The sequence below is a fragment of the Paenochrobactrum sp. BZR 201-1 genome, from assembly GCF_044987585.2.
Taxonomy (GTDB): domain Bacteria; phylum Pseudomonadota; class Alphaproteobacteria; order Rhizobiales; family Rhizobiaceae; genus Paenochrobactrum; species Paenochrobactrum pullorum.
The window spans coordinates 1-115,343 of sequence record NZ_JBJDRZ020000012.1 but is presented as its reverse complement, the minus strand read 5'-3'; the positions used below and the strand labels follow the sequence as shown (position 1 = coordinate 115,343).

The 115,343-nt window shown below is 48.6% G+C and carries 105 protein-coding genes, 1 tRNA gene and 2 other RNA genes (1 of these 108 running past the window's edge); 37 read left to right on the top strand and 71 right to left on the bottom strand.

Translation table 11 applies throughout. The features are described from left to right. A protein-coding gene (locus ACI0FR_RS09515) for an AAA family ATPase (protein ID WP_404906026.1) crosses the window boundary here: on the top strand, nucleotides 1-343 show its 3' portion. It extends 212 nt beyond the left edge of the window; only the last 343 of its 555 coding nucleotides appear in the window; its start codon lies beyond the left edge, outside the window; it ends in the stop codon at nucleotides 341-343. A 10-nt stretch (nucleotides 344-353) separates the two neighbouring features. On the opposite strand, the gene ACI0FR_RS09510 is transcribed toward ACI0FR_RS09515, so the two are convergent. After that, nucleotides 354-563 carry a hypothetical protein gene (locus tag ACI0FR_RS09510; protein WP_404906027.1) on the bottom strand — a complete coding sequence of 70 codons (210 nt, stop codon included), beginning with the start codon at nucleotides 561-563 and terminating at the stop codon, nucleotides 354-356. A gap of 160 nt (nucleotides 564-723) precedes the next feature. On the opposite strand from ACI0FR_RS09510, the gene ACI0FR_RS09505 reads away from it, so the two are divergent. Continuing rightward, the gene (locus ACI0FR_RS09505; RefSeq protein ID WP_374831833.1) at nucleotides 724-1,023 is read left to right on the top strand and encodes a helix-turn-helix domain-containing protein; all 300 of its coding nucleotides are present in this window, start codon (nucleotides 724-726) and stop codon (nucleotides 1,021-1,023) included. 55 nt (nucleotides 1,024-1,078) lie between these two features. Here the strand turns inward: ACI0FR_RS09505 and ACI0FR_RS09500 are convergent, their stop codons facing one another. Then, nucleotides 1,079-1,558, bottom strand: coding sequence for a nucleoside deaminase (locus ACI0FR_RS09500; protein WP_404906028.1), 480 nt, complete (start codon nucleotides 1,556-1,558; stop codon nucleotides 1,079-1,081). Nucleotides 1,559-1,777: 219 nt separating this feature from the next. Here ACI0FR_RS09500 and ACI0FR_RS09495 point away from each other — a divergent pair, with 219 nt between their 5' ends. Together ACI0FR_RS09495 and ACI0FR_RS09490 are read left to right on the top strand one after the other, a co-directional pair. Beyond that, nucleotides 1,778-2,314, top strand: a complete 537-nt coding sequence (locus ACI0FR_RS09495; RefSeq protein WP_404906029.1) for a hypothetical protein — start codon at nucleotides 1,778-1,780, stop codon at nucleotides 2,312-2,314. Nucleotides 2,315-2,480: 166 nt separating this feature from the next. After that, complete coding sequence (locus ACI0FR_RS09490; RefSeq protein ID WP_404906030.1) at nucleotides 2,481-2,924, top strand: universal stress protein; 444 nt, start codon at nucleotides 2,481-2,483, stop codon at nucleotides 2,922-2,924. Between the two features lie 64 nt (nucleotides 2,925-2,988). Here the strand turns inward: ACI0FR_RS09490 and ACI0FR_RS09485 are convergent, their stop codons facing one another. The 6 genes from ACI0FR_RS09485 to ACI0FR_RS09460 form a co-directional block, all read right to left on the bottom strand. After that, complete coding sequence (locus tag ACI0FR_RS09485) at nucleotides 2,989-3,903, bottom strand: PhzF family phenazine biosynthesis protein (RefSeq protein ID WP_374831825.1); 915 nt, start codon at nucleotides 3,901-3,903, stop codon at nucleotides 2,989-2,991. A gap of 119 nt (nucleotides 3,904-4,022) precedes the next feature. Further along, nucleotides 4,023-4,733, bottom strand: a complete 711-nt coding sequence (locus ACI0FR_RS09480) for an NUDIX hydrolase (RefSeq protein WP_404906031.1) — start codon at nucleotides 4,731-4,733, stop codon at nucleotides 4,023-4,025. A gap of 220 nt (nucleotides 4,734-4,953) precedes the next feature. Beyond that, entirely contained in the window at nucleotides 4,954-5,973 is a 1,020-nt protein-coding gene (gene ilvC, locus ACI0FR_RS09475) for a ketol-acid reductoisomerase (protein WP_374831821.1), read from the bottom strand. A gap of 61 nt (nucleotides 5,974-6,034) precedes the next feature. Then, complete coding sequence (locus tag ACI0FR_RS09470; RefSeq protein ID WP_374831869.1) at nucleotides 6,035-6,655, bottom strand: TetR/AcrR family transcriptional regulator; 621 nt, start codon at nucleotides 6,653-6,655, stop codon at nucleotides 6,035-6,037. A gap of 186 nt (nucleotides 6,656-6,841) precedes the next feature. Continuing rightward, a complete protein-coding gene (locus ACI0FR_RS09465; RefSeq protein ID WP_404906178.1) occupies nucleotides 6,842-8,749 on the bottom strand; it encodes a potassium transporter Kup in 1,908 nt (635 codons plus the stop codon). Nucleotides 8,750-8,984: 235 nt separating this feature from the next. Beyond that, nucleotides 8,985-9,725, bottom strand: coding sequence for a pyridoxine 5'-phosphate synthase (locus ACI0FR_RS09460; RefSeq protein WP_404906032.1), 741 nt, complete (start codon nucleotides 9,723-9,725; stop codon nucleotides 8,985-8,987). A 180-nt stretch (nucleotides 9,726-9,905) separates the two neighbouring features. On the opposite strand from ACI0FR_RS09460, the gene ACI0FR_RS09455 reads away from it, so the two are divergent. Then, nucleotides 9,906-10,298 carry a SpoIIAA family protein gene (locus ACI0FR_RS09455; protein ID WP_404906033.1) on the top strand — a complete coding sequence of 131 codons (393 nt, stop codon included), beginning with the start codon at nucleotides 9,906-9,908 and terminating at the stop codon, nucleotides 10,296-10,298. Nucleotides 10,299-10,300: 2 nt separating this feature from the next. On the opposite strand, the gene ACI0FR_RS09450 is transcribed toward ACI0FR_RS09455, so the two are convergent. The 5 genes from ACI0FR_RS09450 to miaA form a co-directional block, all read right to left on the bottom strand. Further along, entirely contained in the window at nucleotides 10,301-11,428 is a 1,128-nt protein-coding gene (locus ACI0FR_RS09450) for an ATP-dependent DNA helicase (RefSeq protein WP_374831815.1), read from the bottom strand. Between the two features lie 59 nt (nucleotides 11,429-11,487). Continuing rightward, a complete protein-coding gene (locus ACI0FR_RS09445) occupies nucleotides 11,488-12,084 on the bottom strand; it encodes a LysE family translocator (protein WP_374831812.1) in 597 nt (198 codons plus the stop codon). Between the two features lie 77 nt (nucleotides 12,085-12,161). Continuing rightward, the gene (ilvN, locus tag ACI0FR_RS09440) at nucleotides 12,162-12,734 is read right to left on the bottom strand and encodes an acetolactate synthase small subunit (RefSeq protein WP_404906034.1); all 573 of its coding nucleotides are present in this window, start codon (nucleotides 12,732-12,734) and stop codon (nucleotides 12,162-12,164) included. Nucleotides 12,735-12,751: 17 nt separating this feature from the next. Further along, complete coding sequence (locus tag ACI0FR_RS09435) at nucleotides 12,752-14,557, bottom strand: acetolactate synthase 3 large subunit (RefSeq protein WP_404906035.1); 1,806 nt, start codon at nucleotides 14,555-14,557, stop codon at nucleotides 12,752-12,754. A 322-nt stretch (nucleotides 14,558-14,879) separates the two neighbouring features. Next, nucleotides 14,880-15,770 (bottom strand): tRNA (adenosine(37)-N6)-dimethylallyltransferase MiaA, encoded by an 891-nt coding sequence (gene miaA, locus ACI0FR_RS09430; protein ID WP_404906036.1) that lies wholly within the window; start codon nucleotides 15,768-15,770, stop codon nucleotides 14,880-14,882. 15 nt (nucleotides 15,771-15,785) lie between these two features. Between miaA and serB the strand changes: the two genes are divergently transcribed. Together serB and ACI0FR_RS09420 are read left to right on the top strand one after the other, a co-directional pair. Beyond that, entirely contained in the window at nucleotides 15,786-16,685 is a 900-nt protein-coding gene (gene serB, locus ACI0FR_RS09425) for a phosphoserine phosphatase SerB (protein ID WP_404906037.1), read from the top strand. Next, nucleotides 16,682-17,257 (top strand): GNAT family N-acetyltransferase, encoded by a 576-nt coding sequence (locus tag ACI0FR_RS09420; protein ID WP_404906038.1) that lies wholly within the window; start codon nucleotides 16,682-16,684, stop codon nucleotides 17,255-17,257. The genes serB and ACI0FR_RS09420 overlap by 4 nt, the downstream gene beginning before the upstream one ends. Before the next feature lie 85 nt (nucleotides 17,258-17,342). Here ACI0FR_RS09420 and ACI0FR_RS09415 read toward each other — a convergent pair whose 3' ends face one another. The 7 genes from ACI0FR_RS09415 to ACI0FR_RS09385 all read right to left on the bottom strand — a co-directional run bounded on the left by ACI0FR_RS09415 (nucleotide 17,343) and on the right by ACI0FR_RS09385 (nucleotide 23,480). Then, the gene (locus ACI0FR_RS09415) at nucleotides 17,343-18,983 is read right to left on the bottom strand and encodes a Do family serine endopeptidase (RefSeq protein ID WP_404906039.1); all 1,641 of its coding nucleotides are present in this window, start codon (nucleotides 18,981-18,983) and stop codon (nucleotides 17,343-17,345) included. Nucleotides 18,984-19,235: 252 nt separating this feature from the next. Next, nucleotides 19,236-19,421, bottom strand: a complete 186-nt coding sequence (locus tag ACI0FR_RS09410) for a DUF2065 domain-containing protein (RefSeq protein ID WP_404906040.1) — start codon at nucleotides 19,419-19,421, stop codon at nucleotides 19,236-19,238. Between the two features lie 18 nt (nucleotides 19,422-19,439). Continuing rightward, on the bottom strand, nucleotides 19,440-20,399 hold the full coding sequence (gene hflC, locus ACI0FR_RS09405) for a protease modulator HflC (RefSeq protein WP_374831798.1): 960 nt from the start codon (nucleotides 20,397-20,399) through the stop codon (nucleotides 19,440-19,442). A gap of 1 nt (nucleotide 20,400) precedes the next feature. Further along, entirely contained in the window at nucleotides 20,401-21,522 is a 1,122-nt protein-coding gene (gene hflK, locus ACI0FR_RS09400) for an FtsH protease activity modulator HflK (RefSeq protein ID WP_374831796.1), read from the bottom strand. 188 nt (nucleotides 21,523-21,710) lie between these two features. Then, nucleotides 21,711-22,235, bottom strand: coding sequence for a dihydrofolate reductase (locus tag ACI0FR_RS09395; RefSeq protein WP_374831794.1), 525 nt, complete (start codon nucleotides 22,233-22,235; stop codon nucleotides 21,711-21,713). Then, complete coding sequence (locus ACI0FR_RS09390) at nucleotides 22,232-23,026, bottom strand: thymidylate synthase (protein WP_374831792.1); 795 nt, start codon at nucleotides 23,024-23,026, stop codon at nucleotides 22,232-22,234. Before ACI0FR_RS09390 ends, ACI0FR_RS09395 begins: the two co-directional genes overlap by 4 nt. Before the next feature lie 142 nt (nucleotides 23,027-23,168). Further along, nucleotides 23,169-23,480 carry a DUF2853 family protein gene (locus tag ACI0FR_RS09385; RefSeq protein WP_374831790.1) on the bottom strand — a complete coding sequence of 104 codons (312 nt, stop codon included), beginning with the start codon at nucleotides 23,478-23,480 and terminating at the stop codon, nucleotides 23,169-23,171. A gap of 195 nt (nucleotides 23,481-23,675) precedes the next feature. Here ACI0FR_RS09385 and ssrA point away from each other — a divergent pair. Next, nucleotides 23,676-24,041, top strand: a transfer-messenger RNA (tmRNA) gene (gene ssrA, locus ACI0FR_RS09380). Between the two features lie 16 nt (nucleotides 24,042-24,057). On the opposite strand, the gene ACI0FR_RS09375 is transcribed toward ssrA, so the two are convergent. Further along, the gene (locus ACI0FR_RS09375; RefSeq protein WP_404906041.1) at nucleotides 24,058-25,275 is read right to left on the bottom strand and encodes a multidrug effflux MFS transporter; all 1,218 of its coding nucleotides are present in this window, start codon (nucleotides 25,273-25,275) and stop codon (nucleotides 24,058-24,060) included. 323 nt (nucleotides 25,276-25,598) lie between these two features. Here ACI0FR_RS09375 and ACI0FR_RS09370 point away from each other — a divergent pair, with 323 nt between their 5' ends. From ACI0FR_RS09370 to ACI0FR_RS09360, 3 genes are read left to right on the top strand one after another with little or no spacing between them, the layout of a single operon-like run. Continuing rightward, nucleotides 25,599-26,171 carry an SspB family protein gene (locus ACI0FR_RS09370; protein ID WP_374831786.1) on the top strand — a complete coding sequence of 191 codons (573 nt, stop codon included), beginning with the start codon at nucleotides 25,599-25,601 and terminating at the stop codon, nucleotides 26,169-26,171. A gap of 30 nt (nucleotides 26,172-26,201) precedes the next feature. Further along, nucleotides 26,202-26,402, top strand: a complete 201-nt coding sequence (locus ACI0FR_RS09365; protein ID WP_374831784.1) for a DUF4169 family protein — start codon at nucleotides 26,202-26,204, stop codon at nucleotides 26,400-26,402. Next, entirely contained in the window at nucleotides 26,399-26,644 is a 246-nt protein-coding gene (locus ACI0FR_RS09360) for a ribbon-helix-helix domain-containing protein (RefSeq protein WP_374831782.1), read from the top strand. The genes ACI0FR_RS09365 and ACI0FR_RS09360 overlap by 4 nt, the downstream gene beginning before the upstream one ends. Before the next feature lie 13 nt (nucleotides 26,645-26,657). Here the strand turns inward: ACI0FR_RS09360 and ACI0FR_RS09355 are convergent, their stop codons facing one another. Continuing rightward, nucleotides 26,658-30,464 carry an AsmA family protein gene (locus ACI0FR_RS09355; protein ID WP_404906042.1) on the bottom strand — a complete coding sequence of 1,269 codons (3,807 nt, stop codon included), beginning with the start codon at nucleotides 30,462-30,464 and terminating at the stop codon, nucleotides 26,658-26,660. Nucleotides 30,465-30,812: 348 nt separating this feature from the next. Here ACI0FR_RS09355 and ACI0FR_RS09350 point away from each other — a divergent pair, with 348 nt between their 5' ends. Both ACI0FR_RS09350 and ACI0FR_RS09345 read left to right on the top strand, forming a co-directional pair. Further along, entirely contained in the window at nucleotides 30,813-33,332 is a 2,520-nt protein-coding gene (locus ACI0FR_RS09350) for an ATP-dependent helicase (protein ID WP_374831778.1), read from the top strand. Nucleotides 33,333-33,514: 182 nt separating this feature from the next. Continuing rightward, nucleotides 33,515-34,882 carry a dicarboxylate/amino acid:cation symporter gene (locus ACI0FR_RS09345; protein WP_404906043.1) on the top strand — a complete coding sequence of 456 codons (1,368 nt, stop codon included), beginning with the start codon at nucleotides 33,515-33,517 and terminating at the stop codon, nucleotides 34,880-34,882. A gap of 82 nt (nucleotides 34,883-34,964) precedes the next feature. On the opposite strand, the gene ACI0FR_RS09340 is transcribed toward ACI0FR_RS09345, so the two are convergent. Both ACI0FR_RS09340 and ACI0FR_RS09335 read right to left on the bottom strand, forming a co-directional pair. Beyond that, complete coding sequence (locus tag ACI0FR_RS09340) at nucleotides 34,965-35,456, bottom strand: CreA family protein (RefSeq protein ID WP_404906044.1); 492 nt, start codon at nucleotides 35,454-35,456, stop codon at nucleotides 34,965-34,967. Nucleotides 35,457-35,546: 90 nt separating this feature from the next. After that, complete coding sequence (locus ACI0FR_RS09335; protein WP_404906045.1) at nucleotides 35,547-36,215, bottom strand: DapH/DapD/GlmU-related protein; 669 nt, start codon at nucleotides 36,213-36,215, stop codon at nucleotides 35,547-35,549. 235 nt (nucleotides 36,216-36,450) lie between these two features. Here ACI0FR_RS09335 and ACI0FR_RS09330 point away from each other — a divergent pair, with 235 nt between their 5' ends. The 3 genes from ACI0FR_RS09330 (at nucleotide 36,451) to ACI0FR_RS09320 (ending at nucleotide 39,817) form a co-directional block, all read left to right on the top strand. Then, nucleotides 36,451-37,035: an SCO family protein gene (locus ACI0FR_RS09330; RefSeq protein WP_374831770.1), complete on the top strand. Its 585-nt coding sequence runs from the start codon at nucleotides 36,451-36,453 to the stop codon at nucleotides 37,033-37,035. 74 nt (nucleotides 37,036-37,109) lie between these two features. Further along, complete coding sequence (locus ACI0FR_RS09325; protein WP_404906046.1) at nucleotides 37,110-37,967, top strand: 50S ribosomal protein L11 methyltransferase; 858 nt, start codon at nucleotides 37,110-37,112, stop codon at nucleotides 37,965-37,967. Nucleotides 37,968-37,984: 17 nt separating this feature from the next. Next, nucleotides 37,985-39,817, top strand: coding sequence for an aminopeptidase P family protein (locus tag ACI0FR_RS09320; protein ID WP_404906047.1), 1,833 nt, complete (start codon nucleotides 37,985-37,987; stop codon nucleotides 39,815-39,817). A 65-nt stretch (nucleotides 39,818-39,882) separates the two neighbouring features. On the opposite strand, the gene ligA is transcribed toward ACI0FR_RS09320, so the two are convergent. The 25 genes from ligA to ACI0FR_RS09195 form a co-directional block, all read right to left on the bottom strand. After that, nucleotides 39,883-42,042: an NAD-dependent DNA ligase LigA gene (gene ligA / locus ACI0FR_RS09315; RefSeq protein ID WP_404906048.1), complete on the bottom strand. Its 2,160-nt coding sequence runs from the start codon at nucleotides 42,040-42,042 to the stop codon at nucleotides 39,883-39,885. A 96-nt stretch (nucleotides 42,043-42,138) separates the two neighbouring features. After that, nucleotides 42,139-43,818 (bottom strand): DNA repair protein RecN, encoded by a 1,680-nt coding sequence (gene recN / locus ACI0FR_RS09310; protein ID WP_374831762.1) that lies wholly within the window; start codon nucleotides 43,816-43,818, stop codon nucleotides 42,139-42,141. Between the two features lie 13 nt (nucleotides 43,819-43,831). Further along, a complete protein-coding gene (locus tag ACI0FR_RS09305) occupies nucleotides 43,832-44,695 on the bottom strand; it encodes an outer membrane protein assembly factor BamD (protein ID WP_374831760.1) in 864 nt (287 codons plus the stop codon). A 317-nt stretch (nucleotides 44,696-45,012) separates the two neighbouring features. Further along, nucleotides 45,013-45,885 (bottom strand): UDP-3-O-acyl-N-acetylglucosamine deacetylase, encoded by an 873-nt coding sequence (lpxC, locus tag ACI0FR_RS09300; RefSeq protein ID WP_404906049.1) that lies wholly within the window; start codon nucleotides 45,883-45,885, stop codon nucleotides 45,013-45,015. A gap of 285 nt (nucleotides 45,886-46,170) precedes the next feature. Next, nucleotides 46,171-47,904: a cell division protein FtsZ gene (gene ftsZ / locus ACI0FR_RS09295; protein ID WP_404906050.1), complete on the bottom strand. Its 1,734-nt coding sequence runs from the start codon at nucleotides 47,902-47,904 to the stop codon at nucleotides 46,171-46,173. An 84-nt stretch (nucleotides 47,905-47,988) separates the two neighbouring features. Beyond that, the gene (gene ftsA, locus ACI0FR_RS09290; RefSeq protein ID WP_374831753.1) at nucleotides 47,989-49,311 is read right to left on the bottom strand and encodes a cell division protein FtsA; all 1,323 of its coding nucleotides are present in this window, start codon (nucleotides 49,309-49,311) and stop codon (nucleotides 47,989-47,991) included. Next, the gene (locus ACI0FR_RS09285) at nucleotides 49,308-50,240 is read right to left on the bottom strand and encodes a cell division protein FtsQ/DivIB (protein WP_374831751.1); all 933 of its coding nucleotides are present in this window, start codon (nucleotides 50,238-50,240) and stop codon (nucleotides 49,308-49,310) included. The genes ftsA and ACI0FR_RS09285 overlap by 4 nt, the downstream gene beginning before the upstream one ends. Beyond that, entirely contained in the window at nucleotides 50,228-51,154 is a 927-nt protein-coding gene (locus tag ACI0FR_RS09280) for a D-alanine--D-alanine ligase (RefSeq protein ID WP_404906051.1), read from the bottom strand. Before ACI0FR_RS09280 ends, ACI0FR_RS09285 begins: the two co-directional genes overlap by 13 nt. Before the next feature lie 282 nt (nucleotides 51,155-51,436). Continuing rightward, complete coding sequence (murB, locus tag ACI0FR_RS09275) at nucleotides 51,437-52,417, bottom strand: UDP-N-acetylmuramate dehydrogenase (protein WP_404906052.1); 981 nt, start codon at nucleotides 52,415-52,417, stop codon at nucleotides 51,437-51,439. A 4-nt stretch (nucleotides 52,418-52,421) separates the two neighbouring features. Continuing rightward, on the bottom strand, nucleotides 52,422-53,828 hold the full coding sequence (gene murC / locus ACI0FR_RS09270; RefSeq protein ID WP_374831745.1) for a UDP-N-acetylmuramate--L-alanine ligase: 1,407 nt from the start codon (nucleotides 53,826-53,828) through the stop codon (nucleotides 52,422-52,424). Further along, the gene (gene murG / locus ACI0FR_RS09265) at nucleotides 53,825-54,952 is read right to left on the bottom strand and encodes an undecaprenyldiphospho-muramoylpentapeptide beta-N-acetylglucosaminyltransferase (protein ID WP_404906179.1); all 1,128 of its coding nucleotides are present in this window, start codon (nucleotides 54,950-54,952) and stop codon (nucleotides 53,825-53,827) included. The genes murC and murG overlap by 4 nt, the downstream gene beginning before the upstream one ends. A gap of 8 nt (nucleotides 54,953-54,960) precedes the next feature. Then, nucleotides 54,961-56,109, bottom strand: a complete 1,149-nt coding sequence (gene ftsW / locus ACI0FR_RS09260) for a putative lipid II flippase FtsW (RefSeq protein ID WP_404906053.1) — start codon at nucleotides 56,107-56,109, stop codon at nucleotides 54,961-54,963. Continuing rightward, nucleotides 56,109-57,512 (bottom strand): UDP-N-acetylmuramoyl-L-alanine--D-glutamate ligase, encoded by a 1,404-nt coding sequence (murD, locus tag ACI0FR_RS09255; protein WP_404906054.1) that lies wholly within the window; start codon nucleotides 57,510-57,512, stop codon nucleotides 56,109-56,111. The genes ftsW and murD overlap by 1 nt, the downstream gene beginning before the upstream one ends. 28 nt (nucleotides 57,513-57,540) lie before the next feature. Then, nucleotides 57,541-58,623 carry a phospho-N-acetylmuramoyl-pentapeptide-transferase gene (mraY, locus tag ACI0FR_RS09250; protein WP_374831739.1) on the bottom strand — a complete coding sequence of 361 codons (1,083 nt, stop codon included), beginning with the start codon at nucleotides 58,621-58,623 and terminating at the stop codon, nucleotides 57,541-57,543. A gap of 46 nt (nucleotides 58,624-58,669) precedes the next feature. After that, nucleotides 58,670-60,097, bottom strand: coding sequence for a UDP-N-acetylmuramoylalanyl-D-glutamyl-2,6-diaminopimelate--D-alanyl-D-alanine ligase (locus ACI0FR_RS09245; RefSeq protein ID WP_404906055.1), 1,428 nt, complete (start codon nucleotides 60,095-60,097; stop codon nucleotides 58,670-58,672). A gap of 2 nt (nucleotides 60,098-60,099) precedes the next feature. Further along, the gene (locus tag ACI0FR_RS09240; RefSeq protein ID WP_404906056.1) at nucleotides 60,100-61,557 is read right to left on the bottom strand and encodes a UDP-N-acetylmuramoyl-L-alanyl-D-glutamate--2,6-diaminopimelate ligase; all 1,458 of its coding nucleotides are present in this window, start codon (nucleotides 61,555-61,557) and stop codon (nucleotides 60,100-60,102) included. A gap of 67 nt (nucleotides 61,558-61,624) precedes the next feature. Then, a complete protein-coding gene (locus ACI0FR_RS09235; protein ID WP_404906180.1) occupies nucleotides 61,625-63,295 on the bottom strand; it encodes a peptidoglycan D,D-transpeptidase FtsI family protein in 1,671 nt (556 codons plus the stop codon). Nucleotides 63,296-63,390: 95 nt separating this feature from the next. Beyond that, nucleotides 63,391-63,789, bottom strand: coding sequence for a cell division protein FtsL (ftsL, locus tag ACI0FR_RS09230; protein ID WP_374831733.1), 399 nt, complete (start codon nucleotides 63,787-63,789; stop codon nucleotides 63,391-63,393). A gap of 4 nt (nucleotides 63,790-63,793) precedes the next feature. Continuing rightward, entirely contained in the window at nucleotides 63,794-64,843 is a 1,050-nt protein-coding gene (gene rsmH / locus ACI0FR_RS09225; protein ID WP_404906057.1) for a 16S rRNA (cytosine(1402)-N(4))-methyltransferase RsmH, read from the bottom strand. 289 nt (nucleotides 64,844-65,132) lie between these two features. Next, nucleotides 65,133-65,556, bottom strand: an RNA gene (gene rnpB, locus ACI0FR_RS09220) — RNase P RNA component class A. A 121-nt stretch (nucleotides 65,557-65,677) separates the two neighbouring features. Then, complete coding sequence (locus ACI0FR_RS09215; protein WP_404906058.1) at nucleotides 65,678-66,313, bottom strand: lytic transglycosylase domain-containing protein; 636 nt, start codon at nucleotides 66,311-66,313, stop codon at nucleotides 65,678-65,680. Nucleotides 66,314-66,643: 330 nt separating this feature from the next. Continuing rightward, nucleotides 66,644-67,444, bottom strand: coding sequence for an N-acetylmuramoyl-L-alanine amidase (locus ACI0FR_RS09210; RefSeq protein ID WP_374831727.1), 801 nt, complete (start codon nucleotides 67,442-67,444; stop codon nucleotides 66,644-66,646). A 13-nt stretch (nucleotides 67,445-67,457) separates the two neighbouring features. Further along, nucleotides 67,458-68,162 carry a TerB family tellurite resistance protein gene (locus tag ACI0FR_RS09205; protein WP_404906059.1) on the bottom strand — a complete coding sequence of 235 codons (705 nt, stop codon included), beginning with the start codon at nucleotides 68,160-68,162 and terminating at the stop codon, nucleotides 67,458-67,460. Between the two features lie 41 nt (nucleotides 68,163-68,203). Further along, nucleotides 68,204-68,569 carry an antifreeze protein gene (locus ACI0FR_RS09200; RefSeq protein ID WP_404906060.1) on the bottom strand — a complete coding sequence of 122 codons (366 nt, stop codon included), beginning with the start codon at nucleotides 68,567-68,569 and terminating at the stop codon, nucleotides 68,204-68,206. Nucleotides 68,570-68,738: 169 nt separating this feature from the next. Beyond that, nucleotides 68,739-68,972 carry a hypothetical protein gene (locus ACI0FR_RS09195; RefSeq protein WP_374831721.1) on the bottom strand — a complete coding sequence of 78 codons (234 nt, stop codon included), beginning with the start codon at nucleotides 68,970-68,972 and terminating at the stop codon, nucleotides 68,739-68,741. Nucleotides 68,973-69,193: 221 nt separating this feature from the next. On the opposite strand from ACI0FR_RS09195, the gene ACI0FR_RS09190 reads away from it, so the two are divergent. From ACI0FR_RS09190 to ACI0FR_RS09180, 3 genes are all read left to right on the top strand, one after another. Further along, complete coding sequence (locus ACI0FR_RS09190; protein ID WP_404906061.1) at nucleotides 69,194-70,027, top strand: GH25 family lysozyme; 834 nt, start codon at nucleotides 69,194-69,196, stop codon at nucleotides 70,025-70,027. Nucleotides 70,028-70,149: 122 nt separating this feature from the next. Continuing rightward, a complete protein-coding gene (locus ACI0FR_RS09185; RefSeq protein ID WP_404906062.1) occupies nucleotides 70,150-71,394 on the top strand; it encodes a lytic murein transglycosylase in 1,245 nt (414 codons plus the stop codon). A gap of 21 nt (nucleotides 71,395-71,415) precedes the next feature. After that, entirely contained in the window at nucleotides 71,416-72,351 is a 936-nt protein-coding gene (locus ACI0FR_RS09180) for an AEC family transporter (RefSeq protein ID WP_404906063.1), read from the top strand. Between the two features lie 448 nt (nucleotides 72,352-72,799). Here the strand turns inward: ACI0FR_RS09180 and metF are convergent, their stop codons facing one another. Both metF and ACI0FR_RS09170 read right to left on the bottom strand, forming a co-directional pair. Continuing rightward, nucleotides 72,800-73,702: a methylenetetrahydrofolate reductase [NAD(P)H] gene (gene metF / locus ACI0FR_RS09175; RefSeq protein WP_404906064.1), complete on the bottom strand. Its 903-nt coding sequence runs from the start codon at nucleotides 73,700-73,702 to the stop codon at nucleotides 72,800-72,802. Between the two features lie 112 nt (nucleotides 73,703-73,814). Then, the gene (locus ACI0FR_RS09170) at nucleotides 73,815-74,783 is read right to left on the bottom strand and encodes an ArsR/SmtB family transcription factor (protein ID WP_374831711.1); all 969 of its coding nucleotides are present in this window, start codon (nucleotides 74,781-74,783) and stop codon (nucleotides 73,815-73,817) included. Nucleotides 74,784-74,974: 191 nt separating this feature from the next. Between ACI0FR_RS09170 and ACI0FR_RS09165 the strand changes: the two genes are divergently transcribed. Then, a complete protein-coding gene (locus ACI0FR_RS09165; RefSeq protein WP_374831709.1) occupies nucleotides 74,975-75,295 on the top strand; it encodes a DUF2293 domain-containing protein in 321 nt (106 codons plus the stop codon). Nucleotides 75,296-75,472: 177 nt separating this feature from the next. Further along, nucleotides 75,473-76,387, top strand: coding sequence for a metallophosphoesterase family protein (locus ACI0FR_RS09160; protein WP_404906065.1), 915 nt, complete (start codon nucleotides 75,473-75,475; stop codon nucleotides 76,385-76,387). Here the strand turns inward: ACI0FR_RS09160 and ACI0FR_RS09155 are convergent. The 7 genes from ACI0FR_RS09155 to ACI0FR_RS09125 form a co-directional block, all read right to left on the bottom strand. Beyond that, nucleotides 76,373-76,993, bottom strand: a complete 621-nt coding sequence (locus ACI0FR_RS09155; RefSeq protein ID WP_404906066.1) for a hypothetical protein — start codon at nucleotides 76,991-76,993, stop codon at nucleotides 76,373-76,375. The two genes, ACI0FR_RS09160 and ACI0FR_RS09155, sit on opposite strands and share 15 nt — an antisense overlap. Before the next feature lie 175 nt (nucleotides 76,994-77,168). Then, the gene (gene leuA, locus ACI0FR_RS09150; protein WP_374831703.1) at nucleotides 77,169-78,881 is read right to left on the bottom strand and encodes a 2-isopropylmalate synthase; all 1,713 of its coding nucleotides are present in this window, start codon (nucleotides 78,879-78,881) and stop codon (nucleotides 77,169-77,171) included. A 366-nt stretch (nucleotides 78,882-79,247) separates the two neighbouring features. Next, nucleotides 79,248-80,156 (bottom strand): cation diffusion facilitator family transporter, encoded by a 909-nt coding sequence (locus ACI0FR_RS09145; protein ID WP_374831701.1) that lies wholly within the window; start codon nucleotides 80,154-80,156, stop codon nucleotides 79,248-79,250. Between the two features lie 219 nt (nucleotides 80,157-80,375). Then, a complete protein-coding gene (locus tag ACI0FR_RS09140) occupies nucleotides 80,376-82,553 on the bottom strand; it encodes an anthranilate synthase component I (protein WP_404906067.1) in 2,178 nt (725 codons plus the stop codon). A 204-nt stretch (nucleotides 82,554-82,757) separates the two neighbouring features. Next, complete coding sequence (locus ACI0FR_RS09135; RefSeq protein WP_404906068.1) at nucleotides 82,758-82,988, bottom strand: hypothetical protein; 231 nt, start codon at nucleotides 82,986-82,988, stop codon at nucleotides 82,758-82,760. A 308-nt stretch (nucleotides 82,989-83,296) separates the two neighbouring features. Continuing rightward, a complete protein-coding gene (locus ACI0FR_RS09130; protein WP_404906069.1) occupies nucleotides 83,297-84,259 on the bottom strand; it encodes a small ribosomal subunit Rsm22 family protein in 963 nt (320 codons plus the stop codon). Nucleotides 84,260-84,279: 20 nt separating this feature from the next. After that, on the bottom strand, nucleotides 84,280-85,572 hold the full coding sequence (locus ACI0FR_RS09125; protein WP_404906070.1) for a DUF2333 family protein: 1,293 nt from the start codon (nucleotides 85,570-85,572) through the stop codon (nucleotides 84,280-84,282). A gap of 460 nt (nucleotides 85,573-86,032) precedes the next feature. Here ACI0FR_RS09125 and ACI0FR_RS09120 point away from each other — a divergent pair, with 460 nt between their 5' ends. The 3 genes from ACI0FR_RS09120 (at nucleotide 86,033) to choV (ending at nucleotide 88,917) form a co-directional block, all read left to right on the top strand. Then, a complete protein-coding gene (locus ACI0FR_RS09120; RefSeq protein ID WP_374831859.1) occupies nucleotides 86,033-86,932 on the top strand; it encodes a choline ABC transporter substrate-binding protein in 900 nt (299 codons plus the stop codon). Nucleotides 86,933-87,037: 105 nt separating this feature from the next. Then, nucleotides 87,038-87,871, top strand: coding sequence for a choline ABC transporter permease subunit (choW, locus tag ACI0FR_RS09115; protein WP_374831693.1), 834 nt, complete (start codon nucleotides 87,038-87,040; stop codon nucleotides 87,869-87,871). A gap of 5 nt (nucleotides 87,872-87,876) precedes the next feature. Then, nucleotides 87,877-88,917: a choline ABC transporter ATP-binding protein gene (choV, locus tag ACI0FR_RS09110; protein ID WP_374831692.1), complete on the top strand. Its 1,041-nt coding sequence runs from the start codon at nucleotides 87,877-87,879 to the stop codon at nucleotides 88,915-88,917. A 77-nt stretch (nucleotides 88,918-88,994) separates the two neighbouring features. Here choV and ACI0FR_RS09105 read toward each other — a convergent pair whose 3' ends face one another. From ACI0FR_RS09105 to ACI0FR_RS09085, 5 genes are all read right to left on the bottom strand, one after another. Then, entirely contained in the window at nucleotides 88,995-89,846 is an 852-nt protein-coding gene (locus ACI0FR_RS09105; protein ID WP_374831690.1) for a dipeptide ABC transporter ATP-binding protein, read from the bottom strand. Beyond that, nucleotides 89,843-90,694: an ABC transporter ATP-binding protein gene (locus ACI0FR_RS09100; protein ID WP_404906071.1), complete on the bottom strand. Its 852-nt coding sequence runs from the start codon at nucleotides 90,692-90,694 to the stop codon at nucleotides 89,843-89,845. Before ACI0FR_RS09100 ends, ACI0FR_RS09105 begins: the two co-directional genes overlap by 4 nt. Before the next feature lie 2 nt (nucleotides 90,695-90,696). Further along, on the bottom strand, nucleotides 90,697-91,605 hold the full coding sequence (locus tag ACI0FR_RS09095) for an ABC transporter permease subunit (protein ID WP_374831686.1): 909 nt from the start codon (nucleotides 91,603-91,605) through the stop codon (nucleotides 90,697-90,699). A gap of 7 nt (nucleotides 91,606-91,612) precedes the next feature. Beyond that, complete coding sequence (locus tag ACI0FR_RS09090; protein ID WP_374831684.1) at nucleotides 91,613-92,620, bottom strand: ABC transporter permease subunit; 1,008 nt, start codon at nucleotides 92,618-92,620, stop codon at nucleotides 91,613-91,615. A gap of 67 nt (nucleotides 92,621-92,687) precedes the next feature. Continuing rightward, entirely contained in the window at nucleotides 92,688-94,292 is a 1,605-nt protein-coding gene (locus ACI0FR_RS09085) for an ABC transporter substrate-binding protein (protein ID WP_404906072.1), read from the bottom strand. A 377-nt stretch (nucleotides 94,293-94,669) separates the two neighbouring features. On the opposite strand from ACI0FR_RS09085, the gene ACI0FR_RS09080 reads away from it, so the two are divergent. The 3 genes from ACI0FR_RS09080 to ACI0FR_RS09070 all read left to right on the top strand — a co-directional run bounded on the left by ACI0FR_RS09080 (nucleotide 94,670) and on the right by ACI0FR_RS09070 (nucleotide 96,999). Beyond that, nucleotides 94,670-95,431, top strand: a complete 762-nt coding sequence (locus ACI0FR_RS09080) for a HugZ family pyridoxamine 5'-phosphate oxidase (RefSeq protein ID WP_404906073.1) — start codon at nucleotides 94,670-94,672, stop codon at nucleotides 95,429-95,431. Between the two features lie 141 nt (nucleotides 95,432-95,572). Further along, nucleotides 95,573-95,908, top strand: a complete 336-nt coding sequence (locus ACI0FR_RS09075; RefSeq protein WP_343803798.1) for an ArsR/SmtB family transcription factor — start codon at nucleotides 95,573-95,575, stop codon at nucleotides 95,906-95,908. 263 nt (nucleotides 95,909-96,171) lie between these two features. Beyond that, nucleotides 96,172-96,999: a TrmH family RNA methyltransferase gene (locus ACI0FR_RS09070; RefSeq protein WP_404906074.1), complete on the top strand. Its 828-nt coding sequence runs from the start codon at nucleotides 96,172-96,174 to the stop codon at nucleotides 96,997-96,999. An 84-nt stretch (nucleotides 97,000-97,083) separates the two neighbouring features. Here ACI0FR_RS09070 and mnmA read toward each other — a convergent pair whose 3' ends face one another. Next, the gene (mnmA, locus tag ACI0FR_RS09065) at nucleotides 97,084-98,280 is read right to left on the bottom strand and encodes a tRNA 2-thiouridine(34) synthase MnmA (RefSeq protein ID WP_374831676.1); all 1,197 of its coding nucleotides are present in this window, start codon (nucleotides 98,278-98,280) and stop codon (nucleotides 97,084-97,086) included. Nucleotides 98,281-98,710: 430 nt separating this feature from the next. On the opposite strand from mnmA, the gene sciP reads away from it, so the two are divergent. Then, on the top strand, nucleotides 98,711-98,986 hold the full coding sequence (gene sciP, locus ACI0FR_RS09060) for a CtrA inhibitor SciP (RefSeq protein ID WP_184219152.1): 276 nt from the start codon (nucleotides 98,711-98,713) through the stop codon (nucleotides 98,984-98,986). A 571-nt stretch (nucleotides 98,987-99,557) separates the two neighbouring features. On the opposite strand, the gene ACI0FR_RS09055 is transcribed toward sciP, so the two are convergent. Then, the gene (locus ACI0FR_RS09055) at nucleotides 99,558-99,947 is read right to left on the bottom strand and encodes a flagellar export protein FliJ (RefSeq protein ID WP_374831674.1); all 390 of its coding nucleotides are present in this window, start codon (nucleotides 99,945-99,947) and stop codon (nucleotides 99,558-99,560) included. A 459-nt stretch (nucleotides 99,948-100,406) separates the two neighbouring features. Here ACI0FR_RS09055 and ctrA point away from each other — a divergent pair, with 459 nt between their 5' ends. Beyond that, a complete protein-coding gene (gene ctrA / locus ACI0FR_RS09050; protein ID WP_374831672.1) occupies nucleotides 100,407-101,105 on the top strand; it encodes a response regulator transcription factor CtrA in 699 nt (232 codons plus the stop codon). 177 nt (nucleotides 101,106-101,282) lie between these two features. Here ctrA and chpT read toward each other — a convergent pair whose 3' ends face one another. After that, nucleotides 101,283-101,924, bottom strand: a complete 642-nt coding sequence (gene chpT / locus ACI0FR_RS09045) for a histidine phosphotransferase ChpT (protein WP_404906075.1) — start codon at nucleotides 101,922-101,924, stop codon at nucleotides 101,283-101,285. A 416-nt stretch (nucleotides 101,925-102,340) separates the two neighbouring features. Between chpT and ACI0FR_RS09040 the strand changes: the two genes are divergently transcribed. From ACI0FR_RS09040 to ACI0FR_RS09030, 3 genes are all read left to right on the top strand, one after another. After that, entirely contained in the window at nucleotides 102,341-102,871 is a 531-nt protein-coding gene (locus ACI0FR_RS09040; RefSeq protein ID WP_374831857.1) for a DUF1134 domain-containing protein, read from the top strand. 149 nt (nucleotides 102,872-103,020) lie between these two features. Further along, nucleotides 103,021-103,947 (top strand): coiled-coil domain-containing protein, encoded by a 927-nt coding sequence (locus ACI0FR_RS09035; protein WP_374831668.1) that lies wholly within the window; start codon nucleotides 103,021-103,023, stop codon nucleotides 103,945-103,947. Between the two features lie 89 nt (nucleotides 103,948-104,036). Continuing rightward, a complete protein-coding gene (locus ACI0FR_RS09030; RefSeq protein ID WP_404906076.1) occupies nucleotides 104,037-105,119 on the top strand; it encodes an AbrB family transcriptional regulator in 1,083 nt (360 codons plus the stop codon). Between the two features lie 45 nt (nucleotides 105,120-105,164). Here the strand turns inward: ACI0FR_RS09030 and ACI0FR_RS09025 are convergent, their stop codons facing one another. Both ACI0FR_RS09025 and ACI0FR_RS09020 read right to left on the bottom strand, forming a co-directional pair. Further along, a complete protein-coding gene (locus tag ACI0FR_RS09025; protein ID WP_374831664.1) occupies nucleotides 105,165-106,283 on the bottom strand; it encodes a DegT/DnrJ/EryC1/StrS family aminotransferase in 1,119 nt (372 codons plus the stop codon). Nucleotides 106,284-106,504: 221 nt separating this feature from the next. After that, on the bottom strand, nucleotides 106,505-107,461 hold the full coding sequence (locus tag ACI0FR_RS09020) for a Gfo/Idh/MocA family protein (RefSeq protein WP_374831662.1): 957 nt from the start codon (nucleotides 107,459-107,461) through the stop codon (nucleotides 106,505-106,507). Between the two features lie 190 nt (nucleotides 107,462-107,651). Between ACI0FR_RS09020 and ACI0FR_RS09015 the strand changes: the two genes are divergently transcribed. The 3 genes from ACI0FR_RS09015 to ACI0FR_RS09005 all read left to right on the top strand — a co-directional run bounded on the left by ACI0FR_RS09015 (nucleotide 107,652) and on the right by ACI0FR_RS09005 (nucleotide 111,735). Then, nucleotides 107,652-107,728: transfer RNA gene (locus ACI0FR_RS09015), tRNA-Met, on the top strand. Nucleotides 107,729-107,818: 90 nt separating this feature from the next. Further along, nucleotides 107,819-109,564, top strand: a complete 1,746-nt coding sequence (locus ACI0FR_RS09010; RefSeq protein WP_404906077.1) for a DUF6538 domain-containing protein — start codon at nucleotides 107,819-107,821, stop codon at nucleotides 109,562-109,564. Between the two features lie 185 nt (nucleotides 109,565-109,749). Next, the gene (locus ACI0FR_RS09005) at nucleotides 109,750-111,735 is read left to right on the top strand and encodes a hypothetical protein (RefSeq protein ID WP_404906078.1); all 1,986 of its coding nucleotides are present in this window, start codon (nucleotides 109,750-109,752) and stop codon (nucleotides 111,733-111,735) included. Between the two features lie 324 nt (nucleotides 111,736-112,059). Here ACI0FR_RS09005 and ACI0FR_RS09000 read toward each other — a convergent pair whose 3' ends face one another. The 3 genes from ACI0FR_RS09000 to ACI0FR_RS08990 form a co-directional block, all read right to left on the bottom strand. Further along, nucleotides 112,060-112,608 carry a hypothetical protein gene (locus ACI0FR_RS09000; RefSeq protein WP_404906079.1) on the bottom strand — a complete coding sequence of 183 codons (549 nt, stop codon included), beginning with the start codon at nucleotides 112,606-112,608 and terminating at the stop codon, nucleotides 112,060-112,062. 120 nt (nucleotides 112,609-112,728) lie between these two features. Further along, nucleotides 112,729-113,121 (bottom strand): hypothetical protein, encoded by a 393-nt coding sequence (locus ACI0FR_RS08995; RefSeq protein ID WP_404906080.1) that lies wholly within the window; start codon nucleotides 113,119-113,121, stop codon nucleotides 112,729-112,731. 79 nt (nucleotides 113,122-113,200) lie between these two features. Continuing rightward, nucleotides 113,201-113,587 carry a hypothetical protein gene (locus ACI0FR_RS08990; RefSeq protein ID WP_404906081.1) on the bottom strand — a complete coding sequence of 129 codons (387 nt, stop codon included), beginning with the start codon at nucleotides 113,585-113,587 and terminating at the stop codon, nucleotides 113,201-113,203. Nucleotides 113,588-113,719: 132 nt separating this feature from the next. On the opposite strand from ACI0FR_RS08990, the gene ACI0FR_RS08985 reads away from it, so the two are divergent. Both ACI0FR_RS08985 and tnpB read left to right on the top strand, forming a co-directional pair. Then, nucleotides 113,720-114,052, top strand: a complete 333-nt coding sequence (locus ACI0FR_RS08985) for a hypothetical protein (protein WP_404906082.1) — start codon at nucleotides 113,720-113,722, stop codon at nucleotides 114,050-114,052. Nucleotides 114,053-114,794: 742 nt separating this feature from the next. Then, nucleotides 114,795-115,343: IS66 family insertion sequence element accessory protein TnpB (gene tnpB / locus ACI0FR_RS08980; protein WP_461667939.1), on the top strand; the 549-nt coding region annotated here is incomplete at its 3' end.

Sequence of the window (115,343 nt, the reverse complement as noted above, 5' to 3'; positions counted from 1 at the left end):
CTCATGGCATATAGCTGAAAAAGCGGGATGCCTGACTTTTTTTGATCGTGGCGTACCCGATATTATCGGTTATTTGAACCTCACTGCGCTTGCAGTGCCAGCGCATATTGTTAAGGCCGCTGATCATTATCGGTATAATAATAAAGTCTTTATTCTGCCACCCTGGAAAGACATTTACGCTCAGGATGAAGAACGCAAACAAACCTTTGAAATTGCAATCGATACTTATAATGCGATGGTTACGGCCTATCGCTCATTCGGCTATCAGCTGATTGAAGTGCCTAAATTGGCGCTTTCCAGCCGCGTTCAATTTATTCTCGATCAAACAGCCGATATTGTTTAAATTGGCGTTTTCAGGTTTTTCGACTGACCATCAAACCGGCTAGAATAAAGAAGATACCAATCGCGGTCGGAATATAAAAAACACTGACTGCCCAATCATCGGTAAATTTCAGACATTTAAAAATACCCGCATTGCACCAGAAATTGCTCAGGTAATAGAAATATAAACTACTTCCGGCACAGATAAGAACCCCGAAACTCATCAAAATAATTCTGGTCATACAGTGCACCGGTATCCAAAGCGCGTATTTATAAAAGTACCACAATAATAGCTTGAAGCTGCTGTAAAATATAGCAAGATCATAAAATTACGGAACCAAGACGGGTTTAGATCATTACAATAACAAGCACTACGATCGCAATGACTGCAAGGAGAACACTATGATAACCGGGCCACTATGTCGTGCAGCACGAGCACTAACTGAAATTTCTCGCGACCGACTAGCTTCCACTTCAGGCGTTGATGAAAAAACGATTGAGCATTTCGAAAGACAGCTCGATAAACCTGACGCTGCCACAATCGAAAAACTTCAAGATGCCTTGGAAGATTTAGGCGCAGTCTTTATACCGGAAGATACACGCGGTGTCGGTGTACGGTTGAAATTCACCGCTTCGGAAACCAGACGCCTTTCGACACTGGAAAGTGAAGGAGGCATTGTGCGCTCGGATGACGTGCCTTGAACTCATTCAAACAAAGCGACCCTTACGGGTCGCTTTTTAAATTTGATTACAACATTTATTTTTGCTGATGAAAGCGGATGTGAAGCTTATGCACTTCACTGGCAAAAGGTTCGACCGGCCCTTCAACCACTGTATCTTTGATCACTTCACCAATGCGAAGCGGCTTAACTTTGCCTGATTTTACGCCAAGCTCGCTTAGCCAAGTGATCAATTGTTCTGTGGAACTGGCATAAACAATGCGGCCAAGCTCCGCCCAGCCATGCGCCGCTGCACACATCGCACAATGTTCACCGGATGTATAAACTGTGGCAGTCCGTCGTTCTTCTGGTGACATATTTTGCCCAGCCCAGCGGGCAATGGCAAATTCCGGATGCTGGGTATGATCGCCGCCTGCGACGTGATTGTGATCTTCAAAGAGAATTTTGCCATCAGCGGATACCAAAATCGAACCGAAGGGCTCATCGCCTTTATCAACAGCCGCACTTGCCAACGCGACACAGCGTTGCAGATATTTATGATCATTTTCCGTAATCATCCACGTTCCTTTCTCGAAGTTTTTTTGCCTTATATTTTCCTGAAAAAAACAGGATGCGCATATTTCTGCCGCAGTCTTCAATTTCATTAAATGGAATAAAATCAATTTTATAGCTTGAAGAATATAATTTCTCGTTGAATAAAGTATATTCAATAAATTTAATGCTTCAACATGTGTTAAATTTAATTGCGCATCAAATGAACGGAAAGGAAATAAATAATGGCCATCACCCGTAAAGATGAAGACCGCGCGCTGAATAAAGATGAGCTTGAGCTTGTTTCAAAATCGCGCCACCCTGAGCTTCAAGACCTTTCTGATGCTGAACTTAAATCTTTGATTAAACTGGTACGCGAACGCCGTGAAAAAGCAAAAACAGCTGCTAATCAACGCCGCCGCGAAATGAAAGGCCGTTCGGCACCGCGTGGCACGACGCCATCTACAGCTGATGACGGCTCCCGCTTGAAAGTCCGCGTTCTGGCCATGGCAATGAGCCGTTTGAATGCGGAAAACCAGCGTCGTCAGCAAATGGCTGCTCATCTTGAGCTTATCGCCAATGCCGAACATGCATTGGAACTTAAAAAGGCCGCAGCCGACACCAAAACGCCTTTCAACACACGTCACGCTCATAAAGGCGTTAAAGATACCGCTGCCATCCGTGCAAAAAATCTGATCAACCCTATGGAACGTGGCCGTCAGAAAAAAGCAGCAAGCGTGGCACAGGCAAAAATCGACAATCGCCAGAAAAACGCATCCTGATTGATTTTAAAGCGAGGCTTCGTCAAGCCTCGCTTTTTTTAATGACTGAGCAGATGTTTTATAAAACATAGTTTAAGTCGTCAGAAAATAGCTGTTTCATTGATTATAATCATTGCTACAGCCTGTAAAGAACAGCATTTTATCCGAGCGATAAAAAGGTAGTCCCATGTATAATCATATTCTCATCACCACAGACGGTTCCGCTCACTCCGAAAAATCAGTCGAGCAGGGTTTGAATCTGGCACAGAAGCTCAATAGTAAAGCCACCATCATCACTGTCACATCGCCATATACCATTTCCGGTTTGCCGGGCGGCTGGACAGACACGCAGGCTTTCATTGACCAGTATGATCAAGAATGGAAAGATTATGCCGACAAAACGCTGAATGAAGCCAAGCAGCGCGCTGACGGATTGAACATCAAGGTTGATACACTGCATATGAGTAATATTTCAGCCGCCGATGCTATTTTGGAAGCTTCGAAGCAACTTGGCTGTGATTTGATCGTGATGGCATCACATGGCCGCACCGGCTTGAAGCGCATGTTGCTCGGCAGCCAGACCAATGAAGTCATCAATATGAGCCAAGTACCGGTTCTGGTCGTTCGTTGATTATCAAAAAAATCAAATTATCAATGAAAAGAGCAGTTCCAAGAGCTGCTCTTCTTTATTTTTGTCACAAATAAAGATGCCCGTCAGCAACTTTAACCGCACTGCCGCCAATACGCGCATTGATTAAAATCTGCTGTTTAACCTCCAGCTCCAGACGGATGCGCGACTGGCGCCCCATCTCGATGCCCTGTTCGATCCATAATTGCGCAATGCCATCAAGCGGCTGATCAAATTTATGCACGACCCCGGAAAAAGCAGCAACAGCCGAGCCGGTCGCCGGATCTTCATAAACATTGCCTTCAGTTACAAACATTCTGGCGTGATAATCACTGTCAAACAAACGCGTATCGCGGCAATAAATATAAACAGGCAATGAACGCCCGTTTACATTCGCCAGATTTTCACGCACAAAAACTGGATCAATAGAAACTTTGGCGGCAGCAATCATATTGGCAACCGGTATCATCAGATAAGGTGCACCTGCACTCCACACACCCGGCACATGATTTTCAAAACCAACCTCATGTGCACCAAGGCCGATGGCAGCAGCGGCTTCTTCACGCTCGATTTTAATTTCCAACTGTTTAGGCAATTGCGGCAAATCAAATTCGGCAAAACTTACTTTTTCCTGCCTATTGACGACACAGCGCACCAGACCGATTTTTTCTTCCAGAACAATTATCTGATCAACTTGCGCTTGATTTTGCAATCTTTCCACCAGCGAAATGGCGGTGCCAACGGTCGGATGACCGGCAAATGGCAGCTCAAAACCAGGCGTAAAAATTCTGATTGCTGCCCTATGCTGCGGATTATCAGCCTCGCAAATAAATACCGTTTCCGATAAATTAAACTCGCGTGCGATGGAAAGCATTTCCGCATCCGTCAACCCTTGTGCATCATGAACGATAGCAAGTGGATTTCCGGCCAAAGCCTTATCGGTGAAAACATCGTAGATTTCATAAAATCTTGCAGATGACATCCGGTAATTGCCTCACAAATCTGTCGAAATCAGAGGCGCTCTATTCAATAGAATAACGCCACTCCGTCGCGCCTCTATAGATACCCGATTTTCTTACAATGTCATCCACTGCTTAGAGTTTATTTATCGCTAAAATGCCAATCCGCAAAAGCACGTACATATGTGGGGGTGTCCTCGCCCATCATTCCCGCCGCCGAAACAGCAATAACATCATCAAGTTCCGGCTTGACTTGTGCTGCTAATGTCTCACGAATTTGCGCCGTCAGTTCTGCTGCTGTTTTGTCAAAATAATGACGTTTGAACAAAGCAACCGAGCGATTTCCGGTGACAAGTATATAGCCCTCCTCTGCCTGTGCATCTTTCAAATCCAGCCCTGTTTCTTCTTTAACCTCACGGTGCATATTAAAATCATAATCAACGAAGCCGTTTTTCACATCATGATCATCAATCGAACCGGCAGGAAAATAGATGCGGGATGCGGCAGCCGTCGAGCCTCCCATACGCGCCGCGATAAGAACATTATCGGATGAGACGATCACCCCGATACCGAAAATATGCCAAGGGCGCACCGGTTCCTGATCTTTGCGCCAATACATCAATGTCGCATAAAAATCGCGGATAAAACCTGCTTCAAAAACACCATTTTCAAACCGCGCTTCAGGCGCCAGATAAAGTTCGCCGTTAAAAAGCGCCGACTGTCTTTTCACTTCCTGCTGCCAGTTTTCCGCAATCGCCTCACGGTGTTGCACTGCATAATCAAGCGGCCCATCCACAATGCGCACATCAATTTGTGTGGCTTTATAAACGGTATTTTCACGGCATTGATCCATTGATTTATCCCATTCAATTGATGCTGCACCATAGCGCACTGTGTTTGAAAATTTAAACGGTGATTGTCCAAATAGATATCAGACAATAAAAAACCGCCCTGCCTTATTGAAAAGACAGGGCGGCTTTCAATCATGCAAAAACTGCAAAATTAGTTACGGGTGTTATCAACCAGCTTGTTCTTAGCGATCACCCTCGCGGCATAGCCGCGAAAATAACGAATTAGTTGCGGGTTTTGTCAACCAGTTTGTTCTTAGCAATCCATGGCATCATACCACGCAGCTTTGCACCAACTTCTTCGATCTGGTGATCGTCGTTCATACGGCGGATACCCTTGAAGCGGGATGCACCAGCTCTATATTCCTGCATCCAGTCAGAGGTAAACTTACCAGTCTGAATATCATGCAGAATGCGCTTCATTTCCTGCTTGGTTTCAGCATTGATCACGCGTGGACCCGAAACATACTCACCCCATTCAGCAGTGTTGGAGATCGAGTAGTTCATGTTGGCGATACCGCCTTCATAGATCAGGTCAACAATCAGCTTCATTTCGTGCAAGCACTCAAAGTAAGCCATTTCAGGTGCGTAACCTGCTTCAACCAGAACTTCAAAGCCAGTGCGGATGAGTTCAACAACACCGCCGCAAAGAACGGCCTGTTCACCAAACAAGTCGGTTTCGCACTCTTCTTTGAAAGTGGTTTCGATAACGCCGGAACGACCGCCGCCAACGCCTGAAGCATATGACAAAGCCAGATCATGCGCATTGCCGGAAGCATCCTGATGGATAGCAATGAGGCAAGGAACGCCGCCACCTTTCTGATATTCGCCGCGCACGGTGTGGCCAGGGCCCTTAGGCGCAATCATCACAACGTCAACGGTCTTTTTCGTTTCGATCAGACCGAAATGAACGTTCAGACCGTGTGCGAAAGCAATCGCTGCACCGTCACGCAGATTAGCATGGATATGATCTTTATAGATGTCGGCCTGCAACTCGTCAGGGGTCGCCATCATCATCAGATCAGCCCATTTGGCTGCATCTGCAACATTCATAACTTCAAAGCCGTCAGCTTTAGCTTTAGCAACGGTTGCTGAATCTTCACGCAGTGCAATGCGGATTTTTTCTGCACCGGAATCTTTCAAGTTCAGTGCGTGTGCACGACCCTGTGAACCATAACCAACAATAACAACATTCTTGGTTTTGATCAGGTTTACGTCGGCATCACTATCATAATAAACGCGCATTTTAAGTGTCCCTTTGTTAAAGCGTGTTATCTTTTAAGGCTTCCTTGCGGTCGCCGTTCCTCTATGCCCCGTAGAGGGCAAAAAACTGTCGTGTTGCCCGTCTGGCATCACGAATAACTTCAGCATCATCCAGTTTGCGCTCATCCCCCAGCAGCAAACGAATTTGTATGTCACGTACAACCAGACCGAAAAATGTCCGGAAAGCTTCATCTGCATCATCAAAAGAAAGCAAGCCCGCTTCCTGCCCCATGGTTAAAACCGGCTTCAAACGCGCAGCCATTGCAGCGGGGCCGTTGGCCACAACTATACGCCCCAAGGCGGACTTACCCGAACCTGCATGACTGACCGCCAAACGGTTCAAAGCAATGGAAGTCTCGCCAGACAAAACCAACAACCAGTCACGGGCAAAATGTTCGAGCGTTGAAAAAAGCGCTTCTGCGTCCAGCTTTTCACGCGCCACCGGCACAACCCGCACTTTGGATGCTTGCCAGCGCACCATTTCAGTCAGCAAACCATCACGATCGCCAAACCATTTATAAAGGCTTTCTTTCGAGCAATTGGCGGCACGCGCAATACCTGATGTCGTCAGCGCACGGTCGCCCCCTTCCACCAGCAAACGCAAGGCCTGCTCCAGAACATCGTTCTGACGCGGCGACAATCCATGCGAAAATTCAGCACGCATATTATCTGCGGCTTCATTATGCATTGAACTGTTTTGCGTATCTTCTGCTGACATGATGGATCAGAACCCCTCCAGATCTCAATCTGTACCGTACGGTACGGTTCTTATTCATAAAAGGAGATTCCACACGCGTCAAGGGTGTTTTACATTTCAGCTAAATTTTGAAATTTTATTACGCTAAGCTCTTTAGATATTCACCTGTGTCCCGATTTCCACCACACGTCCTGTCGGAATATGGAAATATTGCGTCGCATCGGCAGCGCTGCGCGCCAATATAATGAAATATTTAGACTGCCAAAGCGGCATTTCTGATTGCGGTGAGGCTTTTAATGTACGCCGTGACAAGAAAAAAGACGTGGTCATGATGTCATATTTCCAGCCAAGTTTGCGGCAAGCCCCCAAAGCACGCGGGATATTCGGCTGCTGCATATAGCCAAAGCTCAACGTCACCTGCATGAAGCGCTCATTAAATTGCGAAACACGGGCGCGGTCGGCCGCTTTGACCCAAGGTTTATGCACTGTCGCAATAGTGAGAAAAACATTACTTTCATGCAAAACCTTATAATGTTTCAAACTATGCAGCAGTGCTGTGGGCGCCGAATGCAAATTGCTGGTCAGGAAAACCGCAGTGCCGGGCACCAATAATGGTGGTTTCTTATCCAGTTGCTTTACAACAGCCTCAAGCTCCACCTCGCTTTTACGGGTTTTAGCCAGCAACAACCGCGAGCCACGCACCCATGTCCACATGGTCAGACCAACGAGCATTGCCATCAGCAATGATACCCAACCCCCATCCAAAACTTTAAAAATATTTGCGGTGAAAAAGAGCAGATCAATTACCAGAAAACCAGCGATCAACGGCACAACAACAGCCAAACGCCATTTCCACACTTTGGACATCACAAAGAAGAACAGGCTGGTGGTCACCAGCATATTGCCCGTGACGGCTATCCCGTAAGCAGAAGCCAGATTACTGGATTTTTCAAAACCAAAAACCAGCAAAATCACCGTAAGGCCGATCACTAAATTCACTTTAGGAATATAAATCTGTCCATGCAGTTTTTCTGATGTGTGCTGAATTTCAAGTCGCGGCAGCAGTCCCATCTGCACGGCTTGGCGCGCCACCGAAAAAGCACCGCTTAGCACAGCCTGACTGGCAATCACGGTGGCAAGGGTTGCCAAAATCACCATCGGCCAAAGCGCAAATGTCGGCAACATCTGATAAAATGGCAGATCCGGCATACTACCATGAGAAAATACAAAAGCGGCCTGCCCGAAATAATTGAGCAACAGACATGGGAAAACAACCCAAATCCAAGCGCGCACAATCGGCTTAACGCCAAAATGCCCCAGATCGGCATATAATGCTTCCGCACCAGTCATCGCCAAAAACACGGCGCCTACGGTGATAAAAGCCGTTGCAGGGCTGGAAATTAAGAAATGTAAAGCAAAATAAGGGTTTAATGCAGCCATCACCGATGGGTCATCAAAAATATGATACAGGCCAAATCCGCCTAAAGCCAAAAACCATATCAGCATTATGGGGCCAAAGATGATTGCCACTCTGCCAGTGCCGTATTTTTGAATAGCAAAAAGCACCAACAAAATGGCTACCGTAATCGGCACGACAAAATGACTTAAATTGGGAGCAACTATTTCCAATCCTTCAACGGCGGATAGAACGGAGATGGCTGGCGTAATAACCGCATCACCAAAGAAAAGTGCCGCCCCACAAATCCCGACGCCTAAAATAATATCCGGATATTTTTTAACGCCGCTTTGCACCAGCGCCATCAGCGATAAAATACCGCCCTCACCGTTATTATCGGCGCGCAAAACAAAGAGCACATATTTGACGGTCACAACCAGCGTCAAAGCCCAAAAAATTAGTGAGACAACGCCTAAAATATCAGCGCGTTCGATCGCATCATCACCGCTTGCAGCACACAACGCTTCACGAAAAGCATAAATCGGACTGGTGCCGATATCGCCATAAACCACACCCAAAGCACCGAGAATTAAAAGCCGCATCGAATCCGGCTTTGGATTGTCGATCTCCAGATCATCATTTTCAAAACGTGGTGGTTGAGACATATGCGAAAAACTGCTTCCGCTGTTCATGCTCTGACGCCTTATAAATAAAGTAATGCAGCTTGGCTAAGATAGGCATACATATTTATAGTCTGCCTGCAAGCGCCAAGACCGTTAACAAACGACATAAAAATTCGTTCCGTAAAAAAATGCATTTATTTAAACAAATGGCCTGCACGTCTCTACAACGTACAGGCCATGTCAAACAAACTTAAGTAATTGGGTGAAAGTTTAATACTCAACTTTCCAAAGCAGCGATAAAGCGCTTAACGCTTGCCTCCATTCCGTAAATCAAAGCATCTGCCGTCAAACCATGACCGATAGACACCTCTTTTAAAGATGGAATAACCATAGTTAGCGCTGTAATATTCTCGACAGTCAAGTCATGTCCAGCATTGATTTCCAAACCCAGACTATCAGCTTTGGCAGCCGCCAGACGCAGCTGTTCCAATTCAATTAAAGCCTTTTGCGGCTGATCGTAACAGGCGCCATAAGGGCCGGTGAAAAACTCCACCCGATCCGCGCCCAAGTGTTTCGCAATGTCGAGACCCTTTTCGGTCGGATCAACAAACAGCGACACACGTATATGCTGCGCCTTCAAACGTGCAATGACAGGCACCAATGTTTCTGCACTTTTATCAAAATCCCAACCATGATCGGAGGTGGATTGCGCCGGATCATCAGGCACCAATGTCACCTGCTCCGGCTGATGCTTTTCCACCAGTTCCAGAAAGTCCTCGCTCGGATAACCTTCAACATTAAATTCGGCTTGCGGAAACTCATCATCCAAAAGTGCACGAATATCAGTCAGATCAGAAAATCTGATATGACGTTGATCAGGGCGCGGATGCACGGTCAACCCGCAAGCGCCAGCAGCTAAAGCAATGCGCCCTAGTCCTGTAACACTTGGCCATGGCAAATCACGTCGATTGCGCAACATGGCGATAGCATTCATATTTACAGATAATTTTGCCGACATAACCGCCCCTGTCTTTATCAGTTCAAGTGGGACTTGATTACAAACCCCGCATCCATTGGTCAATGATGCTATATTGGGGCAAGGTTTTTAGCGAAAGCCGGTTTTCAGCCGTCTTGCTATGCCACGAGAATGCCATTTCCTGCCCTCACACTGTTATCACTTAGCACAAGGAGAAGTTGTATGCGTAATGACACTGTTTCAGCCATCCGCAAAATTGAAACCAACCGGGATGATTTATTCGCTTATGAAATAGCGGGCCATATCACCAGTGCAGAAGTGGAAAACATCTATGGCTTGCTTACCGGTGCTTACAGCCAGCATGAAGCTATCGACCTTCTGATCCGGCTTGTGGATTATGAAGGTGTAGATTGGCCAACTCTGTTTTCGCAAACAACTCAGGATTTACGCAATGATGCACTCAAGCATCTTAAAAAATACGCTGTGATCAACGGGCCATTATGGCTTGAGGCCAGCATCGCACTGGTGCAGCCATTTCTCTCCGTCGAAATCAGAGCTTTCAATGCAGACGACGAGAGCGAGGCTTGGGCTTGGCTTAACGCCAAACCCGTTTGAACTTATTTGACGATGATCAACTGTTCAGCCGCGCGGGTGATAGCAGTATAAAGCCAGCGCTCGCGCGTATCGCGAAAGGCATAGCTTTCGTCAAACAACACCACATTATTCCACTGCGAACCCTGCGCCTTATGGGTGGTCAAAGCATAGCCATAATCAAAATCATCAAAGCGCTTTTTGGTGCTCCAAGGAATTTCCGTATCCGGATCTTCAAATTGTGCTTTCAATAGTTTGATCTTGGCAACGCCGCGACCCGGCTCGTCATCTTCCGGCGACACCAAAAGATTAATGCCCGGCTTCACGGTCTCGCGTGATGAAGTCATCACTTTCCACAATGAGCCATTGAGCAAGCCTTTGGCCGGATCATTGCGTAAACAGACAAGCTTGTCGCCCGCTTGCGGATAATCGGCTGTGAAGCCTTTCAACTCACGCAGGCGCTGATTATAGCGTTTGCGCGTTCTGTTGGTACCAACCAATACCTGATCGGCTGCCAGCACTTCCGCCTGATCGACTTGTGATTTAGAAATCACCCGTGCACGGCCATAATCGCCATAAGCCAGATCACGCCCTTCCCGCACATCGAGCGCCATCTGGATAATCGGGTTATCGCGCGCTTGCCGGTGAATTTCAGTCAGCAGATAATCCGGCTCATGTTCGGTGAAAAAGCCGCCACCGGAAATCGGAGGCAGCTGACCCGGATCACCCAGCACCAAAATCGGTGTGCCGAAAGACATCAAATCGCGTCCCAATTGCTCATCAACCATCGAGCATTCGTCAACAACAATCATGCTGGCTTTGGCCACAGGGCTTTGACGGTTCAATGAAAATGTCGGCGCAATGGATGTTTTACCCGTTGTTTCATCCTCAATCGCCTCTTCGCCTTTAGGGCGATAAATCAGCGAATGAAGGGTACGGGCATTGCTCGCACCTTTGCTGCGCAAAACCTGCGCGGCCTTACCTGTAAAGGCTGCGAACTGAACATCGCCGTCGACGTGTTCAGCAAAATAGCGCGCCAATGTTGTCTTACCAGTCCCCGCATAGCCGAACAGGCGAAAGATCGGGCTACGACCCGCTTTCAACCATTTTTCGACTTCCTGAAGAGCCTGATCTTGTTCCGGTGAAAACTGCATACCCCTTCAGACAGGATTCGCCGCGTAAGGGCAAGACCAACCGGAACAAAGAGTGAAGATTATTTTAACATCGGCCAAAGACTGGCTACTAAAAGCAGGGCCATCACAATATTGAAAATTTTAAGCTTCACCGGATCAGAAAGCCAATTACGCAGCAAAGTGCCAAACCCCGCCCATAAGGAAACGCTAGGAAAATTAACCAGCGCAAAAACTACGCTCACCAGCAATAGTGACAGCCAGTAATTATCGTGACTGACATAAGTGGCAATGCCGGTAACACCCATCACCCATGCTTTCGGGTTTACCCATTGAAAAGCAGCCGCCTGCAAAAAGCTCATCGGCTTGCCATCCGCCTTTTTGCTTTCGCCAACACTCGTGGAGGTGGCAATTTTCCAGGCCAGATAAAGCATATAAGCCCCACCGGCAAATTTTAGCGCCAGATAAAGCGGCGGCACCATTTCCAGCAAGGCGCCAAGCCCCAAACCGATACCAATCAGCAGCACGAAAAAGCCAACACCGATGCCGATCATATGCGGTAGCGTACGGCGAAAACCAAAATTTACGCCCGATGCCAACAGCATCAGGTTGTTGGGCCCGGGTGTGATTGAAGTCGCAAAGGCAAAAACTGCAAGGGTCAAAAATATTTCAGCAGACATAGCGCTGGTGCCCTCCCGCGGGCGCAAAAAAGCTGGCTGCATGAAACATGCACATACAGCCACCTTTTATAAAAAACTTACATGCCTTGCGGGCCCCTGTTCATGGCAGAAACACCGGTACGGCAAACTTCCACCAATCCAAGCGGCTTCATCAGTGAAATAAACTGATCCACCTTGGCAGTTTTGCCGGTAATTTCCACAATGAAATGCTCGGTCGTTGCATCAACGATTTTCGCATTGAATGCGTCGGTCAAACGCAAAGTCTCAGCGCGTGCTTCACCTTTGCCAGCCACTTTGATCAGTGCCAGTTCACGCTCAATCGGACGGTCATAGCCAAGCTCAACTGCGCGATGGCTCAAATCAACCACGCGGTGAACCGGTACAATGCGCTCCAGCTGATGACGGATCTGATCGAGCACATGCGGTGTCCCACGTGTCACGATGGTAATGCGCGACAAATGCTGCTCATGTTCGGTTTCCGACACGGTGAGGCTTTCAATATTATAGCCACGACCGGAGAAAAGACCAATCACGCGGGCAAGAACGCCCGGTTCGTTATCAACCAGAACGGCCAAAGTGTGGGTTTCTGGTGTCTGTGTTTCGGTCGCAATGAAATATGCGGAACCGGATGCTAGATTTTGTGCATTCATAATATCTTCCCTCCGGCTCAAACGAGCAAACGACCTTCAGCATCAATGGCATTGGCAACAACTTCATCCGTTGCTTCATCCGGCAAAAGCATTTCATTATGCGCTTTACCAGATGGAATCATCGGGAAACAGTTGGCTAGATTAGCCACACGGCAATCAAAGATCACCGGCTTGTTGACGGCAATCATTTCTTCAATGGCTGCATCCAGTTTCGATGGCTTGTCGCAACGGATACCATGCGCGCCATAAGCTTCTGCCAATTTAACAAAATCAGGCATGGCTTCGGTGTAAGAATGAGACAAACGGTTGCCATGCAGCAATTGCTGCCATTGACGCACCATACCCATATATTGGTTATTCAAAATAAAAATCTTGATCGGCGCACCATGCTGAATGGCGGCAGACATTTCCTGAATACACATCTGGATAGACGCATCGCCGGCCACATCAATCACTAAGGCATCCGGATGGGCAATCTGCACGCCTAACGCTGCCGGCAGACCATAGCCCATCGTGCCCAAGCCCCCCGATGTCATCCAGCGGTTCGGCTCGTCAAAATGGATAAACTGCGCTGCCCACATCTGATGCTGCCCAACTTCAGTGGTGATAAATGTTTTGTGCTTTTTAGTCAGCTCATTCAAACGTTCCAGCGCATATTGCGGCATAATAACATCATTATTCGGCTTATATGCCAATGAGTTACGGGCACGCCAACGCTTAATCTGATCCCACCAGCCGCCAAGCGCATTCTTGTCTTGGCTTGTGGAGGACGCACGAATCTGACGGTTCATATCTTCCAGAACATGCGCGACATCGCCGATAATCGGCAGATCAACACGAACGGTTTTATTGATGGAAGACGCATCAATATCAATGTGAATTTTCTTCGAAAACGGCGAGAAAGCATCCAGACGTCCGGTGATACGGTCATCAAAACGCGCACCAACACACAGCATCACATCACAATCATGCATGGTCATATTGGCTTCATAAGTACCATGCATACCGAGCATGCCAAGCCAATTATCGCCCGACGCCGGATAAGCACCCAAACCCATCAGCGTTGAAGTGATCGGGAAATTGCCAAGCTCGACCAATTCGCGCAGTAACTTGGAAGCAGCAACTCCGGAATTGATAACACCCCCACCGCTGTAGATGACCGGCTTTTTCGCCTTCAACAGCATTTCAACGGCTTGCGCGATATCACGGGTGTCGCCGTTTAAAACCGGACGATAACTGGTGCGCGGCGAAGTTTGTGGTGGTGTGTAGATACCGGTCGCGAACTGAATATCTTTAGGAATATCAACCAGAACAGGCCCGGGACGGCCCGTAGTCGCCACATGGATAGCTTCATGCAGGATACGAGACAGGTCGTTGACGTCTTTCACCAGCCAGTTGTGCTTGGTGCAAGGACGGGTGATGCCGATGGTATCAGCTTCCTGAAACGCATCCGTACCGATCAATGAGGTCGGCACCTGACCGGAAATGCACAACAGCGGGACGGAATCCATCAAAGCATCCTGCAAAGGGGTCACCGCATTGGTGGCACCAGGGCCGGAGGTTACCAGCATCACGCCGAGCTTGCCGGTAGAACGCGCATAACCTTCAGCCGCATGACCGGCACCCTGCTCGTGACGCACCAGAATATGCTGCACCTGATCCTGCTGGAAAAGCTCGTCATAGATAGGAAGGACAGCACCGCCGGGATAGCCGAAAATATGTTCCACACCATGGTCGATCATGGCCTGAATGACCATTTCAGCTCCGGTCATTTCCCGTTGTTCTGTCGAACCCGTGCCCGCCTCGCGTTTACCTGCAGTCATTTCCTTAGTTCCTGTCTGTGTTCACTTAATCTGCCGTTGTATTTTGATAATAAAAAAGGCTCCCTTTAGGGAGCCTGTCTTTCGCGCATGGGAGCTTTCGCCGGATGGTTACACCACCCTGCCCATGCGCCTTACCACCACAAGAATAATAAACTTTTTCATGAGTGAACAGTAATCACGGCTTTTGCGAAGGTCAACGCATAAATTCAAATAAATATTAAAAAAATCGCAAAATTCGCATGAAAATTACGTACATCTTGCTGCATCATTCCAATCCGACCGGCAAAACCCCGTTTTTTCATCAATCAGGCCCGTTTTTTCATCAATCAGGACGGTAAATCTTCCAGCTTTCATCCAACTGATTGCGGAACCACGTGCTTTGACGTTTGGCATATTGGCGCGTAGCTGTCACCGCCAGTTCAATCGCGCATTCGCGGCTCAAGTGCCCAGCCTGATAGTCAGCAATCTCGCGTACACCAATCGCTTTCATGGCAGGCAAGCTCGGGTCAAGCTGCAAGGCCATCAGCTTGGCGACTTCATCTTGCGCGCCACCATCCCACATCAGAGCAAAGCGATCAGCAATCCGCTCGCGCAAAACCGGACGCTCCTGTGTGACCACAAATTTCTGTGCCGCCTTTTCATCCACCAAAGCTTGGCCTGTCTGCTTTTGCCAATAAAGCAATGACTTTCCGGTGGCTTTGATAATCTCGAGGCTACGCAAAATGCGTTGACCATCGGCGGGCATCAGACTTGCTGCCATTTCCGGATCAATTTCGGATAGAATCTTGTGCAGATTTTCTGCGCCCTCATCTTCCATCCGGCTGCGCCAATATTGACGGATATCATCCGGTACATCAGGAATTTGCGACAAGCCACCCACAAGAGCGCGAAAATAAAGCCCTGTTCCGCCTACAAAGACCGGCACCCGACCTTGGTTTTCCGGCCGCGCCAATAAGGATTTCACATCATCGAGCCATTTGCCGGTCGAATAAGTAACCGATGGCGGCACATGACCATATAAATAATGCTGGGCTTTAGCCAAGTCTTCTTCTGGTGGCCGCGCAGTCAAACGATCCAAAACATCATAGACCTGCATGGAATCTGTATTTACAATGAAGCCACCGTGTTCTTTTGCCAGTTTGAGTGCAAGAGCTGACTTGCCGCTGGCGGTTGCTCCGGCTATCAGGATAGCATTCTTAACTGCTTCACTCATTACAGGTATTGCTCCATGTCATCGTCTGCGCCACTTGTTGCTACTCTGATTTCCAACCCTGAAGTGCATGCTCTCACCGCAAGTCTCGGCAGTAAAGCGTCAGAAGCAGTAAAGGCAAGCGGTCTTTACTGGCTGGCAGATGGCATTGCTTGTGATCTGGCTTTACCCAAAGACATCACCATTGAACAAGCCAAAAGTGAACTAGCACTTATAATCGGCGACGAACCAATCGATATTATTGTGCAGCCACAAGAAACCAGACGCAAGAAATTGCTGCTGGCAGATATGGATTCTACCATGATCCAGCAGGAATGCATCGACGAACTGGCCGAAGAGGCCGGTTTTCGCGATCAAGTGGCAGGTATCACAGCACGCGCCATGAATGGGGAAATTGCTTTTGAACCAGCTTTGCGTGAACGCGTGGCACTTCTTAAAGGTCTTTCCTTTTCCGTGATTGATCACGTCATTGCCAATCGCATCACCTTGATGCCGGGCGGCACTGAACTGGTGCGCACCATGAAAAAACATGGTGCTTATACCGCACTTGTCTCCGGCGGCTTTACTGCCTTCACTAATGTAATTGCAGAGATGGTCGGCTTTGATGAACACCGTGCCAATACATTGCTCACCCATGAAGGTCTCCTCACGGGTGAAGTCAGCGATCCGATTTTAGGTCGTGAAGCCAAAGTCGAGCGCTTGGAAGATATTTCCGCACGTCTTGGCATTTCCGTGGCTGAAGCGATTGCTGTCGGCGATGGTGCCAATGATCTTGGCATGTTGCAGCTTGCCGGCAGTGGTGTCGCACTGCACGCCAAACCATCGGTTGCCGCACAAGCAGAGATGGTTGTAAATTATGGTGACATGACCGCCCTTCTCTATATTCAGGGCTATCGAAAAACGGATTTTGTCAAATGATTATCCTTGAAACTGAACGACTGATTATCCGCAATTGGCGCGAAAAAGACCGGGAATTGATGCATCGTCTCAACCACGATGATCAAATCATGGAGTTTTTCCCTTTCCGTCGCAATCGTGAAGAATCTGACCAGCTCTATGATCGCTTCTATAAAATGATTGTCGATACTGGCTACGGCTTTTACGCATTAGAGCGAAAAGACAATGGCGAATGCATCGGGTTTTGCGGGCTTGCCGAAACACATATGGAGCCATTTTTTAAAGATGGTACCGTAGAAATCGGCTGGCGTCTGATCCCTGAAACATGGGGCAAAGGCTATGTCAGTGAAGCTGCAAATGCGCTGCTCGAATATGGCTTTATGGAAAAAAACTTAGACGAGATCGTCTCATTTGCCGTTCATAATAATGAGCGTTCCACCGCAGTGATGAAACGTATCGGCATGAATTATGACCAGACACGTGATTTCTCTCATCCTAATGTCAGTGACGACTATCCGCAGTTGCAGCCCCATGTCACCTATGTGATGAGCCGCGATGAATTCTTGCAAAAACGTGAATCACATTCTGAGTAATCACGTTTAACGCACTGTAAAAACAATAAAAAAGCCGCCGGAAACCTTGATCGTTTCGGCGGCTTTTTTGTATAGTCTGATGCAATTAATCGATACGGATGGTCACAAAACGCAATTCGCCACTGCGTGAGGCGAGCATAATCAAAGCATTTTTACGCCCCTGACGTTGCAACGCTTCAATGCGCTTTTTCACATCTTGCGGGGTTTTCATCACTTCCTGCCCGATATCGACAATAACTTCACCGGCTTCAATACGCTTTGTGGCAGCCGCTGAATTTGGTACCACATCCTGCACCACAACGCCCTCCACCTCATCATCAATACCATAGATGCCGCGCATATCATCATCCAACATACCAAGCTTCATACCCAAAACGTTTATGGCAGGCGCAGCGGGCGCTTCAGGCTTCGTCGGATCAATTACCTTATCACCACTTGTCTCAGCATCTTCTTGTGATGGTGCAAGCGCTGGCGGCAGCGCCTGATCTTCTGTTTCCAGCTCGTCACCATCCATCATCTCTTCATCTTCCTCATCCACGGAAGAAGATGCCTTGTCACTCTCGACCATACGGCCAAGCTTCACTTTAACAGTCTGCTCTTTGCCATCACGCTGGATGACAATATCAACCACATCATCAACGGCACTTTCCGCCACAAGACGCGGCAGGTCGCGAGCGGCCTCTACCGCCTTGCCATCAAAACTTAAGATCACGTCACCGGCTTTCAGCGCTTTGTTGTCAACCTCGGCACCATCAATCAGACCGGCAACCAGTGCGCCTTTCACTTCTTTAAGACTGAGGCTTTCCAGCATATCATCGCTGATCGGCTGGATACGCACACCAAGCCAACCACGGCGCACTTCGCCAAACTCTTTCAGCTGATCTAAAACGCTAGCCGCAATTTCTGATGGAATTGCAAAGCCGATACCAATCGAACCACCGGATGGCGAAATAATCGCCGTATTGATCCCGATGACATTGCCATCCATATCAAAAAGTGGGCCACCGGAATTACCACGGTTGATCGCTGCATCGGTTTGGATAAAACTATCATAAGGGCCGGAATTAATGTCGCGTTTTCGCGCCGAAATAATGCCAACCGTCACCGTACCGCCAAGGCCGAACGGGTTACCAATAGCCATCACCCAATCACCAATGCGGGCAGTTTCCGAATGCCCCAATTGTACCGCAACCAGCTTGCGTTTCTTCGGATCCACTTTCAAAAGGGCAATATCGGTTTTAGTATCGGTGCCGACAAGCTCAGCTTTCAATTTGCTGCCATCATTGAAATTGACGATGATTTCATCGGCATCCGCAATCACGTGATTGTTGGTAACGATAAAACCTTTATCCGCATCGACGACAAAGCCGGAGCCCAATGACTGCACTTTGCCGGATCGCTCATCACCGCCATTCTGATCTTTTTTCTTGAAATAATCGTCGAAGAATTCCTGAAATGGTGAACCTTCCGGTACATCCGGCACCTGAATAACACCGTCGCCCTCACCTTTAATCGTCTGCGACGTGGAAATATTAACCACGGCGTCAATCAAGCCTTCAGCAAGATCGGCAACCGATGCAGGGCCTTTACCTTTGGCGTGAAGTTCCGCAGCCGTCGACTGCGCCACAGCCTGATTGAATGCAATATCAAATGGCAGAGCCAGAGCTGTCAGGCTCAGCGCAATAATCGTGTTGCGAACCAATCCTGTTTTAAGTGCGGATACCATAAAGCCCTGCTCCAATATTCAAATCCCATATTCAATCACTGACACGCTAACTGAATGCTAAAACTTTAACAAAGCAACATTCAATAAGCAGCAGCCATAAAGTGCATAAATTAACAATGCCCCGCTCTATGCACAACACATTCTCAATGAGGCCATGTCATGAGACATTTTGATTTTTTAGTATTTTTTCTGATCCCGCATTCCAGCAGGATTAAGGCGTATCGTGAAAAAGGGCAGAACGGGCATTAAAAATTAGCCGCGTACCAACCAGACAATACCCACACCAGTTGCAATCGCAATGATACCGGCCAAACGCAAAGCCTGTTCGGGTGCTTGGGTCACATCCCAAGCCATACGTTTTGCAATTAAAGGAAAGCCGCCGTAGAGCAGCCCCTCAAATACGAGGAGAAGTCCTACGGCGGCTAAAAAATCATTCATCACTTAAACCTGACGCACTTATTGTGCAGGAGCGGCAGAAGTTTCGCCCGCTGCATCACGCACGGCTGGTGCTGCTTCGGCATCAACGGCAGGCTTTGCAGTTCCGGCATCACGGAAGAAGCGGAAGAACTCTGAATCAGGTGAAATCACCATACTGGTATCCGGTGTCTGCAATGCATGTGCATAAGCCGACATCGAACGGTAGAATGAGAAGAATTCTGCATCACGGGAAGCGGATTCGGCAAAGATCCTTGAGCGTTCTGCTTCGCCCTCACCGCGAAGGATTTCCGATTCCTTACGCGCTTCGGCAATGGTTTCCACAACCTGACGCTCTGCCACCGCACGAATACGCTGTGCAGCTTCACGACCACGCGCACGCAAACGCTCGGCTTCAGCCAGACGTTCTGCCTTCATACGCTCAAAAGTCTGCTGTGACACTTCAGCTGTCAGATCCGTACGACGGATACGTACATCGACAATCGTCAGCCCCAGCGATGTTGCATCAGGACGCAGCTGGTCACGCAGTTCACGCATCATGCCTGAACGTTCTTCAGAAAGCGCTGCTTCAAAGCCACGCTGACCGTAAACGCTACGAAGAGCGGCATCCAGACGTGTACGCAAACGCTGTTCAGCCAGAACGGTATTACCGGAGACCGTCTGACGGAATTTACGTGCATCAGTAATACGATACACAAGGAAAGCGTCCACATCATAGAATTTACCGCCAGCAACCTGCACGCGGATATCATCCAGATCAAAGCGCAACAGACGGTCATCAATCATCTGCACATTGTCCGCTTCCAAAAAGCCAAATGGCAGCTTGAAATAAATACCCGGCTCTTCTTTTACATCAACGATCTGACCAAAGCGCAAGACAATCGCCTGCTGACGCTCATTAACGATGAACACAGAAGAATAGGCCAGCAATGCAATGACTGCGATCAGACCAGCAATTAACGGAAATCTGTTCTGAGCCATCTTATTGCGCTCCTTCATTATTGCGTGCCTGACCGTTTGAACGCGTCAATTCATTCAATGGCAGATAAGGCACGATACCCTGACCCGGCTCTACGATAATTTTCTTGGTGCCTTGCAGCACTTGCTCCATAGTTTCCAGATAAAGACGTTTGCGGGTTACTTCCGGTGCTTTCACATATTCGTCATAAACAGAGATAAAGCGCTGTGCCTCACCCTCTGCTTCCTGCACGATACGGTTTTTATAAGCAGCCGCATCTTCACGAACCTGTGCTGCTTCACCGCGAGCCTGACCAAGCTTCTGGTTGGAATACTGGTTGGATTCTTCTACAAAACGATCTTCATCCTGTTCGGCGCGCTGCACTTCATCAAAAGCATCAGCCACTTCACGTGGCGGCGCTGCATCTTCAATGGAAACCGCATTAATCTGAATACCGGCTTTATAATCATCCAATGTCTGCTGCACAATTGTGCGGACATCCTGTGCAATCACGCTACGATTATCACGGAAGACGTCTTGTGCCGGACGACGACCAACGATTTCACGGATCGCACTTTCAGAAATCTGCTGTACCATGTTGTCGGGATTTTGCACGTTGAAGAGGTAATCACGCGGATTATCCACACGGTAAAGTACGGAGAACTGAACATTAACAATGTTTTGGTCACCGGTAAGCATCAGGCCTTGTGTGGCTGTGCGTGAACCCTGCCCGCCAATATTGATCTGCTTTTCTACGATTTCAGCTTTTTCATAAGTTTCAATCGGCCACAAATGGAAATGCAAACCTGGTTCGGAAATTTCTTCCTTTGGCTTACCAAAACGCAACTCTACTGCAAGCTCATCCGGCTGCACGGTATAAACCGCCTGAAAAATCCAGAATGCAAAAGCAATAATCACTATCAAAATGATAAAGAAGGAATTACCGCCAGCACCTGTTCCGCCGCCGCCACCCGGAAACGCCTTTTTCAGACGATCCTGACCTTTGCGTAAAATATCCTCCAGATCAGGTGGCGTATTAGGGCCATTACCCTTTGGCTTCTGAGGGCCTTGGCCCCACGGTCCGCCATTATTGTTATTATCGCCGCTTCCCCACGGGCCGCCGCCATTTTGATTGCTCCAGGGCATCCTTACCTCTCGTTTGATATGCAAGAGGCATGAATGACCTCCCGACTTCAAATGGACTTACCCGTTTATAGGGATCAATCTACGCTCTTTCAACGCAAGCCGTGTAAATTAAAGCTGTTCTTGAGCAATATCGGGCTAAAAAACTCCGTTTTATTCAAGAAATCAACCTTAGGGCCTGCATCTACCCGTCAAACGGCATTTTTGCGTTGATAAACGCAAAAATGTGTCGGGTAATTGTCTTTTTCACCAGCAGGTACATCTTCGCTTGAAACCTCCTGCCACTCAGCCGGATCAAGCTCCGGAAAATCTGTATCACCCTCAATATCGGCGAGCACATGGGTCAAATATACCATATCCGCCATCGGCAATGCCTGACGATAAATATTGCCACCACCGATGATGCAAATCTCGTCTATATCTGTTTCTTGAAGCTGTTTTTTGGCCACATCAATTGCGGCTTCCAGCGAATGGACGACTGTCGCACCTTCAGGCGCAAAATCCGCATTGCGGGTAATCACTACATTCAATCGTCCGGGCAACGGGCGACCAATAGAGTCCCATGTTTTGCGCCCCATAATTACCGGTTTACCCAATGTCAGCGTTTTAAAACGCTTCAAATCGGTTGATAGACGCCACGGCATATCATTATCTTTGCCGATAACTCGATTTTGCGAGACTGCAACGACCATAGATATTTTAATTATTTTACTCATACCGCAATCGGTGCCTTGATAGTTGGATCAGCTTCATAGCCTTCCAGCTTGAAATCATCGAAAGTGAAAGCAAACAAATCTTTCACTTGCTTGTTCATTGTCATTACCGGCAGCACTTTCGGTGTACGGGTCAATTGCAACTTAGCCTGCTCGAAATGATTGGCATAAAGATGCGCATCACCAAGGGTGTGAACAAAGTCACCGGCTTCCAACCCGCAAACCTGTGCAATCATCATGGTCAGTAAAGCATAAGAAGCGATATTAAAAGGCACGCCCAAAAAAATATCGGCAGAGCGTTGATATAGCTGGCACGACAACTTGCCGTTCGCCACATAAAATTGAAAAAGACAATGGCATGGCGGTAAGGCCATTTCATCCACTAAAGCCGGATTCCACGCTGAAACAATTAAACGCCGTGACTGCGGATTGGTTTTGATCATGTGCAAAAGATTGCTGATTTGGTCGATAGAACCACCATCACGTGCGGGCCACGAACGCCACTGCGCGCCATAAACAGGGCCCAGATCACCGTTTTCATCAGCCCACTCATCCCAAATCGAAACACCGTTTTCTTTCAAATAAGCGATATTGGTATCGCCTTTGAGAAACCATAAAAGTTCATGGATGATCGAGCGCAAATGCAGCTTTTTGGTCGTTAAAACAGGAAACCCCTCTGCCAGATCAAATCGCATCTGATAACCAAAAACCGATCGTGTACCAGTGCCGGTACGATCACCGCGATCAATACCATTCGCTAGCACATGGCTCAACAGGTTAAGATAGGTTTGCATGGATGGGCTCTCCTGCTCGGTTAGGCTCATATCGATTCGTATTTTAAATATAGAAACAGCAAAGCTCTAACCGAGTCACGCGGCTAGAGCTTTGCAAGTCTCATATAAGCTAAAACGAATTAAAGCTATCTGCTATATCAGATTAAAGAGAGCCGAGAAGACCCAGCTGCTTTGCAGTCAGATAATAGAAGGTAACGCGATTTTTATTACGGTCGCCCTTCATCACTTCTGCCACATGGGCAATAGCTGCATCAGCTTTTGCTTCGTCAGTCACACCAAGCTTACGTCCAATCCAGCTTTCACGCACGCGCTTAAGCTCTTCCGGATCGCTTACTGCAACCAGAGATGCATCGCGGCTGCGCAATGCAATGCCCAGATGTTTGATGATTTTGTCTACAATCGCTTCATCTGCTGCCGCATCATAACGGCGCACATCGGCAAGATGGTCACTCATTTACCTACTCTCCTTCAAACAGCGCCTATACGCCCATATCAATGAAGACACTATAAGCTTAAAGCGCGTAATAGCTTGAAGATTGACCACCCTGTTATTTCTGTCAATGAAAAAAGCCTCGGCTTTCTCATAATCCGTCAGTGTTCAAATTTTTTATGCACAATCATCTAAAAAATGACGTTGATATGAAAGTCAGCCCTTCCATTCACGAATAAGCCTGACTATATAAGTTCTGCTGGCTTATGCCAGCTATGGTAATAAACGGACGGTGTAATAAACCATTTGGACCCGGGGGCGGTACCCGGCGCCTCCACCAGAACATAGCTAAAACAACCAGCTATGCTGTGGCGGGGGCGAAATAGGATCGACAAGGGTGTAAAGATCGCTCTTTTACTCGGCATGATACCACCGTTATCGGGTCAAACGAGTAGTTGCAAATGACAACAAAGCTCAGGGTTACGCTCTCGCTGCTTAATTGCGGTGCGGGAAACCCAACCTAAGTCCTTAGGGTTAGCACCTTAAGGCGGGGTCCGGAGGCACCTGGCAACAGAAGCCTCCACCTTCCCACATTTCTAATTCAGCCGATCACCGATGATTGCAGATCACGCATCTTCGGCTTCTTGCGCAATACAATCAGTGTCAAAACAAACGCTGTCACGATACTGAGCGTGATACCGGCCACCATCGGCAAAATTGTTCCGTCACTGAAAACTGACGAAATGCCGATTGCAAGGGCCGCCACCAAAAACTGCAATGTCCCCATCAAAGCGGAAGCTGTTCCGGCAATTTTCCCGTGATCTTCCAGTGCGAGCACGGCAGTGGTTGGGATAACCAATCCTAAAAAGCCGAAACCTGCAAACAGGAAACTTGCAATCATCAAGTAGGAATGCGCACCTGACAAAACCAAAACCAACATAGCGGTCAAGATAATCGCCGCACAACTGACCGAAAACAATACAACCCGCTTCAAGCCAAATCGGCTTGCCAATATGCCATTCAATTGCGACATACCGATAAAGGAAATCGCATTAACCGAAAAAGCCAGCGCATATTCGCGTGGTGTGAAGCCATATTGCTCGATAAAAACGAATGATGAATTGGCCAGATAAACCATGAAACCACCCATACACATGGCGCCAATCATCACCAGACCAATAAAATTCCTATCTTTTATCAAAACACCATAGCCGGAAAGTGCTGAGTTCAGATTACTTTCCAGTCTGGCGGCCACCGGACGCGTTTCCTTTTGCCATAATGCCAGCAAGATAATGCCGGCAATAGCAGCCACCAGCACAATCCAGAACACCGCACGCCAACTATATGTGTCGATGATCAGCGAGCCGGACAAAGGTGCTATAATTGGTGACACAGAAAAAACCAGCATAAGCAACGACATCAAGCGTGCAGCATCCACACCGGTATAAAGATCACGTACGATTGCACGTGGAATGACCATGCCCGCAGCCGCACCTACCCCTTGTAAAAAGCGAAATGAGACCAGCATATCAATGCTTGTGGAAAGCGCCGCCCCCATACAACCAATAGCGAACAACATCAAACCACTATAAAGCGGCACTTTACGGCCATACATATCGGACAAGGGGCCGTAAAAAAGCTGCGAGATTGCGGCCGCAATAAAGAAGGTGAGCAAGCTCATCTGAACTGCACCGCTTTCGGCATTCAGATCAGCTCCGATATTGGGCAAAGCCGGTAAATACATATCAATAGCAAAAGGCCCGATTGCGGAAATCAGGCCCAAAACAAGAGCATTTCTCAAGAGTCCGGCGGGGGGCATAGGACAGACTTTCACCAGAATGAAGATAAGAGAGAGCTATAATATCGCCCCAATCTCACGGATTTGTGAAATAAGAATTGTTAACCGTTACGTCAAGTCACACAGGCGCATAAAACTAAAGTCATAAGCTCATATTTTTATCGTGTCGCATAAATGCAGTTTTTTCATCCATAAAAGCGAAAATAGCACGACCAAACTGGCATAATTTCAAAAAAAGAAATATATTTTTCAACACATGCCAATTAAAAAGATGAAACGAAATTCGCACTCACTTATGAAATCCACCTTGACATCCAAGGCCGAATCCGTGGGATAAGGAACTTATGGTTCAGGATATGCTGCGTTACGACATTCTTGCTCAGGAAGCCTTGAGAGGCGTCATCCGTAAGGTACTTGCGGAGGTGGCCAAGGCTGGCCTGCCGGGCAATCATCACTTTTTCATCACCTTTCTGACGGGTGCACCAGGTGTGCGCATCTCGTCCAGATTGCGGGAAAAGTACCCCGAACAAATGACCATTGTCATTCAACATCAATATTGGGAACTGGTCGTCACCGATCACCTGTTTGAAGTTGGCTTGTCTTTTGGCGACATTCCGGAAAAGCTGGTCATTCCTTATTCAGCAATCCGTGGTTTTTACGATCCTTCGGTTAATTTCGAGCTGGAATTTGATGTGTCCATCCTTGAGCCGGAAGGCGACAATGATAGTGAAGCTGTCATTGCCGATCTGGAAGTGCTGGAGCCGCAACCGGTAAAAACGGAAACAACAAAACCTGCCCGCAAATCTTCGGCAAAAACCAAAAAAGCCGATGCCGAAAAGCAGGAAGAAGCAAAAGAACCGACTGAAAACAAACCAAGTGCGGATGTTGTTTCACTTGATTCATTCAGAAAAAAATAAACAACAACCTTTAAACTGGATTCGTTGGCTATGAGCGACGTCGTCAATCTCAAACAGTTTAAAAAACAAAAAGCCCGAAAGAGCCGCGAAGATATTGCCCAGCAAAACCGCGTAACTTTCGGGCGTACATTGGCGCAAAAACAATTTGATAAAGTGCAATCCGATAAAACAAGCCGTTTTCTTGATCAAAACAGATTAGAAAAAACCAATCCGGACGACAAAAAGTCTTGAGCAAACTTGGCGCGCACAAGCTCAAAAAACATTCCGTCACCATTCGCGGCCATTCCACCAGTTTTACGCTGGAAGATGAATTTTACCACATTGTTTGTCGTCTTGCTGCATCACGCACAATGGCTTTGGCAGCACTGATTGCCGAAATTGACGGGTTACGTCCTGCCGACTGCAACCTCTCCTCTGCAATCCGCCTTTATGCCTTGCAAAGTGTCTTAAATGATCAGCGCGATAAAGCTTAAAAAGCAGCTTATCCTATCGCGGCGCATCTAGATCTTTTAAAAACTCTTCCACCGACTGACCGATGCTTTCCATATTATTGGGCGCTGCATCCTCGCTCTCTTGCGCTTTTTCTAAAGCTTTACGTTCGTCTTCCAGCAGTCGTTCACGCTTCAATCGCTCTTGGTTCAACCGTTTCTGTTCACGCTTTTGCGCTTCGGCTTTATTGCGCGCTTCCGTTTCCGCCAATGCTCTGTCACGCACTTCTTTTTGCGCCTTTAATCGTTCAGCTTCACGACGCAAATTCTGCTTTTCACGTAAAGCCGATTGCATGGCTTCAACCCGCTCTTGCTCTCGCTCCAAAGCGCGCTGTGTCAAAAACTGCACCAATGGTTGATGATCAGTCGTTATCTTGGGCGCGCTATATGTGCCGGACAATAAAACTCCGATAGCCGGATAACTACCGGCCATTGCCGCCCCGTCGTTGAATTTATAGGTAAAACGGCTGTTACCGTTAAGGCTCATATCAGACAAATCAATCTGCAGATCACTTTCGAGCACGCCCTTGCTGTTTTCCAGCCGCGTCAGCCCCATCCGTGCAACGCCACCGGCGATCATAAAATCAAACTGCGCATTGCTTGCTTCAAAGACGCCCTCACGGGTTGCCTGCGCCGCAATCGCTTCAAAACGCTTCGTGGTATTTTTCTGGCTTACGGTTTCATTCTGATCAGCTTGTTCCAGCATTTGCGGTAAATGCGCGGCATTAAGATGGGGCACAATCAATCCATCCACCACCAACTGCGCTGATCCGGAAAGCGATTTAATGACATCTGCAACGCTTGCACCACTGCCTTGCAATTTAGCCGTTAGCGAGGTCTTGCCGTTCAAAGGCGCGTCATCGCCCTTAAGCGAATTGATCTGATAAACATGTGTCAGATCAAAGCCTTTCCAGCTCATATCACCTGAAAAAAGTGCATTGCCTTCGCTATTTCGCAATTGAGCCATACCGGACACCTGACCGTCTTGCCAATTACCTTGCACATCGCTCAATTCAAGCTGATCATCTGTCTTGGCGATTTTAGCAGAAAAATCTTTGACGACACCATATTGCCCCACATCAGCAACAGCAGCCTTAACGCGCAGATCAAAAGAAAATGGCAGCATCGGCACACGCAAGAATTTTTGTTGCGGCCAAGTATTTTTACGGCTGGTAAAAGCATCTGTTCCAAGCATAATTTCACTCAGGAACTGCAAATCCGCATCATCCGCTTCCACCTCGCCACGCAACAAAGCACTGGCATTTTCAGGCTTTAAAGCTTCCAGCTTGGCGCTGATTTTATTACCGGAAACAGAACCTTGTAAATTTGGCAGCCGTATAATGCCTTTGGCAAATTGCACATCACTGACAAGCTCAACCGGAAGCCCCAGCCCGAAACCGGGCAGACTATAACCGTTGGACGCCAAAAACGGCTCAAAATTTTCAGCCTTTATATGCGCTTTACCGCTGGCGGTCACATCATCGGCCAATACGGTCACAACGCCATCAAATCCGGCTTTGGCATCAGGTGCCTGCAATTGGATTTGCGTGCGAACACCAATATTGAGGGCACCTTGCAGCGTAACGTCGGCTTCAAGCTCGCCAACCAATCCCAAGGGCAAAACCGGCAGCCCAAGCAGCGCTAAAATCTGTTCGCCTTCTTCTGATTTAGCACGACCATTCAATTGGATTTGCAAACCTTCGTCGCTGTTCCACTGACCACCGGCCGTTCCGGAAAAATCAAGCTGCATGCGTCCGGCTTTGCCATTCACACTAAAAGAAGTTTCACTATTCAATGCACCAGCTGAAACTGGTGCCTGATCTTTGCTATCCGCATTCTGTTTGATATGCGGCACCACGGTGCTGCCGATAAAGTTGATCTCGCTTTGGCTAAATAAATCCGGATATGCAAGACTACGCTTGAAAAGCGCCTGTACCAGCGGCTGATCAGGCATCATTTGCTGTAACCAACTGATAAAACCGGCCAGATCGTCACTGAGCAATGTTGCGTCAACCGTGCCTGTCAATTCATCTTGATGAGGCTCGAAATTACCCGCTGCGGTAATTGTCGCCCCATTTAAATCCTGCAACATGAAACGGTCAAAATCCATTCGCCCGTTGCCGAACCGGAAGCGTGTATCAAGAGCACCGGTTGCACTGGCACCTAAAACCAGCGCATCCGCTTTCAAGGATACATTCAAAGCCTGATTACCAAAAGCCGTAATGCCTTCAACACTTGATAAAGGCGACATCATCATTTGCAGCGCCGCATTGCTGATCTTTTTGCTATGCAAATCCAGATCAATGGATGGCACACCACCATCCAACATCCGCCGGTAAAAAGATCCGGTCAATGACGTATCATCAAGGCCGATTTCCAGATCATCAATCTGCTGGATACGATCATTGAGAACAACCTTACCCGAAAGACCAATTCCCGATAATTGCCGGACAGTCTCATCAACATCTGCAGTCAACCACCCGACAAGGCCGGAGGGCTGACGCGAAGCAACCAATAGATTACCTTCAAAACCAAACTGATCGCCAAGTCCTAAATGACCTTGTGCTTCGATGCGGGTGCGCCCCGGCAAATCAGCCGAAAACTCTTTGATCTGCCACCCCTGCCCCTCAGGCACCGCACTAATGGTAATTGTGCGGATGGTTGTGCCGCCAGCAACAATGGCCGGCAATCTCAAATCAACACTGCCCGGAATGGAAGGCACCGGAATATTGCCGATAAATTTGCGGAAAGCTGCCAAAGGCTCTTTAAGCGGCACGGCCTCGCCACTTTGTTCACCAGCACTGCCACCAAAAAAGAATTGCTGGCCATCGGCGCTGATTTCAAAGCGCGGATCATCGCCAAAATTAAACTGTGCCTTGCCATTGACCACATAAGGATCATCAGCAATGCCCTGCTCCATTCGGAATTCATCAATGACAAATTGCTGGTCGCTGGCTTTAAACGTGCCCTGAATGCGTAAATCCGTCAGAAGACTGTTGGTTGTCTCCTGCACCCGATCACCTTTACCATCGCCTTTGGCATCCGTTTTTTCTAAATTCTTCTTCTTGGCCGTTTCTGGTGTGCGCAGATTAAAATTACCGGCATAGTTCAGCAAACCATCCTGCAATGTCACATCACCATCAGTTTCAAAACTCATCGCTTTATTTTCCGGCGTAAAACGGCTGCGTACTCTTAATGATCCATCCGGCTTCAACTCGCCGGTTGACAGATCAAGCGCAAACTTCTCGCCCTCGCTTTCCAGCGAACCATTCATTTGCCACGGGCCGGTAATATTGCGTGCCGATAAAACAGCATTGATGTTTTGTAAATCATGATGACGACCATTACGGCCATCAGTAATCGAAACACGACCATTGCTGACGGTTAGTTTTTCAACTTTGACCTGTGCATTGCCAAGCAGAGCATCCTCATGCCTTTTCCAGTCCACCCGTCCTTTTTCATCCAGTGCAACTTTTAAAACAGGCTTTTCTACCTGCATATCAAAAATCAGCACTTCCCCGCGCAAAAACGGCATCAGTTCAGCATTAATTGAAAATTTATCAATGCTTAATGTCGTCGTGTCATCTTTACTGCCGACCAAAACATCAGAAAAAGTAACGGATGGAAAAGGCAAAAGCCGCGCATTGGCCGTGCCGCGCACATGAACCTCGCGCCCCATAATCCGGCTGGCTTCGCGCTCGAAATCAGCACGATAGCCTGTCCAGTTGATAAAAGGCGGAATGACCAGTGCAGCGGTCAGAAGCAAAACCAGGAACCCACCAACGATGACGAAAATGCGCCCCAAAATCTGGCTCCATTACTTTTGATTCATGTCTGATTACTGCATGCAACATAACGGCAACAGCTAAGCAACAACAAGGCAGCAAACGGCTACATGGGTCGATAAATCACATTATTCAGGCAATTTTATCGCCAAATCCCGCAAATTTTACAAAAATGATCAATCACACCTTTAAACCACAATCAAAAGCAATCATGTACAAACAGAAACGGCTTTGCAAAATTCTACAAAAATGAATTCGCCCTTGCAGAACAGTCGGAGAACAAGCTATACCCGAAGCACTCAGGAAAAGCGCACCCAGTACCTGATGCCATCCTTGATCTTTTATTTATATGAGTACACTCTCAAGCAATGTCTGACTTTCCTGACGATATGCCCTTCTTTGGTGAACCGGATGCCCCACGCGAACCGCAACAGCGTGTAGGCGGCGGCATTGCAGCGCGCGCTATGGCTGCGCGCAACCAGCAACGTGGCGAACCGACATATCTGACAGGATTAAACCCCGAACAGCGTTTGGCTGTTGAAACAACCGAAGGCCCTGTGCTGGTTCTCGCCGGTGCCGGAACCGGCAAAACCCGTGTTCTCACCACCCGCATTGCCCATATTATCAATCAAGGGCTTGCCTATCCAAGCCAGATTCTGGCCGTAACATTCACCAATAAAGCCGCACGCGAAATGCGTGAGCGTATTGGTGTGCTGCTCGGTGACTCGGTTGAAGGCATGCCATGGCTCGGCACCTTCCACTCCATTGGCGTGAAACTTTTGCGCCGCCACGCAGAGCTTGCGCATTTGCGCTCTGACTTCACCATTCTTGATACCGATGATGTTATCCGCCTCATCAAACAGCTGATCCAGGCTGAAGGTCTGGATGATAAGCGCTGGCCTGCCCGCAGCTTCGCCAATATGATTGATGCATGGAAAAACAAAGGTTTGAGCCCGTCGGAAATCTCCGAAGGTGATGCACGTGCCTTTGCTCATGGTAAAGGACGCGAACTTTACGAAGCCTATCAAAATCGTTTGCGCACGCTCAATGCCTGTGATTTTGGCGACCTTTTGCTGCATCCGATCCGCATTTTCCGCACTCATCCCGATATTTTGCGCGAATATCATCAGAAATTCCGCTATATTCTGGTCGACGAGTATCAAGATACCAACACCGCACAATATATGTGGCTGCGTCTGCTGGCACAGCGCCCGCAAAGCAAAAATCGCCCGGATAATCCGGATGGTTTTTCTGCCCAGCAAGGGGTCAATCTGTGCTGTGTGGGTGATGATGACCAGTCGATTTACGGCTGGCGCGGCGCCGAAGTCGACAATATTCTGCGCTTTGAAAAAGACTTTCCGGGCGCTGCCGTTATCAAGCTGGAGCGCAATTATCGCTCCACCGCCCATATTCTGGGTACTGCCGGTCACTTGATTTCCCATAATGAAGGACGCCTTGGCAAAACGCTTTTCACCGATGCGCCGGATCCCGATGACTCGCTTGTGCAAGTTCATGCCGCATGGGATTCGGAAGAAGAGGCTCGTGCAGTTGGTGAAGCCATCGAGCAGGCACAGCGCCACGGCCACAAGCTCAATGATATGGCGATTTTGGTACGCGCTTCGTTCCAGATGCGCGAATTTGAAGATCGCTTTGTCACGCTCGGCCTCAATTACCGCGTTATTGGTGGTCCGCGTTTTTATGAACGCCTCGAAATTCGCGATGCCATGGCCTATTTGCGCGTTGTTGCGCAAGGTGCGGATGATCTGGCCTTTGAGCGCATTATCAATACGCCGAAACGTGGCCTTGGCGATGCGTCAATGCGCCAAATTCATGATTATGCGCGTGAGCGCGGCATTCCGATGCTGGAAGCCGCCCATGATCTGGTGCAAACAGAAGAGTTAAAGCCAAAGCCTCGCTCTGCACTGCGTGAAGTGGTCGAAAATTTCTATCGCTGGCAATCACTGATCGACATCACCCCGCACACCGAATTGGCCGAAATGATTCTGGATGAATCCGGCTATACGGCGATGTGGCAGAATGACAAAACCGCCGAAGCACCGGGCAGACTGGAGAACTTGAAAGAGTTTATCCGCTCGATGGAAGATTATGAATCTTTGCGCGGATTTCTGGAACACGTCGCCCTTGTGATGGATGCCGACAAAAATGAAAACATGGACGCCGTCAATATCATGACGCTACACTCGGCCAAAGGGCTCGAGTTTGAAACCGTGTTTTTGCCGGGCTGGGAAGAAGGTCTGTTTCCGCACCAGCGCTCGCTCGATGAAGGCGGGCGTTCGGGATTGGAAGAAGAACGGCGTCTGGCCTATGTCGGAGTCACCCGTGCCAAGAAAAACCTGCATATCTGGTTTGTGTCCAATCGCCGTATTCATGGTATGTGGCAATCCACCATTCCATCACGCTTTTTGGACGAATTGCCGGAAGCGCATGTGGAAATTGCCGAAATGGACGGCAATTATGGCGGTTATGGTTCAAGCGGCGGCTACGGCCAGTCGCGCTTTGAAAAAGCCGACCCGTTCCAGAACTCCTATTCCACACCGGGCTGGCAGCGCGCACAACAAAACCGCAATGATGCTACCCGTAACAATTGGGGCTCACGCTCGGGTGCCAATGTCGAGCGCATCGGCTATGGCGAAGCGGATTCTTCTTTTGGTGCCGGTCGCGGTTCAGTTAAAACCCGCACGATTGATGGCGAAATTGTCAGTAAATCGGTCAATGACAGTAATTCTGATTTTAAAATGGGTGCCCGTGTCTTCCATATCAAATTCGGCAATGGCACAGTTACCGTTGTTGACGGCAACAAGCTGACGGTTGAATTTGATAAGGCGGGGCAAAAACGTGTTCTCGACAGCTTCGTGAAGCCGGTATAATTTTCTAATATTTGCAGTATTAGAAAATATTTTCTCAAAAATTGGCTTCATCAGGATAAACGCATCGCGTAACGCCTGTAAGCCGGAATAGCATAGCTTACTCCGGCTTATGGACTGAGATATTTTCAGTCGCAATGAATAATGGTTTTTAACCTCCCATTGCCGACTTTGAAAGTATCATCATGTCACAGTCACAAAGTGTCAAAACGTCAGGCTCCAAACCGCTTTATCTGAACTTTGGTTTTCAGGTTATCGCGGCGATGATCATCGGCTTGATTCTGGGCTTCATCGCCCGCAACATGGGGCCAGATGCGGCAGGTAATGCCAACTGGCTCGCCGTCACCCTACAAACGATCGGCACCATTTTCGTGCAGATGCTACGCGCATTGGTTCCGCCATTGGTTTTCACCGCAATCATTGCTTCGATTGCCAATCTGGCAGCGCTTAACAATGCCGCCAAGCTGGTATGGCAAACCCTGTTATGGTTTGCGATCACCTCTTTTGTTTCCGTGCTGATCGGAATTGCACTGGGTCTGATCATTCAGCCTGGTATCGGTTCCGGCGTGCTGGAATCAGCGGCCAAAGCCCCTGCATCTTCAGGCTCATGGCTTGATTTCCTCAAAGGTCTGGTACCTGCCAATATTATCGGGATCGAAGCGTCAACCCGCTTGAATGGCACAGCCGCCTCCACCTCGCTCAACTTCAATGTGTTGCAAATCCTCGTGGTTGCCATCACAGTCGGTGTTGCAGCGCTTAAAGTCGGTGAAGCCGCCAAACCGTTCCTGACCTTCAACCAGTCTCTTCTTGTGGTGGTCAGAAAAATCCTGTGGTGGGTAATCCGCCTCACCCCCATCGGTACCATTGGTCTGCTTGGCCGTGCGGTTGCACAATATGGCTGGGAAACGCTCTCACAGCTCAGCTGGTACGCTGCTGCAATTTACATCGGTCTCGCCATCGTCTTGTTCGTGGTCTATCCCGTAGTGCTGATCATCCATGGCTTGAAGCCTTCACGCTTCTTTGCAGGCGCATGGCCGGCAATCCAGCTGGCCTTTGTGTCGCGCTCGTCAATCGGCACATTGCCGGTGACCGAAACCGTGACAGAGCGCAATCTTGGTGTGCCGCGTGAATATTCAGCCTTTGCCGTGCCGCTTGGTGCAACAACGAAAATGGACGGTTGTGCTGCCATTTATCCGGCTATTTCCGCCATCTTCATCGCCCAGTTCTTCGGCATTCAGTTAGGCTTGCAGGAATATGTACTGATCGCTTTTGTCTCGGTCTTGGGTTCTGCCGCAACTGCTGGTCTCACCGGCGCGGTTGTCATGCTGACACTGACCCTTTCCACGCTCGGTCTGCCACTTGAAGGTGTTGGTCTGTTGCTGGCAATTGATCCGATTTTGGATATGGGCCGTACCGCCGTTAACGTTGCCGGTCAAGCACTCATCCCAACCATCGTGGCCAAACGCGAAGGTATCTTGAACGAAGAAATTTATAATTCGTCCAAGAATATCGACAATGCTGATCCATCAGAATTAATCGCACAACCTGCTTGAAAAAGCTTAAACATAAAACAAAAAATGCCGGGCTTTATTGTCCGGCATTTTTATTTATACCAATCATAACATAGGCCGCAGTTTATTGCGGCTTGCCTTTTTCCCACATCACATCGCCACGATAAAGCGGCACAGTGGAAAGTGAAGTTTTAGCCGAACCATCCTGCACCTGTGCCGCATGTGCCAGATAAAGCAACGTATTGTTTTTCTGATCATAAATGCGGGTGATAATCAGCTTTTTCCAAATCAGGCTGGTGCGCTCGGCAAAAACACGCTCACCACCTTTGCCAAGCTTGATATCACCAATCGTAATCGGGCCTGTCTGTTCGCAGGAAATCGACGCATTGGACGGATTTTCAAACCAGTTGCCCTTTTGAAGACGGTCAATAATCCCGCGCGAGAAAGAAGCCAGATGGCAGGTGACACCCTGCACCTTCGGATCAGGCACGGCATCAATCACAATATCATTGCCCAGCCAGTCCACACCGACTTTGCCCACATCTTCCGCCTGTGCGGGGTAAAGTGCAGCTGTTAAAAGTGCCGCAACCAATCCTGCCTGAAATAATCTATGCATTTGCCGGCAACCTTATTGTTGATGGATATTTTAAAAATTTAAAAATATAGATCAAACCGCACCGCTTGCAAGAAGGCAGACAGGGCAGAATTATTCCTGGTTAACTCTTAGCTCCTCAGCAGCAATCACTTCCCACTTGTCCAGAAATTCAGAAATTTCCAGCATCTGTATATCCGGCATCGCGCGGTAGATTATCTCCACCGGCCAATCCCACCATTGCAGTTTCAACAAACGCTCAACAATTGCTTGCGGAAAACGTGGACGAATGGAACGTGCCGGAGAGCCAGCCACAATAGTATAATTGCCAACATCACGTGTCACCACTGCATTGGCACCAATCACCGAGCCATGGCCAATGGAAATGCCCGGCATAATGACCGCGCCATGACCAATCCAAACATCATTGCCGATTGTCACACGCTTGGCTTGCCGATAGGCACGATAATCCATATCAAGTCCGATATGGCGGAAATATTCGTTCGGCCGATAGGTCATTTTATGCGAGGTCAGACGCTCAATCGGATGCTCCAACGCATTGATACGCACATTGGCAGCAATAGAGCAGAATTTGCCGATATCGGCATAAATACCCTCACCATGACGTTCCATATAGGTAAAATCGCCGATTTTCACATCGCGCAAAATAACCCGCTCCCCAATATCGGCATAGGGTCCAAGTTTGACCCCTTGCAATTTTGCATTGGGATGAACCTTCGGCTCTCTGATCTCAAGGCGTTCAAAATCATCTGGTATCGTCAATTACAAAGACCTCATCAGCCGAAACTGCCGCAGCAGAACAATGGTGCTGGTTGCAAGTTTTTCTTACTATTTGTCTTAAGCCTATAACCTTGTTACATTTTGCTTGCACGGCACTTTTTGTCACCCTCCCTGACAATTAAATGCTATAGCAGTTTTAAGCTTCCCCCAAGCTCCTTAAGCTTCAAGAAAAGCTGGTAAAATTGGTAATAGATTTACGCGCGAAGGCTTGTAATTTATGAAAAAAATCCTCCCCCTCCTCATCATTGCAGTGGTTGCAGCCATCGTCGGCGTCGGCGGCTATACCTATATTCAGGATAAAAAAGCAACCAATCAGCCTTTTGGCGGCCCGCTTGATCTGATTGCCATGGACGGCTCAAAATTCACTGAAACTGATTTACGCGAAACCCCAGCGGTGATTTTCTTCGGCTTTACCCATTGCCCTGATGTCTGCCCGACAACCCTTTTTGAACTTGACGGCTGGTTCAAAGAAATAGGACCGGATGCAGACAAGATCAAAGCTTACTTTATCACTGTTGATCCGGAACGCGACACACAGGAAATCATGCAGACCTATGTCACCAATGTGTCAGACAAGATCATCGGAGTAACCGGCACACCGGAAAAAATCGCTGAAGCTGTAAAATCCTACCACATTTACGCTAAAAAAGTGCCGGGTGAAGGTGACAATTACAATATGGATCACACCGCATCACTGTTTTTGCTCGACAAAGGCGGTATGTTCCGCGGAACCATTGCATATGGTGAAAATCCTGATACAGCGCTTGAAAAGCTGAAAAATCTGGCCAAACGTAACAGCTAACCTATTGCTGAAATCGGGGCTTCATTTCAAAGCCCCTTTTTCGCTCTGCTTATTCCCGAAAGTGATTTCGCACTATGTCCCAATCCCGCCTCTGCTATGTTACGCAAAAAGACGAAGCTGAACAAATCTATGCTCAGCTCGAACCGATTTTTGAAGATGACGGCTATCCTATCGCCATTACAGAAGTGGACGAAGACAAGGAAATCTTCGAAGTTTCACTTTACATCGAAGAAGGTGCGGAAGAGCTTCTCAAACGCGTTGAAACTGTTGTCGGCACCGGCAAGTTCCAGATTGAAGAACTGCCGGATATAGACTGGGTTCTGCACTCTTTGGAAGGTTTGAAGCCGGTACGTGCCGGGCGCTTCTTTGTGCATGGCTCGCATGACCGCGATAAACTGACCGCCAATGATATTTCCATCGAAATTGATGCAGGTCTTGCTTTTGGTACCGGCCATCACGGCACCACAGCCGGTTGCTTGGAAATGATCACCGAATTGGTTGAAAAAGAACATCCCACCAATGCGCTGGACCTTGGCACCGGCAGCGCCGTGCTTGCTATTGCCATTGCCAAGCTTGCTCCGATTGAGGTTCTTGCCACCGACAATGACCCGATTGCCGTGACAGTTGCTGCAGAAAATGCCATCAAAAACGGTGTTGCAGAACATGTCACCACCGCAACGGCCGAAGGTTTCGACCACGCAATTTTCCGCAGCCATACCCCGTTTGATCTGATCGTTGCCAATATTCTGGCGCGCCCTTTGATGGATCTGGCACCCAATTTAAGCAGCCATAAAGCCGAAGGCGGCTCCATCATCTTGTCCGGCATTCTGGAAAGTCAACATGATGCGGTTGTCGAAGCCTATGAGGCGCAAGGCTTGAAGCGTCAAAACACCCTGCACCGCGAAGGTTGGGTCACCATTCATCTGAAATAATTTTCAAAGGGGCAATTATGAGCCAGACATTTCAGTCATTTGAAGTGAAATCAGACCCGTCTCACGCTTCCCCACGCGTGAGTATGCTGCGTGCGCTGATGGCAGACAATAAAATTGATGGTTTTTTGGTGCCGCGTGCCGATGAACATCAAGGCGAATATGTGCCGGAATGCGCACAGCGCCTTGGCTGGCTCACCGGTTTCACCGGTTCGGCAGGTGCTGCCCTTATTTTGAACGACAGCGCCTATCTGTTTGTTGATGGTCGCTATGAATTGCAGGCGGCAACCCAAACCGATCCGGCCATTTTCATCATTGAAAGCCTTGTCACCAATCCGCCTGCCACATGGCTCAAAGCCAATGGCAAAGGTTTGGTGATTGGTTTTGACCCGTGGTTGCACACCATCAATGAAGCCGCAGCTTTGCGTAGTGCACTGGAAGCCAATGGCGGGCGCTTGATAGCGCTTGAACAAAATCTCGTTGATCAGGTCTGGCAAGACCGCCCTGCCGCACCACTGGCACCGGTCACCATCCAACCGGCACGCTATTCCGGTCAGGAAGCAGCAGACAAAATTGCCTTGATGCAAAAAGCATTGAGCGAAACTGGCGCGTCGGCCACCATTTTGACCGATCCGTCATCGTCCGCATGGGTGTTCAATATTCGCGGCAAAGATGTTTCCAACACGCCATTGCCGCTTTGTTTTGTAATTCTGTCAAGCACAGACGCCCCCCAGATTTTCATTGACGAGCGTAAGCTTGCCATTGAGCCTCGCGCCTATCTCACCCAGCTTGCCACATTATGTGAACCATCAAGCTTGGAGGCAACCTTAGCCAAACGTGCGGCTGACGGCGAAATTTTCATGCTTGATCCGGCATTGGCGGCAGAAAAATTCCGCCTCATCATTGAAGGGGCTGGCGGCTCTTTCATCAGCGGCAAAGACCCTGCACGTCTGCCACGCGCCATTAAAAATAAAGCCGAACTTGAAGGCAGCCGTGCCGCCCATGAACGTGACGGCGTTGCGATGGTGCGTTTCCTCTCATGGCTCGACACACAAAAGCCAGAAGATTTGACTGAAATTTCTGCCGCGCAAAAGCTAGAAAACTGTCGCGCCGAAACAGGCAAAGACTTCCAGATGCCATTGGAAGAACTGTCTTTCGACAGTATCTCCGGCAGCGGGCCTCATGGTGCGATTATCCATTACCGCGTCAATACCGATACCAACCGCCAATTTGAAAACGGCGATGTCTATCTGATTGATTCCGGCGGTCAATATCGTGACGGCACCACCGACATCACCCGCTCAATCGCTATCGGCGATGTGACGCCTGAGAAAAAGCGTGCCTTTACGCTCGTGCTCAAAGGCATGATCGCTATTTCCACCACCCGTTTCCCGAAAGGCACGCGTGGACAGGATATCGACGTGCTGGCACGCATCGCCCTATGGAAACAGGGCTTTGATTACGGCCACGGCACCGGCCACGGTGTCGGCTCTTATCTCTCGGTGCACGAAGGGCCGCAAAGCATTTCCAAGCGCGGCGATCAGGAACTGATGGCTGGTATGATTTGCTCCAATGAGCCGGGTTATTACAAGCCGGGTTCATTCGGTATTCGTATTGAAAACCTGATTATCGTCACCGAAGCAACTGTACCTGAAGGCGGCGATCTGCCGATGATGGGTTTTGAAACCCTCACCTTCTGCCCGATTGATCTGCGTCTGATTGATAAAGCTCTGCTTTCTCCTAAAGAGATTGAATGGCTCAATCAGTATCACCAGCAGGTGCGTGAAAAGCTGACACCCCATATGGACAAGTCAGCCAGCGAATGGCTGGCAGAGGCAACCAGACCTCTCTGATAAACAAAAACACCGGCTCTGATATCAGAGCCGGTGTTTTACTATTCAATACCTAGAGGATGTTTTCAGGCTTCACCGACCAGCACAAACCACGCATCTTCATCAATCACTTCGATGCCCAGCTCTTCTGCTTTAGCAAGCTTGGAGCCAGCGCCTGGGCCAGCTACCACCAGATCGGTTTTCTTCGAAACCGAACCAGCCACCTTGGCACCATAGCGGTCAGCCATGGCTTTGGCTTCATCACGTGACATTTTTTCCAGCGATCCGGTAAAGACAATTGTCTTGCCTTCCACCGGTGAGCCTGTTGCCACAGGTGCGGCTTCATCAAGCGGTGTGACTTGCCCAAGCAGCGCATCCAGCACTTCTATATTATGCGGCTCGTGATAAAATTCGACAATCGCCTCCGCAACGATGTGGCCAATGCCTTCAACATTGGTTAGTTCCTGCCACGCTTCATTACCCTTGTCGCCTTTGACACCTTCGCGCGGTGCTTGAGCCGCCTTCACACTATCCGCAAACGCTTGATAAGAACCATAGCCACGCGCCAGACGCTTGGCGCTCACTTCACCGACATGGCGGATACCAAGACCAAACAGAAAGCGGCTTAACGCAATTTCACGCCGCTCATTGATGGCCGCATATAGTTTTTTGACCGAAACCGCACCAAAGCCTTCTATATTCTCAAGCTTTTTGAGCAGTGATTGGCTTTGGCGTTTTTCCAGCGTGAAAATATCGGCAGGGGTGCGGATTTTTAAACTTTCATCTTCCGCATGGAAGAAAAACTCCACCTGTTTTTCGCCCAAACCTTCAATGTCAAACGCATTGCGCGAGACAAAATGGCGGATACGCTCAACCGCTTGCGCTTCGCAAATCAAACCGCCGGTGCAGCGCCATGCCGCCTCGCCTTCTTCGCGCACAGCATGACTGCCGCAAACCGGACATTGATGCGGGAACCGAAACGGCACAGCATCGCTCGGGCGCTCGGATAAAACCACATCGACAATCTGCGGGATAACATCACCGGCGCGCTGTACAATGACCGTGTCACCAATGCGGATATCGCGCCCTTCACGCAACGGCTCGCCTTTAAGACCGATACCTTTAATATAGTCCTCATTGTGCAATGTGGCATTTGTCACCACCACACCGCCAACGGTAATTGGTGTAAGGCGTGCCACAGGTGTCAGCACACCCGTGCGCCCCACCTGAATGTCGATCTCGCGCAATATGGTGGTGGCCTGTTCTGCCGGAAATTTATGCGCAATCGCCCAGCGCGGGCTGCGCGAACGAAAACCTAAGCGCTCCTGCAATTTGAGATCATCAACTTTATAGACAACACCGTCGATGTCATAATCAAGTTGCGCACGTTCCAAACCGATATGATTATAATGGGCAATGATATCTTCAATGCTCGTCAATCGTTTAGTCAGCGGGTTGGTGCAAAAACCCCACTGTTGAAACAATGCCACCATACCGGATTGTGTATCCGCTGGCATCGCCGACATTTCACCCCAGGCATAAGCAAAAAACCGCAACTTGCGATTGGCCGTTACTTTTGGGTCAAGCTGACGCAATGAGCCCGCAGCGGTATTGCGCGGATTGACATAAGTCTGCTTGCCTTCCGCCGCCATCTGTTCATTCAATGCCAGAAAATCGCTTTTAGCCATATAGACTTCGCCGCGCACCTCAACAATATCGGGCGCAGAGGCTGGCAGCGTTTGCGGAATTTCCTTGATGGTTCGAATATTGGCCGTAACATTTTCACCCGTTGTGCCATCACCACGCGTGGCTGCTGTCACTAATTTGCGATTTTCATAACGCAATGACAGCGACAACCCGTCAATTTTTGGCTCCGCCGTAAAGGCAATCGAATTATCCGGCAATCGCCCTAAAAAACGATAAACACTCCCGACAAAATCACCGACATCTTCATCGGAAAAGGCATTATCGAGAGACAACATCGAACGCGCATGGGTCACTTGAGTAAAGCCAGCGGCCGGTGAGGAGCCCACTTTACGCGACGGACTATCAGCACGAATAAGAAGCGGATAAAGCTTTTCAATGGCTTCATTGCGGCGCTTTAAAGCATCATAATCGGCATCTGAAATTTCCGGTTGATCATTACCGTGATAAAGCTCGTCGTGGTGAGCAATGAGTTTGGCCAACCGCTCCAGTTCCAAAGCTGCATCTTGTTCGCTCATATGATCAATAGAAATTTCACTCATTACCGTTCCGCAGGAATCAATTGAATATATGGCGAAGTCTATCGGACAATGCGCTTATCCGATACGCCATGACACGAATATTTAGCTATTTTGAATTCAGGCTTTTGCCTTGCCCGTCTCGCCAAGCAGACGTTCCGCTGCCGCTCTTGCCTCATCTGTTACACTGGCACCAGCCAGCATACGGGCAATTTCTTCTTGCCGTTCTGCCGTTTCCATCACACGGATAGAGGTGCTGACACGGTCACTCTTATCGGCAGATTTGGCAATCAGAAAATGCGTTGAAGCGCGCGCTGCCACCTGCGGTGCATGCGTAACCGACAAAACCTGCACACGCGAAGACAAACGCGACAAACGCTGACCGATCGCATCGGCCACCGCACCGCCAACCCCGGTATCGATTTCGTCAAACACCAGAGTTGGGGCCGAGCCTCGATCCGCAAGCGCCACCTTCAAAGCCAACAGAAAACGCGACAACTCACCACCGGAGGCGACTTTCATCATCGGCCCTGCACGGGTGCCCGGATTGGTGCGCACCCAATATTCAACAATATCAATGCCTTCGGCACTGCGCGCTTCCGCATCTGTCGTCATTTCGACGATAAATTCAGCGCGTTCCAGCTTCAAAGCCGGAAGCTCCGCCATCACCGCAGCTTTCAGATGCTCAGCCGTTTCATGACGCGCAGCCGACAAAAACTTGGCCACATCATCATAGGCCTTTTTAGCAGTAATCGCTTCAACTTCGAGCTTTTCCAGCTTTTCAGCACCCGCGTCCAAATCAACCAGATCGGCATCCATTTTATCGCGCAAGGCCGGCAATTCACTGACCGGAACCGAATATTTGCGTGCTGCAGCGCGAAGAGCAAAGAGCCGCTCTTCCACTTGCTCCTGCAAGCGCGGGTCAAAATCAATGGCACGAATGGCCGCTTCAATTCCATCTTGCGCCAGTGCCAGCTTGTCAAGCGCCTCATCAATCGCATTGATGACCGGTTCTAACAGTTGCGGTGCTTCCGACGCTTTTCGCTCCAAACGGCGCACCAGACTGGCAAGAGAAGGAACCGGTGAACCCTGCCCCGACAATAGATCATTGGCTTCGTTGACATCACTGGCAATGCGCTCGGATTTCATCATCACGGCGCGGCGTTCAGCCAAATCTTCTTCTTCACCTATTTGTGGATTGAGTTTATCCAGCTCCTCAACGGAGGCGCGCAAATAATCACCTTCGCGTTCTGCCGCTTCCACCTTGGCACGGTGACGGTTCAAAGCCTGCTCAGCATCGCGCCAAGATTTAAACTTTTCACGCACCACTTCCGTCTGGCTATCCAAGCCGCCAAAAGCGTCAAGCAGACTGCGATGAATATCAATATCGACGAGCGCGCGATCATCATGCTGACCGTGAATTTCCACCAACCTGCGGCCAAGCTCACGCAAAAGCGTAACACTTGCCACCTGATCATTGATGAAAACACGGGTGCGGCCATCGCCGGATTGAACGCGGCGCAAAATAATATCACCGTCGTCTTCCAAACCGTTATTGGCTAAAAAAACACGTGCCGGATGTTTCGCCGGCACATCAAAAACGGCTGTAACCTGCCCCTGATCGGCACCGTGACGCACCAGTGATGCATCACCACGCGCCCCAAGTGCCAAAGACAAAGAATCCAGCAGAATGGACTTCCCCGCACCGGTTTCACCGGTAAGCACAGAAAGTCCGCTGCTGAATTCAATATCAAGCCTTTCAATCAGAACTATATCGCGGATCGAGAGGTGCGACAGCATGAGGTGCTTTTCTTTATGCGCCGCCGCCGGTAATCAGCGCGCCGGCTTTCGACAACCATGAACCACTATTGTTGCGCGGCTCCAAACCACCCGACTGCAACAGCTTGTAACTATCTTTGTACCACTGGCTATCCGGATAGTTCTGACCCAATACCGAAGCTGCCATCTGCGCTTCGCTGGTCAGACCCAGTGCGTAATAGGCTTCAACCAAACGGGCGAGCGCTTCTTCTACGTGCCGTGTGTTGGAATATTCTTCCACCACACCACGGAAGCGCTTAACCGCTGCCAGATAGTCTTTGCGTTCCAGATAGTAACGGCCGACCTGCATTTCTTTACCGGCCAGCTGGTCACGCGCAAAACGTATTTTTGTTTTGGCATCTTCGACATATTCACTATCAGGGTAACGGTCGATCACTTCCTGCATAGCCGCAATTGCGCGCTTGCTGGCAGCCTGATCACGGGTTACATCCGGGATCTGACGGAAATAGCTCAAACCGATAATATAATATGAATAAGCGGATTCAGGTGATGTCGGATAAAGCGTATTATAACGCTTCGCCATATTGATCGCTTCTTCGTAATTGCCCTGACGGTAATTGGTAAATGCGCCCATCACGAGTGATTTACGTGCCCATTCCGTATAGGGGTGCTGGCGGTCGATAGCTGCAAACTTCTTTGAAGCCTCACCCAGTCGTCCAGCTTCAAGATTAGCCAATGCTTCATTGTAAAGCTTATCCGGCGCATCGATGGTTTCAACATATTTTGATAAATCAATATCATCATCTTTACTGGCACAACCTGAAAGGATTGCAACCACGGCAACCGTTCCCACAAGCATTGCGGTTGCTTTATTTACCGGGAATTTGAAACTCGTCATGCGGTCTCCGGCCTGCTGGCAGCGTCATTAAGACAAGAATAATACACCATCACAAGTTTTCTCATTTGGTGCATCTTATGGTCTGATTACATCCTTAACACGATAACTGTGAAAATATAAAGGATGCAACATTGAATCTATTGGATGTCCATAAATCACAAGCCGGCCCATTCAGCAATGATATTAAAGACATCTTAACCTTGGCATTGCGGATTTTTCACTCAAAAAATCGGTTTTTAACAGATAGATGAGTAAAAGACTCCACAATCGCACCTCAACTTCCCTCATTGAAACTGGCTCATGAATAGAAAATTTGCTTAAGCCAACTCAATGATTTCATGTGTCGACTTATCATCAAGCAATGCCTTCACCACATGGAAATTCATTTTATGCCCGCCCTTGAACGAACTGAAACGACCGATAAATGGTGTACCAAGCATCGCAAGGTCGCCAATGGCATCCAGTGTTTTGTGACGAACGAATTCATTTTCAAGCCGCAAACCACCTTCATTGATGATAGTATCATCATGACCAATCACCAGTGAATTTTCCAAGGAGGAACCAAGCGCCAAACCTGCGGCCCACAAAGTTTCAACATCTTTCATGAAACCAAAGGTACGCGCTGCTGCAATTTCATTCTTGAAGATATCGGCATCAAGATCAGCGGCAAATTTTTGCCGTCCGATCACGGGAGAAGAAAACTCGATTTCCACATCATAATGCAAACCGTCATAAGGCGTAAATTCTGTCCATGAATCATTATGTTCAATACGAACAGGCTTTAAAACACGGATATATTTACGTTTAGCAGACTGCACCTCGATACCCGCCGCGTCAAACGCATTGATAAAATCCAGCGCCGATCCATCCAAAATCGGTACTTCTTCGCCATCCAGCACTATCTCCAGATTATCAAGCCCCAGCGCTGATACCGCAGACATCAGATGCTCAATCGTATGAATACGAATATCACCTGTGCCAAGTGTCGTCGACAGATCGGTAGTACCAACCTGATCCGCATGAGCTGCAAAACGGTGTTGCACACCATCCGCATCTTCGCGGATAAACACAATACCGCTGTTTTCCGCTGCCGGAATTAACTCCAGATTGGCGACCTTGCCGCTATGTACGCCCACACCAGCCAGCATTACCGGCTTTGCGAGAGTCTGTTGAAATGGCTTTAAGGTCATCACGCGTCATCCGAATTATTGTGTCATCATTATCAAACAGGCCTCATAAAGCACCTGTCTGATATAAGCTACCTTAGGCATAAACGACATTACGGCTAAATCATGCTCAATAGCCATAAAGCAGTGCAACTTATCTAGAAATATAAAAATGCATACTGTGTGGTCACAAGAGATAACGTGCTTTTTATATTTGTCAGAGGCGAATCGTGTTCGGTATAACCGCCATCAAAAAAGCCCTCCCGATCTGAACCGGAAGGGCTTTTGATTTTTTAAAGACGCATCAGCTTAGTTGGACTGACGACGCAAGAATGCAGGGATTTCCAGCTGATCTTCTTCAGAAGCCGGGCGCTGCTGACGTGGAGCCTGTTCATTCAACTGACCACGGCGAGGAGCGTAGATTGAGGCATCCTGTGACAGCGGACGACGGGCTTCTGGCTGGCGCATGCCTGGTTCTGCACGACCTTGTGCCGGTTCCAGACGAGCAGCTGGCTGCTCTTCTTCACGACGGGTCAGACCGCTCATCAAACGATTGAGCAAGCCTTTAGGGCCGCGTTCTTCAGGAGCCGGTGCCGGTGCACGACGTGCATTCAGTTCCGCCTGAACCACCGGAGGAAAGTCAGACACCGAAGGCATGCGCGGAGCTTGGCGCGGCTGTGGTGCAGGCTGTTCCATCTGTGTCTGCTGGTATTGCGGCTGAACCTGCTGCTGTTGCTGTGTGTGCAACTGAACCTGTGGCGCATGGTGTGCCTGAGGTGCCTGATGCTGAGTCTGCTGGCGCGGTGCTTGTCCACGGGCTTCCATGCTTTCAGGCGTTGGCGCCTGGAAAATACGGCTAGCCGGACGGAAAGACTGGTCTTCCTCACCCTGATAGAAAGGCATTTCTGCCTGTGCTGTCTGGGTGTTCTGCGGAGCCGGTGCTGCTTCTACCGAACGCGGCTGTGCTGGCTGTTCAACCTGTACAGGAGGTCGCAGAGCGCCATGCGGGGCTGGCTTTGGTGCAGCTGGCTTTACTGGTTGACGAAATTCCAGCGGCGCAGGCGCCGCATCTCCAATCTGCTTGTCAATGCCGGTAGCCACAACAGAAACGCGAATAACACCTTCAAGACCTTCATCAAATGTTGCACCGAGGATGATGTTTGCATCCTGATCAACTTCTTCACGGATACGGGTTGCTGCTTCATCCACTTCAAACAGTGTCATATCGCGACCACCGGTGATGGAGATCAACAGGCCGCGTGCACCGCGCATTGATGTTTCATCAAGCAATGGATTGGCAATCGCTGCTTCAGCAGCTGCAATCGCACGACCTTCACCTGAAGCTTCACCGGTACCCATCATTGCCTTGCCCATTTCACGCATAACAGCGCGAACGTCAGCAAAGTCGAGATTGATGAGACCCTCTTTGACCATCAAGTCAGTGATGCAGGCAACGCCTGAATAAAGCACCTGGTCAGCCATCGCAAAAGCGTCGGCAAAAGTGGTCTTGTCATTGGCAATACGGAACAGGTTCTGGTTCGGAATAACGATCAGAGTGTCGACGTTTTTCTGCAGTTCTTCTATGCCGAGATCTGCGGTTTTCATGCGACGCTGGCCTTCAAAATGGAAAGGCTTGGTCACAACACCAACAGTCAGAATACCACGATCACGGGCAGCACGCGCCACAACAGGAGCAGCACCGGTACCGGTACCACCACCCATACCGGCGGTGACAAAGCACATATGGGTGCCGTTCAGGTGATCAACGATTTCGTCAATGCACTCTTCAGCAGCTGCGCGACCAACTTCCGGCTGCGAACCCGCGCCAAGGCCTTCAGTCACAGCAGCACCGAGCTGGATGATCCGGTCTGAGCGTGACATGGTCAACGCCTGGGCGTCTGTGTTGGCAACCACAAAATCAACACCACGAAGACCGGCATTGATCATATTGTTGACTGCGTTACCGCCGCCACCACCAACACCGAAAACGGTGATGCGAGGCTTCAGCTCTGTAATATCTGGCTTTTGCAGATTGATGGTCATTGTTCTTCGTTCCTCTTAAGCCTCTACACCGCCATTTGCCGCTGCGGTGTTAAATTGTTCTGAACCGATAATACGCCCGGCTACTCAAAAACTCTCTCTCAGCCATTGGCCGACACGCTGTATTCGTCCACCTGTCCCGGTCAGACGACCGGAACCGGCCAGCCTGATTGACCGCTCTTCGACACCCGCAATCTGCGGGTAGATCAACAAGCCAACGGTGGCGGAAAAAGCCGCTCCTTTGGCCGCATCCGGCAGGCCAGAAATCCCTAACGGCCGGCCGATCCGGGCATTGCGCGCCAGAATACGACGGGCTGCTTCCGGCATACCCGGCAGCTGGCTGGCACCACCGGTCAGCACAACACGTTTTCCAACGATTGTACCAAAACCGGACTGATTCAGTCTGTCACGCACCAGTTCCAGTGTTTCTTCAACACGGGCACGAATGATGCGCGTCAGGACTGAACGTGGATACTGATTTGGCATGTCGCGCTCATCATCACCAATCGGGGGAACGCTGATCAGATCGCGCTCATCCGCAGCACTTGGCAAGGCTGAACCATACATAACCTTTAAACGTTCGGCGTCTTCCATACGGGTGGAAAAGCCGCGCGCCACATCCATGGTGACATGATTGCCGCCAATGGCAATCGCATCCGCATGGATAAATTTACCTTCCGAGAAAACAGAAATCGTTGTGGTGCCACCGCCCATATCGATGCAGGCAACACCCATTTCCGCTTCATCATCCACCAATGCAGCCAAGCCGCTGGCATAGGGGGTTGCAACCATCGCTTCCACTGACAAATGGCATCGATTGATGCATAATTCCAGATTCCGCAAGGGGGCGCTATCGGCTGTTAACACATGCATGTCAACGCCTAAGCTATCACCAAGCATCCCCATCGGATCACGAATGCCGCGCTCGCCATCAAGCGTATAGCCAATCGGCAAGGAATGAACCAAATTGCGCTCTGCGGCGAGTGCCTGCTTGGCACCGGCAGATAAAACGCGGCGCACATCCGAACGGTCAACTTCATGACCACCAAGATTGATACTGGCCGACAAAATTTCGCTTTTCAAACGACCGGCAGAAATATTGACGATCAGACTGTCAACCGTCAAACCAGCCATACGTTCTGCTGCATCCACCGCCAGACGAATGGACTGTTCAGCCGCATCCAGATCAATAATCACACCGGATTTAACACCGTAGGATTTTTGATGGCCAATGCCCAAAACTTCCATACGATGGGTGCGACCCGGCAGCATCGCACTTTCATCACGCGGTGTCAGACGCGCAATCACGCAGGACACCTTGCTTGATCCCACATCAAGAACCGTCAAAAGACGCACCTTGCGCCCTGCCGATCCTGAATTTGCTGCCGACTTGTTACCAAAAATACTCATGCGCGTTTCCTCGCACGTGCGGCCTGCTGGCGTTCTTTTAATAATTTCTCACGTGCAGCCTGTCCGGTCTCCGTCAACAAAACAGTAACGCGGTCATTCAAACGCATATCAACGGATACAATATCACGGGACAACAAATTCTGATCCCGATCCAATTTCTCAATCTGTGCCAATGCTTTTTCAGGCTCGAATTCCGGCAGCATCACCCGCACGCCGTTTTCAAGCAATAAATCCCATCGCCGGTCTGCGACTCGAATATAGGCACGCACTTTCGATGCCAGATCCGGATGGATACTCACATCAGCAATAAAATCTTTGACGCGGCTTTCCGCACCTTCACCCACCACCAACGGCAACTGCGCGTAACGGCCCGAACGATAAGGTACAATTTCCTTACCCTCGGCATCAATCAGCGATAAGCGATCTTCATTTTGCCAGATTGCCTGCGCCTTACGCTCTTCAAGCGATACCAGCACGGTGCCCGGATAAATTTTACGCACTTCAGCGTTTTCGACCCAAGGCAGCTGCGAAATTTCTTCGCGCGCCCGCTCGACATTCAAACCGACCAGCGAAGTGGAACCGTCAAGATTCAACTGCCCCAGCACATCGATATCGGAAGTTTCAGAATTACCAACCACCTGAACACGCTCAATAGCAAAGCCAAGGGTTGAGGTTGTCACTTTGATGACATCGTCTGAATGACCACCAGCCACCATACCATAAGCACCGGTGGCTGCAAAAAAGCCGGTCAAGCCAATAGTACCGGCAAAACGCGGAATATGGATGCGCCCCTGAAACAGACGAGCGATAAAACGAAACGGTCTACGTAAGAATTTAGGCAATACAAAAGCAGCACTCTGCACGGACGACGCATGACGCATCGACGAAGCATTGTAATGAGCTTTAGCCTTTTTCTTTAACGCGAGCACGAAGCGTCCTCCACCATCCAACTCAGTAACGCACCAAAGGAAATACCTTCAGCACGGGCAATATCAGGCACAAGAGAGGTGGGCGTCATGCCGGGCTGCGTATTGACCTCCAGCCAAACCAGCTCGCCATCTTCTGAAAACCGATCATCGTACCGGAAATCCGAACGACTCACACCTTTACATCCAATTGCCCTATGTGCCTCAAGCGCCATTATTTGAATTTTTTGGTAAATATTTGGTAAAATTTTTGCCGGACACTCATGCTTTGATGCGCCAACTACATATTTTGAATCATAATCATAGAACTGATGACCGACAGGAATGATCTCGCAAACACCAAGCGCCCTGTCCCCCATCACGGCACAGGTCAATTCACGCCCGCCGACATAATGTTCCACCATCACCTCATCGCCATATTTCCAGTCTGGTGATGATATGACTTGCGGCGGATGGGACTGATCTTCCTGAACAATCACCACACCAAAAGATGAACCTTCACGCACAGGCTTTACCACATATGGCGGCTTGATCGGATGCTCATTGCCCAAATCAAAACGGTTCATCACCACAGATTCAGCAACAGACACACCGGCAGCAGCAGCCACTTTTTTAGCGCGCGCCTTATCCATTGCCAAAGCCGAAGCCATCACACCGGAATGGGTGTAAGGAATTTGCAGAAACTCAAGAATACCTTGAATGCAACCATCTTCGCCGTAAGGGCCATGCAGCGCATTAAACACCACATCAGGTCGAAGCTCCGCCAAAACAGCCGCAACATTACGATCCATATCAATACAGCTAACGCGATAACCTTCCGCGTCGAGCGCCTCTGCACAAGCAGCACCTGATGACAAGCTGACAGGGCGTTCTGATGAAAAACCACCCATCAATACGGCAACATGTTTTTTAGCCATATGAGACCCCTCTCCTGTCAAAACCGATGCAAAATACAAAAAACCGTTTCCGGCAAAACTCGCAACAGAAAATATATATGTTCGAAACGAGAAAACCTCGTCGAATCAAATCACTGAACGCTTTACCCTAAAGAATCAGATCGTTGATTCTGTGGCAAGCCCCCAGAGAAATTTGTTGTTTGTTCGATATGCCGGAAACATCAGAAAAGACTCGGTTTCTTGGCAAAATAAGCATCAAAAAAAATATTTATTTATGCAAAATAAATTGAAATATGCACCCAATTAAGCGAGCACAACCGCATCTTCTGCAACCTGCAGTTCAAACAGGCTCTGACCTTCGCCAAACAAACCAATGCGTTTGATTTCCCATTCCAGCAAAATACCGGATTTTTCCAGTACCTTTGCCCTTACGGTTTCACCTAAACGTTCCAGATCAAAGCCGCTGGCCTCGCCATTATTGATCATGAAATTACAATGCATGACCGACATCTGCGCATCACCAATACGCAAACCTCGGCAACCTGCTTTGTCGATTTCCTTCCAGGCAGACGTACCTTCAGGATTTTTAAACGTCGAGCCGCCGGTTTTCTCCCGCACCGGCTGAACGGTTTCACGGTGATGCAAAACCTCGTCCATCGCTTGGCGAATAGTTTCAGGCTCGCCCTTCTTCCCTTCCAGAATAGCGGAGGTGAAAATCAGATCCGAGGGCACAGAAGAATTGCGATAGGTGTAGCCCATATCGGCATTGCTCAAAACATGCAGATTGCCTTTTCTGTCGAGCGCACGCACCTCTACAACGCGTTCGCAAGTTTCAACGCCATTGGCACCGGCATTCATCCGCAACGCGCCGCCAAGCCCGCCCGGAATACCGCTATAAAAATGAAACCCTGCAAGCTGCGCCTCCAAGGCGGAAGCCGCCAGCCGCTTGTCGGTTGCCGCAGCTCCGGCCTTCAGACGCGTGTCACTCACTTGCTCGACGGTACCGAAGCCTTTTGCACCTAACCGCACAACAAACCCCGGTATGCCGCCATCACGCACCATTAGGTTGGAGCCGATGCCGACAACCATCAGCGGAACCTCTTCCGGCAATGATCTTAAAAATAAAGCGAGGTCTTCTTCATCGGCTGGTTGAAAGAACACTTGTGCCGGACCACCGGTACGAAACCAGGTGATTTTGTCCATTCCGGCATCAACTGTCATCTTACCGCGCAGACCTTTTAAACGGTCACCCAAACGCGCCAGAAGAAGCTCTCCGCTTTCCATGTTTTTATGCCTTATCCAGTGCAGCCAACTCGTCAGGCAGCGCATAAGCCCATTGAGTGATATTGCCCGCACCCAAGCAGATAACAAAATCACCTGGGCGTGCAATCTCATGCACTATAGGCGCCAAGTTTTCAGCTCCAGCGGCAAAGCGTGCATCACGATGACCGGCGGTTTTAATCCGTGAAACGAGATTTGGTGAATCAACGCCTTCAATCGGCTCTTCGCCAGCGGTATAGACCGGCGCCACAATCACTGTGTCGGCGTCATTGAAGCAGGTTGCAAATTCATCATAAAGGCTGTGCAGACGCGTATAGCGATGCGGCTGAACAATTGCCACAACACGACCCTTGGTGGCAGCACGTGCCGCATTCAGCACCGCGCGGATTTCCACCGGATGATGACCGTAATCGTCAAAGACTTCAACGCCATTCCATGAACCGGTATGGGTAAAACGACGCTTCACACCGCCAAAGGCACCAAGACCTTTAACAATATCTTCTGCTGAAATGCCAAGCTCATAAGCCACCGCAATCGCGGCGGTCGCATTGGAGACATTGTGCATGCCCGGCATTGGCAGGCGCAGACCTTCGATCAGCACCACATCGCCCTTGCGGGAGCGGATCTGCACGTCAAACACGCTTGTCGCACCGTCCATATGATGGTTGATATAACGCACATCCGCCTGCGGATTGTGACCGTATGTGATGATGCGGCGATCTTCAATACGGCTGACAAGTGCCTGCACTTCAGGATGATCAAGGCACATAACGCCAAAACCATAGAAAGGCACATTCTCAACGAACTGGCGAAAAGCCGCGCGCACATTGTCAAAAGAACCATAATGATCCAGATGCTCCGGATCGATATTGGTAATCACCGCAATATCGGCAGGCAGTTTCAGGAAAGTGCCGTCACTTTCGTCAGCTTCCACCACCATCCAGTCGCCGTCACCCATACGTGCATTGGTGCCATAGGCATTGATGATACCGCCATTAATCACGGTCGGATCGAGTTTGCCCGCATCAAGCAATGCCGCAACCATTGATGTGGTGGTGGTTTTGCCATGCGTGCCGCCAATGGCAATCGCATGACGGAAACGCATCAATTCGGCCAGCATTTCAGCGCGGCGCACAACCGGCAGTAATTTCTCGCGCGCTGCCATCAGCTCCGGATTGCTAGGCTTGATGGCAGTGGAAACCACCACCACATCCGCATCGCCCAAATTTTCGGCCTTGTGGCCGACAAAAACCTCGATGCCCTTTTCACGCAGACGCTGCACATTAGCGCCATCTGCCTGATCGGAGCCCTGCACTTTATAACCAAGATTGTGCAGCACTTCGGCAATACCGCTCATCCCAATGCCGCCAATACCGACAAAATGTACGAGCCCGATATTTAACGGCATCTTCATCGACGCAGTCCTTCCTTATAATCTTTCACTGACTTACCAGCTGCAATAACCTCTGCCAGATCGGCAAGCAACCGTGTTGCATCAAGTTTGCCGGCAGTTTTTGCAGCTTCCGCCATTTTTGCCAATCGTTGCGGTTCATCCATGGCCGATTGAATAATTTCAGCCAGCTTTTGTGGCGATAATTCTGTTTGTTTGATCACCTGCGCGCCCCCCACATCTGCAAGCGCTTCGGCATTGGCGGATTGGTCATGGTCAAGCGCATGCGGAAACGGCACCAAAATCGCCGGACGGCCAATGGCGGCAATTTCCGAAACGGTGGATGCACCAGAGCGCGCAATGATAAATTGTGCATCAGCCTGACGTGCCGGCAAATCACTGAAGAATGGCGCGACCTGCGCCCCCACACCTAGTTTTTCATAAATCGCGGTGACAGTTTCCTGATCTTCAGGACGTGCCTGTTGAGCAATCAGCAAGCGTGCCTGATATGCTTTCGGCAATAAAGCAATGGCTGCCGGAACTGCTTGGCTGAAATATTGCGCACCCTGACTGCCACCAAAAACCAGCAAATGAAAACGCTCATTGTCGCTTGAAGGCTGGTAAGGCTGTTTCGCTGCTGCAACGACAGGTGGGCGCACCGGATTGCCGGTGGTGATGATTTTATCGGCAAATGTTCCTTTGCCTTCCGACAAAAAGCCGCCCGCTATTGCCTGAACACGCGCAGCCAAACCTTTATTGGCGCGTCCCATCACCGCATTTTGCTCATGAATGAGGGTCGGGATATGCATACGATGCGCCGCATAAAGCGGTGGCAAGGTCGGATAACCACCAAAGCCCACCACCAGTTTCGGTTTTAACTTTTTGAATAAAGAACGGCTGTCGAGATTACCGCGCCATAATTCCCACATGGTGCGGGCAATGGCGATAGGATTGCGCCCCGACAAAGTTGCCGAGCGGATCACATGCACATGGTCGGCCGCAAATGCACCGGAAAAGCGCTGTGCTCTGGCATCAGTTGCCAGATGCACATCATAACCGCGTGCGGTCAGTTCATAAGCCAAGGCTTCGGCCGGGAACAGATGACCGCCAGTACCGCCGGCAGCAAGCACGATCACATCTTTTTGCATCATTTTTCTCACAGAGCCGGTGCCTGTGTCCCCATACGAACTGTTGCCGACATACGACCTTCCGGACGGCGGCGTGTTAAGGCCAGCAGAATGCCCATCGTGATGGCAATCGCGATCAGAGACGAACCACCATAAGAAATAAACGGTAATGTCATACCTTTAGCAGGCATCAGGTGCAAATTCACCGCCATATTAATGACCGACTGGAAGCCGAACAGAATGACCACACCGGAAATCGCCAGACGGCTGAACGGATCATTCTGGCGCTGTGCAATCAACAGTCCACGCACCACAATGAAGGCAAAAAGCAACATGATGAGCAGGCACAGGATAATGCCATATTCTTCTGCTGCCACAGAAAAGATAAAGTCGGTGTGACTATCAGGAATGATACGTTTGACGGTACCCTCGCCCGGCCCCTGACCAAACCAACCACCGCGCAAAATCGCTTCGCGTCCGCTATCTACCTGAAACGTGTCACCCTCACCGGTCATGAAGCGATCAATACGGCCAGCCACATGCGGGAAAAACATATAAGCGCCGAAAGCGCCAACAGCACCGATAACACCAAGCAGCAAAATCCAAAACATGTTCAATCCTGCCAGAAAGAACATACCGCCCCATGTGCCTGCTGTCAGCATGGTTTGCCCGAAATCCGGCTGCAACACCAAAAGGCCAACTACCAGCCCGCATAAAAGCATGGCGAAGAAATTGCCCGGAATGTCGGAGCGGCGCTGCTGCTCGGCAAAAAGCCAGGCGCAAATCACCACAAAAGCGGGTTTCATAAATTCTGAGGGCTGAATGGAAATGCCTAGAATAGAGATCCAGCGTCGCGCCCCTTTAACTTCAACGCCGATGAATAATGCGGCCACCATCATCAGCAGTGCCCCGATCAACAGGATCAGCGAATAACGGCGAATTTCCCGCGGCGAGCAAAAAGACACGCCGATCATGATAATCACCGCCGGGACCATGAAAAAAGTCTGACGTTCAACAAAGTGAAAACTATCGAGGCCGATGCGTTCAGCAACCGCAGGGCTTGCCGCAAAAGACAGCAAAATGCCTAACCCCATCAGGCTCAAACAGGCGGCAAGAAAGTAGCGATCAATCGTCCACCACCAATTTGCAACAGGGCCACGGTCAACACGACTTACCATCAGTTTACCCCTTCAATCTTTCTCGTACCAGCCAAATCCCACACAAAATCACGAAATGCATCGCCGCGTTTTTCAAAGTTTTGAAACTGATCAAAACTGGCGCAAGCTGGCGACAAAAGCACAACCGGCTCCTGTGCCGCATCGGCTCCCGCATCCTGCGCTGCGTGGGTAACGGCAACCTCTAATGTATCAGAAATTTCATAAACAACATCATTGCCCAACGTGGCAGCAAAAGCAGCAGCCGATTCACCGATCAGATAGGCTTTGGCAATGCGCGGGAAAAATTCGCGCAAGGCTTCAATGCCACCGGCCTTCGGCACACCACCGACAATCCAGTAAATATTTTTGGCAAATGAAGATAAAGCCGGTGCCGTGGCTTCCGCATTGGTCGCTTTGGAATCATTGACAAACAATACCTTGCCACGGCGCGCCACCTGCTCCATGCGATGCGCAAGCCCCGGAAAGCTTTGCAAACCTGTTTCAATTTCTGAGGGGCTCAAACCAACGCTCATGCAAGCTGCAATCGCCGCCAAAGCATTTTGTGCATTATGGCTGCCACGTAGTGAGCCAATCGATTGCAGCGAGCCTAATGATTTCACATCGCCGGAACGCGCATAGAAAAGCTCTGATTCTTTAGCAAAATAGCCGTTTTGCAGCGGCTTATCTTTCGAAATACGAATAAGATGATCGCCTTTTACCGCCAAACTATCGGCAATTTTCACACAGTAATCATCATCAACACCGATAATCGCTACATCGCTTTGCGCCACTAGCCGCGCTTTAATCGCGGCATAATTGTCCATCGTGCCATGACGGTCGAGATGGTCAGGCGTTAAATTCAATAAAATACCGGCACTCGGATTAAGTGATGGTGCCAGATCAATCTGATAAGACGAACACTCAACCACATAAAACTTGTCTGCCGCTGGTGCATCCAAAGTTAAAATCGCAGTGCCGATATTGCCACCAAGCTGCATATCACGGCCAGCCGACTTTAAAATATGAGCAATCAGGGCTGTTGTGGTGGATTTTCCATTCGTGCCGGTAATGGCAATAAAAGGGCAATCCGGCGCCAAAAGCTGACGCTCACGCACAAATAATTCCACATCACCAATAATCTCGACACCGGCATCTTCAGCCAGTTGCACTGTCCAATGCGGTTTTGGATGGGTCAGCGGCACACCGGGCGACAAAACAAGGGCAGAAAACTGCGACCAGTCTGCCAGACGTAAATCACCGGTGGCGATGCCTTCAGCCTGCGCCTTGGCAACACTTTGCGGATTATCATCCCATGCAATGATCTGCGCGCCTCCAGCCACAATAGCCTTGGCAGTCGCAAGACCCGATCCCCCTAAACCAAAAAGGGCAATGGTTTTATCTTTTAATGCGGTGATCGGGATCATTGCAGGTGCCTATCGAGTTTAAATGCCCTTAACGGAGCTTCAATGTAGAAAGACCAATCATGGCCAGAATGATCGCCACAATCCAGAAACGGATCACGACCTGACTTTCCGTCCAGCCTTTTTTCTCAAAATGGTGATGGATCGGTGCCATCAGGAACACCCGCTTGCCGGTCAACTTGAAAGACCCAACCTGAATGATGACGGAAAGCGCTTCCACCACAAACAAACCGCCGATAATTGCCAGTACGATCTCGTGCTTGGTCGCAACAGCAACTGCACCCAACATGCCGCCAAGCGCCAATGAACCGGTGTCGCCCATGAAAATTGCAGCAGGCGGTGCATTGAACCAAAGGAAGCCAAGACCGGCACCAATCACCGCGCCAAGCACCACAGACAATTCACCCGTACCCGGCACAAAGTGGATCTGCAGATAATCAGCAAAAATCGCATTACCGGAGAGATAAGCAATCAGACCGAAAGAAGCAGCAGCCACCATCACAGGAACAATCGCCAAGCCATCCAGACCATCGGTAAGGTTCACCGCATTACCGGCACCAACCATGACAAAGGCTGCAACCGGGATAAAGAAGAGACCAAGATTCAAAACAAATGTTTTTACAAACGGGAATGTCAGCGAAGATGAAAATGGCTCCTGCCCTGCGCTCATAATGAACCATGCAGCAATACCGGCGATCAGAAATTCTAATCCTAACCGGGACTTGCCGGAAAAGCCTTTATCGGTCTGCTTTGTCACTTTCAGATAATCATCATAAAAACCAATCGCGCCAAACCCGACCGATACCATCAGCACAACCCAGACATAAACGCTGGAAAGATTAGCCCATAATAGCGATGAGACCAGAATACCGGTCATGATCATCAAGCCGCCCATTGTCGGTGTACCGGCTTTTTTGAAATGGGTCTGCGGGCCATCTGCACGGATCGGCTGACCACGCCCCTGACGCACACGCAAGGCATCAATGATACGCGGACCGAACAAAAAGACGATCAGCGCCGAGGTAATCATCGCACCGCCGGTACGAAACGTGATGTAGCGAAACACGTTTAATGGTGCCACATGGTCAGCAAAAAATGTTAAGAGCATCAGCATGGGCAGCTTATCCTTACAGGCATCATTTTTTATTATTCCCCAATCTTTATTCCGCTGCCTCTGCTAGCGGGTAGCGGGTAATCAGGGCTTTCACAATTTTAGAAAACGCAATCGACATGGATGATTTGACCATCACCACATCACCTGCACGAATATCATTGAGCACAACCGGCAATAATTCATTGACGCTCTGCCCGTATTCAACATGAACTTCAACAGGCATCGCTGATTTCAGAACTGCCATTTCAGCGCCGCCGATATAAAGGGCGTTCACGTCCGCATCAACAATCGGTCGGGCAAGATCGGCATGAAGTTTACCCGATTGACGGCCAAGCTCCAGCATATCCCCAAGCACCGCAATGCGGCGACCACCCTCTTGCGGCTCAACCGATTGTAGCAGTACAAGGGCGGCACGCATCGAGGTCGGATTGGCGTTATAGCTTTCATCAATCAGTGTGAATGTGCCATCCCCGCAACGCAGTTTATAGGTAGCGCCGCGCCCCTTTTCCGCCTGCAAATCAGCCAGTGCCGCAATGACTTTTTCCATATCCGCACCAACAAGATGAGCCGCACCGATCACGCCCAGCATGTTCTGCACGATATGACGACCTGGCGCACCAATTTTGACCGCCAAAGTTTTCTTGCCAATGCGCATTTCAATATCGGAATAAGTCGGATGCAATTCGAGCGTGTTGAGACGGTAATCTGCTTGCGCATTTTCGCCAAAGGTCACGACATGCTCGACACCTGCTTCTTCAGCCAGAGCTTCCAACTGCTTGAAGCGTTTGTCATCACGGTTGAGCAGGGCATAACCGCCCGGCACAATGCCTTCAAAAATTTCGCCCTTTGCTGTGGCAATGGCTTCCAGATTAGCAAATTGGCCTAAATGCGCCGGTGCAATGAGCGTGATCATCGCCACATGCGGACGCACCATTTTCACCAATGGACGAATTTCATCGGGATGGTTCATACCGATTTCAAAAATGCCGTAATCAATATCGCGTGGCATCCGCGCCAAAGTCAGCGGTACGCCCCAATGATTATTGAAAGAGGCAACAGAAGCATGCACCGTTCCGGACTTGCTCAATACATGACGCAATGCTTCCTTGCTGGTGGTTTTTCCAACCGAACCGGTCACGGCAATGATTTGTGCTTGTGAGCGTTTGCGCGCAGCAATCCCCAAACGGGTCAGCGCTTCCAACACATCTTCCACCACAATCATCGGCACCTGCAAATTGCCGAAAGCCGCCAAACGCTTTTCGGCAACGACCATCAGACTCGCACCTGCTGCCATCGCGTGGGTGGCAAAATCATGACCGTCGAATTTATCACCTTTAATGGCAAAAAACGCCTCGCCCTCTTTCAGAGAGCGGGTATCAATAGAAATGCCTGTTATGCCTTTTGGAAGGGTGCCAAACGGGCGCCCTTCCATTGCCTTGACCATTTCATCAGCTGTCCACAGCCACTGGCTCATTCTTAATCTTCCTTCTGACGAGCCTGAAGCGCCAATGCGATTTCGCTGTGATCGGAGAACGGCAATACCTTATCTCCAACCGTCTGGCCTTCTTCATGCCCTTTACCGGCAACAATTAATGTGTCGCCTGTATTCATCATCGCAACGGCGGCCTGAATTGCCTGTTTGCGATCACCAATTTCCTGCACATTAGGTGCCGCCACCATGATTTCCTGTCGGATCACTTCCGGCACTTCAGTGCGTGGATTATCGTCGGTGACAATCACCACATCTGCCAAACGCGTTGCAATTTCGCCCATAATCGGGCGCTTACCCTTATCACGATCACCGCCGCAACCAAAGACCACGATAATACGCCCTGTCGTGAACGGACGTACCGATGTCAGCACATTTTCCAACGCATCAGGCTTATGGGCATAATCGACATAAGCGAGTGCACCATTTTCAGTCGAGCCCACCAAATCAAGACGACCCGGCGCACCTTTGAGACGCTCAAGCGCCTTCATTGCTGCTTGTGGCGGAACCCCTGTTTCAATGGCAAGCGCTGCCGCAATCAAAGCATTGGCCACCTGAAACTCACCGGCCAATGGCAGACTGACTTCAAAAATCTCGTCATTAATGGCGACTTCAATATGCTGACGGAAACGTTCATGCTCCAAACGCTTCAGTTTGATAAAATCACCTTTACGGCCAACGGTCTTGATATTGCAGCCAGCCTGACGCGCGATTTCAATGGCTTTTTCCGAATAAACATCATCGGCAAAGAAAATCGCTGGCTCATTTTTAGGCAAAACTTCGGTAAAAAGACGCATTTTGGCAGCCAGATAGTCATCAATGGTCGCATGATAATCCATATGATCACGGCCAAGATTGGTAAATGCAGCAGCCGACAATTTCACGCCGTCCAGACGACGCTGATCAAGCCCGTGGGAAGAAGCCTCCATCGCCGCATGGGTCACACCTTCATCGGCAAGCTCTACCAAAACACGATGCAATTCCACCGGATCAGGCGTGGTCAGCGAATTATAATCACTGCGTGTTGGCGAGAAAACACCGGTCGTACCGATATTAGCAGCGGCAAAACCTGCATATTCCCAAATCTGACGGGCGAAAGAAGCAACCGATGTTTTACCGCTGGTGCCGGTCACAGCCACCATCACATCCGGTTGTTTGTTATAAAAAGCGCTTGCTGCCTGCGATAAAGCCAGACGCGGATCGGTAGTTTTAATCTGCGGGACACTCAAACCACCAGCATGGTCTTCATCAGTAATTACAGCCGCGGCACCGCGGGCAATCGCATCGGCAATAAATTGACCACCATCGGCTTTTACGCCTTTGAGAGCCGCGAACAAATAACCCGTCTGCACTTTACGCGAATCTGACGTCACACCTGTAATTGCGATATCTGCGATTTCCGGGCTCAAAATATTCGAGAATGCCGCGATTTCTTTCAATTTCATAATGTTCCAGACCCTGTTTGCTGACAGCCTCATCGCGGCCTGTAACTTTTTTTGTTACGAGCGCGAATCAGTCATTACCATATGAGACTACTGTTGAAGTGGTATCCTGTTTAAAATCAGGCTTTACACCCAAAAATGATGCTGATCGACGAATAATATTAGCGACCATCGGAGCAGCGTTCAAACCTGCGGTCGCACTATACATACCTTCTTCCGGTTTCGGCTCATCAATAATGGTCAAAACCACATAGGTCGGATCATCCATCGGAAAAGCTGCCAAAAAGGCGTTAAAACGCACATTATTGGCATATTTACCATTCACGACCTTTTCCGCCGTACCGGTTTTCCCACCGACACGATAACCTTTAACTTCCGCACGACGACCGGAACCGATTTCGGCATTGAGGCGATAAAGATAACGCATATCTTCACTCACCTTCGGCGAAACCACTTGAACGGCAACCTGATCGGCTTCGGCTTGTGAGCGCTTTAAGAATGTCGGCTGAATAAGCTTGCCGCCATTCATCAAAGCTGCCGAGCCGACAGCTGTTTGCAGCGGTGTTGTCATCATGCCGTGACCAAATGAAATGGTCATCGAATGAACCTTCTTCCAAACGCGCGGCTCTACAGGACGTGCCACTTCCGGCAGCTCCGTCTGCATGCGGTCAAGCAAACCAATGCGCTTCAAGAAATTGCGGTGACCTTCAATACCAACCGCATCGGCTTCTTTACCCGAACCAATATTGGAGGAGTAAATAAAGACTTCCGCCAATGTCAGCCAGCGGGCTTTACCGTGGAAGTCACGGATGGTCTGACGACCAAACACCATCGGACGGGTCGCATCAAATTTGGAATTGATGTTAAACAATCCGGAATCAAGCGCCATCGCCGTGGTAAAGGTTTTAATGGTTGACCCCATCTCGTAAGTACCGGCAGACATACGGTTGAGGCGGTCTTTTTCCAGCGCATTGACCGGATTGTTCGGATCAAAATCCGGCAATGATGACATCGCCAGCACTTCGCCGGTTTTTACATTAAGCACAACAGCACCGGCAGCAATGGCGCGGTATTTCTCCATCGCCTTTTCCAACTCGTCGCGCATAATGTGTTGCACGCGGATATCAATCGACAATTTGATCGGCTCAAGATTTTGTTCGCTCACAAGACCCGCAGAGCGCAGATCACTCAATCCGGCTGAATCAATATATTTCTCCATACCGGCAATCCCCTGATTGTCGATATTAACGAGACCGAGAATATGCGAAGCCGTTGGCCCGCCCGGATAAAAGCGTTTGGTTTCAGTTCTAAACCCAATGCCCGGCACACCAAGCGCCATAATCTGGCTTTGCTGGCGCGGGGTTAAGCCACGTTTGATCCATGCAAAACCGGAGCCGCTTTTCAGCTTCTTATAAGTTGCTTCCCAATCAAGATCAGGCAAAACGGTCGAAAGAAGCTCAATTGTTTCGTCCGGATCAACAATACGCTTTGGCTCGGCATAAAGCGAAGCGGTCTTGATATCGGTGGCCAGAATTTCACCATTGCGATCCAAAATATCAGGACGCGCTGCCAGATTGTGGGCAGCTGATGCGCGATATCCTTCTTCGCGGTCGCTTTGCAATCCAAAATAAACCAGTTTACCACCAATAACGCCATAAATAGCGATGAAACAGGTCATCGCCATGATCAAACGGTTACGGGCGCGGTTGCCGTATTTTTTGCGATTGCCGTCAAAAGCCATATTGCCGGCAACTTTCACTTCCTGACCTTCAGCTGAAAAATCAGTATAGCCAGTGACCTCGGCTTTATTTTTTTTCGAGCCCTTCCAACGCATCACTACTGCCCCGCTTTTGCAGGGTTGACGCTGCCGGTGGCCATACGGTCGATGCCGGTCATATTATTGGCGATCAATGCATCACTACCTGAAATCAGCTTTTCGATTTCATCAACAGGACGATTAGGAATTTCATTGAACTGCACAATCTGCTTGGCATCGATATTTTGTAAGCTCAGTTCTTTGGCATAAACATCAACCAGATTTTGCAAACGACCAGGTTGCGTCATGAGGCTCCAATCGGCGCGCAGCAGGGTAATCGTATCTTTTTCCGACGCGATCTGGCGTTTCAGCTTATTGATGACAACTATCTGTTTTTCGGAATCATATTTGATCTTGTAAGTGACAGTCGCCGCCACCAACATTGCCGCAATCAGAATAAGGTCAAAAGTGCGCAGCACTGGCTCAACTCCTGCTCAGGTCTTGGGTGTCAGGCAATTTCGGCAAACCAAAAAGCGCGTAATCTGCCGCCATTGACTGCGCGTCTGTACGCATTCCGGCCCGCAATTTTGCTGATCTTGCCCGTGGATTACGGTTTGATTCTTCTTCATTGGCGCTCACGGCCCCCTTCACGACAGATGTGAAACTTGGCCGGCGTTCATAGACTTCCGGCATATGACGTGATCCACCGCTGCCACCGGCGCGGTCGGCAAAGAAGCGTTTGACAATGCGGTCTTCCAGTGAGTGGAATGTCACCACGACGAGACGCCCACCTGGCTTCAACCGTTCTTCAGCGGCGATCAGCGCATCTGCCAATTCATTCAGCTCTTCATTGACATAAACGCGCAATGCCTGAAACACGCGGGTTGCCGGATGAATACGATCTTTAGGATGGCGTCCCACCAGCATTTCAATCGCATTGGCTAAATCAAGTGTGCGGGTAAATGGCTCAACCGCACGGCGTTTCTCAATCATGCGCGCAATGCGACCGGCATGACGTTCTTCGCCAAGAAAATTAAAAATACGCGCTAAATCGCCGGTCTTCAAACGATTGACCACATCAGCAGCACTGGGGCCTTCGACCGACATACGCATATCAAGGGGTCCATCTTTTTGAAAAGAAAAGCCGCGATCCGCTTCGTCGATCTGCATCGAAGAAACACCGATATCAAGCACGATACCGTCAACTTGCTTACCCTCGCCCAGCACCTGCTCGATAGCTGCACCCAGTTGCGAAAAACGATTTTGCACCAGTGTAAACCGACCGGCAAACTCCTGTTCCATCGCACGGCCATTGGCAATCGCGGTGGGATCGCGATCAATACCGATCAGGCGTGCACCGGTTTGTAAAATTGCGCGCGAATATCCGCCGGCACCGAAGGTTCCGTCTACGAACACACCATTCTCATTGGCCTGCAAAGCGTCCAGCACTTCGCTGAGCATCACCGGAATATGACGTGAATAATCGCCTTCAGCCTGCACAGCCTGAGACTGTTTTGCGTCAATGTTCGCCATCACGGTCTCCCTTTCTTTCGCGTTATCGCCACTAAATCCGGCTCCAACTATGATTTTGCTGTCTTTTGAAGGCATTTCACTTCCGCAAGCATCGGCATATCGAGCAATTGAACTGAGATAAGCGTGTTTTTTGAGCACACGTTTCCCCAAGAATTAGTTATCCATCATTAAGCTTAATGAAGAGTTAGTCTTTTGCGCTGCAAGGGCTGCGGAAACCGCAATACACAAAAATTTTCGCAAAAAATTTTCGCAAAATATGAATGTCGGAAAAGATCGGCAGCGGTGAGAAAATGTCAGTCGGTCTGTAAGCCGGGTTCTGTATGGCCGAGCCAGTGCTCGGCGTGGCAACCATTCATCTGGGACGGATGTCGCCACCCGCCTCATGCAACCCACCCGGACGGCTATCCGGAAACTGATTGCTGGTTCTTTCGAATCAACACGCCGTCCCTATTCGGTCTTGCTCCCGGTGGGGTTTACCTTGCCATTACTGTTACCAGCAATGCGGTGGGCTCTTACCCCACCCTTTCACCCTTACCCCGTCACCGCTTATGTCCGTAATGACACAACCGGAGACGGGGCGGTTTGCTTTCTGTGGCACTTTCCCTGAGGTTACCCTCGCCGGGTGTTACCCGGCACCGTGTTTCCATGGAGCCCGGACTTTCCTCACTCGCCGTCTTTCGACATATGACAAGCGCGGCTGCCCAACCGACTGACATCTGCCTTAAATGCTCTTTCGCAACAAAAGGCAACAAAAAAGCCGGATCACACCAATCAATCCGGCTTTTTATTCACGCAATCTCTTGAAGACCGAAAACCTTCAAAACTGCATAAAGCTTAGAACGAGCGCATATAGGCCTGTACATTGCTGCAATATTTGGCAGAAGTCGGGTTCATGCGCTTGGCACCATGGCCGGCATTATATTTGAGAATGGTGCCGCACACGCTGCCGCCACCAAGCTTTTGCGCCTGTGCCAGATATTTCATACCATATTGCACATTGGTGCTCGGTTCATAAAGACCTTTGGCAGAACCGGTATAACCCAAGCCGCGCGCTGTTGAGAGTTTGATCTGCATCAAGCCGATTTCACCGGCACGACCACGTACATGCGGCTGAAAATTACTTTCATGACGCACAACCGCATGGGCAAGCGCTGAGTTGACGCCGTAAGTGCTGGCATAATGATTGATGATGCTCGAATAACGGGTATTGCTCGGCTTGCTTTGTTTTACCGCAGATTTTTTAGTCACTTTAGGCTTCGGCAGATATTTGGCTTTGGCCGTTGTTTTTGTCTGCGCTTGTTTGTTGGTTTTTACAGATTTCTTGCTCTCATCAGACTTTTTCACAGCCTTGCTATCTTTAGACTTCAAAAGTTCCACCAAGTTTGTGGGACTTGATGCCTGCGCAGCATTTAAGTTAAAACTAGCTACGGCGCCAATGAGGGCGCAAGCAAAAACAAATTTTAATTTCATAATGTACCGTTCTAAAAGAACACCCGCACCTTGGGAGATGTGCGAATGTTCAGTCCCTTTCGAAAATATTCCATTCAGTGATCGAGCTTAAAAAACTGCAATCATTAGGAATATCCTTGCTGATTAAAACTGCGCATTATCCATTTTTGTTAAGGATCGCAGTATGACTGGCCCCACGAGAACCTCACAAAATAAATTGGATACTCTCAAATGATCGGGGTAAGATTTGGCGTCAAAATGCAGCCGAAGATTGATCGGTAAAGTAAAGTTATCTTACAGATTGTAATAATTCACACCGAGAGCGTGATTAAACCGTTATGAATCAAATCATTAAGCAGTCAGATTTTTTAACGAAAAAAGTATTTTGTAAAGCGTCTCAATGGTTGAAACATCAGCGACTCCATCAACTTTGTGGCGACGAAAATGCCGCTGAAACGCATTTACGACACTTTCTGTCTCTGCGCCGAACACGCCATCAATGGTAATTTGATAGCCGACAAGTGCCAGCATCGATTGTAAAGCTTCGACCGGCTGGCCTGATTCTCCGCGTTGAAAAAAGCGTCCGCCTTTGATGGGGGCCGGCTCGACATAATGACCGACACCTGCGGCATATAATGTCTCCCACGGAAAATTTTGACCCGGATCAATTTTACGATCCGGTGCAATATCAGAATGTGCCAGCACACAATGCGGCTCGATCTGATGACGTTTGGTAATGTCTTGGCAAAGCTTGATGACAGCTTCGATCTGCACCTGCGGAAAGCTTGGAAAATCATGCAAAACACCGGCATTGACAATCTCTATTCCGATGGAAGCAGAGTTGATATCGCTCTCGCCCTTCCAGAAACTTTTACCTGCATGCCATGCACGGGCTTTTTCCGACACCATCTGCACGATACGACCGTCTTCATGTACGAGATAATGGGCAGAAACTTCGCGCGCCGGATCTTTTAAAATCTCAACCGCTTCTTGTGCTGTTTCCAACCCCGTATAATGCAAAATAATAAAACGGGGTGTTTTTGCGTCTTTACGCACGCCAAAATTAGGGGACGGATCAAGTTCGGCACCACTAAAATCGGCCTGAACGAGTTCCAGCTCTTCAAGCGATTGCGTCATATCCTGCCCGCCCATTCAATTCTCTCTTTTATTTCAGAATTCTTTCAATCTCAGCCCAGGCCGCATTGATATCCGCTAAACGATGATTGGCAATAGAGACAAATTCCCGCGGCAAGCCCTGCGCTACCAAGCGGTCGGGATGATGTTGTTTGACCAGCGCACGATATTGCGCTTTGGCTTGATCAAAGCTGGCATTGCGTTCCAACCCCAGCACGTCATAAGGATCACATTCGCCGCGCACGATATGACGGACTGTAATACGTTCAAACTCAGTTTCACTAAAGCCGAAAATCAGCGCAACATTGGTTAAAAATTCCAATTCTTTTTCATGGACATAACCATCTGCCTTGGCAATATGAAAAAGTCCGTCGAGAATATCTTCCAGCAAATGGCAATTGGGCTGATCTTCACTGCAAAGACGCGCCAATTGACGTGCATAAGCTTCATATCCGGCCACATCCTGCTTGGCCAAATTATATAGCCGCGCCACATGGTTGGCTTCTTCGGAAGGAATTTCAAATATCTCCTGAAAAGCAATGATTTCTTTCTCGTTCACCACACCATCGGCTTTCGCCATTTTGGCCGAAAGCGCGATCATCGCGATCGAAAAAGCAACGCGACGTCTAGTGTCGACATCGCCTTCAAACAATGTGCGAACAGCTTCAATTACGCTCATCAGCGCATTTGTGGCTGTTTCACTCACAAATTCTCCAAGGCGAACCCAGATAGACATATGCGCTTTCTAATATTTAAAAGCTTGCAATGATAAACTGCTTATTGCTGGACAGGTGTTTTTTTCGCAGCCAGAAACTGCTTTGCTGATGCTTCGGCTCTGTCACCGGCAGCTTTGATCTGCTCGTCATTTTGCCCCACAGATTTAGCTGCAGATTCTGCATTTTTGCGGGCGCGTGCAACAATTTCAGCTTCTTGTTCGGGCGTCAAAACACCGGAATTTTCTTTCAAGGTTTCAAGCAAATCAGGTGCATCAACGGGTGCTTCCGGCTCTTGGACAGCAGGCACGGTTTCAGCAGGCTGCACGGCAGCAGGTTCTTGCTGAGGTGCCTCAGCATCATCTTTGCCGCAAGCCGTTAAGGCCGACAATGAAAACAGGATCAAAAAAGGCAGAGCGTAAGGTTTCATGCAATGATCTATAGACCAGACAATTGATTGTTGAAATATCTAATTAAAAATTTCGCGACCAAATTCTTGGTTTCCTGCGCTATACCAAACTTTTCCAAACATGTGGTGGCCTGAAATCATTTCAGGCCACCACATTCTGCACTCTTCAGCAAGGTTCTGTGCAAAAATTTTAATTCGCAGGCGCCGGTGAAGTTGTATCAGGTGTGGTCGGCGCTGGTGCGGATGGTGCCGGCTCGGCTGGCGGCGTTGCAGCAGGGGGTGCTGCAGGTGCAGTCGGAGCCGGATCAGCAGGCATAGTTTCGGCCGGATTGTTGTTACCGGTATTTTCCTTCTTGCTGTCATCACAGGCAGCCAGACCCAGCATCATAACGACAGCCGAGGATGCAATAATTAGCTTTTTCATAATTGTCTCCTTCCGATGAAATTTGCTTCGTCAAAAGGTGAACTCACGAAAAAGAAAAAAGTTCTCTCAACTAATTAAACGCATCGTAACAATCAGAGAGTATCCCTATTTATTGTCCCGCTCGTTTTTAATCGCAAATAGTTGGGGTGCAAATGGTGACGCAACGATTCTGATCGCGTAATCCTAGCGCTTCAAGTGATTCTCTTTCATCAGGCCAGACAATGAAACGACTTGCAGTCACATTAACATTTCTCGCAAGTGCTGCGCTTTTAAGCGCCTGCACGACTGTGGATTATGATTTTTCTGATGTGCGCAAGCCGTCGACCCAAACCACCCAAATCAAACCACCGTCTGGTAATGTACGCGCGCCACGCTTCGGTGACCGCAAGCCGCATGAATGGACAGGTAAAACACCTTGGCACTATCCAATCCACGGCACTGATGTTTCCAAATATCAAACAACGATTGATTGGAATGCAGTACGTAAGAGCGGTATTTCTTTTGCTTTCATCAAAGCAACCGAAGGCGGCGACCGTTTTGACGAGCGCTTTACCGAACATTGGGGGGCTGCACGCGCCGCCCATGTAAAACGCGGCGCTTATCATTTCTATTATTTTTGCCGCACCGCTGCCGATCAGGCACGCTGGTTTATTAAAAACGTCCCCAACGACCCCTCCGCTCTGCCACCGGTTTTGGACATGGAGTGGAACGCCAGTTCACCAACCTGCAAATTGCGCCCCAATGCAGCAATTGTGCGCAAAGAAATGCAGACTTTCCTCAATATGGTTGAGAAACATTATGGCAAACGCCCGATCATTTATACGACCGTTGACTTCTTCGACGATAATGATCTGCGCCAATTAAGCCATTACCCATTTTGGCTTCGCTCCACCGCAGGTCATCCGGATGAAAAATACGGGCCGCATCCTTGGACATTCTGGCAATATACCGGCACTGGTTCGATACCGGGCATTTCTGGCGACGCCGATATCAATGTCTTTGCCGGTGATGCCAATGCATGGAAAAAGTGGCTGGAAAGCAACAATGTCCGCTGACTCTGCAAAGGGCGCGCATTTTTAGCAAGTTTTGCTTCATTTTATAGATTTGATAGGGCAATAGATTAGGTCATTGTTGCTGACAGATTACTCTCAGCTTTTTTAAATGAGCTCGTCCTCCTATGAAAATTATATCCGGCCTTTGTGCATCTTTGCTTTTGGCATCCACCAGCCTGTCTTTTGCTCAAGTTCCGGCTCTGGCTCCGGCTGCCGCCACCAAGCCTTCCTCCACGACCGAGGCTGTACCGCCAAAGCCTGCTTGCGAAATAAATTTCAAGCAGTGGATTGAAGATGTCGCAGCCGAAGCACGCGCTGAAGGCGTAAGCGACAAAGGCATTAGCGAATTACACAAAGCCTCGCTGGATGAAAAAGTGCTGGCGCGTGATCGCTCGCAGTCCGTTTTCAATTTGACCTTCATCGAGTTTTCAAAACGTCTGATTTCAGAAAACCGCCTGAAAAAGGGCAGAGAAAATCTGATCAAATATGCAGATGTTTTCCGCAAAGTGGAAGACACCTACGGCGTTCCGGGGCCGGTTCTCGCAGCCTTCTGGGGGCTGGAAACAGATTTCGGTGCCATTCAGGGTGATTTCGACACCCTTAATTCGCTCGTGACTTTAGCTTATGATTGCCGGCGCCCTGAATTATTCCGTCCGCAATTGATTGCACTTTTGAAACTTTTTGATCAGGGCGTTGTCGATGCCTCCACCACCGGCGCATGGGCTGGCGAAATCGGCCAGATGCAATTGCTGCCGAAAGACTATCTGGAGCGCGGGGTTGACGGTGATGGCGATGGCAAGGTTGATCTGAAAAACAGTGTCGCCGATGCGATGATGACTGCCGGACGGATGTTGAGCGAATTGGGCTGGCGCAAGGGCGAGCCGTGGCTGGAAGAAGTCCGCGTCACCAGTCAGGATTTGCCTTGGCAAGAATCCATCCGTGAAAACCGCAAACCGCACTCGCAATGGGCTGAATGGGGCATCACCGGCCGAGACGGCCCTTTAGGCTCAGATGATGGCGAAGCCTCATTGATGCTGCCATTAGGTCGTAATGGGCCAGCCTTCCTGTCCTATCCAAATTTTGACATTTTTGTGGAGTGGAACAAATCGATCGTTTACTCGACCACTGCTGCTTATTTTGCAACACGTTTGGCCGGTGCTCCGGCTTTTGATCACCGTAATCCTGATCAGGGGCTCGATACCGAGCAAATGAAAGAGTTGCAAACCAAGCTGCAGGCACGCGGTTATGATATGGGCAAAATTGACGGCGTCTTTGGTTTCCGCACCCGTGATGCGGTACGAACCGAGCAATTGCGCTTAAATATGCCTGCCGATTCATGGCCGACACCTGAACTATTGGAAAAATTGTAAAAAACAAAACTGGCAAGACCAATGTTATCAACATTACTGGTTGTGCTGCCCATTTTCGCATTGATTTTTGCGGGATGGGCAGCCGCCAAAACCCGCATTTTGAGCGGGCAAGCAAGCACAGAACTCAACCGCTTCGTCGTTTATCTGGCATTGCCCGCACTTCTTTTCGACATCACAGCCACCACCGATCTGCATGAAATCTGGCAACCGGCCTTTATCGGCGCTTTTTGTTTGGCGAGCTTCATCATCTTCGGTCTTGCTTTTCTTTCTCCGAGCAACAGGGGAAGAGATCTCACCACCAAAGCCATTGATGGCCTTAATGCCAGCTATCCCAACACCGCCTATATGGGGTTTCCGCTTTGCATGCTGGCTTTTGGCAGCGCAGCCATGCCGCTGGTTGCAATGGCAACCATCATCACGGTTTGCATCATCTTTGCGGTTGCCATCACTTTAATTGAGCTCAGCCGCCAAAAAGCAAGCCGTAAAGCAAAGCTTATCATCAAAACGATCGGCTCACTGGCACGCAATCCGCTGCTTTTTTCGCCAGCACTTGGCGTACTTTATTCCCTCTCCGGCCTGCCGCTGCCAGAATCTGCCCATTCATTTTTGAAGCTGCTTGGCGCAGCCGCCTCCCCTTGTGCCTTGGTGGCACTTGGTCTTTTTCTGGCAGCCAGCAAACCGCTGACCCGCACCAATATCAGCAGCATTTCATATCTGGTCAGCCTCAAACTGGTGGCTCAACCGGTGCTGGCCTATATCGCTGCGGTTTACATTTTTCAGCTACCGCCGCTGCTTACCCATACGGCTGTTCTGATTGCGGCATTACCAACAGGCACCGGCTCTTTCATGCTGGCTGAATATTACCGTACCGATGCGACAATAACCTCCAACACCATTTTGGTTTCAACCGTGATTTCGGTGCTGACTGTCTCTGCCTATCTTTCGTTGATTGCGTAAAAGCTGCTTCGTCAGAATCAAATCAAACCGCAAAAACGCTGCCACAACTATGAATTTCCGTTAATCCAGATGGCGTTTTTGTGTCTTTTCCGTGAATAATTCTTCATAAAATTAGCATTTAAATTCATATACTTACAAATAATCAGGTAATTATTTCTCTTAAATAGCCACAAAAATGCATGAATTTGCTTTGTTTTTGCTCATAAAGCCACTAGATTCATAGCATCTGCCAACGCATTTGCGCTTGATTAAAACCAAGTACAATCATGAAGGAGACAGACCTATGGGACTGACAAGACCTATGAACGTCCTGATGTTCTGCGCAGCATTCGCTTTTGTTGCAGCTGTGATTGTAGGCATCTTTCCTTGAAGCTGGGGTGCTTTAGGAAATAAAATAAAAAACCCGGGGCAAACCCCGGGTTTTTTATTTTTCCTCAATGCACTCGTTTCATGCAACCGTTTGCTGTTTCGAGCGCACACCCAACAAATGACAAATGGCATAAGGCAAATCGGCACGGTTCATTGTGTAAAAATGAAAGTCCTGCAAGCCGCGCTCCATCAAATCCATCACCTGTTCTGCTGCAATTGCGGCAGACACCAATTGATGCGTATGAGGATCATTATCAAGCCCTTCAAAACGCTCAGCCAACCATTCCGGAATATGCTGACCTGAACGCGCACAAAAGCCAACCAATTGCTTGAAGCTGTGAACAGGAAAAATCCCCGGCACAATCGGGATATAAACACCTGCACGGCGTACGCGCTCGACATAGCGCTCATAAACATCATTATCGAAAAAGAACTGGGTGATCGCGCGGGTGGCACCATTATCCACCTTTCGCTTCAGCATATCGATATCTGTTGCAAAATCAGGGCTCTCAGGATGCTTTTCCGGATAGGCCGAAACCATGATGTCGAAATCATCAATCGCTTTCAATCCGGCAACAAGCTCCGAACCATTATTATAGCCACCCGGCGTCGGCACATAAGCATTGCCCACACCATTGGCCGGATCACCGCGCAGCGCCACAAAGCGCTTCACACCCATTGCGGAAAAATCACGGATAACCTGATCCACTTCAGCTTTGGTTGCATCTACACAGGTTAAGTGTGCCGCCGGTGTCACATTGGTTTCGGTCAAGATACGCTGCACCGTACGTGCGGTGCGCTCACGTGTCGAGCCACCTGCCCCATAAGTAACGGAGAAAAATGATGGCTCCAAAGGTGCCAATCGCGTTACTGTTTCCCAAAGTCGGTTTTCCATTTCTTCGCTTTTCGGCGGGAAAAACTCAAAGGATACCCGAAGGTTCTTACCGCCCTCAGAACGTCGGGAAAGCCCGTAAAAGCGCATGAAACAGTCTCCATCAGTTTTGTGGCGGCGATTATCTGGCACAATACCACTTTAGTCTTGAATAATTTGCAAGCCGCAGCCAAGTACAAATCGACGGCTTTCTTTTAAAATGTCAGGCGATCAATTGACGTGGATCGCGCGCCAGCCAAAGCTTGACGGTCAAGCCGTCTTTCTTCGCATCTGTCTGTTTCAACTCTTGAATATCGGCCATTTCCAAACCTGCCTCACGCAGCCAGCCGGTCATCTGCTCGTCACTGAAACCAAGACGCAAATGCGCATGCTCTTCACGCAAGAATTCCAGCACATGCGGCGCAAAATCAACAATTAACAATCGCCCGCCAGCACGTACCGAACGCGCAGCTTCTCGAATGGCAGCCTGCGGATCATCCAAAAAGTGCAGCACCTGATGGATGGTCACCAAATCAAAGCTTTCACGCTCAACGGGCAACGCATAAACATCGCCTTGGCGCACCTGCGCATGGGAAATGTCGGCCTGATCGAGATTGGCTCGTGCCACCATCAGCATGTCGCGGTTTATATCCACACCAACGCCACGCACATAAAGCGGCGCAAAGAGTTCAAGCAAACGCCCTGTACCCGTGCCAACATCAAGCATGGCCTGAAATGGTACATCACCTACAATATCTTTGACTGCTGTTTCAACAGCCCCTTCGGCAATATGCAGGCTGCGGATTTTATCCCAGCTTTGCGCATTGCTGCTGAAATAAGCGGTCGCCTGTTCCTGACGCTGTGATTTTACTTGGGCCAGCCGGTCAAAATCACGCTCGATCAGCGGATCTCTTTCATTAAGTCGCTGCAATGTTTCACGGATGATAGCACCAAATTCATTATTGTCTGAGAGGCGGAAATAAGCCCATGCACCTTCCTGATAACGATTGATAAGCTGTGCTTCACTCAACAGTTTCAAGTGCCGCGACACACGCGGTTGCGACTGACCAAGAATGAGGGTCAGATCAGAAACCGTCAGATCACCACGGGTCAACAGCATCAAAATACGCAAGCGGCTTGGTTCAGCCGCCGCTTTCAACACTTCAATCATTACATCAAGCTGCAAGCTCATACCGCCACACCCCTTATAGACATAAAGATATGTTTATATAAAAATTAAAGATTGCGCAAGTTGATAATCAGCGATTTACAACCAATGTGGGCAAGCTTCAAAACGTTCACATAAAGAGACACTGTCACGAGCTTGCAATTGCCTTAACTTAATGATCAATAAAACCAGTTAAGTAATAAAAGCAGAGCACTATGCAGGCCAAGACAAACCGGCAAAAACTCATCGCCAAATCTTTGACCCTTTTGATACCGGGTGCTCCTTTCAGCGATGCGGAGCCTATTCGCGCGGCCGCTCTCAGTCCGCATATGCGCGGACTAACACCGCCAGTTGCCTTATGGCTGGCAACGGTTGCCTATATCCGCCATCAATATACCGATTACGATGCTTTGCGTGATGAAGGTTATGATAAAGAATCTGCACGGTTTTTCGTGCTTGATGCGATTAATGACAAATTGACCGAATGGCGCGCAACCCGCCTGCTCTCACCCGATGATGATGAAATGCTGAGTTAAAAATGCAGTTTTCTTTACACCACAAAACACGCTAGACTAGAGCATGTCTCCCAGAAGTGGGCACCGGTTTTGGGATAAAGACATGCGTAAAAACAAAACGCTAGAGCGAGCACAGTGGATATGATTAAGTGCGACACCCTCTAGCAGCAATGCATTCCATCCCAAGCAAAGTTGATAATGTTCAGATTAACGCATATTTCCGATATTCATCTCAGCCCTTTACCGCCGGTTCGCTATCGCGATCTCGCCTCAAAGCGCATCACCGGCTATGTCAATTGGATGAAAAACCGCAAAAATGCACTGGAATGTTCGGTTCTGGATGATCTGATCAATGATATGAAAGCCCATAATCCCGACCACATCGCAGTCACCGGCGATCTGGTAAATCTGGCACTGAACAGCGAAATCGACATTGCACGTGCGTGGCTGGAAAATTTAGGCAACCCCGATCAGGTCTCTGTGGTTCCGGGCAATCACGATGCTTATGTGCCGGGTGCGTTGCGTAAATCCTGTCAGGCATGGGAACCATGGATGCGCGGTGACGGCATTGATAATGGCGGTAAAGCACCACAATTTCCATATCTGCGCCAGCGTGGCAACCTTGCCATCATTGGCGTTTCTTCGGCGCGCGCGACAGCGCCCTTTATGGCAAGCGGCGATTTTCTGCCTGCTCAAGCGCATCGTTTGGCATTGATGCTGGAGCGCGCAAAACAAGCAGGCCTGTGCCGTGTGGTGATGATCCACCATCCACCCATCCGCGGCGCTACACCAAATTACAAGCGCTTGTTCGGCATTGGCCGCTTTCAAAAAATCATTAAAAGTTATGGTGCCGAGCTGGTGCTGCACGGTCATACCCACCTGGCCACCCATTATGAGGTTGAAGGCACCAATGGCGCGACAGTACCGGTTATTTGTGTGCCATCCGCCAGCCAATCTTTTGGCGGCCATAAACCACCGGCGCGCTATAATATGTTTGATATCAGCAAAAGCCAAAATGGCTGGACTTGTGAATGGAGCCAGCGCGGAATTTTAACGGAAGATAATAAAATCACCGCAATAGGCACGCATCAATTAAGCCTACCCGCCCGTTAAACTATGCAGGGCGGGCATTAGCCTCTCTTGAAAAGTCAGGAACAAAAGCACCGCCCCAACCAAGGCGCCGGTAATAAACCATGCTAAGGCCGGCAAAAAGCCATTAGATGTTTGCGTGATCAACGGTGGCTTTGCATCAGACTGCACGGCCGAAACAGGTTTACTATCACCCAGTAACTGCTCACGCTCCACCAAACGATCGGCAATATAAGCGGTGACACCTTCGCTTACCCGCCTCATATCCGTTGATTGCGCCATCACCACCCGTCCCTGACGGCTATCACGCACAAACTTATATGTGCGCCGGTCATTGTCCATCATCACAAAAGCGGTCGCATCAAGCCAAAGCCTTGGCTGCATCCCTGATGAAACAGTAAAATCAAACAGATCGACATTAGCCGGAACGGCATCAAAAACCGGTTGCAAATCCGCTGCCAGCAAATCCAGCCGCGCCAGTTCTGCTTGCCTGACATCCACGATGCTGTCACCGCGATCCGCAGCAGCCATTTTGGCTTGTCGCATCGCATTGGCAAGCCGCAACGCCCCGTCGGAGTTTTGGACAGCATGTTGCGCATCAATTTCTTTCTCAAGATCATTTTCACGCATGACAGATCCCTTAGTTAGTAAGACTTGATGAAAACGTTCAGCACGGACAGTGAATTAGTAATACCAAGCTTATTCAAATCATCCAATAGAAGCAATAATACGGCAATACCAAGCAACTTAAACACAAAAAAGGCGACCCCGAAGGCCGCCTATTTTTCAAATATCAATGCAAATTTTATTCGGCCAACAGGCGATTGGCTGCCGAAACAATCGCTTCCAGCGAAGCAGACACGATATTGTCATTAATGCCGACACCAAAGATTTTGCCATTCGGATGGGCAATTTCCATGTAACAAATCGCGGTTGCGTCCGAGCCCTGCTGCAGCGAATGCTCCGAATAATCCACCACCGACAATTTGATGCCGATATGGCGCGATAACGCATCCACAAAACCATCAATTGGCCCGGTGCCGGTACCTTCAATATTTTTGATCACACCATTATCATGAATTTCGGCGGTCAGAATACGGCGGCCTTTATTGGCCGGATCAGCAACAGTGTGGTGATCCGCAAATTTGAGCCGTGCTGTTTCCTGCGTCACATAACGGGCGATAAACTCGTCGTAAATGCGTTTGGACGGCAGTTCCTTGCCTTCATCATCAGTGATTTTCTGAATGATTTCACGGAATTCCACCTGCAAATTACGTGGCAGGTTCAAACCGTAATCCTGTTGCAGAATATAAGCCAAACCACCTTTACCCGACTGCGAGTTGATACGGATGATCGCTTCATATGAGCGACCGACATCCTGCGGGTCAATTGGCAGATAAGGCACTTCCCACAATGGGGAATTGGCGGTTTTCTTGGCTTTCATGCCCTTATTGATCGCATCCTGATGCGAACCGGAGAAAGCGGTATAAACCAGTTCACCCACATATGGATGACGCTCAGGAATAACCAGCTGATTGGAATATTCGTAAACTTCCTTCATACGGTTGATGTCCGAGCAATCCAGTTCCGGGTCAACACCTTGCGTGAACATGTTCAAGGCCAGTGTCACCACATCCACGTTACCGGTACGCTCACCATTGCCAAACAATGTACCTTCCACGCGGTCAGCACCAGCCATCAAACCCAGCTCGGTGGCCGCAATGCCAGTGCCGCGGTCATTATGCGGGTGCAATGAGATAATCAGGTTCTCGCGATTATCCAGCTGACGGCACATCCATTCGATCTGGTCGGCATAGACATTCGGCGTATTCATTTCGACCGTGGACGGCAGATTGATGATCAGCTTGTTATCCGGTGTCGGCTTCACAATTTCGCTCACCGCATTACAGATTTCCAGCGCCACTTCCAACTCTGTTCCGGTAAAACTTTCCGGCGAATATTGGAAACGATAACCGCCACCAGCCTTGGCCGCCATATCAGTGATCATTTTGGCAGCATCAGTTGCGATCTGTTTGATACCGCTGACATCTTTGCCAAACACCACGCGGCGCTGCAATTCAGATGTAGAATTATAGAAGTGAATAATCGGGGTTTTAGCCCCTTCCAGTGCTTCAAAGGTGCGGATAATCAGTTCCGGGCGACACTGCACCAGCACCTGCAAATCCACTTCATCCGGTACATTGCCCTCTTCAATGCACCAGCGGCAGAAATCAAAATCTGTTTGCGATGCGGAAGGGAAACCGATTTCGATTTCCGGAAAGCCCATATCCAACAGCAGCTGGAACATCCGTGCTTTGCGGTCATGACCCATGGGGTCGATCAGCGCCTGATTACCGTCGCGCAAGTCAACCGAACACCAGATCGGTGCTTTTTCGATACGCTTGGACGGCCATTGACGGTCTTGCAGCTGTGTCAGCTGAAACGGCGCATATTTTGTCTGCGCCACCGGCATGCCTTTTTTGGCGGAAGCAACTGTTTTATCTGCAATATGGTTCATAACTATTCTCGTTCTTCGTGAACGATCTGCCCGCCACCCGCGGCTCAAACCGTTATTCGTTAACTACTAAAATTTCCGGATAATCGATGAAAAGATTATCAAAATTCAGACTATAAGGAGCATGGACCAGCGTGGTCTCTTGTCGACCGCCGGACGCTCCTCTTTAACGAGCCCAGCGATCGCCGCTAAGGCTAAGAAGAAGCGAGTTTAAAACACAAACATGTACAGCGCCACTCACGTGATCGCCGGAAAAAGATTTCGCCATGTTTAAAGTTTTACAAGTCATAGATGTATTTCTAGCGATTCACCGCAACAGTTGCAAGCCTGCAATCACTGATTTTAAAGTAAAATTTTGTGCACCTTTGCTCATGCAAAAGGCACCGCACAAGTGCCCGGTGGCAGCTTGGCTTCATCTTCCGGCTCGACATGGATAACCACAACCGCATTATCAATCTGGTCGCGCAAAGCATCTTCGATACGATCACAGATAATATGTGCGTCACCAACAGTCATATGAGCCGCCACGACTAAATGAAACTCGATGAATGTCGCACGACCCGCTATGCGGGTTTTAAGATCATGTACCTCAATCGCCCCTTCGGCATTGGTCGAAATGATGTCACGAATATTCATTGTTTCATCAATATCAGCACCAACATCCATCAAACCCTGCACCGAGGAATTGATAACCTGCCAACCCTGCCACAAAATATTGATCGCAACGATGATTGCCAGCAGCGGATCAAGGATCGCCCAACCGGTGACAATAGAGGCTACCAAACCAATCAACACACCAGCGGAAGTTACGACATCAGTCATGATATGCTTGCCGTCGGCAGTCAGCGCCGGTGACTTGTCACGTTTGCCGACACGTATCAAAATTGTCGCCCAAATGGCATTGAGCACACCTGCGGCAATATTGATGCCAAGCCCCAGCCATGGCTCATCCATCAAACGCGGCGCACGCAATGCTTCCCACGCTTCACGGAAAATCAGCAGTGCCGCAACGATAATCAGTACGCCCTCAATCACAGCCGAAAAATATTCAGCCTTATGATGGCCATATGGATGGTTGCGATCAGCCGGCATATAACTGACCCGAATTGCCCACCAAGCAGCCAAAGCTGCAATCACATTAACAATGGATTCGAGCGCATCCGAATAAAGTGCCACCGAACCGGTCAGATGATAGGCCAGATATTTAAGCGCAAGGACAGCAAGGGCGACGGGGATTGACCATGCGGCCAATCGTTGAATCTTTTTCTTCGTATCCATGGTCAACCCTTTGACGTTTCACATCATTATCATGTGGAACGCGCCATCAATCAGACACGTGAAATGCCCGAAAACGCTTTAAAATTGTCATTAATTACATGCTTCGAATTCGATAAGCTTATTCTCTATAACGAAACAAACTTAAAACCGAAACCCCCGCCACTTAAAAGCGGCGGGGGATAACAGATTTATCATCAATTTATTAGACTATACTAATATTTATGTTCGGGCTTTTGCCACCAGCCCTGCCACGACATTTTCAATCATCCGGATTCCGGCTTCATCTTCAAAAGTCATGATGGATTCCGGATGGAATTGCACCGCAGCAATCGGCTCGTTTTTGTGCTCAATACCCATAATAATGCCGTCTTCCGTCACCGCTGTCACATCAAACACATCCGGCAAATGCTTTGGATCGGCATGCAGCGAATGATAACGCCCGACATTGAACCGTTCCGGCAGCCCCGCAAAAACCGTACCCGCCTTCAAAATATTGATCGGCGATGGTTTGCCATGCACCGGAATATCCAGCTGGTTGAGCTTACCGCCAAAAGCTTCCGTCAGTGCTTGCAGTCCCAGACACACACCAAAGATCGGCAATTTACGTGTGCGCGCAGCTTCAATAGTAGCCGTGCAATTAAAATCACTCGGCGTACCAGGTCCTGGTGACAACACCACCAAATGCGGCTTCACTTCATCAAATATCGCATCAGTGATCGGCGCGCGAACGGTTGAAACTTTCGCACCAGTTTGGCGGAAGTAATTCGCCAATGTGTGCACGAATGAATCTTCATGATCCACCAGAAGAATATTGGTGTCCTGCCCGACCATATCCGCTTCCTGCTTTTCTGTTTCTGCCTGCACTTTATGTGCCTCACGAATGGCTGTCAGCATAGCAGAAGCCTTCAATTCGGTCTCGGCCTCTTCTTCCTGCGGGTTTGAATCATAAAGCAAGGTTGCACCGGCACGCACCTGCGCCACACCGTCTTTAATCCGCACTGTACGTAAGGTAAGACCGGTATTCATATCACCATTAAAATGCATTATACCAACCGCGCCGCCATACCATGCACGCGGGCTTTTCTCATGATTTTCGATAAAACGCATTGCCCATAATTTTGGCGCACCGGTTACTGTCACCGCCCATGCATGGCTCAAAAAGCCATCAAAGGCATCCATATCAGCACGCAATCGCCCCTCAATATGATCGACCGTATGAATAAGGCGCGAATACATTTCGATCTGACGGCGGCCAATCACCCGTACAGAACCCGGATCACAGACACGGCTTTTATCGTTGCGATCAACATCCGAGCACATGGTGAGTTCAGATTCGTCCTTTTTCGAATTGAGCAGTTTCAAAATCTGCTCCGAATCCGAAATCGCATTTTCCCCGCGCTTAATGGTGCCGGAAATCGGGCATGTTTCAATACGGCGACCATTGACACGCACGAACATTTCTGGTGACGCACCCACCAGATATTCACCTTCACCCAGGTTGATAAAGAAACCGTATGGTGACGGATTGATGCTTTTCAGGCGGCGGAAAATTTCTGATGGCTGGCTTTCACAACGCTCATAAAAGGTCTGCCCCGGCACGACTTCAAACAAATCACCGCGTTTGAAACTGTCTTTGGCTTTTTCAACAAGTTTTGCATATTCGCCTTGGGTGTGATCGCCACGTCCCGGATTTTTGGTGGAAGGTTCAAACACTTTCGAAGGCGTTTCACGCGCCAAACCGTGGGTGCTTGTGCCATCGATGCTGAATTCATAAGAATCCACCCATGCTTTGGTGGAGTAATGGTCGACAATGACAATCTCGTCAGGAATAAACAGCACCAAATCACGCTGATCGTCCGGACGCTTCATCTTGAAATCAATTTTGTCGAATTGAAAAGCCAGATCATAACCAAAGGCACCGTAGAGACCTAAATTGGCGTCTTCTTCTGAGAAAAACAGGGCAACAATCGCCCGCAATACGGTGAAAACCGATGGCATGCGGGAGCGTTCTTCTTCCGCAAATACGCCTTTCGGCTCGGCAACCGTCAAATCAATGCGGGCGGCATTCTGTTGATCGATGGTGACACAATCAATCAACTGCAACGCTTTTAAAATCGGCGCCAGCAAGATCTCACCACGCTTGTTCAGCGCTTCAATCCGCATAACACGACCATTGGCAGTGATGACTACAGGTGGATCAATAATGGCGGTATCCCAGCGGGTATAACGGCCCGGATATTCATAGTTAGAAGAAAAAACTGCACCGCGGCGTGTATTTAAAACATCAATACGCTGCTCAATGGCACCTTTATAATCGATCAACTGACGCATGCGCTCAACGGTAATGCCGCCTTGGCTGACATGGGTATGTGTTTCGATCTTCGACATTTTAGTCATTCTATCAACCATTCTGTTTGCCATGATCTGCTTTCCCCCTCTGTTTAAGCTGGAAAACCGATCCGATCCTGTCCGCACGTCTTCAAATCATGCTTTTTTATCGGTCGTTATAAGGATATCGGGCAAACAAAAAGGCCGCCCGGATTACCCGTTGCGACCCCAAACTTCACTTTCGCTTATGCACAAGTGTTTCTATGGCCGCTGTTAACGGACCCACCACCAACCATTCATCAGGATGTGCGACTTGTTCATACCTAGTTGATAGCGCTGCCGGCGCATGAAGGCAACTGCAAAAATGCGGGAAAAAAAGAAAATTAACTTGCCTGTCAATAATGACAGTGTTCCCTCTCCCTGTGCTTCTCTATAAAGCCAACACTTAACAAACAAAAACGGCACAGCACCTGATAAGCCTACACTGCAGCCAATTAACGTCATATAAAAAAAGTCCGGCCTGTATAAACAGACCGGACCATATTAAAGCTCATAGGTTGAGCAAATCAGGCCGCGAATTCCCGAATGCTGCTGCCTGTATGTTAAGGCGCTGTTGGCATTAAAAAAGCAACGCCTTAAAAGCAATGATTACGTGTAATATAAATTAAGTATGCCAAGTAACTACTACAGGTTGTATTCCATTGCAACCCATATTTCTAACAGGTTGTATTTTTTTCAAACATGATCCTTAAACCTTTGAAGTCCCTTATAAAAAATTCGTACAATCTGAGCTGAAAAAATACAACCCGTATTTACAATGCATCACCCCAATCCGCACGACGGGCTTTTTTAAACAAATCACCGTCGCGTTTGGTGATGATTTGCTGAGCAATCGCACCATCATTGCGGCAGAGCTTGAGTTCGGCTTTACCACTACTGGTTTTAACCGGTGCCAACACACGGTTTTCTGCCCGCTTCCCCTCAAAGCGGGAAACGGCCAGGTAAATATATTTCTCATCTTCCCACGGCACATCAGCTTGTTTGGTCAGGCGATGCAATTTCGAACGCGCCACACGTCTGGAAAAGTGACACCAATCAGAACCATCAATCGCGCAAGTCAATTGATGCGGACATGGCGCCACAATAAAAGCCCCTGCCCCGATCAATTGCTGACGCGCATCCATAATCCGCTGCCAGCCAGCCGGTGTGCCCGGCTCAATGAGCACCAGCATATTCTCACATGCGGCCCATAGACGGCTAATCAGATCGGCACGCTCAACGCCAGACAACTCATCCAGTACATAAGCCAATGTGACGAGATCTGCCTTTGGCAATGCGGCGCGCTCTTTGACAATATCACGCGCCACCCAATCGACTTTATCCAAACCCGCTTCATCGGAGAGTTTGGAGCCCACCGCACGAATGGCACTGCTTGCTTCCATCAATGTAGCTTGGCGCAATTCTGGCCAGCATTGTGATGCAGCCCATAAAACAGTGCCAGGCCCCGCCCCCACATCCAAAAGCGACTTCGGGCTGAAATCTGGGCGCAACTCTGCCGCATAATCAAAGCTGGAAAAAACCGCCGCATAGGTGGCAGGCAAACGCGCTGCCAGATAGGCATAAGCTGCTAACTCGTCCGATAAATGCAGCCTTCCGTCACGCGTCTCGGCGCGGTAGCGCTTGGATAAAATGTCGGAAGCACGTTGCAAATCGGCCAACGAAATACCGGTCAAGAGGTTATCTACCCCCTGACGTAATCGTGCCGGTAGTTCCATAAAACTAAATCACCTTAAAATCAGCGTTCCAGAACCTGTCTGATATCCACCAGATTGGAACGAACGCGCAAAATGTAAAAGCCCATTGTGGTCAGATGCGACGGGGTAAACCAAGCATCCTGACGGCCATTGGAAACAATAGTCGGCTGCATATCCAAGGCATCACGCACCTGTTTTTCCATCGAATCCCAGATGCTGTCGAGATGCTTTTCCGACAGAACAGAGCGGAAATCGGAATGCGCTGCTCGCAACAAACCATAGTAGGCATAAAGCTGACCATAAGCGAACCAGAAACGGTCATCGGCGCGGGTATCAAACCAACCGGCATGATAATTTTCGGCGCGGTCTTTCAAGATCGCCGAAGTCGAACCCAGATCATTGGCGATACGGTCAATATATTGGATCAGATTATCGGCACGCGCATCAAACACGGCTTCACAATTTTCCAATCGCTTGTTAAAATTGCGGATATCTTTGATCGCAGAACGGTAATAGCTTGGCGTTGGCGTTTTCGGGCCAAACGGGCTCAAGCCGAAATACCATGAATCTTCCGCAAATTGCATATTGCCGCGCGCTTTTTGCAGATCTCCGTCCACCTGAGATGTGCCACGCAAGCGACCTAAATTATCAACAAGCTCAACCGTTGTACGACGTACGGCTGCGTTAATGCCACGCTGGAATGATGCTTTATTATCGAGAAATGGTGTTCTGTCCCAATCAAGACCAAAGAAGCCGGCCTTATAAAGCACCATCGAAGAAATCCATGCATTCTGATTGACGTTGAAGTCGGTCAGATCAGCAGTCACCTCAGCAATTGCGGAAATTGCGCAAGCTTTATCACCAACAGGCAAAGCGGCAGCCTGCATCGGCATGCTTGGTGTTTCAGGCTTTAGCTCATCAGCCGTATCGGTAGGCACGGTTTCTGTAGATGTTTCAGCTCTGGCATCTGCACCTTCTTCCGGTTTAACTGATTCAGTAACCGGTGTTTCAGGTGCAGGCTGGATCAAGGGAGTAATCGTATTACTGATCTTCTCACCTGGGGTACTCGCAGTCTGATAGGTATATTTCGCCGGATAATCCGGATCAAAATTCGTCCAGGCTTGTGTCTGCCAGATAAAATAGCCGTAGAGAAAAACTGTGCCAAGCACGACAACGCCGATGCCAGCCTTCCACAACAAGCCAAGACGCAAATAAATGCGCCACAGCGCACCAAGCGGGACGGCAATCACCCGTCCAATTGCTGCCAGCAAGCGCCAGATGAAAGAAACGACGCCGACAATACCATTCCACATACTGCTTCTTCCCTCTAACATGCACGGCAAGGCGGACTTGCCAAACACCTAATAATGTTACGATTATGCGTTTATCACTATATCTCTACACGCAATTGAAATAGAAACTAAATCCGTTTTCAACAAGCATCGCTATCAAAATAACCGGCAAAACAAATGTTTTTTTAATAAAAACTTGCGATTGCGCGCTTAATCCGTAACATCGCCCCTGTTTTCGCAAGCCAATAATATAGTTGCACCCTTGCAACCTAAGGCAATCCATCTGTTTTGAGCGCGCGTTATTTCTGCGTGTAAAACAGGAACATTTCCGTTTAGGGGTCAAATCCCTCGTAGAACTAAAGCAATTCATCTGTTATTTGCTAAACAAACGGAACCGGAAAAATTAAATTGAAAAAACCGGACAATGGAGAGATTAACAATGAAATCCGTAACTGACTATGCAGTGTCGCTCGGCCTGTGCGCAATCGCCTTTACCAGCCTGATGCCTGCCAGCGCAGCACTTGCAGCAGAACCGGCCAGTTGCTCGACCATACGTTTTTCTGATGTGGGTTGGACAGATATTACCTCCACCACAGCAGTTACAACCGAAATTCTAAAAAGCCTGGGCTATAAGCCTGACGTTAAGGTTTTATCCGTGCCGGTCACCTATGCGTCTTTGAGCAAAAAAGACATTGATGTGTTTTTGGGCTACTGGAATCCGTCAATGACCGCAGATTTGCAGCCTTATCTTGATGATAAAACCGTTGAAACCCTGCGCGTTAATTTGACCGGTGCCAAATATACCTTGGCCGTGCCGCAATTTGCCTATGATGCCGGACTGAAAGACTTTTCAGATATCGCCAAGTTTAAAGACCAGCTCGACGGCAAGATTTACGGGATTGAACCCGGTAATGACGGCAACCGTCTCATTCTGGATATGATCGAAAAAGACGCATTTGATCTAAAATCCTTCTCACTGGCAGAATCATCCGAGCAAGGCATGCTGGCGCAGGTTGCCAAAAACATCAAAGCCAAAAAGCCGATTGTTTTCCTTGGATGGGAACCGCATCCGATGAATAGCAATTTCGATATGGTTTACCTCACCGGCGGCGATGATTTCTTCGGTCCCGACTTAGGCGGCGCAACCGTTGAAACCAATATCCGTGCAGGTTACGCACAAGAGTGCCCGAATGTTGGCAAGTTCCTCACTAATCTGGAATTCCAGCTTGATATGGAAAACCAGATCATGGGCAAAATCCTTGATGATGGCGAAGAACCTGCCAAGGCTGCCAAAGCATGGATTAAAGCCAATCCGGTTGTCCTCGACAAATGGCTTGATGGCGTCACCACTGTTGACGGCAAAGATGGTTTGGAAGCTGCAAAAGCTGCCTTCGGCCTCTGAGTTCAATTATAGGATTGCAGGCGGGGTGCATTTTTGCTTTAACCCCGCCGTTTTCAATTATCGTTTAAGCTTTATTTTCATAAAAACGCAGCAGGAGACATTTCGTTGGACTGGCTGACGGACAATAAAATTCCGGTGGGTCGCACCGCCAAAACAATCGTAGACTGGCTCACAAATAATCTGGGCGGTTTGTTTGATGCACTTGCAGCAGTGATGCAAACGCTGATTGATGGTTTGCTTTTTGCACTCAAAGCACCGCATCCGTTCATTCTGATTGCCATTTTTGCAGTCATCGCATGGGGGCTGCAACGCCGCATCAGCGTTGCAGTACTGACCGTGCTTGGCTTTCTTTTCATTCTCAATCAAGGCTATTGGGATCAGACCTTGGAGACGCTCACCCTTGTGCTCTCAGCCTGTTTCTTATGCATGGCCATCGGGGTGCCACTGGGCATTGCTGCCGCGCATCGCCCGACACTCTATGCGTTCATGCGCCCTGTGCTTGATCTGATGCAGACATTGCCGACCTTCGTCTATCTCATTCCGGCGATTGTATTTTTCGGTATCGGCATGGTTCCGGGTCTGTTGGCAACAGCCATTTTTGTGCTGCCTGCCCCGATCCGCCTCACCCATTTAGGCATTTCATCCACACCGGAGCATCTGATTGAAGCCGGTGAAGCCTTTGGTGCCACAAGACGTCAATTGCTGTGGAAAATTGAACTGCCATACGCCATGCCGCAAATTCTGGTCGGGTTGACGCAAACCATCATGCTTTCTTTGTCGATGGTTGTGATTGCTGCACTCGTTGGCGCTGACGGCTTGGGTGTACCTGTGGTACGCGCACTCAACTCCGTCAACACCGCACTCGGTTTTGAAGCAGGACTGGTGATCGTTGTGGTAGCCATCGTGCTTGACCGGATTTTCCGCTCGGTGAAGGAATAAAAATAATGAGCATGATAGACCTGAACGATGTTTCTATCGTGTTTGGCAAACAGCCGCAAAAGGTTCTGAGCCTTGCCGATGAAGGTCTGTCCAGAGCAGAAATTCAAACCGCGACCACTCAGGTTTTGGGTGTTCACAATTGTGATTTGCAAATTGCCGAAGGTGAAATGCTGGTGCTGATGGGCTTGTCCGGTTCGGGCAAGTCCACGCTTTTACGTGCGATCAACCGGTTGATACCGGTGGCACGCGGCCATGTTTCACTGCAAGGCAAAAACGGACCTATTGATGTGGTCAATGCTGATCGCAAAACCTTGCGGCATCTGCGCACTGAAATCGTCTCGATGGTTTTCCAGCAGTTTAGCCTGCTGCCTTGGCGCACGGTGGTTGAAAATGTAGCTTTCGGCCTCGAAATCAACGGCATCAAGAAAGCAGAACGTCTGGCTCTAGCGCACGAACAACTGGAGCTTGTCGGCCTGCAAGACTGGGCAAGTCACAAGGTCGGTGAATTGTCGGGCGGTATGCAGCAGCGTGTGGGATTGGCACGCGCCTTTGCAACGGGCGCCCCGATTTTGCTGATGGATGAGCCGTTTTCTGCCCTTGATCCACTGATCCGCACACGCCTTCAGGATGAATTGCTGCTGCTGCAATCGCGTTTGAAAAAGACCATTGTCTTTGTCAGCCACGATCTGGACGAAGCAATGAAACTCGGCAATCGCATTGCCATTATGGATGGCGGGCGTATCGTCCAATGCGGCACACCACAGGATATTCTGCTCAATCCGGCGAGCCAATATGTAGCGGATTTTGTCACCCACATGAACCCGCTTGGCGTGTTGCGGGCTGCCGACATCATGTCGCCGCTTGATCGCAACAGTCCTGCCCGTCCTTTTGCCGCAACAGCGAGACCAGCAACACCGGTTCGTGATCTGATGAATGCGATTGCACAAAACGGCGGGGATGTCGGCATTGTCGATAATGGCAAGATTTTGGGCAAAATCTCTTCAGACGAGATTGTCCGCGCTCTTGCATGGCATCAGCAATCATAAAATCAATTTCTGATTTCAGCATATAAAAAAACCGCCGGAGCAATCCGGCGGTTTTTTTAATTCCAACACAATGAATATTACGCAGAAGCAGCCAAAGCGCGGGCTCTGGCGCGAGCAGCCACACGCGCTTTGATAGTTTCCACATCCGCACGCGGCGTCGCGGAAAACAGCTTCTTGGTGTAGTCATGCTGCGGATTGTTGAACACGTCGTCACGTGAGCCATATTCAACTACTTCACCGAAATACATCACCATCACATCATCAGCGATATAGCGCACCACTGAAAGATCATGACTGATGAAAACATAAGTCAGATTGAACTCTTCCTGCAAATCAGAAAGCAGGTTGAGAACCTGCGCCTGCACGGAAAGATCAAGTGCTGATACCGGCTCATCCAGCACAAGCAAGCTTGGGCTCAGCATCAAAGCACGGGCAATCGCGATACGCTGGCGCTGACCACCTGAAAACATATGCGGATAGCGGTTGAAGTGCTCACGCCCCAAACCGACTTTCAGCAACATTTCCATCGCTTTTTCACGACGTTCGGCTGCGCTCATTTTAGTATTGAGCAGCAGAGGCTCAGCCAATACATCACCGATTTTCTGGCGCGGATTGAGCGATCCATATGGATTTTGAAACACGATCTGCACCTTCTGGCGCATTTCGGCAGTGAGGCCATCGCGTGCAATATTCACATCCTTGCCGTCAATCAGCAATGTGCCGGAGGTTTGCGGATCAATAAGGGTCAGGATACGGGCAAGCGTTGATTTCCCGCAACCACTCTCACCAACGATTGCAAGGGTTTTACCCTTTTCTACGGTGAAATTGACCTCCTTGACCGCATGAACGGTTTTAGCCTTGCCGAACATGCCGCCCGACACATGATAGTCACGCACAATGTCGCGTGCTTCTAAAACAACTTCACTCATGCCGCACCTCCTGCGCGCGGTGCATCAAAAACGAAATCCGAAACAGTCGGCAAACGGTCGCCTGTTGCGTTTTCCGGCAATGCAGAAAGAAGTGCGCGGGTATAGGCACTCTTTGGCGCTGTAAACAGCGAGAGCACATCCGCATCTTCCATCTTGTGCCCTTTATATTGAACGATCACACGATCAGCAGTTTCCGCCACGACACCCATATCATGGGTGATCATAATCAGCCCCATGCCGTGCTCGGTCTGCAACCGCATCAGCAGGTCAAGGATCTGCTTCTGAATGGTCACATCCAGCGCGGTGGTTGGTTCATCGGCAATCAGCAGTTTCGGGTTGCAAGCAATCGCAATCGCAATCATCACACGCTGGCATTGTCCGCCTGACATCTGGTGCGGATAGCTGCCAAGACGATCCCCCGCATCACGAATACCAACGAGTTCCAGCAGTTCAATCGAACGTGCACGGGCAGCGGCTTTATTCATGCCCATATGCTGACGCAACACTTCCTGCAACTGGAAACCTACGGTGAAGCAAGGGTTAAGACTTGCAATCGGCTCTTGAAAGATCATCGAAATTTCACGACCGATAATGGCACGGCGCTCGCTGTCGCTCAGCTTCAAAAGATTGCGGCCTTCAAACTCCATTTTATCGGCGGTTACTGTGGCAGTTTTTGGCAACAAGCCCATCACCGCCAGCATACCAACCGATTTACCGGAGCCGGATTCACCGACAATCGCCAGCACTTCACCTTTATCAACCGTAATATCGATACCATCAACAGCACGAAACGGGCCGGAAGATGTTTCAAATGAAACGGTTAAGTTTTTAATATCTAACAGAGCCATCATCAGCTCCTTTTCAGCTTCGGATCAAGCGCATCACGCAAGCCGTCACCGATCAGATTGATTGCCAGCACCGTAATCAGGATTGCCAGACCCGGGAAGGTAACCACCCACCAAGCGCGCAAAATAAATTCACGGGCTTCAGCCAACATAGTACCCCATTCCGGCGTAGGCGGCTGTGCGCCCATGCCTAAAAAGCCCAGTGCTGCCACGTCCAAAATCGCGTTGGAAAAGGACAAAGTTGCCTGCACCACCAATGGTGCCAAGCAGTTTGGCAAAATCGTTTTGAACATCAGCCGCAGTTTTTTTGCACCTGCCAGCTTGGCAGCAATGACATATTCACGCTCTTTTTCGGCCATCACAGCCGCACGCGTCAAACGCGAAAAGTGCGGCAACAACACAAGCGTAATCGCGATTACCGCATTGATGAGGCCAGGGCCTAAAATGGCAACCATCACCAGCGCCAGCAGCAAAGACGGGAATGCAAGCATCACGTCCATAATACGCATGAATGTATTATCGACAACACCACCAAAAAAGCCGGAGAGAAGGCCGATGGTAATCCCCACACACATGGCGATAATCACAATGACAAAGCCGACAAGCAGTGAATATTGTGCACCATAAATCAAACGCGAAAGAATATCGCGACCAACCGCATCCGTGCCGAGCGGAAAGCTCCATAAGCCACCGTCCTGCCAGAATGGCGGGCGCAGCATGAATTCGCGATATTGTTCGGTCGGATTATGCGGCGCGACCAATGGCGCGAAAATCGCTACCAAAATGATTGCCGTAAAAACAAATAGACCGATCACCGCACCGCGGTTCACACTAAAATAAAACCAGAAATCCTTCAAACCGCGCATAGTTGATGGCGCATCTGAGGTTTCCGTCTGAACAGTTACTTCACTCATAACAGCCTCACTTATGCCGGATACGCGGATTGATCAGACCATAGAGAAGGTCAACGATCAAGTTTACAGCCATCACCATCATCGCAATCAGCAGCAAGCCACCCTGCACGACAGGATAGTCACGGCGTGAAATGGAATCGAGCATCCATTTACCGATACCAGGCCATGAGAAAATCGTTTCGGTCAAAATTGCACCGGCCATCAACACACCAACCTGCAAACCAATGGTGGTGATCACTGGTATCAGCGCATTGCGCAAAGCATGAAGACCGATAACACGACGCAGCGGCAAACCTTTGGCACGGGCTGTGCGGACATAATCCTCGCCCAACACTTCCAGCATGGCTGATCGAGTTTGACGGGCAATCACCGCTAACGGGATGGTCGCCAATACAATGGTTGGCAAAACAAGATGAGAAGCAGCAGAAGCAAAAGCGCCCTTTTGACCCGACAATAGACTATCAATCAGCATGAAGCCGGTGACCGACGGGAAATAATACATCAGCGAAATACGACCCGAAACCGGCGTCCATTGCAAAATCCCTGAAAACAGGATGATCAACAACAAGCCCCACCAGAAAATCGGCATGGAATAACCAACGAGAGCCGCGCCCATGGATGTTTGGTCAAACCATGATCCGCGTTTGACTGCGGCCAAAACACCTGCCGGAACACCAATCAACACAGCCAGGAGAATGGCGCAGGTGCTGAGCTCCAATGTTGCAGGAAAAAGTGTGAAAAACTCTTTCAGCACTGGCACTTTCGTCACGATTGACGCGCCGAAATCACCATGCAGAAGCTTCCATACATAATCTAAATATTGTTCCCATAAGGGACGATGAAAGCCGAACTGCTCCAACAGCTGCGCATGTCGCTCAGGCGAAAGTCCGCGCTCGCCTGCCATCAGCAATACCGGATCACCAGGCAAAACACGAACAAAGCCAAATGCGACAATCGTGATGCCGATGAAAGTTGGGATAAGATATAAAATCTTGCCAAGAATAAAACGTATCATTGTCCAATTGAAAACCGGGCGCTGAACTATTTGAAAAGTTCAACGCCCGGTATTTCCCCTTTACGGATTACTCGGAAAGATCAACACCGTCAAATCGGTGCGCACCCAGCGGGCTCATCTTATAACCAACAACCTTCTTGGACATTGGCATATAAACTGTGGAGTGAGCGAGTGTGTTCCACGGAGCCTGCTCTTTGAACAGCACCTGTGCCTGTTCGTAAAGCTTGGTACGCTCTTCCTGATCAGCCGTTATTTTAGCTTTGTTGATAATTGCGTCAAACTCTTCGTTACACCACTGTGCACGGTTATTGCCACCAACACCAGCGCATGAAAGCAACGCACCGAGGAAGTTGTCCGGATCACCATTATCACCTGTCCAGCCAAGCATCACAGCACCATCGCGGTCCTTTTCAGCAGCCTTCTTGAGGTATTCACCCCATTCCATCGAGACGATTTCTGCCTTAACGCCTGCTTTCGCCAAATCAGCCTGAATAAGTTCAGCTGCACGTCGCGCATTAGGCATATATGGACGGCTGACAGGCATTGCCCAAAGCTTCATTTCTGTCAGACCAGCATCTGACAATACTTTTTTAGCAGCTTCCGGATCGTATTTGTCGTCTTCAATGGTGTCGTTATAGCTCCACATTGTCGGTGGGATCGGGTTTTTGGCAACCTGACCGGTGCCCTGGAACACAGCTTCAATAATCGCGTCTTTATTGACAGCCTGATTGAGTGCACGACGTACTTCCGGTTTATCGAAAGGCGCTACCATGGTGTTGTAAGCCAGATAAGCAACGTTCAAGCCGGCCTGTTCGTCAACCACCAAATTACTGTCGGCTTTCAGGCCATCAATATCAGCTGGTGCCGGATACGGGGCAATGTGGCACTCACCTGCCTTGAGCTTCTGCATGCGTACACCCGGATCGATGGTGATGGCGAAAACCAAATCATCGATCTTTTCTTTGCCTTTCCAGAAATCAGGATTCGCTTTATAGCGAATGACCGCATCTTTCTGGTAAGCTACGAAGGTGTAAGGGCCGGTACCGACAGGGAACTGGTTGAGATTTTCTTTTTTGCCTTCAGCTTCAAGCTTGTCTGCATATTCTTTAGAGACAATAGAGGCAAAGTCCATGCCGAGGTTTGCGATAAAAGGCGCTTCCGGACGTGTCAGCACAAATTTGACAGTGTGATCATCAACCTTCTCAATCTTATCGATCAAGGTGGTCATTTCCATACTGTCGAAGTACTGATAAGAAATGCCAGCAGTATATTCATACCAAGGACTGTTTTTGTCGCGCTGACGTTCAAAAGAGAAAATCACATCATCAGCAGTAAATTCACGGCTTGGTGTGAAGAAATCAGTGGTCTGATACTTTACGCCTTTACGCAAATGGAAAGTATATTCCTTGCCGTCTTCGCTTACATCCCAGCTTTCAGCCAATGCCGGTACAACTTTGGTGCCACCCGGCTCAAATTCTACCAGACGATTGTAAATCGGATGCGAAGAAGCATCGAAGGTATTACCTGTAGTATAAGGCGCAGGATCAAATCCCTCTGGTGACGCTTCCGAGCAATAAACCAATGTTTTTGCGGAAGCTGCACCGGTCATCCCGATGACACCTGCAATAGTTGCAAGTGCTGACGCTGCTAACAATTTTTTGTAAATTTTCATATGTAAATCCGCCTCCACGGAAATGTCGGTTTGCAGAGCCCCCATTGCGCTGCAATCAAACCCTATCGAAACCTTTGCTACTAAACTTTGCAAGCTCCGTCTGTAGAACTAAATTACAATATCAACCATTTTTCAGTCGATTTAGTAGATTTTTCTTCTAATTTTTATGAGTATGAAAGAAAATTGCGTTCAAGGCATTTTATTATCGCTAAAATATCATCAAAAAACCATCTCCATCAGAGCCGCAAAAAATCTTTTCTAAATCAAAATGATGGGCCGCCAACAAAAAGTGCTAACTTAAAATATGATTTTAAATATCCACTTTTATAACAAAATGTGTAAGCTGCAAAAATCTCAATCACAAAGCAGTGGAAACAATGCAGAATAATCCTGAACAAAATAAAGATGTCATTCGCCCAACCACACCGCAAGCCATCCAAATCGCCAAAACCTTGATCCGCACTGCCCGTTTTGCAGCGCTGGCCTGCATCTCGGCCAGCACGCAACGCCCCAATGCCAGCCGGGTCGCACTTGCCACAGACAATGACGGCACGCCGCTCATATTGGTTTCAGCGCTCGCGCCGCACACAGCCAGCCTTATCGCCAATCCGTATTGTTCATTACTGGTCGGCGAACCGGGTAAAGGCGACGCAATGGCGCATGCCCGCATGACCCTGCATTGTACTGCCGTGCAAATCACCAGAGCACATGAAACTTACCAGCACTTGCGCATCCGCTATCTCAATCATAACCCGAAGGGCGCGCTATATGTTGATTTAGGTGATTTCAGTTTCTTTCGGTTGCAAGTGGACGGCGCCAGTCTCAATGGTGGTTTTGGTAAAGCTTTTAATTTGACCGCAACCGACTTGATATGTGATGCGGATACCAGTGCTGCTATCGCAGTAGATGAAGCTGAAAATCTGGAAAATCTTAACAGTAATTACAAAGATAATATTCGCGCTTTTGCCAATAAATACATCAAAAACAATACATCCTCCACTACATGGGCGATCAGCGCTATTGATTCCGATGGTTTCAATTTGCGCGCTCAAGACAGCATTGAAAGAGTATGGTTTGAAAAGAATGCGCTGGATGGTTCATCAGCAAAAACTCAAATAATCTCACTATTACATGCTTGATAATGATGGATAATTTCAAGAAAACCCCATCATGTTTTTGTTTAATTTCAAGAAAGGCTTGCCAACTGAACTTTTCCTCGCTACTTATTTTGAGATAAAAATAGTTATTAATCATGTTGTCTTACGGGGGTGGAGCGCGGCATGAAGCATCAAATTAACTTTAATAATCTCGAACAACACGTAGACTATGCTGCTGATTTTTTAACAGCATTGGCCAATAATAAACGTCTTCTTATTCTCAATAAGCTTTTGCACAATGAGATGTCGGTGGGCGTTTTGGCGAAAGAAGTCAACTTAAGTCAGTCGGCGCTGTCGCAGCATCTGGCTAAATTGCGTGCAATGAACCTTGTTTCAACGCGCCGTGATGCGCAAACCATCTATTATATGGTTTCATCACCACATATTGAAACTATGCTTTCAACACTTGCCGGAATCCATCAGGCACCAGAACATCAGCGTGTAGCAGCATTTGCCTGAAGCTGGTGTCGGTTTCATCTGCGAAAGACAGATATTGGAACTGTTAATATCCCCGCCATTTCCAAATGGCGGGGTTTTCAGTTTGAACTATATTGTTCAATTACCGGCCAGCAGCTGCTAAAGCATGTCTCCCAAAAGTGGGCACCGGTTTTGGGATAAAGACATGCGTAAAAACAAGTTGTTAGAGTAAGCGCAGTGGATAAGATAAAATGCGACACGCTCTAGAAGGAAATAAATTTATCTCTCAGCTGACATGTTGCTCAATGACTACTTCTTTACCTGACCATAATATTATTTATATCGACAACGCCGATGATGAGCGGCTGCTTGCTTATCATGCGATCAAGGAAAAAGATCTCGTCGGCAGAGACGGACTTTTCATCGCTGAAGGCAAATCGGTACTCAATGTTGCCTTGCGCTCAGAACGATTTGAAATCCTCTCGCTGCTGATATTAGAAAATCGTCTTTCGGGGATGGTGCAACAAATGGCGCTTTGCCCCACCGAACTGCCCATCTATGTCGTCTCTTCCGAAATCATGGACAAAATCGCCGGTTTTCATGTTCACCGCGGCATTCTGGCTGTTGGCAAGCAAAAACAGCCAAGCTATCATAGTCAATTAATTGCACAATTACCGCCGGAAGCCTTGGTGGTGGTCATGTGCGGTTTAAGCAATCACGACAATGTCGGTTCAATTTTTCGCAATGCAGCCGCTTTTGCTGCCGACGGAATTTTGATGGATCAAACCAGCTGCGATCCGCTTTACCGCAAAGCCATTCGTGTATCAGTCGGGGCGGCGTTGAAAACGCCCTATGCACGGGGCGGTACTATTGATGAAATCATCGAAGCACTGATTGCCGCCGATTTTGAGATTTTAGCTTTAAGCCCATCCGGAGCCATAAACATGCATCAAGTACCGCGCGTCAAACGTCGGGCACTTCTGCTTGGCACTGAAGGTGACGGCTTGCCACCTTATATTTTGCAAAAGCTACAAACTGCGCGCATTCCGATGGCAGAAGATTTCGACAGCCTGAATGTGGCGACCGCATCCGGCATTGCGCTCAGCCAATGCAGCCGTTTTTCACAATCATAAAACAATGTATTGACGAAAAACGACCAAACAAAAAAGCCGCCATGATCGCAATGACGGCTTTTTTTTGATTAATCACGTCAGCTGTTAAGCAGCAGTTACAACCGTTTCACCACTGACCAGACGGCGTAACATTGCTTCTGCTTCCGGTTCACGTTCCGATCGCTCGATAAAACCGCCGCCAAAGACGCGCGCAGTGTTGCTGTCATCAGAATAAAGCACGCAAGCCTGTCCCGGTGCAATGCCGCTTTCACCATCAATCAGCTCAACCCACACTTCACCGTCCTTGCTGTACAAGACAGCCGGACGCGGCGCACGGGTGGAGCGCACTTTGGCAAATACCGATACGCCCTCTTCCGGCAGTGCATCAATTGCCTGATCGCCGAGCCAATTCACATCGCGCAAGAAAACTTTATGGGTTTCCAGTGCTTCACGTGGGCCTACAATCACGCGCGAGCGTGCCGCATCCAGATGCACCACATATAATGGATCACCCGTTGCAACACCGATACCGCGGCGCTGACCAACCGTATAATGTACAATGCCTTCATGCTGGCCGATAATACGGCCATCAATATGGACGATTGCGCCCGGGCTTGCAGCAGCCGGATTCAGGCGCGAAACAATATCGGAATATTTACCCTGCGGCACAAAACAAATATCCTGACTGTCCTGTTTTTGCGCAACGGTCAGCTCCAGCTCTTCGGCAATCTTACGCACCTCAGATTTAGGCATACCACCTAAAGGAAAACGTAAATAATCAAGCTGTTCCTGGGTCGTTGCAAACAGGAAATAGCTCTGGTCACGATCCGTATCGACCGGACGGAAAAGTGAGCGGTGCTCACCATTGGTACGGCTGCGGATATAATGGCCGGTTGCTAAAGCTGCCGCCCCCAAATCACGCGCTGTCTGCAACAGATCGGCAAATTTTACGGTTTGGTTACACGTAACACATGGAATAGGCGTTTCACCCGCGATATAAGAATCCGCAAATGGATTGATAACCGCGTCGCGAAAACGTTTTTCATAATCAAGAACATAATGCGGAATGCCAAGAGTTTCGCAAACCCGGCGCGCATCTTCAATATCCTGACCGGCACAGCAAGAGCCGGCACGGTGCACAGCTGCTCCATGATCATAGAGCTGCAATGTCACACCAATAACATCATAATTCTCTCGTTTAAGAATGCCGGCCACTACAGACGAATCAACACCGCCAGACATGGCAACGACTATTCGTGTATCTTCCGGTCTTCCCGGCAGGTCCAAGCTATTCAACATCATTTTGGAATCCAGTCCTAGAGCGCACTGCCCTCGTTTCCAGCAATTTCGATTAATTAATGCCTATATAGGTCATAGTGCGGCATTTTGCCAAGCCCTACTCTCTCTTTGCACCAGAAAACTCGCAGATAACAATCAACTTTATATGAGAATCTGTTCGCCAGTTGTGACGCTCATAACATCGCTTCACCATGGGCAATGATTAACATTCAGGGTGTTTATATTAACACTTCCCCCGCATCCAGTGCCAAAACGCGAATTGTGGCGAAAAATAAAATTAAAAAACACCTGCTAAAAGCCCTGAATTCCGGCCTTTTCACATCAATTTTTCAATTCGTTACCAAGGCGTTACCAGGTGCTTAGCTCTTTTTTAAAGCTGTGTGTCTAAAGTGAGTCTTGATTAGGTCCTTGAGTGAATTGTGTAGAGAGTACAATGACCGATCTGGTAAGACCACGAATTAAATATGTGATCGGCCCTGATGGCAGCCCGCTGACCATTGCCGATCTCCCGCCCGCCAACACGCGGCGTTGGGTTATACGTCGTAAGGCAGAGGTTGTCGCCGCAGTGCGCGGTGGTCTCCTTTCCCTTGACGAGGCATGCCAACGCTACACTTTGACGGTCGAGGAGTTTCTGTCCTGGCAGTCTTCAATCGACGAGCATGGTCTCGCCGGTTTGCGGACAACCCGAATTCAGCAATACCGCCACTAGGCTGTAGCATGATTTCGGGCAGTTATTTTAACTGGCCCTCTGGTCACGTGGCGGTTGAAAAACTGCGCCTGAACAGCTCAACACCTATAAAGCCGGCTTCGTGCCGGCTTTATCTTTTTTTAAAACTTAATTCTCAGATTATAAATATAAATAATGCCACCGAATATGCTGGCAGATAATTTTCAATCCTGACGGGTTGGCATAAACAAAACGTCACGTCGGTGATCCGTTTAGCAAGCCACACGTCAATCCACGCCTGCACTCAAGTTGCAATGCTAGATAAATTCAGTTTATCAGAAAATATATCAAGCGAATCATTTTAACCGCAGCGCATTATCTGCCTCCGGCTCGTTTAGAATTGATTTTTAAAAAAACATGGCGCGTGCAAAGAATTAACAGGCGTCAAACAAGCACCAAAACAGCTAAGACCAGAGACAGCCACAAGTTGCAAATTTTGGGTTCCAGAATTTAAATGCCGGAAAAAGATCCGGCATTTTCCATTGATTCGTTTTAGAGCAAATTACGGTCTAAACTTCCCACCCCTGAATTTTTAAACCGTCATTCGATCAAATCAGCCAATCATCGCACGCCGGTCAAATGCAGGGCGTTCATCCATATCACGCAAGACTTTACCGTCACGCTCTTCCAGAGCTTCTGCCTTGGCAAGGTCAGCTTCCGCAACAACCAAATCGGCTTCAGCGGCTTCTTTTTGCACATGCAGATCGCGGATCGACACCATCAGATTATCACGGCGCTGGCGGGCAGCTTTGGCAAATGTCGGATAGGCAAAATGTGTTAAATCCGTAATGCCGGCTTTTTTCTCTTCCGAGATGATTTGCGCTTCCAGCTCACTGGCCATGCGTTCAAACTCACCCATCATGAGATCAAGCTGTCCGAGCTGACGACGCTTTTCCTTAACTTGAAAAAGCTTCAGCCTAACCAGACTTTCACGTGGTTTCATACGCAATACTCCTTGAAAACCAGCCCTGCAAAAACCTTCATCAGGGTGACCCCACACAACACACTTAAACACTTGAACTCTGTAAACAGTCCCAATTACAAAAAATAAGTTAAGATTTTTTACTTTTGGTAACCATTCCTTTACGAGCTTCCTTAATCATAAGCGTTAGGAATTAAGGCTCGGTAAATATGATGTGATTTTTTGGCAACGGTCAAAAAGATAGAGTCCAATGAGTCACTTAGCATAATTTCTTAAAGTGATTTGCGAACAATCACTGAAGGATAGTTATGCTTTGGATTCAATCGGATACGATATTTCTTTCAATGACAAATAAATATGCTTGCCAAAGGGAAACATATTTTGTTAACCATTTGCTGGCACCTTCACAATAAGGCAACGACAGTTCCGTGTGCTGCTTTGAAGGACAAAACTGGTCAGCTGCGGAAAGGGGATTTTGAAATGCGCGTCCTATTGATTGAAGACGACAGTGCAATTGCACAGAGCATTGAATTGATGCTTAAATCAGAGAGTTTTAATGTCTATACCACCGATTTGGGTGAAGAAGGCATCGATCTGGGTAAGCTTTACGATTACGATATTATTCTGCTTGATTTGAATTTGCCGGATATGTCCGGTTATGAAGTATTGCGTACATTACGTCTGTCCAAAGTTAAAACACCTATCCTGATCCTGTCAGGTATGGCTGGTATTGAAGACAAGGTTCGTGGCCTTGGCTTCGGCGCAGACGATTACATGACCAAGCCTTTTCATAAAGATGAGCTGATTGCACGTATTCATGCAATCGTTCGTCGCTCGAAAGGTCACGCCCAATCTGTCATCACCACCGGTGAACTTGTGGTTAACCTGGATGCTAAAACTGTTGAAGTTGCAGGCCAGCGCGTCCACCTGACCGGTAAAGAATATCAGATGCTGGAGCTTCTTTCTCTGCGTAAGGGCACAACCTTGACCAAAGAAATGTTCCTCAACCATCTTTATGGCGGTATGGATGAGCCGGAATTGAAGATTATCGACGTCTTCATCTGCAAATTGCGCAAAAAACTGGATGCTGTTTCCGGCAATCAGAGCTTTATCGAAACCGTTTGGGGTCGTGGCTATGTATTACGTGAACCGGATGAAGAAATGCGTGAAAGCGCTTAAGTTTCAAAGCTCCGAACTTGATAAAAACCCGCTTTTAGCGGGTTTTTTCTTGCGATGAATCCAAATAAAAAGAATGTGTTTCAAGGTCAAACATAAAAACGCGACCTCAATCTAATAATCGAAGTCGCGTTTTGAAATACGATCAAGCGTTTAAAAGTCGTGCAAAACTATGCGCAATCAAGCGGATTTTTCAGCTGCCAAGAAGACAATTTCTTCTTCGCGGACGTCAACAGAGATTTCCATATTGGTTTCTTGTGCCAAAAGCAGAGTATAATACGGCTGAACCGCATGCGCATCAATTGGGTCTTCCGGAACAATGCCTGAATAAAGTTCCTGAAATTTAGGCGCGACACGCAGCATACGGCCTTTGACCGTAATTTTAAAAGCCGGATTAACATCACCATTTTCCAGCACGACATCAAGGTTACCACCGCGCGGGATGGCGGAATTGGCCACCAAAATAAGGTTGAGCAGCAGCTTCACCTTATTTTTAGGCAATAAAACACGGGCACCTTCCCATGAAAGTTCCGCTTTTTCATTTTTAAAATATTCACGCGTTACGCTATGAGCGTCACCAGTGTCGATCTGAACACTTGCTGATCCGGCTGCACCAAAAGCAATACGTGCAAATTGCAATCTGGCAGACGCATTGCGAGCACTGGCCTTGATCAGTTCCATTGCATCTTCGTCAGCGCCGCCCTCTTCAAGCAATTCCAGACCATTATTAATCGCGCCAACGGGTGAAATAATGTCATGGCAGATGCGGCTGCATAATAATGCACCAAGATCGAGAGCTGAAATAACGACGGGCAGTGACATAATTGATCTCCGGAATCTAATTTTTCAGCAGCATAAGTGAAATGCTGACCAAGCGGATGCGATGAAACGAATCACCTGTTGAAACTATCGATACAGTTCTGCATTGTAAGCGACAATAGAGCCGCTGAACCAACACGGTTTGTAGCTATTCTTACAAACAAGAAGTTTGCATATCTTTACGAAAACCGGTTTCTGCCATTTTTTTCAGCTACTTTGGCAACAATTTTATTTTGTAACCATTTAGCAAATGATTCGCTTTTATCATGGCGATGATTCTGCTCGCAGCCAAAGAGCCGCGTCGCTTATAAAATTAACAGGGTCGTATGTCAGACAGAGATGCGAGTAGCCAGAAGGAACCCAATATGGCCAACTTTCCCCTGTCGGGGCGCCTCGCGCGCTTCAAGACAATCACTTTCATGCTGCTGGCATTGATTTTTGCCTCAGCCCAAAACGCATATGCGAACAACACTTATACTGCCGCAGAAATCGTTGATTCAGGCCATCGTTTCTTCGGCTCCACCAGCGGCGGTATTGCATCGGCAATTGAAAAAATCTTCCAAAGCTATGGCCTTCCCAACGGCTATATTCTGGGTGAGGAAGGTTCCGGCGCATTTATCGGCGGCCTGACCTATGGTGAGGGTACTTTATTCACCAAAAATGCAGGTGATCACAAAACCTTCTGGCAAGGACCATCGCTCGGGTGGGACTTTGGCGGTCAGGGATCACGCGTCATGATGCTGGTTTATAATCTGGATGACATTCAGAGCCTTTACGGACGCTACGCCGGTGTTTCAGGCTCTGCCTATGTCATTGCCGGCGTCGGCTTCAATGTCGTCAAGCGCGGCAATATTCTGCTGGTGCCGGTACGTACAGGCGTTGGTGCCCGTCTTGGTGTCAATATCGGTTATCTGAAATTGACAAATTCACCAACATGGAACCCGTTCTAAAAACACTTTGAAAATAATGTGGGGCTGAAATCCCTTTTCAGCCCCAATATAAATCAACTAGCCCTCTTATAAGGCTTCCATTAAGATTATGGCGATGGCTTTAAGCAATATGCAAGCGCCATTGGTTTTGCCAATTGGAAAGTTAAGCTGTGATTGAAACTGCGCTTTTCTTCATTCTTGGTTTTTTATGCGCGGTATTTATCGGCATATTCATTGCACCTGCCCTTTTCAAACGCGCATATAAACGCGCCCGCAAAGATGTTGAAACCTCGCTCCCGCTGACACTGGAAGAGATAAATGCCCGAACCGATGGCCTGCGCGCCCGTTATGCAGCCGAAATTGCCGGACTTGAAATGCGTATCAAACGTTCAGAGGCCACACGGGCCGAGCTAAATATTACCATCGGTAAAAATCACCAAGAACTCAAACAAATACCTGAGTTGGAAAACACCATTGCATCGTTGACCGAGAATAAAGCCCATCTTGAAGGCGAGCTCGAAAATCTTGGCATAGCCATGCAAGAACAGCAGCGTGAATTAGCTGAACTCAAGCAAAATTATGCAGAGCTGCATCAGCTTCATGCCGAATTAAAAGAACTTGGCAATGTTACCAGACTGGAGCTGGCGGCTAAAGAAACAAATAATGATAATCTGCATAGTCAAATCGCAGAGCTCAGACGGTCACACAAGGATTTTGATATGCGCGAGAACAAACTCAAGGCTGAAATCACAGCCACCCAGACAGCGCTGAACAATGAAAAACAAAAAAATGTCCAATTGGAGCAACGCCTTGCCCGTCTCATCACGCTTTTGTCCGATGCTGAAGAAAAACTAAGCCGGAATTCTAAAGAACCAAGCGTTGAAGAAGAAAAAATCCGTGAAGAAATTCAGGAGATCGCTGCGGAAATGGTGCTTTCATCGGTAGAACAAGAAGGCGAACAGTCACCCATCCCTGCTATTTTAGCCAAAGAAGCAGCCGTCTCTGCTCTTGCCAATGCCAATGCTGGCCGCAAGTCAAAATCACGTAAAAAAAGCAGCCTTGCCAAGCGCATTGACTCGCTTTCCGGCAGTCGATAATGCTAATTGAGTGGTCATCACGCTGATTGGCCACCAATAATCAAATGCATTTTATGCCATGCTGCTTGAGTCAGCAGTCGGAGCAAGCAATGCCTCTCTTATCTTTGAGTGGAAAACCAATCATCATGCAGTGGGCGCTGATGATCGGCTTGTCTGTGCTTATCATCACTGTTTTGGAATATTTCAATCTGCCGGCGGGATTTCTGCTTGGCTCAATGATTGCGGCAATCATCATCGCCACTCATGAAGGCACAGTAAAGGTTCCGCAAACACCGTTTTACTGGGCGCAAGGTCTGATTGGTTGTTTGATTGCGCTTAGCATCAATGAAGCTTTCTTTCGCTCGATGGTGCTCAATCTGCCGCTCTTCATCTTTTCGGTATTGTTTGTTCTTGTTGCCAGCACCTGCCTTGGCTATCTGCTCGGCAAGTTAGACATTCTCAATCCCACAACCGCGATTTGGGGCTCATCGCCCGGAGCCGCTTCTGCACTCATTTTACTTTCTGCCGATTATGGTGCTGATCCGCGCATTGTCGCATTGATGCAATATTTGCGCGTCGCCCTTGTCGCTGGTGCAGCATCCCTTGTAACCCATAGTTTCATGGATCTTTCTGCTGAAGCTGCGGTAAGCGTTGACTGGTTTCCACCAATTGACTGGCACAATTTGGGCGCAACGCTGCTTTTTGTTTTTATCTCAGTCACCATCGGTAAATTTATCAGAGCGCCCTCTGCTCCCCTGATGCTGCCGCTGTTTGGCGGCATTGCCCTGCAAGAAATCGGTTGGCTCACCATTGTGCTGCCGCCTTGGTTGTTGGTCATCGCCTATCTACTGGTAGGCTGGCGTATTGGTTTAAGCTTTACCCGCGCCATTCTCGTCTATGCTTTGAAGGTATTCCCCTCAATCTTGCTGGCCATTATGTCACTGATTGTCATATGCGGTCTCTATGGCGCATTTTTAAGTTATATGACCGGCATTGACCTGCTCACAGCCTATCTTGCGACCAGCCCCGGCGGGGCCGATACAATCGCCATTATCGCGGCATCCAGCAATGTAGATATTGCCTTCATCATGGCGATGCAGACATCACGGTTTTTTGTCGTGCTGCTGATCGGGCCTTGGCTGGCCAAAATCATCTCCCAGCTCATCAATAAACGCTCAGAAAAAACCACATAAAAAAACCGGGCTTAAAGCCCGGTTTTTCATTCACAACAGAAAATCTTAACGGCCGTAGAAACCACGGATCGTCTGAATAATCTTGTCCTGATCTTCTTCAGACAGATAAGCATGCATTGGCAAGCTCAAAATACGTGAAGGAAGCTCTTCAGAAACCTTCAAACCTGCTGGCGCAACAGGATTATGCTTGTAAGCATCCTGCAAATGCAAAGGTTTGACGTAATAAATAACGGAAGGGATACCCTCTTCGCCAAGCTTTGCGCGCAGATCATCACGCTTTTCAGCTTCGATCGAATATTGTGCCCATGCAGAGCGGAAACCATTCGGCGTGACCGGAACCTTCACCACATCCTTCAAGCCTTCATTGTAACGCTTGGCAACGATTTGGCGTTTTTCCATTTCGTCTTCGAGGATGGCCAGTTTTTCAATCAAAATTGCCGCCTGAATCGTATCCAGACGTGAATTCAGACCGACACGGACATTGTCATACTGGGTCTCGCCTTTGCCATGAAACAAGACTGAACGAAGCGTTTCAGCCAGTTCAGCGTCATTGGTGAACATTGCACCACCGTCACCGTAGCAGCCCAAAGGCTTGGCCGGATAGAAGCTGGTTGCGCCCACATGGCCAAATGCACCACACATGACATTGTTGGCTTTACCGCCGATGGACTGTGCCGCATCTTCAATGATGAACAGTTCCTCACGCTCGGCAATCGTCATCAATCGTGAATAATCAGCTGGCAGGCCGAAGAGATCGACCGGAATAACAGCCTTTGGCTGCAAACGGCCTTCCTGGCGGATCATCGCAATTGCATCTTCCAGATGATCGAGATTGATATTGTATGAATCCGGATCAACATCAATGAAAACCGGCGTCGCACCAACCAGTGCTACAACTTCAGCAGTGGCCGCAAAAGTAAAGGCCGGACAAAATACAGCGTCGCCCGGGCCGATACCACGTGCCATCAAAGGCATCTGCAGTGCATCTGTACCGTTGGCGCAGGCAATCACATGTTCAACGCCTAAATATTCACCAAGCTGCTTTTCAAATTCAGCAACTTCAGGGCCCAAAATATAGCGGCCTTCCGTGATCACCTTGGCAACAGCACTGTTTATCCGGTCTTCGATACGCGCGCGTTGCGCAGCAAGATCAATGAATTGCATAATGGCTCCATAAAGACCGTGTTTTCAAATATCCGCAGTACTTAACTGCGAATCATATTCCATATGTAAGAGGTCGGTAGCTCTGCTACCATGCCTTACCTGTTCAAACTTTCGTGCTTTTATGAAACAGACTTTAAACTTTGTTAAAGGCTGCAACATTTTGGCACAGCACCGCCAGTTGGGAGGACTGACGGTGCCTAATTTTTAATTCGTTCTGTTGATTAACTGCTGTGCTTAACAGTGCCAGCAGTTAAAATACGCAGAACGCTGATGGCTTCTTCGCCGTCAGTGCGCGGGTTTTCCCGTGTTTCAATACAATGAATAAAATGCTCCAGCTCGCGCGTCAGAGGCATTCCTTCTTTGTATTTTACATAGTCAGGTTCGGCCATCGAAAATTCCCACGCATTATTATTGCGCCAGACCTTATGATTATAAAGGGCCAGTTTGCGCTCAAATGGCTCCATATCATCAAAGACGGCCATAGCTTTGCTGCCAACCACCGACAAACGACGCTCGCGATATGGGGTCAAACGCGAGGCAAACAAATGTCCGCGAATGCCATTCGGGAATTTAAAGTGCAGATGGGCAAAATCGCTCAAATGATCCAGTGTTGCGGTGCCTTCACCATGCACTTCGCTCGGCTCACAACCGGTGAGCGCCAAAATCATGGAAAGGTCATGCGGTGCGAGATCCCACAAAGCATCATTTTCATTGTGGAATTTTCCAAGACCGACGCGGTGCGAGTGAATATAGCGCAACTCGCCCAATTCACCGGACTTTACCAGTTCCATCAGTTTTTCAAACGCCGGATGGAAACGCAACACATGCCCGACCATAAAGATACGGCCATTGTCTTTAGCAAGCTTCACTTCTGCTTCAGCATCTTCCACCGTCAAAGCGATCGGCTTTTCAACCAGCACATCTTTGCCATTTTCAATAGCGCGCATAGCCATTTGTGCATGCAACTGCGCCGGAAGCGCCATCACGATGCCGTCAATGTCGGTGCGGGTGAATAAATCATCCACAGCCACGGCCTCTACGCCATGCTCGTGCGCGATTCGCTCTGCCCGTGCATGATCGGCATCAGCAACGGCCTGAAGCGCGCCCAAGCCCTTAAGTGTACGAATATGGTTGCTGCCCCAATAGCCACAACCCAAAACTGCGATACGCGGTGCCATATTTTGCTGCCTTTAATCTGAATAATTACCGTGTATCGGTGCAAATTATGGAAAACAAGCCTTTGATGCAATAAGAGTGCTTGACAGAGCGTCATTCCCCACTTATTACCCCGCATATTCCTTGCAAGAACAACATCTTGGTAGGTACTTCACCCAAAGGTGACCACTTGAAAGTTCTTGAACAAGGCATGGCGGAGTAGCTCAGTAGGTTAGAGCAGAGGAATCATAATCCTTGTGTCGGCGGTTCGAATCCGTCCTCCGCTACCACTATATTTCACATGAAAAATCAATCAGTTACAGAGCCTCAGAGGTTCAGAAGACTGTGATACATCTCACGCAAATGTACGCGGAGATAACATGGCACGCCCCTCATATTTGACAAGACGTGATGGACGCTATTCGATTCAATTGAGATTGCCCAAACTACTTGCTTCCCTTACTGGTACATGCCTTTATAGAAAATCCTTACAAACCAGTGACTATAAAATTGCTCGGTTGCGACTCAGTGAATCGATGCTGTGGATTTTACGTATGACCGACGCTCTGGATTACCCCTCTTTATTTTCTAAAAACATAATAGAGCTACGTAACTACCTGAAGGACCAACCTCCTCTTTCAGATGAAAGGCTTTTCGCCCGTAAAAATTATGAAGAGCTCTTGAAGAATATGATGCGCCGTGCGCAAGCGAAAGAATTAGGGTTCATTGAACACCAAACTGAATTACGCCAGCTGTTCAATATTTTTGTGCAACAGAATGTTGAAGCCGAAACGAAAAAACATAACTATGAAAAAATGATCAGCTACGAGCGTGGTCGCTCTGATATGCAAAATGCTATCTCAGCAGGCATTATTCAGCCATTGACCCCGCCCACACTCGTAACTGCACCAAGTTCATTACCTACCATTGAAATTAGTTTTGAGCAGGCACTAGACCAGTATCTGAAGGACAAAAAGCAAGCAGGTGCCAATGCAGATGGGCTTCGTAATGATGAGCTCATCATTAGATTTCTAATTGACCACTTCGGTGATATGCCAGTGAATGGTTTTGATAAGGATAAAATAAAGACTCTTGATGAGATGATGCCGAACATTCCTGACAGGCTCAAAATTCCAAGAGAACACTGCACCTCACTTTATACCAGATACTTATATGCTCAAACTAATGGCTGGGATGCCTTAAAACGGCTTACAGAAGCCCGTATCCGTAATGGATACCATAATTCATTATCTAAGTTTTTTGGTTGGCTCATTCAGTCTGGATACTACACCCACACGAAGCCCGTCTTTAGAACAATTAGCCGTAAAAATCTTGTTTCACTACCACGAGACTCATTCGAATTTGATGAGATCGTTAAAATATTTTCGCAGCCACTATTCAATGGATGTGAAACCCCTAAAAGAATCTGGAAACCAGGCTCATACTTTATTCAATCCCACATCTACTGGGGTTACATTCTTTTACTTCTTCACGGATTGCGCATCGGAGAAATCGGACAAATCCATAATGATGACATCAAGGAGCGCAATGGGGTTTATTACATTGATTTACGTGCGTTCGACCCAAGCAAAGGGCGGGTTGCGATAGATGAGCTTCGTAAATTCAAAACTGTTAGTGCTGAACGAGCTATCCCGCTGCATCCCCTAGTTATTGAACTAGGTCTACTCGAGCGCAGAGATGAATTGAAAAGTATTGAATGCGACGCACTTTTCCCTGAATGGGAACCATACCCAAAGCCGAATGGTGAGCTACGATGGGGACAGCCGATTACTAAAAGCTGGCAATATCTAAAAGGTAAGATAGGTATCGAGCGTGCAGACGTCACCGCCTATTCCTCGCGTCATTGGTTTGCTGACTTGCTGGACACGACCAGTATCAGCCACAAAGGACGTATGATGGTGATGGGACACTCAACTAAGAAGGATATCCCCGCTGGTTATGGCTCCAAGCATCGCCTTACAACACGGGATCTGGCTGAAATAACTCAAGCTGCCTCCCCTGAAGTCGATTTTATGACCACTAAATTACTTGCAGCAAAAAACATCAAGAATGCATGGAGTACATATTATTTCTATACAAAAAAACTTATATTTCAAAACACTTAAACTCCAGGTTCCCCAGCCAATTTTTCAAGCCAAATCAGTAACTTATTGATTTTAATTGGGAAATTTTCGGCTGAGAATCCCTTTTCCAAATGGCCAACGCAAATGTGCACGAAACTGTGACACAGAGCTATGACACATTCAGATGATTCTTCTGCTGTGTTTTGCTCCAATTGGCGAGTTGGTTCATGGCAATTAGACATGAAGTGCAAAATCTTCAAAGACGCGGGAATATATTCTATTGGCGGGCGCGAATCCCCGTGCGAATGCGGTCATCAATTGATGTTCAGCATCTTGCTTTCAGCTTAAAACAATCTGATCATCATCGGGCTGGCTATATGGTTCGTAAATTGAATCTGTTGCTACATGAAATCAGCCTAAAACCTGAAAGCACTATGATTAATAAAGAAGTGCTAGAAAAACTCTTTCAATCCGAAATTATACGGATGAATGAGCATATGGAAAATTTACAATTTGCTGGGCAGCGTACTGCTAGCGGCTTTCAGAACCTAGATAATATGACAGCTGACATGGAGGTGGGCTGGGCTTATCGTCTACTGGAGAAATTTGGCACGCGTCAGACACTATTTCAGCACCCTAAGTGCATAGGGCGTAGTTACCTCAAGCAATCTGCAGTTCCGCAAGAGTTACATACCAACATTATCACAACATATCACGGCGAAAAGCACGCTGCGGAAACGCCAGCATTCAAAGCTGAAATCGAAACTCTTATGCAAGAGCACGGTATCACTGCTGGTATTCTCAACGCAGAGAAAGCCAAGGCTGAATATTTCCGTGCCCGTGCTGATGTCTTACTGAATACCGAAGGTCGATACGTATTTGATTACCCCGCATCGGCTCAGCAGGTTGCGCCTCCCGCGGTTGCGCCGCAACCTATAGAAGAGCCCATTGAGGTAGCGCTAGACACACCAATTGAAATCCCAGAACCAACGGTACCTACGGCCCCGTTACCAGCACCATCTGTCACAAAAGTTAAAGCAGTTCCTCTCAAAAATTTTATGAAGGAGTGCGAGCTACTCATTGAGAACAATAAATCAACTTGGCAAGCTGATACGGCAGAAGACGTACGCGTTATTATCCGTATCTTCACTGGCATCCTGGCCGAGCATGGGATTAAGAGCAGCTCAGAAATAGAACAAGTACATCTTGCAGCACTAAGGCAGCACTTTAATCAGATCCTGCCGGGTTATGGCCGCAGCAGACGTTTGAGCGCTATGACAACCGCACGGTTACGTGAAGAAACGGCGAGTGTTCGCGAACGCGCCATTCAGCTGAAACAAGAACCACCTAAAATTGGCCTGGCTGTCCCCACCATTCGCCGCCACCTTGGTAATCTCAAACATTTCTTGGGCCACCTGAGCGCTTCAGGCTATACAATGCAGCCCTTAAACCTTGATGGGCTAATGCCTAAAAAGATAAGTGCATCCAAAGCTCGTGGATTAACCCAAAAGCCTGATCCTGAGCGGATCAGACCAATTTTTAAAATACCACTCTTTACAGGATGCTCCGGTCCACTACCCAAACAATGGCGGGTGACTGGCGATCAAGTATTTCACTCATCCCTATTTTATGTACCGATGTTTTTGACTTACCTCGGCGCACGCCGCGCTGAGATCACAGGTCTTTCTGTCGATGATGTACTGAATATCGATGGCGTGTGGGCGATACACATACGTGAAAATCAGTTTCGTTCTATTAAAAATGAGCAGTCGGATCGTGTGCTGCCAATACCAATAGAAATCCTGAGGCTTGGTTTTGTCGATTATGTTCATCGCATCAAGGAGCTTGGATATGTTGAATTGTTCCCCGAGTTACATGTGCTAGGAAAACTAACCGATACTGGTGACCGCTTTTATAAAAGCTTCATGCCGCTGCTTGATACTAAAAACGGTTTCAAAGGCGAGTTATGGGATCGTACCATACATGCTTTGCGGCACGGTTTTACGGATACTCTCAAGCAGAATGGCGTTCAGCTCTCAACGATTGAGGACATAACCGGGCACCTTGGTGGAACCGAGGGGCAAATGCGTTATTCAAATGCAGCCAATCTTAAGTTAATGCAGGAAGCACTGGCGGTCTATCCGGTCATTACTGACCATCTTCAGTACCAAAAACTAAACCTGCTGCCATCAATTGAGAAGAAAGAGCCCTAAAAACCTGTAACGTATTTATACGTTACACGTGAAGAGCCGCTTGATGAGACAATTGGCCATGGGAATCTAATTTAATAATGAAAGATTAGTAAGCCCCCCCCTTTTAGTGTCGCATCTCAGGCAGCTACATTCGCTGATGGTCGGGCTTTTGATGTGATTAAGGCATCCATGATACCAATGCTCTACTAAGGGCTTCAGCCTCTGGCAGCCCCCCAGTAAGGTTCATGATACCAATCGACAAGACCCTCCATCAATAAAAATGGCAAGATGCCTCAAAGCATCTTGCCACTATCATGGTGAAGTATTTCAAACAGTCAGCCTAAGTTAAATCACGCGTTGCTCCGCTGCCTTGGCTGACATCATAAAAGCATTATCCAGTGCAGCACCTAAATCATCAATTTCACTGCGACGCGGTGAAGTGTGCTTTACTAACGGTTTTACAGTTGCGACACTTGGCTTTGTTGGTGCCTGCATCGGTTCTAGGGATGCAGGTATAGTTTTGGAAATCGACCATTGTAAAGTGGGTAGTATTTCTTGCGTAAACCAGTCCGGCAATGCGGTCGCTGCAGGCCAATGTTCTTTTATGCTGAGTTTCTCGAGCATAATGCGAACCTTTTCCCAATCCGAATATCGAGGGAACGAAGTGGCTTGTTCGATCCGAACCAGAACTGCAGGATTAGGTGCGACTGGCAGCGCAAGATTGCAAAGTTCGGCGCATGCAAAACGAGCAAGCATTTTGATTTCATCAAAAACCTGTTCTTTTAAAATACGCTTGCCTTGCGCTTTCTGTTGTAACTCCGCTTCAATGATTCGAATAATATCAGCCACATGTTTTTCGAAAGATTTAAGCCCATCGCGAATTTTGATAGCCATCAGCTGGCTCAGTCCTTCAATACCACCTATTTTAAAGGGATCAGTAATCGTTTTGACTGGCTCGTTTTTTCCGACCTGCGTTATCTTCCTGATATCTTTAACCTGAAGCCTCCCAGTTTCCTAAGCATGCAATAAAATCTCAGTAACTTGGCTGTCATCCGCTTTGGTAAGTTCGAATAGAGCTGTCGAAGCTGCGCCAAGTTCGACGAGTTTATCTCGGTGACTACCAAGCTTCCTATGAACAGCAACATAGTTACGCGCAGTACGATCCGTGAAGCCGCAGCAGGCCTTAACCCATTTACCAAATGTCCGATCCGGAATGAGTTCATGTGCTTTTGCGAGATGCGCGCCTAAATCAAAAGCTTGCTCAGTAGAGCGTCGGCCAAGCCCGACAATATGTTCATGGCACTTTTTTAAGCTTTCGATTTGCTCTTTATCCAGTCCAGAAGCTTCATATTCAAACCCACGATCTTGAGTTTTTGATTTTGTATTTCTTGTCTTCATAATTACCATTTTAAAATCCTAAATTAAAATCTTACAAAATATCGGGCGAACCTCGCCCAATCTCATTATATCATATTTATCAATGAATTCATATAGTTATTATTTTCATGACTTTTGAAATCCAAAAATTTCGCTCAAAAACGAGCGGTTTTGTGCTGCCATTGCCGCTAGAATGGCAGACATCCAACCTTATCAGTAACGATTGCCAAAATGACTTAATCCAGCCCACGACTTCAGTGAAGTCGTGACTTCCAACACCCGTACACTGCATTGTTTTATAACCTTCGATCAAACGCCGTTTGTCGAAGCCAATAGGAACACCTGAAGGAAAGAGGATTTCTTTATTTTTGCATTCTTTCAGGTTGCCGGGACAGCAAGTTGCCTTGCCCGCAATCCGATGTGAGTTAGCCTCATAGCACTTCAAATTTCCTGCAATGCATTTCAATTCAGAAAAATTTGCAATAATTCGATTCAAATTTCTGGATTACCGTTTCTGAATTCTAGAATTCTGATTCAAAAACAAACGGCGTTTGCGAAAGAGAAATAATGATTGCGCCGACAGTTTTTTGAGCTCACGCTATTGATATAAATCCGTGAGACTTAAATTATGACAATCAGAAAGCAAGAGGCGGAGCGCTTACGCAAACAACGTGAACGTCAGCAAAGGGTGCGTGAGCGCCATAAACGAGACCGAAAACCATCGCGGGATGATATTGCCCGCGTCTTGCTGCATATGTTCATCATGAGATCTTATAAGACCAATCAAATGCACTTGCTCGAGGGCTATTGCGATATGATCGTTCGCAGACTGAAATCTCAGGGTTTTGATAAAGCTGCGAGTTATGCTGTTTTAGATGCCCTCATTGAAAAATACACGAAATCAGATTGGCAGTTTTTTAGAAAGCTTCATTTGAAGGAAGACGATACCCCAATCAAGTGAGTTTGCCTTCGTTACGATATCTATGAATAAATTGAGGGGTTCCCTCTGATAATGATGGCAGCCATTCTTAAGTGCTTTGGCAAACATCGTTTGTGCTCAATTTTGTCTTCCCCCCGTTACTCCATAGCACGGCGTTTGCGGATGAATCGCAATTCTAGAGTTTTAGAGAAGTGATTTCTGAAAACGCTGGCGGCAGATTTTTTCTATTTTTATCTGTAGGCTAAGACGAAAAACGCTGTTTAATGTCGCTTAATTTTATGGATGCCGAGCTTCAAAAATCCTGCTGCCAAAAACTATTTTCAAATGTGCCCACAGGTATTTCATATGAGGGCCTTCCCGGGTTTCGCCGGTCCTGTCATAGTTTATGCATGTTCAATCACAGAACATAAAAACGGCTCCGCTAGGTGCGCCAACACCATAACGGAGCCTGACCTGAAACCTTCGCATAAAAGGAATACGGGCTATGGCCAACTATAACGATACCTATTTTAGAATGGAAGCTCCTGTGATCTGCTCAGCAGTTTTTACAGGACTGAAACGGAAATAATTTCCGCTCCAAATGCGTTCGTGACGTCATAAACCGAACGAACTCCCTCATGTAAATTATAAAACTGGCAGTCGCTTCCGGTGTTTGCAGACATCATCGGCTGACGCTGCTCGTCATTCAACAACCGCTCAAGTAGCCGCCGCTACAAAAGAGCTTGCAATCTGGTGTGCACTTGCTGCCGGAACAGGAGAACCTATGTTATATCAAGCCCCAATCGGCGATATCACCTTTTACACCACACCACTGCCAAGACGGTATTGGTCACGTGGCGTATTTATCACTACACGATATTCAAATTTATACGTTGCTATACAAACCGCCAGCAACCCTGCCCAAGCCAGAGCTGTTGCCAGACAAACTTTGTTAGAGCTGACACCGCTATATGAAGGGGTAAGCATTATTGCTTTTCTTGAAAAAGCACTTTCGTACGGGGGCTGTGCGCATTGCCGAGATCGTGTGGGCGATCGGGTCGCGCTCATGATATTTCCGTCGAACCGCGTGCGGGTTCTGGTCTCGACGCAGCCTGTAGATTTCAGGAAAGGGCATGATGGCCTGACTGCAATTGTGTCATCAGTGCTGCGCAAGGATCCGTTTACGGGCACAGTCTTTGTCTTTCGCTCGCGTCGGGCGGACAGATTGAAGCTTTTATATTGGGACGGTACTGGTCTGGTGATGGCTTACAAGCGGTTAGAGGCTACAACCTTTATCTGGCCTGCCATCAAGAACGGGGTAATAGCGTTGAAC

Excerpts from the sequence above, each read along its gene's own strand:
- ilvN (WP_404906034.1), bottom strand. The coding sequence starts at position 12,734 with ATGAATGCACAAAATCTAGCATCCGGTTCCGCATATTTCATTGCGACC.
- ACI0FR_RS09370 (WP_374831786.1), top strand. The coding sequence starts at position 25,599 with ATGGTTCAGGATATGCTGCGTTACGACATTCTTGCTCAGGAAGCCTTG.
- ACI0FR_RS09210 (WP_374831727.1), bottom strand. The coding sequence starts at position 67,444 with ATGGGCGGGCAGGATATGACGCAATCGCTTGAAGAGCTGGAACTCGTT.
- ACI0FR_RS09325 (WP_404906046.1), top strand. The coding sequence starts at position 37,110 with ATGTCCCAATCCCGCCTCTGCTATGTTACGCAAAAAGACGAAGCTGAA.
- ACI0FR_RS09145 (WP_374831701.1), bottom strand. The coding sequence starts at position 80,156 with ATGGATACGAAGAAAAAGATTCAACGATTGGCCGCATGGTCAATCCCC.
- ACI0FR_RS09185 (WP_404906062.1), top strand. The coding sequence starts at position 70,150 with ATGAAAATTATATCCGGCCTTTGTGCATCTTTGCTTTTGGCATCCACC.
- ligA (WP_404906048.1), bottom strand. The coding sequence starts at position 42,042 with ATGAGTGAAATTTCTATTGATCATATGAGCGAACAAGATGCAGCTTTG.
- ACI0FR_RS09365 (WP_374831784.1), top strand. The coding sequence starts at position 26,202 with ATGAGCGACGTCGTCAATCTCAAACAGTTTAAAAAACAAAAAGCCCGA.
- ACI0FR_RS09125 (WP_404906070.1), bottom strand. The coding sequence starts at position 85,572 with ATGTTAGAGGGAAGAAGCAGTATGTGGAATGGTATTGTCGGCGTCGTT.
- ACI0FR_RS09505 (WP_374831833.1), top strand. The coding sequence starts at position 724 with ATGATAACCGGGCCACTATGTCGTGCAGCACGAGCACTAACTGAAATT.
- ilvC (WP_374831821.1), bottom strand. The coding sequence starts at position 5,973 with ATGCGCGTTTATTATGATAGTGATGCCGACGTAAACCTGATCAAAACC.
- rsmH (WP_404906057.1), bottom strand. The coding sequence starts at position 64,843 with ATGGCGAACATTGACGCAAAACAGTCTCAGGCTGTGCAGGCTGAAGGC.
- recN (WP_374831762.1), bottom strand. The coding sequence starts at position 43,818 with ATGCTGTCGCACCTCTCGATCCGCGATATAGTTCTGATTGAAAGGCTT.
- ACI0FR_RS09240 (WP_404906056.1), bottom strand. The coding sequence starts at position 61,557 with ATGAAATTGAAAGAAATCGCGGCATTCTCGAATATTTTGAGCCCGGAA.
- ACI0FR_RS09075 (WP_343803798.1), top strand. The coding sequence starts at position 95,573 with ATGAAGCATCAAATTAACTTTAATAATCTCGAACAACACGTAGACTAT.
- ACI0FR_RS09320 (WP_404906047.1), top strand. The coding sequence starts at position 37,985 with ATGAGCCAGACATTTCAGTCATTTGAAGTGAAATCAGACCCGTCTCAC.
- ACI0FR_RS09435 (WP_404906035.1), bottom strand. The coding sequence starts at position 14,557 with ATGACTGCAGGTAAACGCGAGGCGGGCACGGGTTCGACAGAACAACGG.
- murC (WP_374831745.1), bottom strand. The coding sequence starts at position 53,828 with ATGAAGATGCCGTTAAATATCGGGCTCGTACATTTTGTCGGTATTGGC.
- ACI0FR_RS09350 (WP_374831778.1), top strand. The coding sequence starts at position 30,813 with ATGTCTGACTTTCCTGACGATATGCCCTTCTTTGGTGAACCGGATGCC.
- sciP (WP_184219152.1), top strand. The coding sequence starts at position 98,711 with ATGACCGATCTGGTAAGACCACGAATTAAATATGTGATCGGCCCTGAT.
- ACI0FR_RS09500 (WP_404906028.1), bottom strand. The coding sequence starts at position 1,558 with ATGATTACGGAAAATGATCATAAATATCTGCAACGCTGTGTCGCGTTG.
- ACI0FR_RS09215 (WP_404906058.1), bottom strand. The coding sequence starts at position 66,313 with ATGAAATTAAAATTTGTTTTTGCTTGCGCCCTCATTGGCGCCGTAGCT.
- ACI0FR_RS09130 (WP_404906069.1), bottom strand. The coding sequence starts at position 84,259 with ATGGAACTACCGGCACGATTACGTCAGGGGGTAGATAACCTCTTGACC.
- ACI0FR_RS09030 (WP_404906076.1), top strand. The coding sequence starts at position 104,037 with ATGCCTCTCTTATCTTTGAGTGGAAAACCAATCATCATGCAGTGGGCG.
- ACI0FR_RS09025 (WP_374831664.1), bottom strand. The coding sequence starts at position 106,283 with ATGCAATTCATTGATCTTGCTGCGCAACGCGCGCGTATCGAAGACCGG.
- ACI0FR_RS09420 (WP_404906038.1), top strand. The coding sequence starts at position 16,682 with ATGATTATCCTTGAAACTGAACGACTGATTATCCGCAATTGGCGCGAA.
- ACI0FR_RS09160 (WP_404906065.1), top strand. The coding sequence starts at position 75,473 with ATGTTCAGATTAACGCATATTTCCGATATTCATCTCAGCCCTTTACCG.
- ACI0FR_RS09165 (WP_374831709.1), top strand. The coding sequence starts at position 74,975 with ATGCAGGCCAAGACAAACCGGCAAAAACTCATCGCCAAATCTTTGACC.
- ACI0FR_RS09235 (WP_404906180.1), bottom strand. The coding sequence starts at position 63,295 with ATGGCTTTTGACGGCAATCGCAAAAAATACGGCAACCGCGCCCGTAAC.
- ACI0FR_RS09155 (WP_404906066.1), bottom strand. The coding sequence starts at position 76,993 with ATGCGTGAAAATGATCTTGAGAAAGAAATTGATGCGCAACATGCTGTC.
- ftsZ (WP_404906050.1), bottom strand. The coding sequence starts at position 47,904 with ATGACCATCAATCTGCAAAAGCCAGATATTACAGAGCTGAAGCCTCGC.
- serB (WP_404906037.1), top strand. The coding sequence starts at position 15,786 with ATGTCATCGTCTGCGCCACTTGTTGCTACTCTGATTTCCAACCCTGAA.
- ACI0FR_RS09090 (WP_374831684.1), bottom strand. The coding sequence starts at position 92,620 with ATGATACGTTTTATTCTTGGCAAGATTTTATATCTTATCCCAACTTTC.
- ACI0FR_RS09375 (WP_404906041.1), bottom strand. The coding sequence starts at position 25,275 with ATGCCCCCCGCCGGACTCTTGAGAAATGCTCTTGTTTTGGGCCTGATT.
- chpT (WP_404906075.1), bottom strand. The coding sequence starts at position 101,924 with ATGTCACTGCCCGTCGTTATTTCAGCTCTCGATCTTGGTGCATTATTA.
- ACI0FR_RS09450 (WP_374831815.1), bottom strand. The coding sequence starts at position 11,428 with ATGCAGTTTTCACCGGAACAAGATCAGGCTCTTCAGGAAGTCGAAAAA.
- ACI0FR_RS09345 (WP_404906043.1), top strand. The coding sequence starts at position 33,515 with ATGTCACAGTCACAAAGTGTCAAAACGTCAGGCTCCAAACCGCTTTAT.
- ACI0FR_RS09330 (WP_374831770.1), top strand. The coding sequence starts at position 36,451 with ATGAAAAAAATCCTCCCCCTCCTCATCATTGCAGTGGTTGCAGCCATC.
- ctrA (WP_374831672.1), top strand. The coding sequence starts at position 100,407 with ATGCGCGTCCTATTGATTGAAGACGACAGTGCAATTGCACAGAGCATT.
- ACI0FR_RS09395 (WP_374831794.1), bottom strand. The coding sequence starts at position 22,235 with ATGAGTAAAATAATTAAAATATCTATGGTCGTTGCAGTCTCGCAAAAT.
- murD (WP_404906054.1), bottom strand. The coding sequence starts at position 57,512 with ATGATCCCGATCACCGCATTAAAAGATAAAACCATTGCCCTTTTTGGT.
- ACI0FR_RS09465 (WP_404906178.1), bottom strand. The coding sequence starts at position 8,749 with ATGTCTCAACCACCACGTTTTGAAAATGATGATCTGGAGATCGACAAT.
- ACI0FR_RS09495 (WP_404906029.1), top strand. The coding sequence starts at position 1,778 with ATGGCCATCACCCGTAAAGATGAAGACCGCGCGCTGAATAAAGATGAG.
- ftsA (WP_374831753.1), bottom strand. The coding sequence starts at position 49,311 with ATGAGTATTTTTGGTAACAAGTCGGCAGCAAATTCAGGATCGGCAGGG.
- ACI0FR_RS09020 (WP_374831662.1), bottom strand. The coding sequence starts at position 107,461 with ATGGCACCGCGTATCGCAGTTTTGGGTTGTGGCTATTGGGGCAGCAAC.
- choV (WP_374831692.1), top strand. The coding sequence starts at position 87,877 with ATGAGCATGATAGACCTGAACGATGTTTCTATCGTGTTTGGCAAACAG.
- ACI0FR_RS09455 (WP_404906033.1), top strand. The coding sequence starts at position 9,906 with ATGCGTAATGACACTGTTTCAGCCATCCGCAAAATTGAAACCAACCGG.
- ACI0FR_RS09180 (WP_404906063.1), top strand. The coding sequence starts at position 71,416 with ATGTTATCAACATTACTGGTTGTGCTGCCCATTTTCGCATTGATTTTT.
- ACI0FR_RS09470 (WP_374831869.1), bottom strand. The coding sequence starts at position 6,655 with ATGCGTGCTGAATTTTCGCATGGATTGTCGCCGCGTCAGAACGATGTT.
- ACI0FR_RS08995 (WP_404906080.1), bottom strand. The coding sequence starts at position 113,121 with ATGGTAATTATGAAGACAAGAAATACAAAATCAAAAACTCAAGATCGT.
- ACI0FR_RS09460 (WP_404906032.1), bottom strand. The coding sequence starts at position 9,725 with ATGTCGGCAAAATTATCTGTAAATATGAATGCTATCGCCATGTTGCGC.
- ACI0FR_RS09140 (WP_404906067.1), bottom strand. The coding sequence starts at position 82,553 with ATGACTAAAATGTCGAAGATCGAAACACATACCCATGTCAGCCAAGGC.
- ACI0FR_RS09070 (WP_404906074.1), top strand. The coding sequence starts at position 96,172 with ATGACTACTTCTTTACCTGACCATAATATTATTTATATCGACAACGCC.
- hflC (WP_374831798.1), bottom strand. The coding sequence starts at position 20,399 with ATGGCTCAGAACAGATTTCCGTTAATTGCTGGTCTGATCGCAGTCATT.
- ACI0FR_RS09105 (WP_374831690.1), bottom strand. The coding sequence starts at position 89,846 with ATGAGTGAAGTTGTTTTAGAAGCACGCGACATTGTGCGTGACTATCAT.
- ACI0FR_RS09385 (WP_374831790.1), bottom strand. The coding sequence starts at position 23,480 with ATGAGTGACCATCTTGCCGATGTGCGCCGTTATGATGCGGCAGCAGAT.
- ACI0FR_RS09195 (WP_374831721.1), bottom strand. The coding sequence starts at position 68,972 with ATGAAAAAGCTAATTATTGCATCCTCGGCTGTCGTTATGATGCTGGGT.
- metF (WP_404906064.1), bottom strand. The coding sequence starts at position 73,702 with ATGCGCTTTTACGGGCTTTCCCGACGTTCTGAGGGCGGTAAGAACCTT.
- ACI0FR_RS09245 (WP_404906055.1), bottom strand. The coding sequence starts at position 60,097 with ATGAGCCAGTGGCTGTGGACAGCTGATGAAATGGTCAAGGCAATGGAA.
- mnmA (WP_374831676.1), bottom strand. The coding sequence starts at position 98,280 with ATGATGTTGAATAGCTTGGACCTGCCGGGAAGACCGGAAGATACACGA.
- ACI0FR_RS09010 (WP_404906077.1), top strand. The coding sequence starts at position 107,819 with ATGGCACGCCCCTCATATTTGACAAGACGTGATGGACGCTATTCGATT.
- ACI0FR_RS09135 (WP_404906068.1), bottom strand. The coding sequence starts at position 82,988 with ATGACGTTAATTGGCTGCAGTGTAGGCTTATCAGGTGCTGTGCCGTTT.
- ACI0FR_RS09390 (WP_374831792.1), bottom strand. The coding sequence starts at position 23,026 with ATGCAAACCTATCTTAACCTGTTGAGCCATGTGCTAGCGAATGGTATT.
- ACI0FR_RS09055 (WP_374831674.1), bottom strand. The coding sequence starts at position 99,947 with ATGAAACCACGTGAAAGTCTGGTTAGGCTGAAGCTTTTTCAAGTTAAG.
- ACI0FR_RS09080 (WP_404906073.1), top strand. The coding sequence starts at position 94,670 with ATGCAGAATAATCCTGAACAAAATAAAGATGTCATTCGCCCAACCACA.
- ACI0FR_RS09100 (WP_404906071.1), bottom strand. The coding sequence starts at position 90,694 with ATGGCTCTGTTAGATATTAAAAACTTAACCGTTTCATTTGAAACATCT.
- ACI0FR_RS09190 (WP_404906061.1), top strand. The coding sequence starts at position 69,194 with ATGAAACGACTTGCAGTCACATTAACATTTCTCGCAAGTGCTGCGCTT.
- ACI0FR_RS09510 (WP_404906027.1), bottom strand. The coding sequence starts at position 563 with ATGACCAGAATTATTTTGATGAGTTTCGGGGTTCTTATCTGTGCCGGA.
- murB (WP_404906052.1), bottom strand. The coding sequence starts at position 52,417 with ATGGAAAGCGGAGAGCTTCTTCTGGCGCGTTTGGGTGACCGTTTAAAA.
- ACI0FR_RS09415 (WP_404906039.1), bottom strand. The coding sequence starts at position 18,983 with ATGGTATCCGCACTTAAAACAGGATTGGTTCGCAACACGATTATTGCG.
- ACI0FR_RS09340 (WP_404906044.1), bottom strand. The coding sequence starts at position 35,456 with ATGCATAGATTATTTCAGGCAGGATTGGTTGCGGCACTTTTAACAGCT.
- ACI0FR_RS09095 (WP_374831686.1), bottom strand. The coding sequence starts at position 91,605 with ATGAGTGAAGTAACTGTTCAGACGGAAACCTCAGATGCGCCATCAACT.
- ACI0FR_RS09410 (WP_404906040.1), bottom strand. The coding sequence starts at position 19,421 with ATGAATGATTTTTTAGCCGCCGTAGGACTTCTCCTCGTATTTGAGGGG.
- miaA (WP_404906036.1), bottom strand. The coding sequence starts at position 15,770 with ATGAGTGAAGCAGTTAAGAATGCTATCCTGATAGCCGGAGCAACCGCC.
- mraY (WP_374831739.1), bottom strand. The coding sequence starts at position 58,623 with ATGCTGATGCTCTTAACATTTTTTGCTGACCATGTGGCACCATTAAAC.
- ACI0FR_RS09005 (WP_404906078.1), top strand. The coding sequence starts at position 109,750 with ATGGCAATTAGACATGAAGTGCAAAATCTTCAAAGACGCGGGAATATA.
- ACI0FR_RS09490 (WP_404906030.1), top strand. The coding sequence starts at position 2,481 with ATGTATAATCATATTCTCATCACCACAGACGGTTCCGCTCACTCCGAA.
- ACI0FR_RS09205 (WP_404906059.1), bottom strand. The coding sequence starts at position 68,162 with ATGTCTATCTGGGTTCGCCTTGGAGAATTTGTGAGTGAAACAGCCACA.
- ACI0FR_RS09040 (WP_374831857.1), top strand. The coding sequence starts at position 102,341 with ATGCTGCTGGCATTGATTTTTGCCTCAGCCCAAAACGCATATGCGAAC.
- hflK (WP_374831796.1), bottom strand. The coding sequence starts at position 21,522 with ATGCCCTGGAGCAATCAAAATGGCGGCGGCCCGTGGGGAAGCGGCGAT.
- ACI0FR_RS09445 (WP_374831812.1), bottom strand. The coding sequence starts at position 12,084 with ATGTCTGCTGAAATATTTTTGACCCTTGCAGTTTTTGCCTTTGCGACT.
- ACI0FR_RS09170 (WP_374831711.1), bottom strand. The coding sequence starts at position 74,783 with ATGAGCTTGCAGCTTGATGTAATGATTGAAGTGTTGAAAGCGGCGGCT.
- ACI0FR_RS08985 (WP_404906082.1), top strand. The coding sequence starts at position 113,720 with ATGACAATCAGAAAGCAAGAGGCGGAGCGCTTACGCAAACAACGTGAA.
- lpxC (WP_404906049.1), bottom strand. The coding sequence starts at position 45,885 with ATGACCTTAAAGCCATTTCAACAGACTCTCGCAAAGCCGGTAATGCTG.
- ftsW (WP_404906053.1), bottom strand. The coding sequence starts at position 56,109 with ATGGTAAGTCGTGTTGACCGTGGCCCTGTTGCAAATTGGTGGTGGACG.
- ACI0FR_RS09000 (WP_404906079.1), bottom strand. The coding sequence starts at position 112,608 with ATGGCTATCAAAATTCGCGATGGGCTTAAATCTTTCGAAAAACATGTG.
- leuA (WP_374831703.1), bottom strand. The coding sequence starts at position 78,881 with ATGAACCATATTGCAGATAAAACAGTTGCTTCCGCCAAAAAAGGCATG.
- murG (WP_404906179.1), bottom strand. The coding sequence starts at position 54,952 with ATGCAAAAAGATGTGATCGTGCTTGCTGCCGGCGGTACTGGCGGTCAT.
- ACI0FR_RS09120 (WP_374831859.1), top strand. The coding sequence starts at position 86,033 with ATGCCTGCCAGCGCAGCACTTGCAGCAGAACCGGCCAGTTGCTCGACC.
- ACI0FR_RS09480 (WP_404906031.1), bottom strand. The coding sequence starts at position 4,733 with ATGGATCAATGCCGTGAAAATACCGTTTATAAAGCCACACAAATTGAT.
- ACI0FR_RS09085 (WP_404906072.1), bottom strand. The coding sequence starts at position 94,292 with ATGAAAATTTACAAAAAATTGTTAGCAGCGTCAGCACTTGCAACTATT.
- ACI0FR_RS09200 (WP_404906060.1), bottom strand. The coding sequence starts at position 68,569 with ATGAAACCTTACGCTCTGCCTTTTTTGATCCTGTTTTCATTGTCGGCC.
- ACI0FR_RS09485 (WP_374831825.1), bottom strand. The coding sequence starts at position 3,903 with ATGTCATCTGCAAGATTTTATGAAATCTACGATGTTTTCACCGATAAG.
- ACI0FR_RS09305 (WP_374831760.1), bottom strand. The coding sequence starts at position 44,695 with ATGACGAGTTTCAAATTCCCGGTAAATAAAGCAACCGCAATGCTTGTG.
- ACI0FR_RS09280 (WP_404906051.1), bottom strand. The coding sequence starts at position 51,154 with ATGGCTAAAAAACATGTTGCCGTATTGATGGGTGGTTTTTCATCAGAA.